At 63.8% G+C, this 112716-nt stretch carries 110 protein-coding genes (2 of these 110 running past the window's edge); 43 read left to right on the forward strand and 67 right to left on the reverse strand.

Features of this window, described 5'->3' with window-relative positions; all coding sequences use genetic code 11:
* On the reverse strand, nucleotides 1–1914 hold the 5' portion of the coding sequence (gene katG / locus JG746_RS29045) for a catalase/peroxidase HPI (protein WP_202355849.1). The gene continues 285 nt to the left of window position 1, outside the view; 1914 of the gene's 2199 nt are visible here — the first part of the coding sequence; its start codon is at nucleotides 1912–1914; the stop codon falls past the left edge of the window.
* A gap of 153 nt (nucleotides 1915–2067) precedes the next feature.
* Between katG and JG746_RS29050 the strand changes: the two genes are divergently transcribed.
* Nucleotides 2068–2976, forward strand: a complete 909-nt coding sequence (locus JG746_RS29050) for a hydrogen peroxide-inducible genes activator (protein WP_202355850.1) — start codon at nucleotides 2068–2070, stop codon at nucleotides 2974–2976.
* Between the two features lie 9 nt (nucleotides 2977–2985).
* On the opposite strand, the gene JG746_RS29055 is transcribed toward JG746_RS29050, so the two are convergent.
* From JG746_RS29055 to JG746_RS29070, 4 genes are read right to left on the reverse strand one after another with little or no spacing between them, the layout of a single operon-like run.
* Nucleotides 2986–3738: an amino acid ABC transporter ATP-binding protein gene (locus tag JG746_RS29055; protein WP_202359520.1), complete on the reverse strand. Its 753-nt coding sequence runs from the start codon at nucleotides 3736–3738 to the stop codon at nucleotides 2986–2988.
* A gap of 50 nt (nucleotides 3739–3788) precedes the next feature.
* On the reverse strand, nucleotides 3789–4730 hold the full coding sequence (locus tag JG746_RS29060) for an amino acid ABC transporter permease (protein ID WP_202355851.1): 942 nt from the start codon (nucleotides 4728–4730) through the stop codon (nucleotides 3789–3791).
* A gap of 57 nt (nucleotides 4731–4787) precedes the next feature.
* Nucleotides 4788–5645, reverse strand: coding sequence for an ABC transporter substrate-binding protein (locus JG746_RS29065; protein WP_202355852.1), 858 nt, complete (start codon nucleotides 5643–5645; stop codon nucleotides 4788–4790).
* 27 nt (nucleotides 5646–5672) lie between these two features.
* Nucleotides 5673–6686: an isopenicillin N synthase family dioxygenase gene (locus JG746_RS29070; protein ID WP_202355853.1), complete on the reverse strand. Its 1014-nt coding sequence runs from the start codon at nucleotides 6684–6686 to the stop codon at nucleotides 5673–5675.
* A 103-nt stretch (nucleotides 6687–6789) separates the two neighbouring features.
* On the opposite strand from JG746_RS29070, the gene JG746_RS29075 reads away from it, so the two are divergent.
* Together JG746_RS29075 and JG746_RS29080 are read left to right on the forward strand one after the other, a co-directional pair.
* Nucleotides 6790–7734, forward strand: coding sequence for a nucleoside hydrolase (locus tag JG746_RS29075; protein ID WP_202355854.1), 945 nt, complete (start codon nucleotides 6790–6792; stop codon nucleotides 7732–7734).
* Nucleotides 7735–7837: 103 nt separating this feature from the next.
* Nucleotides 7838–8512, forward strand: a complete 675-nt coding sequence (locus JG746_RS29080) for a TetR/AcrR family transcriptional regulator (RefSeq protein WP_202355855.1) — start codon at nucleotides 7838–7840, stop codon at nucleotides 8510–8512.
* A gap of 44 nt (nucleotides 8513–8556) precedes the next feature.
* Here the strand turns inward: JG746_RS29080 and JG746_RS29085 are convergent, their stop codons facing one another.
* Nucleotides 8557–9081 (reverse strand): hypothetical protein, encoded by a 525-nt coding sequence (locus JG746_RS29085; RefSeq protein ID WP_202355856.1) that lies wholly within the window; start codon nucleotides 9079–9081, stop codon nucleotides 8557–8559.
* Nucleotides 9082–9180: 99 nt separating this feature from the next.
* On the opposite strand from JG746_RS29085, the gene JG746_RS29090 reads away from it, so the two are divergent.
* Entirely contained in the window at nucleotides 9181–10089 is a 909-nt protein-coding gene (locus JG746_RS29090) for a LysR family transcriptional regulator (protein WP_202355857.1), read from the forward strand.
* A 46-nt stretch (nucleotides 10090–10135) separates the two neighbouring features.
* Here the strand turns inward: JG746_RS29090 and JG746_RS29095 are convergent, their stop codons facing one another.
* The 5 genes from JG746_RS29095 to hisS all read right to left on the reverse strand — a co-directional run bounded on the left by JG746_RS29095 (nucleotide 10136) and on the right by hisS (nucleotide 16599).
* On the reverse strand, nucleotides 10136–11239 hold the full coding sequence (locus JG746_RS29095) for a calcium:proton antiporter (protein ID WP_202355858.1): 1104 nt from the start codon (nucleotides 11237–11239) through the stop codon (nucleotides 10136–10138).
* Nucleotides 11240–11306: 67 nt separating this feature from the next.
* Nucleotides 11307–13079, reverse strand: coding sequence for an AMP-binding protein (locus tag JG746_RS29100; RefSeq protein WP_202355859.1), 1773 nt, complete (start codon nucleotides 13077–13079; stop codon nucleotides 11307–11309).
* Between the two features lie 192 nt (nucleotides 13080–13271).
* Nucleotides 13272–13973 carry an ATP phosphoribosyltransferase gene (gene hisG / locus JG746_RS29105; RefSeq protein WP_202355860.1) on the reverse strand — a complete coding sequence of 234 codons (702 nt, stop codon included), beginning with the start codon at nucleotides 13971–13973 and terminating at the stop codon, nucleotides 13272–13274.
* A complete protein-coding gene (locus JG746_RS29110; RefSeq protein ID WP_202355861.1) occupies nucleotides 13970–15091 on the reverse strand; it encodes an ATP phosphoribosyltransferase regulatory subunit in 1122 nt (373 codons plus the stop codon). Before JG746_RS29110 ends, hisG begins: the two co-directional genes overlap by 4 nt.
* Before the next feature lie 11 nt (nucleotides 15092–15102).
* The gene (hisS, locus tag JG746_RS29115; RefSeq protein ID WP_202355862.1) at nucleotides 15103–16599 is read right to left on the reverse strand and encodes a histidine--tRNA ligase; all 1497 of its coding nucleotides are present in this window, start codon (nucleotides 16597–16599) and stop codon (nucleotides 15103–15105) included.
* Between the two features lie 248 nt (nucleotides 16600–16847).
* Here hisS and JG746_RS29120 point away from each other — a divergent pair, with 248 nt between their 5' ends.
* Entirely contained in the window at nucleotides 16848–17099 is a 252-nt protein-coding gene (locus JG746_RS29120) for a hypothetical protein (protein ID WP_202355863.1), read from the forward strand.
* A 47-nt stretch (nucleotides 17100–17146) separates the two neighbouring features.
* Nucleotides 17147–17536, forward strand: coding sequence for a hypothetical protein (locus JG746_RS29125; RefSeq protein WP_202355864.1), 390 nt, complete (start codon nucleotides 17147–17149; stop codon nucleotides 17534–17536).
* 3 nt (nucleotides 17537–17539) lie between these two features.
* Here the strand turns inward: JG746_RS29125 and JG746_RS29130 are convergent, their stop codons facing one another.
* Complete coding sequence (locus JG746_RS29130) at nucleotides 17540–18178, reverse strand: DNA-3-methyladenine glycosylase I (protein ID WP_095786844.1); 639 nt, start codon at nucleotides 18176–18178, stop codon at nucleotides 17540–17542.
* Between the two features lie 215 nt (nucleotides 18179–18393).
* Between JG746_RS29130 and JG746_RS29135 the strand changes: the two genes are divergently transcribed.
* Both JG746_RS29135 and JG746_RS29140 read left to right on the forward strand, forming a co-directional pair.
* A complete protein-coding gene (locus JG746_RS29135) occupies nucleotides 18394–19134 on the forward strand; it encodes a L,D-transpeptidase (protein ID WP_202355865.1) in 741 nt (246 codons plus the stop codon).
* Nucleotides 19135–19399: 265 nt separating this feature from the next.
* A complete protein-coding gene (locus JG746_RS29140) occupies nucleotides 19400–20320 on the forward strand; it encodes a bifunctional 5,10-methylenetetrahydrofolate dehydrogenase/5,10-methenyltetrahydrofolate cyclohydrolase (protein WP_202355866.1) in 921 nt (306 codons plus the stop codon).
* A gap of 182 nt (nucleotides 20321–20502) precedes the next feature.
* Here the strand turns inward: JG746_RS29140 and glcF are convergent, their stop codons facing one another.
* From glcF to JG746_RS29165, 5 genes are all read right to left on the reverse strand, one after another.
* The gene (glcF, locus tag JG746_RS29145) at nucleotides 20503–21822 is read right to left on the reverse strand and encodes a glycolate oxidase subunit GlcF (RefSeq protein WP_202355867.1); all 1320 of its coding nucleotides are present in this window, start codon (nucleotides 21820–21822) and stop codon (nucleotides 20503–20505) included.
* Between the two features lie 9 nt (nucleotides 21823–21831).
* Entirely contained in the window at nucleotides 21832–23037 is a 1206-nt protein-coding gene (locus tag JG746_RS29150; RefSeq protein WP_202355868.1) for an FAD-binding protein, read from the reverse strand.
* Complete coding sequence (locus tag JG746_RS29155; protein ID WP_202355869.1) at nucleotides 23034–23618, reverse strand: ASCH domain-containing protein; 585 nt, start codon at nucleotides 23616–23618, stop codon at nucleotides 23034–23036. Before JG746_RS29155 ends, JG746_RS29150 begins: the two co-directional genes overlap by 4 nt.
* A 4-nt stretch (nucleotides 23619–23622) precedes the next feature.
* Entirely contained in the window at nucleotides 23623–25119 is a 1497-nt protein-coding gene (locus JG746_RS29160) for an FAD-linked oxidase C-terminal domain-containing protein (RefSeq protein ID WP_202355870.1), read from the reverse strand.
* A 125-nt stretch (nucleotides 25120–25244) separates the two neighbouring features.
* The gene (locus tag JG746_RS29165) at nucleotides 25245–26567 is read right to left on the reverse strand and encodes a DUF3422 family protein (protein ID WP_202355871.1); all 1323 of its coding nucleotides are present in this window, start codon (nucleotides 26565–26567) and stop codon (nucleotides 25245–25247) included.
* 224 nt (nucleotides 26568–26791) lie between these two features.
* Here JG746_RS29165 and JG746_RS29170 point away from each other — a divergent pair, with 224 nt between their 5' ends.
* The 3 genes from JG746_RS29170 to JG746_RS29180 are packed head-to-tail and all read left to right on the forward strand — an operon-like array spanning nucleotide 26792 to nucleotide 29561.
* A complete protein-coding gene (locus JG746_RS29170; protein WP_010914418.1) occupies nucleotides 26792–27595 on the forward strand; it encodes a FadR/GntR family transcriptional regulator in 804 nt (267 codons plus the stop codon).
* A 24-nt stretch (nucleotides 27596–27619) separates the two neighbouring features.
* Nucleotides 27620–28756: an alpha-hydroxy acid oxidase gene (locus tag JG746_RS29175; protein WP_202355872.1), complete on the forward strand. Its 1137-nt coding sequence runs from the start codon at nucleotides 27620–27622 to the stop codon at nucleotides 28754–28756.
* A gap of 37 nt (nucleotides 28757–28793) precedes the next feature.
* Nucleotides 28794–29561, forward strand: coding sequence for a metallophosphoesterase (locus JG746_RS29180; protein WP_202355873.1), 768 nt, complete (start codon nucleotides 28794–28796; stop codon nucleotides 29559–29561).
* A gap of 42 nt (nucleotides 29562–29603) precedes the next feature.
* Here the strand turns inward: JG746_RS29180 and JG746_RS37705 are convergent, their stop codons facing one another.
* Together JG746_RS37705 and JG746_RS29185 are read right to left on the reverse strand one after the other, a co-directional pair.
* Nucleotides 29604–29735 (reverse strand): hypothetical protein, encoded by a 132-nt coding sequence (locus tag JG746_RS37705; protein ID WP_257784452.1) that lies wholly within the window; start codon nucleotides 29733–29735, stop codon nucleotides 29604–29606.
* A 291-nt stretch (nucleotides 29736–30026) separates the two neighbouring features.
* Nucleotides 30027–30725 carry a type 1 glutamine amidotransferase gene (locus tag JG746_RS29185; protein WP_202355874.1) on the reverse strand — a complete coding sequence of 233 codons (699 nt, stop codon included), beginning with the start codon at nucleotides 30723–30725 and terminating at the stop codon, nucleotides 30027–30029.
* Nucleotides 30726–30812: 87 nt separating this feature from the next.
* Here JG746_RS29185 and JG746_RS29190 point away from each other — a divergent pair, with 87 nt between their 5' ends.
* The 4 genes from JG746_RS29190 to JG746_RS29205 all read left to right on the forward strand — a co-directional run bounded on the left by JG746_RS29190 (nucleotide 30813) and on the right by JG746_RS29205 (nucleotide 34838).
* Complete coding sequence (locus JG746_RS29190) at nucleotides 30813–31460, forward strand: hypothetical protein (protein WP_202355875.1); 648 nt, start codon at nucleotides 30813–30815, stop codon at nucleotides 31458–31460.
* Between the two features lie 31 nt (nucleotides 31461–31491).
* Nucleotides 31492–32226: a 16S rRNA (uracil(1498)-N(3))-methyltransferase gene (locus JG746_RS29195; protein WP_202355876.1), complete on the forward strand. Its 735-nt coding sequence runs from the start codon at nucleotides 31492–31494 to the stop codon at nucleotides 32224–32226.
* A gap of 143 nt (nucleotides 32227–32369) precedes the next feature.
* Nucleotides 32370–33743: a glutamate--cysteine ligase gene (locus tag JG746_RS29200; RefSeq protein WP_202355877.1), complete on the forward strand. Its 1374-nt coding sequence runs from the start codon at nucleotides 32370–32372 to the stop codon at nucleotides 33741–33743.
* Nucleotides 33744–33821: 78 nt separating this feature from the next.
* Nucleotides 33822–34838: a DUF937 domain-containing protein gene (locus JG746_RS29205; RefSeq protein ID WP_202355878.1), complete on the forward strand. Its 1017-nt coding sequence runs from the start codon at nucleotides 33822–33824 to the stop codon at nucleotides 34836–34838.
* A gap of 173 nt (nucleotides 34839–35011) precedes the next feature.
* On the opposite strand, the gene JG746_RS29210 is transcribed toward JG746_RS29205, so the two are convergent.
* Nucleotides 35012–35302 carry a DUF1127 domain-containing protein gene (locus tag JG746_RS29210; protein ID WP_202355879.1) on the reverse strand — a complete coding sequence of 97 codons (291 nt, stop codon included), beginning with the start codon at nucleotides 35300–35302 and terminating at the stop codon, nucleotides 35012–35014.
* 177 nt (nucleotides 35303–35479) lie between these two features.
* On the opposite strand from JG746_RS29210, the gene JG746_RS29215 reads away from it, so the two are divergent.
* Entirely contained in the window at nucleotides 35480–36436 is a 957-nt protein-coding gene (locus JG746_RS29215) for a LysR substrate-binding domain-containing protein (RefSeq protein ID WP_202355880.1), read from the forward strand.
* A 7-nt stretch (nucleotides 36437–36443) separates the two neighbouring features.
* On the opposite strand, the gene JG746_RS29220 is transcribed toward JG746_RS29215, so the two are convergent.
* The gene (locus tag JG746_RS29220; protein ID WP_202355881.1) at nucleotides 36444–38660 is read right to left on the reverse strand and encodes a bifunctional diguanylate cyclase/phosphodiesterase; all 2217 of its coding nucleotides are present in this window, start codon (nucleotides 38658–38660) and stop codon (nucleotides 36444–36446) included.
* Nucleotides 38661–38789: 129 nt separating this feature from the next.
* Here JG746_RS29220 and xseA point away from each other — a divergent pair, with 129 nt between their 5' ends.
* Both xseA and JG746_RS29230 read left to right on the forward strand, forming a co-directional pair.
* Entirely contained in the window at nucleotides 38790–40355 is a 1566-nt protein-coding gene (gene xseA / locus JG746_RS29225) for an exodeoxyribonuclease VII large subunit (protein ID WP_202355882.1), read from the forward strand.
* Nucleotides 40356–40357: 2 nt separating this feature from the next.
* Entirely contained in the window at nucleotides 40358–41494 is a 1137-nt protein-coding gene (locus JG746_RS29230; protein WP_202355883.1) for a DmpA family aminopeptidase, read from the forward strand.
* A 58-nt stretch (nucleotides 41495–41552) separates the two neighbouring features.
* On the opposite strand, the gene JG746_RS29235 is transcribed toward JG746_RS29230, so the two are convergent.
* Entirely contained in the window at nucleotides 41553–41804 is a 252-nt protein-coding gene (locus tag JG746_RS29235) for a DUF768 domain-containing protein (protein WP_032929020.1), read from the reverse strand.
* Nucleotides 41805–42216: 412 nt separating this feature from the next.
* Nucleotides 42217–42906, reverse strand: a complete 690-nt coding sequence (locus tag JG746_RS29240) for an SDR family NAD(P)-dependent oxidoreductase (protein WP_202355884.1) — start codon at nucleotides 42904–42906, stop codon at nucleotides 42217–42219.
* Nucleotides 42907–42968: 62 nt separating this feature from the next.
* On the opposite strand from JG746_RS29240, the gene JG746_RS29245 reads away from it, so the two are divergent.
* Complete coding sequence (locus JG746_RS29245; protein ID WP_202355885.1) at nucleotides 42969–43121, forward strand: hypothetical protein; 153 nt, start codon at nucleotides 42969–42971, stop codon at nucleotides 43119–43121.
* 84 nt (nucleotides 43122–43205) lie between these two features.
* On the opposite strand, the gene JG746_RS29250 is transcribed toward JG746_RS29245, so the two are convergent.
* Nucleotides 43206–44225, reverse strand: coding sequence for an isopenicillin N synthase family dioxygenase (locus tag JG746_RS29250; protein WP_202355886.1), 1020 nt, complete (start codon nucleotides 44223–44225; stop codon nucleotides 43206–43208).
* Between the two features lie 28 nt (nucleotides 44226–44253).
* Between JG746_RS29250 and JG746_RS29255 the strand changes: the two genes are divergently transcribed.
* Nucleotides 44254–44508, forward strand: a complete 255-nt coding sequence (locus JG746_RS29255; protein ID WP_202355887.1) for a hypothetical protein — start codon at nucleotides 44254–44256, stop codon at nucleotides 44506–44508.
* Here the strand turns inward: JG746_RS29255 and JG746_RS29260 are convergent.
* Entirely contained in the window at nucleotides 44495–44707 is a 213-nt protein-coding gene (locus JG746_RS29260; protein ID WP_202355888.1) for a hypothetical protein, read from the reverse strand. The genes JG746_RS29255 and JG746_RS29260 overlap by 14 nt on opposite strands.
* Nucleotides 44708–44784: 77 nt before the next feature.
* Between JG746_RS29260 and JG746_RS29265 the strand changes: the two genes are divergently transcribed.
* The 4 genes from JG746_RS29265 to JG746_RS29280 are packed head-to-tail and all read left to right on the forward strand — an operon-like array spanning nucleotide 44785 to nucleotide 48453.
* Complete coding sequence (locus JG746_RS29265) at nucleotides 44785–45723, forward strand: MurR/RpiR family transcriptional regulator (protein WP_202355889.1); 939 nt, start codon at nucleotides 44785–44787, stop codon at nucleotides 45721–45723.
* Complete coding sequence (locus tag JG746_RS29270) at nucleotides 45720–46367, forward strand: cysteine hydrolase family protein (protein WP_202355890.1); 648 nt, start codon at nucleotides 45720–45722, stop codon at nucleotides 46365–46367. The genes JG746_RS29265 and JG746_RS29270 overlap by 4 nt, the downstream gene beginning before the upstream one ends.
* Complete coding sequence (locus JG746_RS29275) at nucleotides 46364–47686, forward strand: glutamine synthetase family protein (RefSeq protein ID WP_202355891.1); 1323 nt, start codon at nucleotides 46364–46366, stop codon at nucleotides 47684–47686. Before JG746_RS29270 ends, JG746_RS29275 begins: the two co-directional genes overlap by 4 nt.
* Complete coding sequence (locus JG746_RS29280; RefSeq protein ID WP_202355892.1) at nucleotides 47686–48453, forward strand: N-formylglutamate amidohydrolase; 768 nt, start codon at nucleotides 47686–47688, stop codon at nucleotides 48451–48453. The genes JG746_RS29275 and JG746_RS29280 overlap by 1 nt, the downstream gene beginning before the upstream one ends.
* Nucleotides 48454–48576: 123 nt before the next feature.
* On the opposite strand, the gene JG746_RS29285 is transcribed toward JG746_RS29280, so the two are convergent.
* Nucleotides 48577–50016 (reverse strand): FAD-binding oxidoreductase, encoded by a 1440-nt coding sequence (locus JG746_RS29285; RefSeq protein ID WP_202355893.1) that lies wholly within the window; start codon nucleotides 50014–50016, stop codon nucleotides 48577–48579.
* Nucleotides 50017–50299: 283 nt separating this feature from the next.
* Between JG746_RS29285 and JG746_RS29290 the strand changes: the two genes are divergently transcribed.
* Together JG746_RS29290 and JG746_RS29295 are read left to right on the forward strand one after the other, a co-directional pair.
* Nucleotides 50300–50776, forward strand: coding sequence for a carboxymuconolactone decarboxylase family protein (locus tag JG746_RS29290; RefSeq protein WP_202355894.1), 477 nt, complete (start codon nucleotides 50300–50302; stop codon nucleotides 50774–50776).
* Nucleotides 50776–51633 (forward strand): sigma-70 family RNA polymerase sigma factor, encoded by an 858-nt coding sequence (locus JG746_RS29295; RefSeq protein ID WP_202355895.1) that lies wholly within the window; start codon nucleotides 50776–50778, stop codon nucleotides 51631–51633. Before JG746_RS29290 ends, JG746_RS29295 begins: the two co-directional genes overlap by 1 nt.
* Before the next feature lie 12 nt (nucleotides 51634–51645).
* Here JG746_RS29295 and uxuA read toward each other — a convergent pair whose 3' ends face one another.
* Entirely contained in the window at nucleotides 51646–52830 is a 1185-nt protein-coding gene (gene uxuA, locus JG746_RS29300; RefSeq protein ID WP_202355896.1) for a mannonate dehydratase, read from the reverse strand.
* Between the two features lie 101 nt (nucleotides 52831–52931).
* Here uxuA and JG746_RS29305 point away from each other — a divergent pair, with 101 nt between their 5' ends.
* Complete coding sequence (locus JG746_RS29305) at nucleotides 52932–53717, forward strand: SDR family NAD(P)-dependent oxidoreductase (RefSeq protein ID WP_202355897.1); 786 nt, start codon at nucleotides 52932–52934, stop codon at nucleotides 53715–53717.
* A 21-nt stretch (nucleotides 53718–53738) separates the two neighbouring features.
* Here JG746_RS29305 and JG746_RS29310 read toward each other — a convergent pair whose 3' ends face one another.
* On the reverse strand, nucleotides 53739–54353 hold the full coding sequence (locus JG746_RS29310; RefSeq protein ID WP_202355898.1) for an alpha-ketoglutarate-dependent dioxygenase AlkB: 615 nt from the start codon (nucleotides 54351–54353) through the stop codon (nucleotides 53739–53741).
* Between the two features lie 137 nt (nucleotides 54354–54490).
* Here JG746_RS29310 and JG746_RS29315 point away from each other — a divergent pair, with 137 nt between their 5' ends.
* Entirely contained in the window at nucleotides 54491–54691 is a 201-nt protein-coding gene (locus JG746_RS29315) for a KTSC domain-containing protein (protein WP_202355899.1), read from the forward strand.
* A gap of 19 nt (nucleotides 54692–54710) precedes the next feature.
* On the opposite strand, the gene JG746_RS29320 is transcribed toward JG746_RS29315, so the two are convergent.
* From JG746_RS29320 to cyoA, 9 genes are all read right to left on the reverse strand, one after another.
* Nucleotides 54711–55973: a DUF763 domain-containing protein gene (locus JG746_RS29320; protein ID WP_202359521.1), complete on the reverse strand. Its 1263-nt coding sequence runs from the start codon at nucleotides 55971–55973 to the stop codon at nucleotides 54711–54713.
* Between the two features lie 108 nt (nucleotides 55974–56081).
* Nucleotides 56082–56690, reverse strand: a complete 609-nt coding sequence (locus tag JG746_RS29325) for a cysteine hydrolase family protein (protein ID WP_202355900.1) — start codon at nucleotides 56688–56690, stop codon at nucleotides 56082–56084.
* A gap of 229 nt (nucleotides 56691–56919) precedes the next feature.
* Nucleotides 56920–57456 (reverse strand): response regulator transcription factor, encoded by a 537-nt coding sequence (locus tag JG746_RS29330; RefSeq protein WP_202355901.1) that lies wholly within the window; start codon nucleotides 57454–57456, stop codon nucleotides 56920–56922.
* A complete protein-coding gene (locus JG746_RS29335) occupies nucleotides 57446–58795 on the reverse strand; it encodes an ATP-binding protein (RefSeq protein ID WP_202355902.1) in 1350 nt (449 codons plus the stop codon). Before JG746_RS29335 ends, JG746_RS29330 begins: the two co-directional genes overlap by 11 nt.
* Entirely contained in the window at nucleotides 58792–59610 is an 819-nt protein-coding gene (locus JG746_RS29340; RefSeq protein WP_202355903.1) for an SURF1 family protein, read from the reverse strand. Before JG746_RS29340 ends, JG746_RS29335 begins: the two co-directional genes overlap by 4 nt.
* On the reverse strand, nucleotides 59607–59984 hold the full coding sequence (locus tag JG746_RS29345) for a cytochrome o ubiquinol oxidase subunit IV (RefSeq protein ID WP_202355904.1): 378 nt from the start codon (nucleotides 59982–59984) through the stop codon (nucleotides 59607–59609). Before JG746_RS29345 ends, JG746_RS29340 begins: the two co-directional genes overlap by 4 nt.
* The gene (gene cyoC / locus JG746_RS29350) at nucleotides 59981–60607 is read right to left on the reverse strand and encodes a cytochrome o ubiquinol oxidase subunit III (protein ID WP_446721118.1); all 627 of its coding nucleotides are present in this window, start codon (nucleotides 60605–60607) and stop codon (nucleotides 59981–59983) included. The genes JG746_RS29345 and cyoC overlap by 4 nt, the downstream gene beginning before the upstream one ends.
* Before the next feature lie 2 nt (nucleotides 60608–60609).
* A complete protein-coding gene (gene cyoB, locus JG746_RS29355) occupies nucleotides 60610–62613 on the reverse strand; it encodes a cytochrome o ubiquinol oxidase subunit I (protein WP_202355906.1) in 2004 nt (667 codons plus the stop codon).
* A gap of 10 nt (nucleotides 62614–62623) precedes the next feature.
* Nucleotides 62624–63805: a ubiquinol oxidase subunit II gene (gene cyoA, locus JG746_RS29360; RefSeq protein ID WP_202355907.1), complete on the reverse strand. Its 1182-nt coding sequence runs from the start codon at nucleotides 63803–63805 to the stop codon at nucleotides 62624–62626.
* Between the two features lie 214 nt (nucleotides 63806–64019).
* Here cyoA and JG746_RS29365 point away from each other — a divergent pair, with 214 nt between their 5' ends.
* Nucleotides 64020–65342: an MFS transporter gene (locus tag JG746_RS29365; RefSeq protein ID WP_202355908.1), complete on the forward strand. Its 1323-nt coding sequence runs from the start codon at nucleotides 64020–64022 to the stop codon at nucleotides 65340–65342.
* 99 nt (nucleotides 65343–65441) lie between these two features.
* Here JG746_RS29365 and JG746_RS29370 read toward each other — a convergent pair whose 3' ends face one another.
* Complete coding sequence (locus JG746_RS29370) at nucleotides 65442–66971, reverse strand: MDR family MFS transporter (protein WP_202355909.1); 1530 nt, start codon at nucleotides 66969–66971, stop codon at nucleotides 65442–65444.
* A 220-nt stretch (nucleotides 66972–67191) separates the two neighbouring features.
* On the opposite strand from JG746_RS29370, the gene JG746_RS29375 reads away from it, so the two are divergent.
* From JG746_RS29375 to gspG, 10 genes are all read left to right on the forward strand, one after another.
* Nucleotides 67192–67722 carry a MarR family winged helix-turn-helix transcriptional regulator gene (locus tag JG746_RS29375; protein WP_244730523.1) on the forward strand — a complete coding sequence of 177 codons (531 nt, stop codon included), beginning with the start codon at nucleotides 67192–67194 and terminating at the stop codon, nucleotides 67720–67722.
* A 423-nt stretch (nucleotides 67723–68145) separates the two neighbouring features.
* Complete coding sequence (locus tag JG746_RS29380; protein WP_202355911.1) at nucleotides 68146–74256, forward strand: RHS repeat-associated core domain-containing protein; 6111 nt, start codon at nucleotides 68146–68148, stop codon at nucleotides 74254–74256.
* A gap of 40 nt (nucleotides 74257–74296) precedes the next feature.
* Nucleotides 74297–74581: a hypothetical protein gene (locus JG746_RS29385; RefSeq protein WP_202355912.1), complete on the forward strand. Its 285-nt coding sequence runs from the start codon at nucleotides 74297–74299 to the stop codon at nucleotides 74579–74581.
* Between the two features lie 121 nt (nucleotides 74582–74702).
* Complete coding sequence (locus JG746_RS29390) at nucleotides 74703–75380, forward strand: transposase (protein ID WP_202355913.1); 678 nt, start codon at nucleotides 74703–74705, stop codon at nucleotides 75378–75380.
* Nucleotides 75381–75500: 120 nt separating this feature from the next.
* Nucleotides 75501–76157 carry a hypothetical protein gene (locus tag JG746_RS29395; protein ID WP_202355914.1) on the forward strand — a complete coding sequence of 219 codons (657 nt, stop codon included), beginning with the start codon at nucleotides 75501–75503 and terminating at the stop codon, nucleotides 76155–76157.
* Between the two features lie 107 nt (nucleotides 76158–76264).
* Complete coding sequence (locus tag JG746_RS29400) at nucleotides 76265–76942, forward strand: transposase (protein ID WP_202355915.1); 678 nt, start codon at nucleotides 76265–76267, stop codon at nucleotides 76940–76942.
* A 64-nt stretch (nucleotides 76943–77006) separates the two neighbouring features.
* Nucleotides 77007–77339 carry a hypothetical protein gene (locus tag JG746_RS29405; protein WP_202355916.1) on the forward strand — a complete coding sequence of 111 codons (333 nt, stop codon included), beginning with the start codon at nucleotides 77007–77009 and terminating at the stop codon, nucleotides 77337–77339.
* 394 nt (nucleotides 77340–77733) lie between these two features.
* Complete coding sequence (gspD, locus tag JG746_RS29410) at nucleotides 77734–79860, forward strand: type II secretion system secretin GspD (RefSeq protein WP_202355917.1); 2127 nt, start codon at nucleotides 77734–77736, stop codon at nucleotides 79858–79860.
* A 2-nt stretch (nucleotides 79861–79862) separates the two neighbouring features.
* Nucleotides 79863–80357 (forward strand): prepilin peptidase, encoded by a 495-nt coding sequence (locus tag JG746_RS29415; RefSeq protein WP_202355918.1) that lies wholly within the window; start codon nucleotides 79863–79865, stop codon nucleotides 80355–80357.
* Nucleotides 80357–80827 carry a type II secretion system major pseudopilin GspG gene (gspG, locus tag JG746_RS29420; RefSeq protein WP_202355919.1) on the forward strand — a complete coding sequence of 157 codons (471 nt, stop codon included), beginning with the start codon at nucleotides 80357–80359 and terminating at the stop codon, nucleotides 80825–80827. The genes JG746_RS29415 and gspG overlap by 1 nt, the downstream gene beginning before the upstream one ends.
* Nucleotides 80828–80848: 21 nt before the next feature.
* Here the strand turns inward: gspG and JG746_RS29425 are convergent, their stop codons facing one another.
* The 11 genes from JG746_RS29425 to JG746_RS29475 all read right to left on the reverse strand — a co-directional run bounded on the left by JG746_RS29425 (nucleotide 80849) and on the right by JG746_RS29475 (nucleotide 90885).
* Nucleotides 80849–81466 (reverse strand): general secretion pathway protein GspJ, encoded by a 618-nt coding sequence (locus JG746_RS29425; RefSeq protein WP_202355920.1) that lies wholly within the window; start codon nucleotides 81464–81466, stop codon nucleotides 80849–80851.
* A gap of 104 nt (nucleotides 81467–81570) precedes the next feature.
* Nucleotides 81571–81945: a PulJ/GspJ family protein gene (locus JG746_RS29430; protein ID WP_202355921.1), complete on the reverse strand. Its 375-nt coding sequence runs from the start codon at nucleotides 81943–81945 to the stop codon at nucleotides 81571–81573.
* A complete protein-coding gene (locus JG746_RS29435; RefSeq protein ID WP_202355922.1) occupies nucleotides 81927–82400 on the reverse strand; it encodes a prepilin-type N-terminal cleavage/methylation domain-containing protein in 474 nt (157 codons plus the stop codon). Before JG746_RS29435 ends, JG746_RS29430 begins: the two co-directional genes overlap by 19 nt.
* Complete coding sequence (locus tag JG746_RS29440; RefSeq protein ID WP_202355923.1) at nucleotides 82397–83614, reverse strand: type II secretion system F family protein; 1218 nt, start codon at nucleotides 83612–83614, stop codon at nucleotides 82397–82399. The genes JG746_RS29435 and JG746_RS29440 overlap by 4 nt, the downstream gene beginning before the upstream one ends.
* On the reverse strand, nucleotides 83614–85257 hold the full coding sequence (locus JG746_RS29445; RefSeq protein WP_202355924.1) for a GspE/PulE family protein: 1644 nt from the start codon (nucleotides 85255–85257) through the stop codon (nucleotides 83614–83616). Before JG746_RS29445 ends, JG746_RS29440 begins: the two co-directional genes overlap by 1 nt.
* The gene (locus JG746_RS29450; RefSeq protein WP_202355925.1) at nucleotides 85254–86174 is read right to left on the reverse strand and encodes a general secretion pathway protein GspK; all 921 of its coding nucleotides are present in this window, start codon (nucleotides 86172–86174) and stop codon (nucleotides 85254–85256) included. The genes JG746_RS29445 and JG746_RS29450 overlap by 4 nt, the downstream gene beginning before the upstream one ends.
* The gene (locus JG746_RS29455; RefSeq protein ID WP_202355926.1) at nucleotides 86171–86728 is read right to left on the reverse strand and encodes a hypothetical protein; all 558 of its coding nucleotides are present in this window, start codon (nucleotides 86726–86728) and stop codon (nucleotides 86171–86173) included. Before JG746_RS29455 ends, JG746_RS29450 begins: the two co-directional genes overlap by 4 nt.
* Nucleotides 86725–87318, reverse strand: a complete 594-nt coding sequence (gspM, locus tag JG746_RS29460) for a type II secretion system protein GspM (protein WP_202355927.1) — start codon at nucleotides 87316–87318, stop codon at nucleotides 86725–86727. The genes JG746_RS29455 and gspM overlap by 4 nt, the downstream gene beginning before the upstream one ends.
* Nucleotides 87319–87320: 2 nt before the next feature.
* Nucleotides 87321–88370 (reverse strand): PilN domain-containing protein, encoded by a 1050-nt coding sequence (locus JG746_RS29465; protein ID WP_202355928.1) that lies wholly within the window; start codon nucleotides 88368–88370, stop codon nucleotides 87321–87323.
* Between the two features lie 247 nt (nucleotides 88371–88617).
* A complete protein-coding gene (locus JG746_RS29470; RefSeq protein WP_202355929.1) occupies nucleotides 88618–89745 on the reverse strand; it encodes a serine hydrolase domain-containing protein in 1128 nt (375 codons plus the stop codon).
* Between the two features lie 99 nt (nucleotides 89746–89844).
* Nucleotides 89845–90885: a proline racemase family protein gene (locus JG746_RS29475; protein WP_202355930.1), complete on the reverse strand. Its 1041-nt coding sequence runs from the start codon at nucleotides 90883–90885 to the stop codon at nucleotides 89845–89847.
* A gap of 108 nt (nucleotides 90886–90993) precedes the next feature.
* Here JG746_RS29475 and JG746_RS29480 point away from each other — a divergent pair, with 108 nt between their 5' ends.
* Nucleotides 90994–91956, forward strand: a complete 963-nt coding sequence (locus JG746_RS29480) for a dihydrodipicolinate synthase family protein (RefSeq protein WP_202355931.1) — start codon at nucleotides 90994–90996, stop codon at nucleotides 91954–91956.
* Nucleotides 91957–92022: 66 nt separating this feature from the next.
* On the opposite strand, the gene pldH is transcribed toward JG746_RS29480, so the two are convergent.
* The 7 genes from pldH to JG746_RS29515 form a co-directional block, all read right to left on the reverse strand.
* Entirely contained in the window at nucleotides 92023–92769 is a 747-nt protein-coding gene (gene pldH / locus JG746_RS29485) for a pyridoxal 4-dehydrogenase, SDR-type (RefSeq protein WP_202355932.1), read from the reverse strand.
* Between the two features lie 38 nt (nucleotides 92770–92807).
* Nucleotides 92808–93986: a pyridoxamine--pyruvate transaminase gene (gene ppaT / locus JG746_RS29490; RefSeq protein WP_202359522.1), complete on the reverse strand. Its 1179-nt coding sequence runs from the start codon at nucleotides 93984–93986 to the stop codon at nucleotides 92808–92810.
* A gap of 25 nt (nucleotides 93987–94011) precedes the next feature.
* On the reverse strand, nucleotides 94012–94818 hold the full coding sequence (gene pldA, locus JG746_RS29495) for a 4-pyridoxolactonase (protein WP_202355933.1): 807 nt from the start codon (nucleotides 94816–94818) through the stop codon (nucleotides 94012–94014).
* A 46-nt stretch (nucleotides 94819–94864) separates the two neighbouring features.
* The gene (locus JG746_RS29500; RefSeq protein ID WP_202355934.1) at nucleotides 94865–95800 is read right to left on the reverse strand and encodes a putative B6 ABC transporter permease subunit 1; all 936 of its coding nucleotides are present in this window, start codon (nucleotides 95798–95800) and stop codon (nucleotides 94865–94867) included.
* A 3-nt stretch (nucleotides 95801–95803) separates the two neighbouring features.
* Nucleotides 95804–96901 (reverse strand): putative B6 ABC transporter permease subunit 2, encoded by a 1098-nt coding sequence (locus JG746_RS29505; RefSeq protein WP_202355935.1) that lies wholly within the window; start codon nucleotides 96899–96901, stop codon nucleotides 95804–95806.
* Nucleotides 96898–98466, reverse strand: coding sequence for a putative B6 ABC transporter ATP-binding protein (locus JG746_RS29510; RefSeq protein WP_202355936.1), 1569 nt, complete (start codon nucleotides 98464–98466; stop codon nucleotides 96898–96900). Before JG746_RS29510 ends, JG746_RS29505 begins: the two co-directional genes overlap by 4 nt.
* 77 nt (nucleotides 98467–98543) lie before the next feature.
* Nucleotides 98544–99572, reverse strand: coding sequence for a putative B6 ABC transporter substrate-binding protein (locus JG746_RS29515; RefSeq protein WP_202355937.1), 1029 nt, complete (start codon nucleotides 99570–99572; stop codon nucleotides 98544–98546).
* Between the two features lie 101 nt (nucleotides 99573–99673).
* Here JG746_RS29515 and JG746_RS29520 point away from each other — a divergent pair, with 101 nt between their 5' ends.
* On the forward strand, nucleotides 99674–100099 hold the full coding sequence (locus tag JG746_RS29520) for a hypothetical protein (RefSeq protein ID WP_244730526.1): 426 nt from the start codon (nucleotides 99674–99676) through the stop codon (nucleotides 100097–100099).
* A gap of 37 nt (nucleotides 100100–100136) precedes the next feature.
* On the opposite strand, the gene JG746_RS29525 is transcribed toward JG746_RS29520, so the two are convergent.
* From JG746_RS29525 to JG746_RS29570, 10 genes are all read right to left on the reverse strand, one after another.
* Nucleotides 100137–101147 (reverse strand): ABC transporter substrate-binding protein, encoded by a 1011-nt coding sequence (locus JG746_RS29525; protein ID WP_202355939.1) that lies wholly within the window; start codon nucleotides 101145–101147, stop codon nucleotides 100137–100139.
* 33 nt (nucleotides 101148–101180) lie between these two features.
* The gene (locus JG746_RS29530) at nucleotides 101181–102008 is read right to left on the reverse strand and encodes an ABC transporter permease (protein WP_202355940.1); all 828 of its coding nucleotides are present in this window, start codon (nucleotides 102006–102008) and stop codon (nucleotides 101181–101183) included.
* Nucleotides 102005–102838: an ABC transporter ATP-binding protein gene (locus JG746_RS29535; RefSeq protein WP_202355941.1), complete on the reverse strand. Its 834-nt coding sequence runs from the start codon at nucleotides 102836–102838 to the stop codon at nucleotides 102005–102007. Before JG746_RS29535 ends, JG746_RS29530 begins: the two co-directional genes overlap by 4 nt.
* Before the next feature lie 2 nt (nucleotides 102839–102840).
* Nucleotides 102841–103770: a 5-formyl-3-hydroxy-2-methylpyridine 4-carboxylate 5-dehydrogenase gene (gene fhmpcd1, locus JG746_RS29540; protein ID WP_202355942.1), complete on the reverse strand. Its 930-nt coding sequence runs from the start codon at nucleotides 103768–103770 to the stop codon at nucleotides 102841–102843.
* A complete protein-coding gene (locus JG746_RS29545) occupies nucleotides 103767–105398 on the reverse strand; it encodes a GMC family oxidoreductase (protein WP_202355943.1) in 1632 nt (543 codons plus the stop codon). Before JG746_RS29545 ends, fhmpcd1 begins: the two co-directional genes overlap by 4 nt.
* Nucleotides 105399–105512: 114 nt before the next feature.
* Nucleotides 105513–106235, reverse strand: a complete 723-nt coding sequence (locus JG746_RS29550) for a class II aldolase/adducin family protein (protein WP_202355944.1) — start codon at nucleotides 106233–106235, stop codon at nucleotides 105513–105515.
* Between the two features lie 70 nt (nucleotides 106236–106305).
* Nucleotides 106306–106764 carry a YbhB/YbcL family Raf kinase inhibitor-like protein gene (locus JG746_RS29555; protein ID WP_202355945.1) on the reverse strand — a complete coding sequence of 153 codons (459 nt, stop codon included), beginning with the start codon at nucleotides 106762–106764 and terminating at the stop codon, nucleotides 106306–106308.
* Nucleotides 106765–106796: 32 nt separating this feature from the next.
* Nucleotides 106797–107387 carry an amino acid synthesis family protein gene (locus tag JG746_RS29560; protein WP_202355946.1) on the reverse strand — a complete coding sequence of 197 codons (591 nt, stop codon included), beginning with the start codon at nucleotides 107385–107387 and terminating at the stop codon, nucleotides 106797–106799.
* Between the two features lie 69 nt (nucleotides 107388–107456).
* Nucleotides 107457–108596, reverse strand: a complete 1140-nt coding sequence (locus JG746_RS29565; RefSeq protein WP_202355947.1) for an FAD-dependent oxidoreductase — start codon at nucleotides 108594–108596, stop codon at nucleotides 107457–107459.
* Nucleotides 108597–108640: 44 nt separating this feature from the next.
* Nucleotides 108641–109477, reverse strand: a complete 837-nt coding sequence (locus JG746_RS29570; protein ID WP_202355948.1) for a 2-(acetamidomethylene)succinate hydrolase — start codon at nucleotides 109475–109477, stop codon at nucleotides 108641–108643.
* Nucleotides 109478–109542: 65 nt separating this feature from the next.
* Here JG746_RS29570 and JG746_RS29575 point away from each other — a divergent pair, with 65 nt between their 5' ends.
* Nucleotides 109543–110331: a GntR family transcriptional regulator gene (locus JG746_RS29575; RefSeq protein WP_244730527.1), complete on the forward strand. Its 789-nt coding sequence runs from the start codon at nucleotides 109543–109545 to the stop codon at nucleotides 110329–110331.
* Nucleotides 110332–110462: 131 nt separating this feature from the next.
* Nucleotides 110463–112025 carry a GMC family oxidoreductase gene (locus JG746_RS29580; protein ID WP_202355949.1) on the forward strand — a complete coding sequence of 521 codons (1563 nt, stop codon included), beginning with the start codon at nucleotides 110463–110465 and terminating at the stop codon, nucleotides 112023–112025.
* On the opposite strand, the gene JG746_RS29585 is transcribed toward JG746_RS29580, so the two are convergent.
* Nucleotides 112022–112716, reverse strand: partial view of a bile acid:sodium symporter family protein gene (locus tag JG746_RS29585; protein WP_202355950.1) — the 3' portion only. The gene runs 349 nt beyond the window's last position; the window shows 695 of its 1044 coding nt (coding positions 350–1044); the start codon falls outside the window, past its right edge; its stop codon occupies nucleotides 112022–112024. The two genes, JG746_RS29580 and JG746_RS29585, sit on opposite strands and share 4 nt — an antisense overlap.

A 112716-nucleotide genomic window follows, 5' to 3' on the forward strand; every position in this document is an offset into this window, starting at 1 on the left:
TTTGGTGAACACGCCGTGCTTCGACTGCCCGGCATTGGCGCCCAGAACGCGCAGGCCACCGACGAGGACGGTCAATTCCGGCGCCGTCAGCGTCAGCAACTGCGCCCGGTCGACCAGCGCCTCCTCGACGGTCAGCCGCTGCTTGCCGCTCACATAGTTACGGAAGCCGTCAACAGTCGGCTCCAGCGGCGCGAAGGAGTGGATGTCGGTCTGCTCCTGCGAGGCGTCCATGCGGCCTGGCCAGAACGGAACGTCGACGCTGTGGCCGGCGGCCTTTGCGGCCTTCTCGATTGCCGCGTTGCCGCCGAGAACGATCAGGTCGGCAAGCGAGACCTTCTTGCTGCCGGTCTGCGAAGCGTTGAAGTCCTTGGCGATCGCCTCGAGCTTGCCGAGAACCTTGGCGAGCTCGGCCGGCTGGTTGACGGCCCAGTCCTTCTGCGGGCTGAGGCGGATGCGCGCGCCATTAGCGCCGCCGCGCTTGTCGGAACCACGGAAGGTCGAGGCCGAAGCCCACGCCGTCGAAACCAGCTGCGACACGGACAGGCCGGAAGCCAGGATCTTGGCCTTGAGCGCTTCGGCATCCTGCTCGTCGATCAGCACATGGTCGACCGCCGGGATGATGTCCTGCCAGGGCAGCTCTTCCTTGGGAACCAACGGGCCGAGATAGCGGGCGACCGGGCCCATGTCGCGATGGGTCAGCTTGTACCAGGCGCGGGCGAAAGCGTCGGCGAACTGATCCGGATTCTCATGGAAGCGCTTCGAGATCGTTGCGTAGGAGGGATCGAAACGCAGCGCGAGGTCGGTGGTCAGCATGGCTGGAGCGTGGCGCTTGGCCGCGTTGTGTGCGTCCGGCACCGTGCCGGCGCCGGCGCCACCCTTCGGCGTCCACTGATGCGCGCCTGCCGGGCTCTTGGTCAGTTCCCAATCGAAGCCGAACAGATTGTCGAAGAAGTTGTTGCTCCATTTGGTCGGCGTCGTCGTCCAGACGACTTCCAGACCGCTGCCAATGGCGTCACCGCCCTTGCCGGTGCCGAATTTGCTCGCCCAGCCAAGGCCCTGCTGCTCGATATCGGCGCCTTCCGGCTCGACACCGACAAGGCTCGCATCGCCCGCACCATGGGTCTTGCCGAACGTATGGCCACCGGCGATGAGGGCTACCGTCTCCTCGTCGTTCATCGCCATGCGCGCGAATGTGTCCCTGATGTCGCGTGCCGCGGCCAGCGGATCCGGATTGCCGTTCGGCCCTTCCGGGTTGACGTAGATCAGGCCCATCTGCACGGCGCCGAGCGGGTTCTGCAGGTCACGGTCGCCGCTGTAGCGCTCGTCGGCCAGCCACTTGCCTTCGGGGCCCCAATAGACGTCCTGCTCGGGCTCCCAGACATCGGCGCGGCCGCCGGCGAAACCGAAGGTCTTGAAGCCCATCGATTCCAGCGCGACGTTGCCGGTGAGGATCAGAAGGTCGGCCCAGGAGATCTTGCGGCCATATTTCTGCTTGATCGGCCACAAGAGCCGGCGTGCCTTGTCGAGGTTGACGTTGTCAGGCCAGCTGTTCAGCGGCGCGAAACGCTGCTGGCCGGCCCCGGCGCCGCCACGGCCGTCGGCTATGCGGTATGTGCCGGCGCTGTGCCACGCCATGCGGATGAACAGCGGCCCGTAATGGCCGAAATCGGCCGGCCACCATTCCTGCGAATCCGTCATCAGCGCATGCAAGTCCTTGATGACGGCGTCGAGGTCGAGACTCTTGAATTCCTCGGCATAGTCGAACGCTTCGCCCATCGGGTCGGACAGGGACGACTGCTGGTGCAGGATCTGGACGTTCAGCTGGTTCGGCCACCAGTCACGGTTGGTCCTGCCAACGGCTCCGTGCGCGACCGGGCATTTGCCCGCGCTTTTGTCATCGGTGTTCGCGTCCATCTTCAGTCTCCGATTTTGCCGAGGTTTGATTTGATTTTTTGCCAGGATTTTGGGGCCGGCCAGCGACCGCACCAATCTGGAATGATTCCAGACTAGGCCGCATTGTTGATAAAAACAAATTGCCTTTCCTGTTCATTTCGATAGGATTTTCTTATGATAGGATTGACAGTTCGCCAGATGCATTATTTCGAGGCGCTGGCGCAGACGCTGCATTTCGGGCGTGCGGCAAAACTGGCCGGTGTCAGCCAGCCGGCGCTGTCCTCGCAGATCGCGGAGATGGAACAGAGGCTGAACTGCCGGCTGTTCGAACGTGGCGGCAAATCGGTGCGCATGACCGACGAAGCGATCGCGCTTTTGCCGCGCATCGAACGCATCCTGGCCGACATACGCGATGTCGAAACGACGGCCAGGCGCGGCCGCACCGCCATGGAAGGGCGCTTCCGGCTGGGCATCATTCCGACCGTCGCGCCCTATCTCCTGCCGCGCGCCCTGCCCGGGCTGAAACAGCATTTCCCGGCCTTGCTGCTCGAATTGCGCGAGGCGGTCACCGCCTCGCTGGTCGACGACATCGCCTCGCGCAAGCTCGACGCTTTCATCGCGGCCCTTCCGCTCGACCATCCCGGCCTGGTCACCGAGGCACTGTTTCCCGACCGGTTCTTCCTTGCCGTGCCGGCCGGCGATCCGGCCTTCGCCTCGCCGCCGGTTCCGCCCGAAAGTCCGGCGCTGGAACGGCTGATGCTGCTGGAGGAAGGCCATTGCCTGCGCGAACAGGCGCTCGCCGTCTGCGGCAATGTGCGGCCGGTGGCCATGGCCAGCTACGGCGCCACCAGCCTTACCACGCTCCTGCAGATGGTGGCGCATGGGCTCGGCGTCACGCTCATCCCGGAAATGGCGACCGGGCCCGCCGGCACCATCCCCGACCTCAAGATCGTGCCCTTCCAGGAGCCGATGCCGCAGCGCATGATCTGCCTCGCCTGGCGGCGGAACAGTGCAAGGCATGGCGAATGCGTCGAACTCGCCAAGATCATCCGCGGGCTGGGCGCGGCAATGCTGGCAGCTTGAAGCCAAGCATCAGAGAACCCGGGACAGGAACTCGCGGGTGCGCGGCGATTGCGGGTTGGCGATCATCTCGCGCGGCGATCCGCGTTCGACGATCACACCGCCATCCATGAAGACCAGCTGATCGCCGATCTCGCGGGCAAAGCCGATCTCGTGGGTGACGACGACCATAGTCATGCCGCTCTCCGCCAGATCGCGCATCACCTGCAGCACCTCGCCGACCAGTTCCGGGTCGAGTGCCGATGTCGGCTCGTCGAACAAAAGCACCTTCGGCTTCATCGCCATGGCGCGTGCGATCGCCACGCGCTGCTGCTGGCCGCCGGACAGTTCGCGGGGATAGCGGTCGACCTTGTCGGCGAGCCCAACGCGGCGCAGCAGGACTTCCGCCTCGGCCTTGGCCTGGTCGACCGGGGTGCGCCGCACCTGCGTCGGCGCCTCGATCAGGTTCTCCATCACCGTCATGTGCGAGAACAGGTTGAACGACTGGAACAGCATGCCGATCTCGGCCCGGCGCTGACACAGGAGATCGTCCTTGACCTCGTAGAGCTTGTCGCCCTGGAGGTCGTAGCCGACGAACTGGCTGTCCACCAACAGGATGCCGCCGCTCAGTTTTTCCAGATGGTTGATGCAGCGCAGGAACGTGCTCTTGCCGGATCCTGATGGGCCGATGATGCAGGCCACCGAGCCTTCGGGCACGTCGAAGTCGACGCCCTTGAGAACCTCGAGCGACCCATAGGTTTTGCGCACGCCGCGTGCGAACACCATGGAATCGGCCGGCACGCCGAAGCGGCCGCGATTTTCGGACTTCACATCGCTCATCGGGCAACGCCGCGCAGGCTGATCAGATTGCGCAAGGCGCGCATCGTCACGGGTTCGCGGCGCGTGTCGCTGCGGCCGAAATGGCGCTCCAGGAAATGCTGCCCCACCGACATGATGCTGACCACGGCGAGGTACCAGAAGGCGACCACGATCAGGAGCGGGATCGTCTCGAAGGTGCGCGCATAGATGCTTTGCGCGGTATAGAACAGGTCATCGACCGCAATGAAGGTCACCAGCGACGTCATCTTCAAGAGGTTGATCGCCTCGTTGCCGGTCGGCGGCAGCACGAAGCGCATGGCCTGCGGCAGGGTGATGCGCTTCAGGATCATGCGGTAGGGCATGCCGAGCGCGCTCGCCGCTTCCGACTGGCCCGAGGGCACCGACTTGATGCCGGCGCGGATGATCTCGGCCATGTAGCCGGCCTCGCACAGCGAAAGCGCGACGACCGCGGAGAAGAACGGCGTCATGAAATCATTGGTGCGCACGGAAAACAGCGTGCCCAGGAAAGGCAGGGTGAGCGAGATTTCGCGCACCAGCAGAGACAGGTTGAACCAGAAGATCAGCTGGATCAGCGCCGGGACACCCCGGAAGAACCAGACATAGACGCCCGCGAAGCCACGCAACACCGGGCTTGGCGACACACGCATGATGGCAATGACGGTGCCGACCACGATCGCCAGCAGCATGATGATGACAGTGAGCACCAGCGTGTTGCCGAGGCCGCGCATGATCGAGGGGTGAAAGAGATAACCGGCGGCCGTGCCCCAGGCGAAGGCCGGGTTGCTGGCGAAGGCGCGGATGATCAGGAAGGCCAGCAGCAAGGCGAACGCCGTGCCGATCCAGATGCCATAGCGGCGCTGCGGCACGACGGTCAGCCGTGACACGGCGGCGGCAACGCTCGGCTCGACGCCGATCTCGGTTTGGTGGGCCATGCCCATCAATGGTCTCCTGGTTGTGGCCGGCGCCTGATCCTGGACCAGGCGCCGGGGAATTTGTTATTCGGCGCGCAGTGCGTCCATGGTGCCGACGAAGTAGGGTTCCTTGATCGTGTAGGCGCCCATGCCGTACTTTTCCAGGATAGCCTTGTAGGTGCCGTTCTTGAACAGTTCGGCGAGCGCTGCCACCATCATGTCGGCGGTCTCCTTGTCGTCCTTGGCGATCGCCATGCCGAGCGGCGCGACATCGTAAAGCGTCGGCAGCACCACCAGTTGGCCCTTGCTCGTCACCTCGAAATAGCTCGAAGCGGTTGCATCGTCCATGCGGGCGTCGACACGATCCGACAGCACGGCCTGGACGATATCCGTCGAGGAGTTGAAGACTGACTTCGCGATGGCCGCCTGGCCCTTGTCGGTGCACTCCTTGCTCAGCTTGTCGACCAGGAAGTCGGAGGCGCTGCCGGCCGAGACGCCGATGCGCTTGCCGCAGAGCGGGGTGTCGCCGCTGAAGCTCGCCTTCTTGTCCGGCGACGTCGAGACGGCGAGACCCGCCTTGAGGAACATGACGAAATCGACCTGCTTCAGCCGCTCGGGCGTGGCCGAGAACGTCTCCCAGGCGATCTTGAAGCGGCCGGCGGCAAGGCCGGGGATCATCGAGGGAAACGGCGTGCGCTGCACGTCGAGCTTGGCGTCGACGAGCTTGGCCACCTCGCCGGCCAGCTCGATGATGATGCCGGTCTGCTTGCCGTCGGCATCGAGATATTCGAACGGCGCATAGTCCAGCGTGTTGGCGACGGCGAGCGTCCCGCTCTGCTTGACGTCGGAGGATTTTGGCACCTCGGCGGCCCGGGAAATCCCGCCCCAGGCCATGGTGGATATCGCCAGCGCAAGGCCGGTCATTCGCAGATATGCATTCATTGCTGTTCCCCTTTCTTTTGCTTGCCGTTATGCGCCGGCGGCTTCCGCCGCCTTCTTCTTGCGGTAGTGATAGTTCTTGTCGATGCGCTCCATCAGATAGTCGCCGTAGAGCACCGGCCCGTATTTCGGCTGCGTGCCGGCCGGCACGCAGACCGGCAGCGCCTCGATCGTCTCGTCCATGGACGGATCGAAGAAGAAAGGCTGCGAGTAGCGCTCGCGTCCCGAGCGGTTGATGACCCGGTGCGGCGTCGAGACGAACTGGTCGTTCGACCAGCGCGCCAGTATGTCGCCGACATTCATCACGAAGGAATCCGGGACCGGCGGTGCCGGAACCCAGTCGCCGGCCTTGTTCTTGACCTCGAGGCCGCCGACATTGTCCTGCGCCAGCAAGGTGATGAAGCCGTAATCGGTGTGCGGCGCCGAACCGAAGAGCCCCTCTTCCTGGGGCTGCGTCGGATAGTGCAGCAGCCGCAGGAATGTCGTCGGCTGCTCGAAATAGCGGTCGAGGCTGTCAGAGGGCAGCCCGAGCGAGAGCGCGATGGCGCGGACCATCTTGCGGGCGAGCGTGCCCATCTCCTGGACATAGCGCTCGATCGTTTCCCTGAAGCCGGCAAGCGCCGTCTCGTCCGGCCACTGGTTGGGGCCTTGCAAGGGTTTGTCGGCCAGGGCCCGAGGATCGTCGGCGCCGACCTCGTGCATGAAGAAGATCGATTCGCTCTGGTTGGGCTTGCTGACGGTGGCCACCGACGAGGTCACGATGGTCGAGCCGGCAAAGGGCAGGAAGCCTCGGAAATTCTTGTCGATCTTCAGCTTCGCCTTTTCCTCCTCGGGCAAGGCAAAGAAGCGCTTGCTGGCTTCGCGCACGGCTTCGACATCGGCGCGCGGAATGGGATGCCCGGTGACATAGAGGAAGCCGATCGTCTCGAGATAGCGGCGCAGCGTCGCCGCCGTTGCCCGGATCGCCCCCTCATCGTCGCCATAGAGCGCCGAAACGTCGAGGATCGGAATTTCGGAAAAATCGCCGCGCTCTTGTGCATCCATTTTCGAACACCCTGTCTTGAACATAAGATACAGTACTGTATTTCTACACATCCGAACGGCCTCATCAATAGGCTTTCGATCGCAAAAGGAAGAGCGCTGAAACATGGCACCACGCAAGATCATCATCGACACCGATCCGGGCCAGGACGACGCCTTCGCCATCCTCTTCGCGCTGGGCTCGCCGGCCGAACTCGACGTGGTCGGCATCACCACGGTCGGCGGCAATGTGCCGCTTGCCCTGACGTCGAAGAACGCGCTGAAGGTGGTGGAGCTTGCCGGGCGGCCCGATGTGCCGGTGCATGCCGGATGTCCGGCGCCGATGGTGCGCAAGCTGATCACGGCCGAATATGTCCACGGCGAAACCGGCCTCGACGGCGCGGACCTTCCCGAACCGGTGACGCCGCTGCAGAGCGAACACGCGGTGAATTATCTGGTGCGCACCATCATGGAAGCGCCGGAGGGCGAGTTGACCGTCTGCACGCTCGGGCCGATGACCAATCTCGCCATGGCCATGACCATGGAACCGAGGATCGTGCCGCGGCTGCGCGAAGTCGTGCTGATGGGTGGCGGCTTCTTCCAGGGCGGCAACGCCACGCCGGCCGCCGAGTTCAATATCTTCGTCGACCCGCATGCAGCGCACAAAGTGTTCGACAGCGGCGTGCCGGTGACCATGGCCGGCATAGACTGCACCTACACCGCGCTGATGACGCCCGAATGGCTCGACCGCCTGCGCGCCACCGGCAGCCGCGCAGCGATCGAGGCCGCCAATCTGGCCGACTTCTACCGCCAGTACGGCACGCACAAATTCGAAACGCCGGCGCGCCCCATCCATGATGCCTGCGTCACCGGCTATCTGCTGGCGCCGCAGATCTATGAGCAGCGCCAGTGCGCGGTGACGGTCGACATCGTCTCGCCGGAGACGATCGGCATGACCGTCGTCGACTGGTGGCATGTCACCGGCCGGCGGAAGAACTGCAACGTCCTGCGACGCATCGATCCGGCGCCGTTCTTCGAACTCATGCTGGAGCGGATCAGCGCATTGCCCTGAGCCCGGCGTTCCGCGATAGATGGGCGCTTGAAGAATCGCGAAGCGCATCGAAGCCGGCGAACGGGTTGCAGGCGTCGCATATGGCGATGAAGGTCTTGATCAGATGAAAGCGGACCCTGCCCCGGCCCGGGCCAAAAGACCGACCAAGGCCGCCCCGCCAGCGAAGCCGGCGCGGCAGACGCTCAGCCGCGAGGCCTGGATCACGGCCGCGCGCAAGGTGCTGGAGAAGCGCGGCATCGGCGAGGTCAAGATCGACCGCCTGGCGCATCAGTTCAAGGTGACGCGCGGCAGTTTCTATTTCCACTTCGCCAGCCTGGCCGACCTTCGCGACGGCCTGCTGCAGGAATGGCGAAACACCAATTGCGCGCCCTTCTGGGCGATGCGCGACATCCACGACATAGACGGCCTGCAGTTCTTCACCGACATCGTGCATGTCTGGGTCGATGAGGCGCCGTTCAGCCCGCTGCTTGATCTGGCCGTACGCGACTGGTCGCGAACGTCGAAGAAGCTGGCGCAGGAGGTCAAGGACATGGACGATCTGCGCATCGCGCTGTTGATCCGCTCCTTCCGCGCCATGGGCTATCCCGAGGACGAAAGCCTGGTCAGGGCCCGCATCACCTATTTCCACCAGATCGGCCAGTATGCGCTGTCCTTCAAGGAGGATCCGGCGGTGCGCAGGAGCTACCAGCCGCTGTTCGGCGAGGTGCTGCTCGGACCGCTCGTGCAAGAGCCAGGCTCGGCCCCACGGCCATCGGAGATGCAGAGCGGACGGCGTTAGCAAGCAATGGCGGGCTGCGGCGCGTCCATCGGACCTCCGATGATCTAGGAAGCAGCCGCATCACCTGCCATGGCGCGAGTGGCTTCCTGGTGGGGACGTAGCAGAAAATAGAACGCGGCGACGTGCGTGATCATCAACAGCGGCACGTAGATGACCGGGATGGCGTAGGTGGCGCCAAACAATCCTGCATGGGCAGGAAGGTCGGCCTGGATGGCGTGGTAATAATCGACGATGAGGTCGACCATCCCCACGACATTGAAGGCGACGACGAACGGCCAGAAGAGCTGGCGTATCCGCACCGAGAGCAACGCCAGCATGGCCAGCACCCCGGTTGCGAAGTCGCCATAGGCGGCAAAGGTGGCGAATCTGGCCGGCAGATCGGGGCTGACGACGCCCGGAAGCATGAAGACCAGTCCGAAGAAGCGGAAACTGTGCAGCGTGGCGATAGCGCGTTGCGCCGCCATCCGATCCATCGAGTTGAGCCATGGCAGGCCATACGCGCCGAAGCAGAGCAGCCATGCGATATAGCCTAGAACGAGATGGGTCTGGAACAGTATTTCCGTAGGCATTTTGACCTCCTGTCGGCAGCTGACGCGCGGCCCCTGGCTTCTTCTGATGATCTAGACCCGCTTCCATCGTTCGACTATCCGCTGTAATCACAACAAGCCATGAAGCAGAACTACACAATACGGCACGGGGCGCTGGAGGGCGTCGAGGTGTTCCTGGCTGTCGCCAGGCGCCGCAATTTCCGCCGCGCCGCCGCCGATCTCGGTGTGACGCCGTCGGCCGTGAGCCAGGCGGTGCGCGCGCTGGAAGCCCGCATCGGTGCGGCGCTGTTTGTCCGCACGACGCGCAGCGTCGGTCTGACCGAGGCCGGTCAGCGTTTCCTCGACCGTGCCGGCCCCGCCTTCGAGGAGATCGTCGCGGCCGGCGAGGCCGCGCGGGATGTCGGCCAGCGGCCGACCGGCCTGCTGCGCCTGTCGGTGCCGCGCGCCGTCGTGCCGTTGATCCTCGAGCCGGTGATCGCATCGTTCTGCCAGGCCTATCCCGAAGTCGAACTGGAGATCGCCGCGAGCGACGAGATGGTCGATCTGGCGACCGGCGGCTTCGATGCCGGCATTCGCCTTGGCCAGTTCATCGCAACCGACATGGTGGCGGTGCGGCTGACCCCGTCCTTCTCGTTTGTCGTCGTCGGCAGTCCCGACTATTTCGAGCGCCATGGCCGCCCCGAGCGTGTCGATGATTTGCGTCACCACGCCTGCCTGCGCCTGCGCCGTTCGAACGGCGCGATCGCGCCCTGGACGTTCGTCGACGGCAACGAGGCGATCGAAGCGATGGTCTCAGGTCCGCTGATCGCGCATGACTACCCGACATTGCTCGGGGCAGCGATGCGTGGGATTGGGCTGGCGCAGATCCCTCGACCGGTCGCCGGGGGTCCGATAGGCCAGGGAACACTCGAGCCGGTGCTGGACACCCTCGCCGCGACGACGCCGGGCGTCTTCCTCTATCATCCCGGCAAGCGCCAGATCCTGCCGAAGCTGCGCGCCTTCATCGACCACCTGAAATCCGGGATCTGAGATAGCGAAGGATGCCGGAGCCCGATTGGTCACTTGTACCAGGCTCTCAAGGTATAAATATCAGAAACACATAGGTAAAAAAGACGACAAGATGAACCATTCCGGTCAGAAACGTCGTTCTTTCCGTGCTGAAGCTTACATTGCATATGAAAAGCGCCAGGACCAAAAGGACCGCATCGGCAGCCGGCAGCCCCAGGGTCAGTCCCCTCCCCGTCAGCAGGCTGGCGGCCGCGACTCCCGGTATGGTCAGGCCGATCGTGGCGCAAGCCGACCCCATAGCGACATTCAAGCCGCGCTGCAGCTCGTTGTTGAGTGAAGCGCGCACCGCCGAAATGGCCTCCGGCATCAACACCAGCCCCGCGATCATTGCCCCCACAATGCTGTCAGCCTGGGTAACCTGATAGGCAACGAGCGTATCTTCGACACTTGCCGCGACCTGCTCGGCGAGCATGACAATTCCGATCAGCCCGGCCATCAGCAGCAGAGCGCTGGCGGAGATGTTCTCGTGAGGCGCGGCGCGCACAGAGACGTCGTGTGGCTGCCCCTGGATAAAGTCTTCCCGGTGTCGGACGGTCTGCGCGAACACGAAGCTTGCATAGAGCAGCACTGAGAGGACGCTGACGAAACCAAGTTGGGCCGCCGAAAACGTGCCGGGATCCGTGGCCTGGGTGTAGGTCGGCAGAATAAGCGTCATGACGGTCAGCGCGATCAGAACCGCCAGATAGGCACTGGTCCCTTGCCGCACGATGGCCTGCTTGCGATGACGCCAGCCGCCAAGCGCGAGACACATGCCGACAACGCCGGTGGATGCGATCATCACCGTCGAGAAGACGGACTCCCGCGCCAGCGTCGGGTTGTTCTCTCCATGCAGCATCATGGAAACAATGATCGACACTTCGATTGCCGTGACGGCAAACGTCAGCACCAGCGTGCCGTACGGCTCCCCTACCCGCCGAGCTACCGCCTCGGCGTGGTCTAGCACCACGAAAATGGTGACGAACATGATCGCACACGACAGCGCGCCGACAAGGATCCTGGCGTTCAGCGCACCCTGGTCCACCGACAGCCCGCTGGCTCTGACCGCGACAGCCATCGCCAGCGCGGCGAGGGGCATCGCGTAGGAAATCGCCGATCGTCCGAAACCAGTCATTCAAGCCCCTGTGCGCTTCTGCGACCTTGGCTGCATTCACGCACCGACAGATCGAGGCGCCCACCCCTCACGCCGTCTTCTGCGTCACCAGCCCCAATTCCTCCACCATCGCCTGGCGCATCAGGAACTTCTGCGGCTTGCCGGTCACCGTCATCGGCAATTCGGTGCGGAAGCGTATGTGGCGCGGGATCTTGTAGTGGGCGATCTGGCCGGCGCAGAAGTTCCTGATCTCCTGTTCCGTGGCGATCTGGCCGGGCTTCAGCACGATCCAGGCGCACAGCTCCTCGCCATATTTTGGGTCGGGAATGCCGAACACCTGCACCTCTTTGACCTTGGGATGGCGATAGAGGAACTCCTCGACCTCTCGGGGATAGACGTTCTCGCCGCCGCGGATGACCATGTCCTTGACCCGGCCGACGATGTTGCAATAGCCCTCAGCGTCGATGGTCGCGAGGTCGCCGGTGTGCATCCAGCCGTCGGCGTCGATCGCCTCGCGGGTCTTTTCGGCGTCGTCCCAATAGCCCTTCATCACCGAATAGCCGCGTGTACAGAGTTCGCCCGGCGCGCCGACGGCGACAGTGGCGCCATCGGCATCGATGGCCTTGACCTCGACATGGGGATGGATGCGCCCGACGGTCGAGACGCGCTTTTCCAGCGGGTCGTCGACACCGCTCTGGAAGGACACCGGGCTGGTCTCGGTCATGCCGTAGGCGATGGTCACCTCCGACATATGCATCAGCGACACCACCTTCTTCATCACCTCGATCGGGCATGGCGAGCCGGCCATGATGCCGGTGCGCAGGCTGGAGAGATCGAAGGTCGGGAAATCCGCATGGTCCAGCATGCCGACGAACATGGTCGGCACGCCATAGAGGCCTGTGCAGCGCTCCTGCGCCACGGCCTTCAGAGTCGCGCCGGGGTCGAAGCCCTCGCCCGGAAACACCATGGTCGCGCCCTTGGTGACGCAGCCCATCGTGCCCATCGACATGCCGAAGCAATGATAAAGCGGCACCGGGATGCACAGCCGGTCGTCGACGGTGAGCTTGATCGCCGAGGTGACGAAATTGCCGTTGTTGACGATGTTGTGGTGCGTCAGCGTCGCGCCCTTGGGGGCGCCCGTCGTGCCCGAGGTGAACTGGATGTTGATCGCATCGTTCGGCTTCAGCCCTTCGGAAATGCGGTCGAGGCTGTCATGCTCGTCGCGGCCGGCCATGGCCAGCACATCGGCGAAATTGAACATGCCCGGCGAATTGTCCTCGCCCATGCGGATGACGATTTTCAGCGCCGGCAATTTTTGCGCCTTCAGCTTGCCCGGCGTGGCCTTGGCGATTTCCGGTGCCAGCGTCTCGATCATGCCGAGATAGTCCGAGGTCTTGAAGCTGGCCGCGGTGACCAGCGCCTTGCAGCCGACCTTGTTCAGCGCATATTCGAGTTCGGTCAGCCGGTAGGCCGGGTTGATGTTGACCAGGATCAGGCCGACGCGGGCGGTGGCGAACTGCGTCACCAGCCATTCCCAACGGTTGGGCGACCAGATGCCGACGCGCTCGCCTTTCTCGAGGCCCAACGCCAGGAAGCCGGCGGCGAGCGCATCCACCGTGTCCGACAGCTCGCTCCAAGTGAAGCGCTTGTCCTGGCCGACGAAGACGGCGGCATCCTGCGTGGCGTATCTGCTGGCGGTGTCGGAGAAAAGGGCTGGAATGGTCTTGTCGAGCAGCGGCACCTTGCGCTCGCCCGACACATGCGCCCTGCCGTCGACAGGTGCGATGAAAACGCTGCCGGCGCGCGCGCCGCGGCCGCGCAGATTGGTGGCGTTCTTCAGCTCGTCGAGATTGACCGGCATCGCTGTTTCCTCCCCAGGCGCGCCCGAGTCTATCAGCCCGGCACGGCAGTGGAAATCCTGTCGATGGTCGATCCCTCCCCCTCGAGGGGAGGGTGGACAGCCGCCGAAGGCGGATAGACGGGTGGGGTCTCTCATGCAGTGGTCGACGTGGGGGACGGCCCCACCCGCCTCGCTTCGCGAGGCACCCTCCCCTCAAGTGGGAGGGAGGGCACCCATCTTCGCAGCGATGTCGCGCAAAACCGTTTCATCAGCCACCGAACGCGATTTGCGCGACGCGACCAGACAGGCCTGTGACTTCAACACGACACCGTCGCCCAGCACCTTGAGGTGATTGGCGCGAAGGGTCGAGCCGGTGGTGGTGATGTCGACGATGACGTCGGCCAGCCCGGCCGCCGGCGCGCCTTCGGTGGCGCCCAGGCTTTCGACGATGCGATAGACCTGGATGCCGTGTTTTTGCGAAAAGAACTGCTGCGTCAGCCGCCAGTATTTGGTGGCGATGCGCAGCCGCCTGCCGTGACGCTGGCGGAAATCGGCGGCGACATCGTCGAGATCGGCCATGGTATCGACATCAAGCCAGATTTCGGGCACCGCCACCACGACATCGGCGTGGCCGAAGCCGAGTCGGGCGACGATTTCGGCGCGGGCCTCCCAGTCGGCGAGATTTTCGCGCACCAGATCCTCGCCGGTGATGCCGAGATCGACGGCGCCCTGGCCGATTTCGCCTGCAATCTCGGAAGCCGACAGGAAAGCGACCTCGACATTGTCCAAGCCTTCGACGCGGGCGTGATACTTGCGCTCGTCGCCGGGCAGGCTGATGGCGAGGCCGGCCTTGGCCAGCACGTCCAGCGCCTGTTCCTTGAGCCGGCCCTTCGATGGGATCGCCAGCGTGATCATCGTGCAGTCTCCCGCAGCGCCTCGATGCGGTCGAGCCAGACGGAAAAGCCGACGCCGGGGATCGCCGTCCTGGCGCCAAGCAGCGTCAGCAGCCGGTCATAGCGGCCGCCGCCGGCCAGGGGACGATCGCCGCCTTGCGCCGCGATTTCGAAAACCACGCCGGTGTAATAATCGAGCGGACGGCCGAAGGCGGCGTCGTAGCGGATTTTTTCAGCCGGCAAGCCATGGGCCTCGATCGCCTTGGCACGGGCGGCGAATTTCTCCAGCGCGGCACCCAGCGACAGCCCTGCTCCGGCGGCAAAGCTTTCCAGCGCTCCAGCCGCGCCATCGAGCGGCACGTCGATCGCCAGAAAATTCTTCAGCGCCGCGAAGGCCTCGTTCGACAGCCGCACGCTGCGCAATTCGGCTTTCTCGATCAGCCGCCGTGCAATGTCCGTGGGCGAGCGTCCGGCCGATGCCGAAAGGCCGGCCTGTTCCATGCCGCCGGCGATGTGCGCCGAAAGACCTTCGAGATCACCGTCGAGGACAAGGGCAGCGACTTCGCCGGAAAGCTGGCCGTTGCGCGGCGGGTTGGCGAGATCGGCGAGTGCCGCCTGCAGCATCGGCGCCGATCCGAAGGCACGGGCCAGCCGCATGCGCCAGCCGCGCGGCAGGCCGAGTGCGGCCAGCACCGCTTCGAAGATGCCCTGATCGCCCAGTGTGACCGCCAGTGACCGGCCGGGCAGCACCAGCGCCAGCAGCGCATGCGCGTCGGCCACCGAGCGGGCGTCGGCCTCAGCGGTGTCGCGGTCGCCGAGATCCTCGATGCCGGCCTGGAAAAACTCGTTGCCACCTTCGCGGCGCTGGCGAAACACTTCGCCCAGATAGGAATAGCGGCGCGGCGTGCCGGCCTGCGAGCTTATGTGGTCGAGACAGACCGGAATGGTGAATTCCGGCCGCAGGCACAGTGTCTGCCCGGTCTCGCTCTCGGTGAGGAAGATGCGGCGGCGCAGATCCTCGCCGGCCATGTCGAGGAACGGATCCGCCGGTTGCAATATGGCGACCTCGACCGCGTGCGTGTTGCGCGCCGCGAAGAGCTTTGTGATGTCGGCAGCGATGGCGGGGAAGCGGGAGGTCACTGGCCGCGCTCTTATTTCGCGCGGTCGGCAGCCTGCGCCGCCAGGATCTTCTTCACCTCCGCAACCAATTCACCTTCCGCCACCGTCACCTGCGCCGGGCGCGCGGCGCGCCATTCGGCGTTGTCGGTGATTTCGGCGGACATGCGCGCGCCTTCGATCAGGTCCTTGATCTGCAGCTCGCCCTTGGCGCGCTCGTCGCCGCCCTGGATGATGGCGACTGGGCAACCACGCCGGTCGGCATATTTCAGCTGCGCCTTCATGCCGGCGCCGCCGAGATACATTTCGGAACGGATACCGGCGGCGCGCAATTCGCTCACCATCTTCTGGTAGCGGCCGAGGCTTTCGGTGTCCTTGTCCATGACCAGGACGACGACCGGTGCGATAACATCGGCGCTGTCGAGCTTGCCGAGGTTCTTCAGCGCCGTCATCAGCCGCGACACGCCGATCGAAAAGCCGGTCGCGGGCACCGGCTCGCCGCGGAAGCGCGAAACCAGGCCATCATAGCGGCCACCGCCGCCGACCGAGCCAAAGCGCACGATCTGGCCGTCCTCGTTGGGGATTTCGGCCAACAGCTCGGCCTCGAAGACCGGGCCGGTGTAATATTCCAGCCCGCGCACCACCGAGCGGTCCATCGCGATGCGGTCTTCGCCATACCCCGCCGCCCTGACCAGGGCTTCGATGGTCGCGAGTTCGCCGACGCCCTCCTGATAGGTCGCGTTCGAATTGACCATGGAATCCTGGCCGGCTTGCGCGTTTCTCGCGGTTGCCTGGAGAACTGCCTCGGCTTGCCCGTTGCTCAGCCCGGCACCCTTGGCGAAATCGCCCTCGCCTTCCTTGCCGCCATCCCAGCGCCCCGGGCCGAGCAGAAGCTTCACGCCATCCGGCCCGAGCTTGTCCAGCTTGTCGATGGCGCGCAGCACGGTCAGCCGGCGGCCGGCATTCTCCTCGCCGCCAAGGCCGATCGCCTCGAGCACACCGTCGAGCACCTTGCGGTTGTTGACGCGGATGACGTAGTCGCCGCGCTTGATGCCGAGCGCTTCCATGACATCGGCCATCATCATCGCCATTTCGGCGTCAGCGGCGACGCCCGGCGTGCCGATCGTGTCGGCGTCGAACTGCATGAACTGGCGGAAGCGGCCGGGGCCTGGCTTCTCGTTGCGGAACACCCAGCCGGAGCGGTAGCTGCGGTAGGGTTTTGGCAGGCGCTCGTAATTCTCGGCGACGAAACGCGCCGTCGGCGCGGTCAGGTCGTAGCGCAGCGACAGCCACTGGTCGTCATCGTCCTGAAAGGAGAACACGCCCTCGTTCGGCCGATCCTGGTCGGGCAGGAATTTGCCGAGCGCATCGGTGTATTCGATCAGCGGCTGGTCGGCGGGTTCGAAACCGTAGAGCTCATAGACCGAGCGGATCGTCGCCATCATCTTCTCGACGGCGCGGATGTCCTCGGCGCTGCGGTCGGCAAAACCGCGCGGCAGCCGCGCTTTCGTCTTTTCGGATTTATCGGCCATGAGATGGGCACCCGGTGTTCGTAGCATTGCGTCGACAGGAAATTCCTATTCCGCAGCGCGCGTTTCCTAACCGATGCTGCCGATAGCGGCAAGGGTAGGCACCTCGCATGACGCCCGACGAGGATCGGGAGAAGTCGAACCTCTCTGAAACAGAAACGCACCGAAAATGAAACAGTCCCGCCATGGGCGCGGCATCGTGCCGACACAATCGGAGCCGATATAGCGCAGGACATCAAGGGGTTCGGGACATGACCAGCGCAGTGAAATTCCATGCCAACAGCGACGCCAGCGAATTGCCGGCGCGGCTGCGCCCGGCCGGCACCCATGCGCCGAAAATGATTGGCCAGACTGCCGGGCCGTTCGACGTGCCGGCCGACACCGGCAAGGGGCCCTCGATGCGCGACGCATTGGTGACTGGCCTGCTGGTGATCTATCCGACGGTTGCAACGGTGGTGGCGATCGTTGCCGGGCTGTTCCTGGCCAGCGTCAACGGCACCTGAAACTGCCCGCCTCGCCGGGTACCATATTTCTGATCGGGGGATTGAGCATGCGACTGGGCTACGCATACGCACTTGGCTGCGCATTTTTACTCGCGGTGGCCAACCCGGCCGGTGCCGCTGGCTGCAAGCCCGGCGATGCGGGCCTTGCCGGCCACTATTATCTGCGTGGCGTCATGGAGGTCGGCTCCGAACTGCTGCTCAAGAAGGACGGCAGCTTCGAATTCATGCTCGCCTATGGCGCCAATGACCAATACGGCAAGGGCTGCTGGGTCAAGAAGGGATCGACCGTCGAGGTCATCCCGGCCGGCCGCAGTTCGGCATCGACACATCACACGCCCGACGACAGCGGCTTCAGCGGCCTGGTGCTGACCATTTCCGGCGGCAGCCTGGTGTGGGACATCAATGGTAGCGGGCATAAGGGACGGTTCGAGAGGTGAACCCTACGTCGGCCGTTTGAAGGCCTTGCGTTCCTTCTCGACCTGCTTGCGGCAGACACAGCCTTCGAGATGGTCGTTGACCAGCCCCATGGCCTGCATGAAGGCATAGACCGTGGTCGGCCCGACAAAACTCCAGCCGCGCTTCTTCAGTTCCTTCGAGATCCGCACCGAGACCGCCGTCGTCGGATTGGCGCGCAGATGGGCGAGGTCGACAATTTCAGGCCGCTCCGCCTTGCCGGGTTCGAACTTCCAGAACCAGGCGGCGAGCGAGCCGAACTCGTCGACCATTTCGCGGGCGCGTTTGGCGTTGTTGATGGTCGAGACGATCTTGCCGCGATGGCGGATGATGCCGGCATTGCCGAGCAGGCGCTCGACATCCTTGTCGGTGAAGGCAGCGACCTTGTCGAAATCGAAACCGGCGAAGGCCTCGCGGAAATTCTCGCGCTTGCGCAGGATGGTCAGCCACGACAGGCCCGACTGGAAACCTTCAAGGCAGATCTTTTCGAACAACCTGCGGTCGTCGGCCACCGGCCGGCCCCATTCATGATCATGATAGTGCAGATAGTCGGGCAGGTTGCCGTGCCAGAAGCAGCGGGCGACCCCGTCGGGACCGGCAAGCAGGCCGGTGTTTTCATTGCTCATAGCGAAAAATCCATCCGTTAACGCGCTTTTGCGCTGCCTTTACCGCGGCTTTACCAGATTCCTGAACCCGGCGGTAACCACACCAAAAGGTTTACTGACAGAACCGCATTTTACGCATTCCGATTCATGTTTCGGTTGCTGCTTGCGCGCCAATGATCCGCCGAGCCGGGGAGCGTTTCCACCCGGTTGTATCAGACGATCAAGGTGCGTTCCCGATGAAGAGAGTTTTGTTTTCCGTGCTCGGCGCCGCGGCTCTGTTTGCCGGCGTCACACCCGCGGCCGCTGGCGACCGCTATGCCGACAGGCCGCCGGTGATGGTGAGCCCGGACCTTTCCGCCCCCTGGGTGCTGCAGCTTGGCAATGCGCCCGGCATCGTGCGGCAGAACCGCCAGGCCGTGCAGCAGCCGCGCCTGCGCTATGCGCAACCGGCGCAGCCAGACCGTGTGCAGACGGCGGCCGTGCAGCAGCCGGCAAAGCGCATGGCGATGCGCCCGCAGATCAACCCGATCTACCTGCCGCAGGAAGTCGCCTATGACGGCCCGCAGAAGCCGGGCACCATCGTCATCGATACGACGCAGAATTTCCTCTATCTGGTCGAGAAGAACGGCAAGGCACGGCGCTACGGCGTCGGCACTGGCAAGCCCGGCTTCGAATGGTCGGGCACGCACAAGATCACCAATAAGCGCGAGTGGCCTGACTGGCGCCCGCCGGCGCAGATGATCAAGCGCGAGGCCGCCAAGGGCCGTTATCTGCCGACCTATCTGGCCGGCGGTATCGAGAACCCGCTCGGCGCCCGGGCGCTCTATCTCGGCACGACCGAATATCGCATCCACGGCACCAACCAGCCATGGACGATCGGCGGCGCGGTGTCGTCGGGCTGCATCCGCATGCGCAACGAAGACGTTGTCGACCTCTACGAGCGGGTCAATGTCGGAACCACGGTCGAGGTGATATAATAGCGTCAGCGAATCACTTGGTCAGGAAACACATCGTTTCCTAAAGCCGGAAGGAATAACGGGGGACGGGCCGTATGGGGATGCGGTCGGTCAAGAAGGGCAGCGCGGGAAACCGCGCTGCCCTTCTTTTTTGATCGGCGTCCCGTAGCTGCGACAAAGCCCGCGTCGTTGCGTCGCGCAGAAGGCATGGCGCTTCGCTTTCATGCTGCCATTTTCGACGGTCTTTTGCTATGTCGGCGCCAACGCAAGAAAAGAGCCCATCCCCATGTCCCTGCCCGACGACAGCCGCTATCTGAAGGGCGGCCCGGTTGCCCAGCGCATCATCGCCGCCGTGCGCGAGGATGCGGCGATTGCCAAGGCCGAGGGTTTTCCACCAAAGCTGATCTCGATCACCGTCGGCGATACCGATGCGGTTGACGTTTACGTGCGCAACCAGCGCGCCAAGGCCCAGCTTGCCGGCATCGATTTCGAGGAGCGGCGTTTTCCCGCCACCATCACCTCGGGTGAACTGGAAGCGGCCATCCATGGCCTGAACGCCGATCCGCGCGTCACCGGCATCATCATCCAGCGGCCGGTTCCGGCGCATATTTCGGTCAAGACGCTGCAGGCGGCGGTGCATCCGCTCAAGGATGTCGAGGGGATGCACCCGGCCTCTATCGGCAACATCGTCTACAACCAGCTCGATCTGGCGCCCTGCACGGCGGCCGCCTCCGTCGAATTGCTCAAGGAAACCGGGCTCGACCTCAAGGGACTGGAAGTGGTTGTCGTCGGCCATTCGGAAATCGTCGGCAAGCCGATTGCTTTCCTGTTGATGAGCGAAGGCGCGACGGTGACGGTCTGCCACCACATGACGCGCTCGGTCGCAGCACACGCGCGCCGCGCCGACGCGCTGTTCGTCGCGGTGGGCAAGCCTCGGCTGATCAAAGCCGACATGGTGAAGCCAGGAGCTGCCGTCATCGATATCGGCATCAATTCCGAGATCGGACCCGATGGGACGAGCCGCATCGTCGGCGACGTCGACACCGACAGCGTGAAAGACGTGGCCTCCTGGATCACGCCGGTGCCGGGTGGCGTCGGCCCGATCACCGTGGCGATCCTGCTGCGCAACACGATGGTGGCGCTCAGCCGCCAGCGCGCGCTATACGAAGCGACCTACGGTACGGCGGACCGGCTCGCGGCGGAATAGGACAGGGCGGCGCCAAGCCCCCTCACCCAGCCTCCGCTTCGCTCGGCTGACCTCTCCCCCGAGGGGAGAGGAGATTGTCAACGCCGGCGCGCTTCCTCTTCTCCCCTCGGGGAGAAGGTGGCCGCGCAGCGGCCGGATGAGGGGGACCGCCGCCGATCTCAGGGCGGCAACGCGGACCTTACTCAGCCGCGACCTCTCTCTTCAGGAACACCATCCGGCTTCGGCCCGCCATAGGCCCAGTCCAACAGCTTGATCGTGTGCACCACCGGCAGCTTCGCCGCGGAGGCGATCTGCGTGATGCAGCCGATGTTGCCGGTGGCCACGATCGAAGCGCCAGTGGCCTCGATGTTTTTCACCTTGCGGTCGCGCAGCCTGGCCGAAATCTCGGATTGCAGGATGTTGTAGGTGCCGGCGGAGCCGCAGCACAGATGGCCTTCGCGCGGCTCGCGCACGACGAAGCCGGCCTTGGCCAGCAACTCCTTCGGCTGTCGGATGATCTTCTGGCCGTGCTGCATGGAGCAGGCCGAGTGATAGGCGACGACCGTGCCCGGCTTGCGCATCGGCTCCGGCATATCAAGAGCGGCCAGATATTCTGTGACATCCTTGGCCAGCGCCGAGACGCGCGCGGCCTTGTCGGCATAGGCCGGGTCGAGCCGCAGCATGAAGCCATAGTCCTTGATCGTCGTGCCGCAACCGGACGCGGTAATGATGATGGCGTCGAGCCCGCCCTGGTCGATGGCGCCCGTCCAGGCATCGACATTCTGCCTTGCCGAGGCAAGGGCTGCCTCTTCGCGCCCCATATGATGGACCAGCGCGCCGCAGCAGCCCTCGCCCGGCGGCACCACGACCTCGACGCCGAGGCGTGTCAGCAGTGAAATCGTCGTGTCGTTGATGGCGGGATCGAGCACCGATTGCGCACAGCCGGTGAGGATGGCGACGCGGCCCTTTTTGGCGCCCTGCCCGGCATGAACGCCCGGCAACGCATTCGGCGAGGCTACCGAGATCGAGGCCGGCGCGAGCTTGAGCATGGCGGCGAGCGGTTTCAATGCCGGAACTTTTTCGAACAGGCCGATGAAGGGCTTTCCCAGCTTCGCCAGTTTGAGCGCGGCGCGAAAGCGCTGGGGATAGGGCAGCACGAAGGCCAGCATGGCGCGGGTCAGGCGGTCGAGCAACGGCCGCTTATAGGTCTCCTGGATGTGCGCGCGGGCATGATCGACCAGATGCATGTAGTTCACGCCCGAGGGGCATGTGGTCATGCAGGCAAGGCATGAAAGGCAGCGGTCGATATGGGTGACGATCTCCTTGTCGGCCGGACGGCCGTTCTCCAGCATGTCCTTGATCAGATAAATGCGCCCGCGCGGCGAATCGAGTTCGTTGCCGAGCGTCACATAAGTCGGGCAAGTGGCGGTGCAGAAGCCGCAATGCACGCACTTGCGCAGGATCTTCTCCGACTCCGCGACATGCGGGTCGGCAAGCTGGGCGGATGAGAAATTCGTCTGCATCTTGAAGTCCTAAGCCATACGGCCGGGATTGAGGATGTTCTTCGGGTCGAATTCCCGCTTCAGCCGCTGGCTGAGCGCGGCCAATGCCGGCGGCTGCGGCTCGAAGACAGGCAGGGCGGCGCGATGGGCGGGGGCGGCGCGCACCAGCGTCGCATGGCCGCCGCCATGTTTGCGTAACAGCCCGCGCAGCAGGGCGGCTTCCGGATCGCCCTCTTCCATGCGCAGCCACACCAGCCCGCCCTGCCAGTCGTAGAAGGCGCTGACGGCAGCCTGCATGCGCAAGGTCAGGACCATCTGATGCGCGTGAAAGGGAGCCATCGACACGCGCCAGACCGGTTTCTCGGTGCCGTCGGCGAAAGGCCTGACATCGCGGACATCGCGCCAGATCAGTTGCGAAACCTCGCCGCCAATCTCCTCCAGCGGCCCGGCCTTGCCGAGCAGCATCTTCAACGCGGCGATGCGATAGGCAACGGACGGGCCAAAGCCCTCGACACGCAGCAGCGTGGCGGCATCGCTGCCGAGCGCGCCGCCGGCAACGCGCGCGGCCATGCGTTCCGGCAAATGGGCAGCACTCGACACTTCCGCGCTGGAGCCGAGCGCCAACGCCATGGCGCTTGCCGCGGCATCGTCGAGCAAACCTCGAATGGCGAGCGTCACCTCGGTCTCGGCTGATGGCAGCACCTTGAAGGTCACGTCGGTGAAAACGGCCAATGTGCCCCAGCTGTTGGCCATCAGCTTCGACATGTCGTAGCCGGTGACGTTCTTGACCACGCGGCCGCCCGACTTGAAGGCCTCGCCGCGGCCGGACACGACGTTGATGCCCAGTATATGATCGCGCGCCGCACCCGCCTTCAGCCGGCGCGGACCGGAGAGGTTCGCGGCGAGCACGCCGCCGATCGTGCCTCTGCCGGGCTCGCCGCCAAGCAATAGGCCGTAATCCATCGGCTCGAAGGCCAGTTGCTGGCCGTTGTCCGCCAGCAGCTTCTCGATCTCGGTCAAGGGCGTGCCGGCTTTTGCCGACAGCACCAGTTCCGCAGGTTCGTAGAGGGTGACGCCGGTGAGTTTCGACAGGTCGAGCGTGTGCTCCGTCTGCAGCGGCCGGCCAATGCCGCGCTTGGAGCCGTGACCGAGGATCTCGAGCGGTGTCTCTTCTCCCACCGCCCAGGCGACGGTGGACAGAACCTCGTCTGACGTGGCCGGGGTGAAAGTCGTCAAAGCCTGTGCTCCCTGAGCTTTTCGAGCACGGCTTCGCCCCTCGGCGACAGCCGGTAGCCGACATCGAGGCTCTCGGTCAGGCCGAGTTCCTTGAGCTTGCGGACATCCTGCTTGAACTTCAGCGTTTCGACACCGGCCGCCGCAGCCAGCTCAGCTGCCCGCATTTCCGGATGGGCGCCTATTGCTTGCAGGATCGACGGGAAATAGCCGGGCGCCGCCTTGTCCCAGCGGGCAAAGCGCAGAGTCAGGGCATGCCAATCCGCATCGGAAAGCGAGGCTTCGCCGCGCAAGCCAACCCGTTCGTCGCTTTCGATGCCGTTGAGTTCGATGCGGTAGACCGGGGTGCCGTCATCAGACCCAAGCATTTCCCTCAGGGCTGCGAGTGTCGGAAAGCCGGCCGCGCTCGCGTCCTTTTCGGTCAGTGCGTGCATATCCACGACCGCAATGTGGCCAATCAGCACGACGCCCGACGCCGTCCTCACCCGCCCGCCGGCCTTCACCGTCGGCCGCCTCCAGCGGCGAAAGGCGAGCGTCACTTCGCCCGACGCAATGGCCGCAAGGATCTGGCTCCGGAACAGCATCCCCTCAAAACCTCGGAATGTCCGGAAACGCCACCTGCCCCCGGTGCACATGCATGCGTCCAAGCTCGGCGCAGCGGCGCAGTTGCGGGAAGACTTTGCCCGGGTTGAGCAGATGGTTGGGGTCGAAGGCACATTTGACGCGCATCTGCTGGTCGAGATCGACCTGGTTGAACATTTCCGGCATCAGGTCGCGCTTCTCGACCCCGACCCCGTGTTCGCCTGTCAGCACGCCGCCAACCTTGACGCAGAGGCGCAATATGTCGGCGCCAAAACTCTCGGCCTTGTCGAGTTCGCCGGGAACATTGGCATCGTAGAGGATCAGCGGATGCAGATTGCCGTCGCCGGCGTGAAAGACATTGGCGACGCCGAGCCCGTATTTCTCCGACAGTTCGCGCATGCCGGCGAGCACGCGCGGCAGTTCCTTGCGCGGGATGGTGCCGTCCATGCAGTAATAGTCGGGCGAGATGCGGCCGACCGCCGGGAAAGCCGCCTTGCGGCCGGCCCAAAAGCTCAGCCGCTCCGCCTCGGACTGCGAGATTCGGCAGGTGGTCGAGCCGTTGCTTATGGCGATCGCCTCGACGGCGGTGATGAGATGATCGACCTCGACGCCCGGCCCATCGAGCTCGACGATCAGCAACGCCTCGACATCGAGGGGATAGCCGGCGTGGACGAAATCCTCCGCCGCATGAATCGCCGGCCGATCCATCATTTCCATGCCGCCGGGAATGATGCCGGCGCCGATGATGTCGGCGACGCACTGGCCGCCTTGCTCGCTGGTTGGGAAGCCGATCAGCAGGGCGCGCGCCGTTTCCGGCTTCTTGAGGATGCGGACCGTGACCTCGGTGACGACGCCGAGCAGTCCTTCCGAACCGGTCATGACGCCGAGCAGGTCGTAGCCTTCCGCATCGAGATGGCTGCCGCCCAGCCGCACCACCTCGCCATTCATCAGCACCATCTCGATGCCGAGCACATTGTTGGCGGTGAGGCCGTATTTCAGACAGTGCACGCCGCCGGAATTCTCCGCGACGTTGCCGCCGATCGAGCAGGCGATCTGGGAGGATGGATCGGGGGCGTAATAAAAGCCCTCCTGCTCGACGGCTGACGTGATGCCGAGATTGGTGACGCCCGGCTGGGCGACGACGATGCGGTTGGGAAAATCGATCGCCAGGATGCGGTTGAAGCGGCTCATGACCAAAAGCACCGCGTCTTCCAGCGGCAGCGCACCACCCGACAACGAGGTGCCGGAGCCGCGCGGCACGACGCGGATGTTGCGGTCGTTGCAGTATTTCATCACGCGGGAGACCTGCGCCACGGTCTCGGGCAGAACGACGACCAGCGGCAGTTGGCGATAGGCGGTCAGGCCATCGCTCTCGAAGGCGCGCATGGCATTGGCCGCGTCGACCACGCCCTCGCCCGGCACGATGATGCGCATGTCGGCGACGATCTCGTCGCGCCGGCGCATCGTGGCGTCGTCTGGTTTCGGCATGGCCAGGCCGGACATCTGCAGCCTCACTTTGCTTGACTGGTCAAAATCTTTTACCAGTGAGGCGCATTCTTTGCAAACGCTACGGTGATGCAGCCTCCGACATCAAGGTTGGGACAAGCTTCCGCAGCGGCAATCTGCCGCTATCCGCCGGGATGCTTCGCCGGTTCGGAATGCATCCGGCGCACGCGGCGCACGCCCCACCAGACCAGCAGGATGGCGACCGGCACCGAGGCGGCGGTGACGACTTCCGGCGCGAAGGTGTGGCCGAAGATCGAGGCGCCCTTGGCAACGTAGCCGATGAGGCCGACGACATAGTAGGAGACGGCGGCGACCGAGAGGCCTTCGACGGTCTGCTGCAGGCGCAGTTGCAGGCGGGCGCGATTGTTCATCGAGGCGAGCAGGTCGCGGTTCTGCTTTTCGACCTCGACATCGACCCAGGTGCGCAGCAGCGTCGTGGCGCGGGTCAGTTTGCGCGACAGATTGGCTTGCCGCTCCTCGACCGAGCGGCAGGTGCGCATGGCCGGAGCAACGCGGCGCTGCAGGAACCCGCCCCAGGTGTCGTAGCCCGGCACGGCCTCTTCCTCGAGTGCCTCCAAGCGTTCGACGACGATGCCGTCATAGGCGCGGCTGGCGCCAAAGCGATAGAGGCTCGACGCGGCGTCGGCCTCCAGCTCGGCGGCAAGTTCGGTCAGGTCGGCGAGCAAAGTCTGGCTGTCGCGGGTTTCGGCGACCTTCATTTCCAGCGTGGTCTGCGCCAGCCTGTCCTCGATGCGGCGGGCGCGGCCCGACAAGGTCAACGCCAGCGGCAGGCCGAGCATGGCGAGCGTCCGGTAGGTTTCGATGTCGATCAGCCGCTGTGACAGCGCCCCGGTGCGCGCCGCCGTCAGGCCGCGGTCGAGCACCAGTATGCGGGTCATGCCGTCGCCATCCTGGCGGAAATCGGTGACGATGGCCGCATTGCCGCGCTCGACCAGCGAGTAGCACAGGCTGGTCGGGTCGAAAGCCGCGATCAGCCGCTCGCTCGCCTGCGTCCATTTGCGGATCTCCAGCCGGATCCCCGAGATGACGGTGCCCGGCGGCGAAAAGCCGTTGCCGAAGGGCGTATCCTCCTGCGCCCTGCCGCTTTCGGAAAGCGGGCCTTCCCAGAGATAGGTCGAGAATTCCGTATGCCGTTCCCAGCGCAGCGAACCCTTGCCCCATTTCATGGCGTGATGGCGGGCCTGGCGGTCGGGCGCGGCGATGCCGAGACGCCGCGACAGTTCGGAAAGCACGGCATGGTCGACGCCGGAGCCGCCCTCGGTCATGAAGGCGAGCTGCACCAGGACGCGCGGCTTCTCGATCAGCGGATGCGGCCTGGCATGGACCTCGCCCAGCGCACCGGGCCGGCCCTCATGCGCGGGGAAACCCATGACGCTGCCCTTGGCGCGCGGCTGGAATTCGAGATTGGACGGGTCGTCTGACACGGCTTGTCCCCCGGGGTTCTCTGGACCCTCTTTCTCTGACCTTTTGGCAGTCGCGTCCCTCTAGAGCCAATAGGCGGATGACGCAAACAGCAAAGTTTAGCCGAAGGTGATATGGCATCGCGTGGCGAAACCGACGTGCTTCGACCAATTGGATAAATAATTTGACCAGTTGGCGACCCAGGCTTTATCCTGCGCGACACCGGTTCAATTCCCAGGCACAGCTGTTGAGCGACATTTTTTCCAGGATCGAGCATTCGCGCACCGCTGACGAGGTGGTGCAGCAGATCGAGAGCCTCATCCTCGAAGGCGTGCTGCGCACCGGCGACCGGCTGCCGGGCGAGCGCGAGCTGGCGCGCCAGTTCGACGTGTCGCGGCCGATCCTGCGCGATGCGCTGAAGGCGCTGGAAGGGCGCGGGCTGCTGACCACCAAGGCCGGCGGCGGCACGCATGTCGCCGACATTATCGGCCAGCTGTTCACCAAGCCGGTGGCCGACCTGATCTCGATGCATCGCAAGGCGGTGACCGACTATCTGGAATACCGCCGCGAGATCGAAGGCATTGCCGCCGAATACGCGGCGCGGCGCGCGACCCCGGAAGACCTTGCGCTGCTCGACCGCATCATGGCGCGCATGGACGAGGCGCACCGCACCGGCGATTTCGACGACGAGGCCGAGATCGACGTCGAGTTCCATCAGGCGATCTGCGAATGCGCGCACAACATCCTGCTCTTGCACACGCTGCGCTCGTGCTACCGGCTTTTGTCGGAAGGCGTTTTCCAGAACCGGCTGCTGGTCTTCACCGTGCCCGGCGCGCGCGAGGCTCTGCTGGCGCAGCACAAGGCAATCCATGCCGCGGTGAAGGCCGGCGATCCCAACGCTGCCCGGCACGCGGCAATGGATCACATGACCTATGTCGAGCGGTCGATGGCCGAAGCCGAGCGCAGCGGCGACTGGCAACGCGTGTCACGGCTGCGGCTGCGGCAGCGTTCGGAAGCCGGCGATACCGAACCGGCGCGCAGGCGCTCCTAGTAGCAAGATCAAGCGGGAACCAGCATGAGCGACATTCTCACCATCGCAGACCTCAAGGATCTCGCCCGCCGGCGCGTGCCCAAGATGTTCTTCGACTATGCCGATTCCGGCGCCTGGACCGAGAGCACCTACCGGGCCAACGAGGAAGACTTCCAGAAGATCAAGTTCCGCCAGCGCGTGCTGGTCGACATGAGCAACCGCTCGCTGGAATCGACCATGATCGGCCAGAAAGTGTCGATGCCCGTGGCGCTGGCGCCCACCGGCCTGACCGGCATGCAGCACGCCGATGGCGAGATGCTGGCGGCGCAGGCCGCCGAGGAATTCGGCGTGCCTTTCACCCTGTCGACGATGAGCATCTGCTCGATCGAGGATGTCGCCTCGGTGACGACGAAACCGTTCTGGTTCCAGCTCTACGTGCTGCGCGACAAGGATTTCGTGTGCGATTTGATCGACCGCGCCAAGGCGGCGAAATGCTCGGCGCTGGTGCTGACGCTCGACCTGCAGATCCTCGGCCAGCGCCACAAGGACGTGCGCAACGGGCTTTCGGCGCCACCCAAGATGACGCTGGCCAACATTATCGACCTGGCCAGCAAGCCGCGCTGGTGTCTGGGCATCGCCGGCACCAAGCGCCGCACCTTCCGCAACATCGTCGGCCACGCCAAGGGTGTCGGCGACGTCTCTTCGCTGTCGTCCTGGACAAACGAGCAGTTCGATCCGCAGCTGTCGTGGAAGGATGTCGCCTGGATCAAGGAGCGCTGGGGCGGCAAGCTGATCCTGAAAGGCATCCTCGACAAGGAAGACGCGCTGATGGCGGCCAAGACCGGCGCCGACGCGATCGTGGTTTCCAACCATGGCGGACGCCAGCTCGACGGCGCATCGTCCTCGATCATGGTGCTGGAGGAAATCGCGGACGCGGTCGGCGACAGGATAGAAGTGCACATGGATGGCGGCATACGCTCCGGCCAGGATGTGCTGAAGGCGCTCTGCCTCGGCGCCAAGGGCACCTATATCGGCCGGCCGTTTCTTTACGGCTTGGGCGCGCTCGGCAAGGAAGGGGTTACCAAAGCGTTGGAAATCATCCGCAAGGAGATGGACATCACGCTGGCTCTGTGCGGAAAGCGTCTGGTCACCGACATGGGCAAGGACCAGCTCCGGCGCTAGCGTCCGGTGACAGCCTGACCACGGAGACCACGAGGCGTTGGCGGAACCCGGCATCCATTTTCTCGACGCGCATGGGCCGAAGGGTGTGCGTCTTTACGCGATCGGCGACGTGCATGGCCGGCTCGACCTGCTGGCCGCCATGCACGGGCAGATCGAGGCCGAGATCGCGAGAGACCAGGTTCGGGACTGGCGGGTGATCCACCTCGGCGACTATGTCGACCGCGGACCGGACTCCAAGGGCGTCATCGATTTCCTGATCGCGGCGCGGGAACGCGATCCGCGCCATCTGATGCTGGCCGGCAACCACGACATCGGCTTTCTCGATTTTCTCAGAACCCCCGAACCGGAGGGGCTTTTCATGCGCTTTGGCGGCGTCCAGACGGCGTTGTCCTATGGTGTTTCCCTCACCGCCGACGCCAGCTGGTTCGGCAAGATGGAGACGATGAGACGCGGACATCAGGCCCTGCTCGAGGCAATGCCGCCCGGCCATGTCGACTTCCTGCGCTCGCTGCCGTTCTCGGTGACCTCAGGCGATTTCTTCTTCTGCCATGCCGGCATCAGGCCAGGCATTGCGCTGGACAAGCAAAACCCGCAGGACCTGATCTGGATCCGCGACGTTTTCCACGATCACACCGGCCTGTTCCCAAAGATCGTGGTGCATGGCCACACACCCGTGCCCGAGGCGGAAGTGATGGCCAACCGCGTCAATGTCGACACGCTCGCCTGGCAATCAGGCATGCTGACCGCGCTCGTCGTCGACGGCGCGGACAAACGCATCCTGGAAATGGCGATAAAGGGAGCCTGAGCCCAGCCGCGGCGCAGGAATGCGTCGCGAGCGAGCCGGCTTTTAGCGAAGCGAGGCGGTGACGCCGTAGCCGTCGACGGCGTTGTGGTTGTTGGCGGCATCGGCGGAATAGATGCCCAGACCGCACAGCACGATGGCGGACAACATGGCAAAGGACAGAAGCGCTGCTTTCACGGACGTCATCTCTTGTTGAGCTTCGTGCATCTGTGCACCAGGCGGTTACCAATGCGTTGAAACGGAGAATTCGCTTCAAAGTTTCGACGATTTCGCGCTTCTAGGCGCGTTCTGTATCGGTGGTGTGTCGGACGGGCCACACAAATGGTTCATTCCCGGTTGCACAGCAGATGCAGAGCGCGCGCCTTCTAGGATGGCGGTCGGACACAAGCCAAGGATGAAAGGGGTTTTCCCCAGCCGGTTTCACGGCGGCGTGCCAATTATGTCACGCGATGACCCGGGGGCAGGCGCTTAGATCGTAGCGACCCAGGCGCGGGCAATGGCAATACCGGCGGCATCGGCGTCGGGTCCGTTAAGGGCCATTTCGCCATCGAGCTTGTCGGCCCAGTCGGGATGCCGCGAAGCGATGGTCGACGCGAAGGAGGTGCTCCAGTCCTTCACCATCGGCCGGTCGGCCTCGAAATGGAACTGGAAGCCATAGATGGCGCGGCCGACACGAAAGGCCTGGTTTTCGGCGACTTCGTTGCCGGCGAGCCGGACGGCATCTTGCGGCAGTTCGAACGTGTCGTCGTGCCACTGGAAGATCGGGAACTTTTCCGGCAGGGCGCCCAGCACCGGATCGGCCTTGGCGTCCGGCGTCAGCGACACGCCGCGCCAGCCGAATTCATTGGCGCCGCCGATGCGGTTCTCGCCGCCGAAGGCACGGGCGACCAACTGGCTGCCGAGGCAGATGCCGAGCACGGCGCGGTCCTTGCCGGCAAAATCGCGGGTCAGTTCGAGCAGCGCCGGGAAATAAGGATATTCGTCATCGGCCAGCGCATTCTGGCCGCCGCCGAGCACCACCATCGCATCGTGCCCGGTCGCGTCTTCCGGCAGCGGATCGCCCTTGTAGGGCAAGCGCACGTCCAGATCGGCGCCGGCTTCCGCAAGCGCCGCACCGACCTGGCCGAGGCCGGTATTGTCGTAGTTCTGGACCACCAGCACCCGCATCGCAAAACCCTGCTGACATGAAAATGACGGCACGAGCGATATCATGCCGTCTATATCGCAGCCAAGAAGCGTGTTGGAGAGAAAACTATGCCACTGCAGAACCGGGTCGATCCGTTCGGCGCCATCCACGCCGTGCCCGAGCGCGGCCTGTTCACCGGCAATCGCGGCATCATCCACGACCCCGCGACCAGAACACTGCTGAAGAAGCGCTGGGCGCTTCAGGCCTGGATCATCTGCGTGTGCCAATTCCGCAATGTGCGGCGCGAGCCGATGGGCCGCAACCGTCCTGGCGGCAAAGCCGGCTGGACCGAGCTGTTCTTCCTCGACGAGGTGACGGCGCTGGCCGCCGGTCATCGCCCCTGTTTCTTTTGCCAGCGAGAACGAGCCAGGGATTTTGTCGGCCGCTTCGGCGAAGCCTTCGGCATTGCCGAGCCGCGCGCGCCGCAGGTCGACAAAAGGCTGCACAAGGAGCGGCTGGCGTCGGGTGGCAAACGCCCTGCTGTGGCAATGCACGAGCTGGCCGGCCTGCCCGACGGCGCGGTGGTCGCTACTGGCGGCAACGCCTATGCCTTGCGTCACGGCAAGGCGTTGCGATGGTCCTTTGCCGGATATGGTCCACCCGCCGGCCTTGGCCAACTGGAAGACACGGCGCTTATGCTGCTGACCCCGGAGACAACGCTTGCCGTCCTGAGGCGTGGCTTTCGACCGGTGTGGCATCCGTCCGCCGAGGCTTGACGGAGGCGGCCGGCTCGCTCATTCCTCGGCGATGCGCGCCAATTACAAGATGCAACGTCTGTTCGTGCCTGACGACCTCGGGCCGGATGCCGAGTTCGATGCCGACCGGCAGCAGAGCCATTATCTCATGCATGTGCTGCGGCTTGGCGAAGGCGCCGAGATCCTGGTCTTCAATGGCCGGGACGGCGAATGGTCGGCGGCCATCGCGGCAAAGTCGAAGAAAGCGGTCAAACTCAAGGCTTTGGCGCTGCAACGGCCGCAGCCGCCCCTGCCCGATCTCATCTATTGTTTCGCGCCGCTGAAACAGGGGCGGCTCGACTATCTCGTGCAGAAAGCGGTCGAGATGGGCGCCGGCATCCTGCAGCCCGTCATCACCCAGCACACGCAAGTGGCCAAGCCGTCCATCGACCGGCTGCGTGCCAATGTCGTCGAGGCCGCCGAACAATGCGGCATACTGGCGGTTCCGGAAGTGCGCGAAGCGGAAAAATTCGAACGCCTGCTGACCGGCTGGGACAAGGAGCGGCGGCTGATTTTCTGCGACGAGGACGCCTCGACCAACAATCCGCTGCCTGCCTTGCAGCAGTTGAAGGAGAAGAAACTTGCGCTGCTGGTTGGGCCGGAAGGCGGCTTTTCCGACGATGAGCGCAAGATCCTGCGCGCCCTGCCCTTCGTGACCGCCATTCCGCTCGGCCCGCGCATCCTGCGCGCCGATACGGCGGCCGTGGCCGCACTTGCGGTGATGCAGGCAACTGTTGGAGACTGGTAGGACGTCACGTCTTGCAAGAGGCCGCCCGGATCGTGGCCTTCAATTCCTCTTGACCTGTGGCTCAGGATTTTTCGCTTGATCGGCTACTGACATTTCGTCCATTTACCGCCGGCGGTCGCCCGACCGCCTCTGAGGGCTTGATCATGGCGCGCGACACAACCGATTTCCGGCCGATCGAAGGCATCGACGAACTCGTCGAGCACCTGGCCGAAGGCAACAAGCCGCGCGACAAGTGGCGCATCGGCACAGAGCACGAGAAATTCCCCTTCTATGTCGATGGCAACGCGCCGGTGCCCTATGGCGGCGAGCGCGGCATCCGCGCCATCCTCGAAGGCATGCAGTCAAAGCTTGGCTGGGACCCGATCATCGACGACGGCCGCATCATCGGCCTGGTCGAACCGACAGGCCAGGGCGCGATTTCACTGGAACCGGGCGGCCAGTTCGAGCTTTCCGGCGCGCCGCTGGAGACAATCCATCAGACCTGCCGCGAGGGCAATGCGCATCTGGCGCAGGTGCGCGAGATCGCCGAGCCGATGGGCATCCGCTTCCTCGGCCTCGGGGGCAGCCCGAAATGGTCGCTGGCCGAAACGCCGAAAATGCCGAAGTCGCGCTATGAGATCATGACGCGTTACATGCCCAAGGTCGGCACCAAGGGCCTCGACATGATGTACCGCACCTGCACGATCCAGGTGAACCTCGACTTCGAGAGCGAGGCCGACATGCGCCGCAAGATGAAGGTCTCGCTGAAGCTGCAGCCGCTGTCGACGGCGCTGTTCGCCAACTCGCCCTTCACCGAAAGCCGGCCGAACGGCCTGCAGAGCTGGCGCGGCGACATCTGGCGCGACACCGACAACCAGCGCTCGGGCCTGCTCGAATTCTGCTTCTCGCCCGAGTTCGGTTTCGCCGACTATGTCGAATGGGCGCTCGACGTGCCGATGTATTTCGTCATCCGCGACGGCCACTATCACGACATGACGCACATAACCTTCCGCCAGTTCATGGCGGGCGCCGCGCGCAACGAAGTGCCGGACGGGCTGCCGACCATGGGCGACTGGGCGAACCATCTGTCGACGCTGTTCCCCGACGTGCGGCTGAAGCGTTTCCTGGAAATGCGCGGCGCCGATGGCGGCCCGTGGCGGCGCATCTGCGCGCTGCCGGCCTTCTGGGTCGGGCTGCTCTATGACGAGGCAGCGCTCGACGCGGCCGAGGCGTTGACCGCGAGCTGGACCTACAAGGAAGTGCTGGCGATGCGCAACGCCGTGCCGGAACTCGGCATTGCCGCGCCCTTCCGCAACGCCACGCTGCGCGAGATCGCACGCGACGTGCTGGCCATTTCGCGCACCGGGCTGAAGAACCGCGGCAAGAAGAACCGCGACGGCTACGACGAAACCTCGTTCCTCAACACTTTGGACGAGGTGGTTGCGCGCGGCACGACCAGCGCCGAGGAAATGCTTTCGGCCTACCACACGCGCTGGGGCGGCTCGATCGAGCCGGTGTTCATGGAATACGCCTATTAACCCAGCGGCAAAAGCCGCTTCAATCGACCGTTGAAACGAATTAGGCTCCCTCCCCGAGGAATTCAGGAGGAGACGCCGATGCCCACCTTGTTCGACATGCTGACGCAGGCCCAGAACGGCAACGGCATGCAGGCGCTTGCCCAGCAATATGGGCTTTCGCTGCAGCAGACACAGGCAGCGGTCGGAGCGCTGCTGCCGGCCTTTTCGCAGGGGCTGCAACGCAACACCGCCGATCCCTATGGGCTCGGCGCCTTCATGACGGCGATGGCAAGCGGCCAGCACGCCAAATATTTCGAGGATGCGACCCGCGCCTTCTCGCCGCAAGGCGTTGACGAAGGCAATGGCATTCTCGGACACCTGTTCGGTTCGAAAGACCTGTCGCGCGCCGTGGCCAGCCAGGCGGCGCAGGCGAGCGGCGTGAGCCAGCAGATCCTGCAGCAGATGCTGCCGGCGATCGCCTCGATGGTCATGGGCGGGCTGTTCAAGCAGACGACAAGCCAGATGCAGGCCGCCGGCGGTTTCGGCGGCGGCAACAATCCGCTCGGCGAGATCATCGAGCAGATGATGCGGCAAGGCGGCGGCATGGGCGCGCCGGCGCCACAGCAGCGCCAGGCACCGCAGCCCCAGAACCCGATGGACAACCCGCTCGGCAAGGTCTTGCAGGACATGTTTGGCGGCGGCGCACCGCAACCGCAAAGCCAGCCGGCCCCCAATCCCTATGGCGACAATCCGCTGGGGAAGGTGCTGCAGGACATGTTCGGCGGTGGTACCCCACAGCCGCAAGGCGGGGCGCAGCCGCAGCCCCAGCAAACGCAGAGCCCCTACGGCGACAACCCGCTCGGGAAGATCTTCGAAGAGATGCTGCGCGGCGGTGGCGGCTTCGGCATGCCCGGCGGACAGCCGGCGCCGCAGCCGCAGGCACCACAGCAGCGCCAGGCCCCGCAGTCACAGACCAATCCGAGCGGCCGGCCAAGAAACCCGTTCGACGATCTGTTTGGCAAGATGTTCGAAACCGGCGCCCAGCAGCGCGACGAGTACCAGAAGGGCGTCGAAAACATCTTCGACCAGTTCAAGCGGGACATGGATCGGCGGTAATTCAACTGGGCTACGGCCATTTCCGAGTGGACCAGAAAAAGAAAAGCCCGGTCCTTGGGAGGACCGGGCAACGTGCAGGCAGGCCGGCGGGGAACCGGCAGGGAGTGGGGAGCCTGCAGAACCTTGGTCGCGCTGAACCCTGAAAAGGTTCAGCAGGACCGAAAATCAACCGATCAGGCCACCTTGCGGGCGATGTCCTCGATCGTTTCCACGCGATCGCTGGCGATTTCGCGCAGCATCGCCGTCGGGTCGCGGCCGAACGGCACGTCGATGGCAACGTGGAGGTCGGCGCGCGTCAGGCCGATATCGGCGAGCTCGGCGTCCGACATCTCGCCAAGACGGTAGAAGGCGCGACGGTTTTTCCAGGCGCGGTAGATATTGAAGACGGTATTGGCCACGCGCATCGCAACGGCCGGACGCGAGGTGATGCGCGAGGTCTCGGTGGCGAAATCGATCGTGGTCATGTCGGTCTCCTTCAGTTTCGAACGAACAAAGCCAAGCGGTCGGCGCTGGCGACAGCGTCCGTTCCGGCTTCGATTCACATGCCTTCATGTGGATGTCGGCAATTTGCCATCAGCCGATTGATTAATCCAACGAATGTTTTTAATCCTAGGCATCAACATCAATGATGGATTGGACCAATGAAAGCGCCACTCGATCTCGATCAGTTGCAAACCTTCATTTCAATTGCCGATACCGGCAGCTTCACGCGGGCAGCCGAAGAGGTGCTTCGCACGCAGTCGGCGGTGTCGATGCAGATGCGCCGGCTCGAGGAGCGGATCGGCAAGCCGTTGTTCGAGAAGGAGGGCCGCAACAACAAGCTGACGGAGGAAGGCGACAAGCTGCTCTCCTACGCAAGGCGGCTGCTCTACCTCAACCGCGAAACGCTCGCCGCCTTCGACGACCAGCGGCTCGAAGGGACCATCCGCATCGGCACGCCGGACGACTATGCCGACCGCTTCCTGCCGGAGATCATGGCACGCTTCACGCGCTCCAACCCGCGCGTGGAACTGACCGTCATCTGCGAGCCGACGCCGGGGCTGGTCGAGCACATCAGGCGCGGCAATCTCGACCTGGCGCTGGTGACGCACAATGATGTGCGCGGCCAGTCGGAAGTGGTGCGGCGCGAGCCGCTGCTGTGGGTCACCTCGGCCAACCATGCGACACATGAACAGGAAACGCTGCCGATGGCCTTTGGCCGGCCGAATTGCATCTGGCGGCGCGCCGCCGTCGATGTGCTGGACCAGCAGAACCGTGACTACCGCATCCTGTTCACCAGCTTCTCGGCGACCGTGATCACCGCCGCGGTGCTTTCGGGCCTGGCCATCTCGGTGCTGCCGGAATGCGCGCTCCGGCCCGGCATGCGGGTGCTGGGCGAGGCCGACGGCTTCGGCGCCCTGCCCGACTGCCGCATCGGCATCATGCGCGGCCAGACCTCTCGGCCGGAGATCGTCGACGCGCTCGCCCGCCACATCTCGGAGAGCCTGGACAACATCTCGGTGCCGCTCGTCGAAGAAGCCGGGACGTTCGATTTCGCGGCACTTGCCTACGCCAAGATCAGGCGGACAAAGGCCAACCAGATCCTGCCGGGCTGGTAGGCGGGTCTCAGGCGCGGGCAGTGGCCTGACCGCCCTGCTCGCCGGGCAAAGCCAGGCCCGGCAGGCCAAGTAACTGAACCGGCTCGAGCGGCGGTGACAGCAGGTAGCCTTGCAATTGATGGCAACCCATGCCGACGAGCAATGCCTTCTGCTCCTCGGTCTCGACGCCTTCGGCGGTGACATCGACGTCGAGCGCGATGGCAAGGTCGATCAGCGCATTGACGATTGCCGTCGAATTGCCCTCGGTGCCGAGCAGGCGCACGAAGGAACGGTCGATCTTGAGCTTGTCGATCGCATGGCGCCGCAGATAGCTCAGCGACGAATAGCCGGTGCCGAAATCGTCGAGCACGATGCCGATGCCGGCCTGGCGCAGAGCCGCCAGGGCCGCCGCGGTCATATCGCTGTTTTCCAGGAGGACGTTTTCGGTGATCTCGAGTTGCAGACGTGCCGGCGCGAGGCCGGTCTCGGCAAGGATCGCCGCGACCATTGCGGGAAACCCGGCGTCGCGCAGTTGCAGCGGCGACACATTGACCGCCACCCATGGTAGCGCCGTGCGAACGGCGAACCTGCAGGCTTCCAGCAGCACCCATTTGCCGAGTTCGCCGATCATGCCGCGTTCCTCGGCGATGGCAATGAACTGCGCCGCCGGTAGGGCGCCATGGACTTCGTGGCTCCAGCGGATCAGTGCCTCCGCGCCAAGGATCGCCCGGCCGTCAGCGGCAAACACAGGCTGATAGTTGAGCTTGATACCGGTGCCGCCGATCAGCGCCTTGCGCAGTTCGCTTTCGACCTTGCGCTTGCGCAGCAGCAGATCGTCCATGTCGCCGGCAAAGACCTGGTAGCGGCCGCGACCATTTTTCTTGGCCTCGTAAAGCGCGATGTCGGCCTTGCGCAAGAGATCGTCGGCGTCGGCCTCGGGCCCTGTCGACAAGGCGATGCCGATGCTGGCACTGACAAAGACTTGGTCGTCCATCAGTTTGAACGGTTCGCGCAACCGTTGCTGCAGTCGCTCCGACACATCCTCGGCATCGCGCACGCCGTGGATGTCGATGAGAATGACGGCGAACTCATCGCCGCCAAGCCGCGCCACGGTATCGACATCGCGAATGGTCCGTTGCAGCCTGGCCGCGGTCTGGCGCACCAGTTCGTCGCCAGCCGGATGACCGAGTGTATCGTTGACATGTTTGAAGCGGTCGATATCGAGGTAGAGCAGCGCGACCTTGGCGGCATCATGGCCGGCGATCAGCAGGGCGCGGCGCAGCCGGTCCTCGAACAGCGCTCGGTTGGGCAGGCCTGTAAGCGTATCGTGAAAGGCAAGATACTGGGCTTCGTTGCGGCTGGTCTGCAGCGCCGTGGATGCGCGGCGCAGACGCCGCAGTAGAAATGCCAGCACGCCCGCCGCGAGGAGCATCGCGACGATCAAGGCCGGGCCAGCCTTGCGTATCAGCGTCAGGCCGGGTCGCTCCTGATCCCAAGCGATATAGCCCAGGATAACGCCACGCGAATCAAGCAGCGGAATGGCCGCCGAGCCTGTCGGTTGCGACAGCGACAGGAGATGCGCGCCATCCAGCAGATATTTCCGGGCGATCTTGTCGATAACCGTGTCGTTGATGAACTCGACGGAGACATGAAGATATTCGCTGCCCCGCGCCTGGGTGACGCGGTCGGAGCTCGGTATCAGCGGCATGATGCTGAGGATGGCCGGCTTGCCGCCGAGCGATATTAGATCCTCGGCAACCATCTTGACCGGACCGCCGCCCCCAGTCTCCTCCGGCGGCCGGGCGATCAGGCCACGCAGCTTTTCGATGGTGGATCGCAAGGCGGTTTCGTCCTCGGCATAGAGGTCCGGCGCCACCACCTTTCCCTCACGCATGACGTGGATGGGACGGTTGGCATCATCCAGCACGTAGACGCGGTTGTGGCCGTAGTAGGAGTACATCCAGACACTGAGGTTTTCGGCCATCCACGTCTGATTGCCTGATTTGGCATTGGTGACGGCATCGTCCCAGACCGAGACACTCTCCTGCTCGCGTTCGACGGCGGCGATCTGGTCCTGCAAGCCATTGGCGAAGAATACCTTTTGGCGTTCAAGCGAAACGTGGTCAGCCTGCACGGCGGCGTAGAACCCAAATCCCACGAACATGACGAGCGCGAAGGCGGCAAGCGCCAGCACGGTCAGCGTGACCTGATACGTCAATGGGCTCCGATGTGCGCGTGTGCTCATGCTTCCTTGGCCAGCTGCGTTGCGCGGCAGTCAACTAAACTAGGCTTAAGATCGCGATAAGATTGCGTTATGACATGCGGGCGACGCCGGCGCCTTGACGTGCGGCGCCAACCGGCCCCCAATCGACCGATGAGCGAAGCAGCATCCGAATCACGCACCAACGCCACCGAATACACGGTGAGCGAGATCTCCGGCGCACTGAAGCGCACGGTCGAGGACGTCTTCGGCAATGTGCGGGTGCGCGGCGAAATCTCCGGCTATCGCGGCCCGCATTCCTCCGGCCATGCCTATTTCGCGCTGAAGGACGACCGCGCCCGGCTCGACGCCGTGGTGTGGAAGGGCACGATGAGCCGGCTGAAATTCCGCCCCGAGGAAGGGATGGAGGTGATCGCCACCGGCAAGCTCACCACCTACCCCGGCAAGTCCAACTACCAGATCGTCATCGACAATCTGGAGCCGGCCGGCGCCGGCGCGCTGATGGCGCTGCTGGAAGAGCGCAAGCGCCGGCTGCAGGCGGAAGGGCTTTTCGACGCCGGCCGCAAGCGCCGGCTGCCCTTTATGCCGCGCGTCATCGGCGTCGTCACCTCGCCGACCGGGTCCGTCATCCGCGACATCATCCACCGTATCAAGGACCGCTTTCCGCTGCATGTGCTGGTCTGGCCGGTGCGTGTGCAGGGCGAGACGTCAGGCGTGGAAGTGACCTATGCCGTCAACGGCTTCAACGCGCTGGCCTGGGATGGCGCCATCCAGCGCCCCGATCTCTTGATCGTCGCGCGCGGCGGCGGCAGCCTCGAGGACCTCTGGGGCTTCAACGACGAAGCGCTGGCCCGCGCCGTCGCGGCCTCCGGCATTCCGGTGATTTCGGCTGTCGGTCACGAAACCGACTGGACATTGATCGACCTCGTCGCGGATGTGCGGGCGCCGACACCGACGGGCGCGGCCGAAATCGCCGTGCCGGTGAAGGCCGACCTCGAAGCGACGCTGGCCAGCCTCGGCGCGCGGCTCAAGGCCGCTGTGCTGCGCAATTTCGAACGCAAGCGGCAGGCCGCGCGTGCGGCGGCGCGCGCACTGCCCTCGCCCGATCAATTGCTGGCACTACCGCGCCGGCGCCTCGACGAGGCGACATCCAGGCTCGGCCGCGGCCTGTCCGTGAGCGTCGATCGCAAGCGGGCGCGCCTCCAGGGCCAAAGGCTGACGCCGGCGACGCTGTCGCGGCGCATCAACGAGGCCCGCACGCTGACCGGGCGTGACCTTGCCCGCGCGCAGGCGGCGTTCTTTGCCATTGTGCGCGAACGGCGCGCACGCTTCGCGCGCACCGCGACGCGGCTGTCGCCCGCGCCGATCGCACGCCGGCAGAAACTGCAAGGGGATGCTCTGGCGGCCCTCGCCAGGCGGCAGGATCGGGTCATCTCGCTGCGGCTCGAGCGCCTGCGCGGCCAGTTGAGCCAGGCCGAACGGCTCTTGACCACGCTGTCGCACAAGGCCGTGCTCGCGCGCGGCTTCGCGCTGGTGAAGGATGCCGACGGCGCCGTCATCAAGCAGGCGGCCGACGTGGCATCGGGGATGGCGCTTTCGCTGGAGTTCGCCGACGGCACGGCGGATGCGGTGGCAACCAGCGGTGCGGCAAGGCCGAAGCCGGCTGCCAGGCCGGCGGCCAAGGCGAAGGAACCCGGCAATCAGGGGTCGCTGTTCTGACCATGACCGACAATCCGAACCATCTGGCCACGCCATCGGGCAAGCCTCGCGCGCGCAGCTTCGGCATCGGCTTCGACGGAACGCCCGGGCCGTTCAACGCGATCACCGACGTGCCGGGCGTCGCGGTCGGCTATGCGACGCTGATTTCAGGCGATGGCGCGCTGGTCGTCGGCAAGGGACCGATGCGCACCGGTGTCACCGCGATCCTGCCAAGACCGCTAGCCGACCTGGCTACGCCGGTCTTCGCCGGCATTTTCAGCCAGAACGGCAATGGTGAGCTGACCGGCTCGCACATCATCGAGGAAACCGGCGCTTTCAACTTCCCGATCACCATCACCAACACGCATTCCTGCGGCGTTTCACGCGATGGCACGCTGCGCTGGATGAACCAGGTGCTGCCGGCCGCGGTCGACAGCGCCTGGGGCCTGCCGGTGGCGGCGGAAACCTATGACGGGTTTCTCAACGACATAAACGGTCACCATCTGACATCGGAGCATGTTGCTGAAGCGCTGGACAGCGCGGCCGGCGGCCCGATCGAGGAAGGCAGCGTCGGCGGCGGCACCGGCATGATCACCTTCGGCTTCAAGGCCGGTTCGGGCACGGCGTCGCGCATGGTCGCGTGGCAGGGACATTCCTACACGGTCGGCGCCTTCGTGCAGTCGAATTTCGGCAAACGGCGCAATTTTACCCTGCGTGGCCTGCGTGCCGGGTCCGAACTCGCGGAGCCGGCGATCCGCGAGGGGACGCCGCGCGCCGAAAAGGGTTCCATCATCGCCGTTGTCGCCACCGACACGCCATTCCTGCCGCACCAGATGAAGCGGCTGGCTCGCCGCGTGCCGCTCGGCGTCGCCATGACCGGCGGCTTCGGTTATCACAGCTCGGGCGACATCTTTCTCGCCTTCTCGACCGCCAATCCTGCCGCCGCACTGGCGCCGTCGGGCCGGATCGCCAAGGCCGATTTCATTCCCGATACCGACATCGATCCGTTCTTCGACGCCGTGATCCAGGCGGTGGAGGAATCGATCCTCAACGCCCTGGTCGCCAATGACGACATGACCGGGCGCGACGGCAACTTCGTGCCGGCGCTGCCGAAGGTTTGGCTGAAAGAAAAGTTTGGGCTGAACGAAAAGTTCGGCTGAGACGAAAACGCGGGCCAAGAAGCCCGCGCATTCAGACAAACAGACGTTCCGGTAAAATCTATTCCGCGGCCTTGCTGGCCGCCTGCTGGTGCTCGTCGGCCTCGGCGGCCTCCTCGAGCCGGGAGGCAATGAGTTCCTGGATGTCGCCGACTTCTTCCTGGATATCCTCCAAGGGAATACCGACTTCCGCAGCCTTGGCGGCGCATTCCCGGGCCAAGGTCTCGGCCTGCTTGTCGATCCTGGCCTGGGACTGGCAATGGACCTTTTCGCCGATCCATCCCCGCAAGAACTCGATCGCGTGTTCACTCATACTGCTGTTCCCTGGCGGCAAAGCCGGTTGGTAATCATAAACGTCGGCATCCCGCAAAGGATGCATCCTGCCATTCCAGCCGAGTCGCGGCCAGCCGGCAAGTCAATGCCGTGCAGGGTCCACAGAGCCGAAGGAAATCGAGGGTTCAAGCACATTTCTGATTCTGGAGGGTTGCTTCCGTGAGCTGGATCAACCCAGCCTCGCGCCACTGTTTCTATTTGCTTTTCCGGTTTTCCAGCCGTTTTTTCGTCACAAATGATGGCGCAATGCGTAACACATTTTTACAGTCGCTCCGGAGGGCTGCACTGGGGCGCGCCGGTCGAAGCCGCCGCTATATAGTGATATCCCCACGCAATGTCGACTCCCGCCGATCTTGCGCAGGGATGCGGAACGTCGCACCTCTCCAGCACCATCAGAAGGTCTCGACCCAGGGCCTGAGCTCCATTTCCCAGGTCCAGGCGCTGCGGTGCTGGCGATGAATGGAGAGATAGGCCTCGGCGATCGCGTCCGGAGACAGCCGGTGATCCTGCGGCCCGGCCTCTTGTCCGGACGCGCCCGAGGCAATGGCGCCGTCGATGATGAAATGCGCGACGTGGACGTTCTTCGGCGCCAACTCACGGGCCATGGACTGCGCCAGCCCGCGCAAGCCGAATTTCGGCATCGCAAAACCGGCGGAGCCGGCGAACCCCTTCACGCTGGCCGAAGCTCCGGTGAAGAGAATCGAACCCGAACCCAGAGCCACCAGCCGGCGGGCGGCCTGCTGGCCGACCAGGAATCCGCCATAAGCCCCAACCAGCAAAGCCTGTCGGACCGCTTCGGGATCGAGCTCGGCTATCGGTCCGCGGGCGCGTCCGCTGGCGTTGAAGACCACCAGCGAGAGCGGACCGGCTCTGTCGGCGACATCGAACAGACGCTCCACCGATGCGGGATCGGAGACATCAGTCGCCACGGCCTGCGCACCGGTCTCAGCCTGCAAGGCAGCGAGTTTCTCGACGTTGCGGGCGGCCAGTACGACGCGGAACCCTTCCTTCGCGAGAAGGCGCGCCAGCGAGGCGCTCAAGCCGGAGCCCGCACCGGCAATGATTGCGACTTTGGATGTCATGAAACCTCTCCTTGTCTCCACGGGACCGCAGCCGATGGCCGGCGAATGAGCAGTGTTGAAACTTGCCGGATCGGCGCGGCGACGGCAACGCGCTAGACGCCAAGAAAAAGGCCGGGCGCGAAACCGGCCCGGCCAAAAAGAAGGTCATAACCTTCAGAGGGGAACACCGCTCGGCGAAATGGGAGGAAAACACCGAACGGATTTTTCTCTTTTGAACCGATTCGTGGGCAGATACGACGAACTGTTTTCTAAAAATCGGCCAGAACTGCAAAAATCCTGTCCTTTCTTGCCGCAAGGGCTCAGCCAATGCGGCTCTCCGGCTCGAGCAGATCCGCATAATGGCGCCGGGCGACGTCGGGATGCGAGCGCAGTCGGCTTTTCAGCACATTGGTTCCGACATCGCGAAACAGCGGATTGTCCGGATCGCTGGCCGGCCCGCGCGCCTGCGCCGCCAGTTCCTCGGAAAGGCCAAGCAGCGGTATCGTCGCGTCGAGCCTGGCGCTGAAGAAGAACGGCACGGAAATACGCTCGACGCCGGCGGGCGGCGTCACGACGCGATGCACGGTCGCGCGCAGATAGCCGTTGGAGGCCAGTTCGAGCAATTCGCCGATGTTGACGACGAGCGTGCCGGGAATGGGGTCCACGTCCACCCAACTGCCGTCATAGTCGACCTGCAGCCCCCTATTGTCATCCTGGAGCAGCAGCGTCAGGAAGCCGCCATCCTTGTGCGCGCCGACACCCTGATCGCCGCCGGCCGCGTCAAGGCCGGGGTAGCGCACGATCTTCATGCGATGGTTGGGCTCGCTGCTGTAGATGGGGTCGAAGGCATCCTCGGGCTGATCGAGCGACTGCGCGAAGGCTTTCAGCAGCCGTATCGCCACGGCCGTCACCTTGCTCTGCCAGGCAAGCAGCGCCGGTTTGAGATCCGGCAGCGCCGCGGGCCACTGGTTCGGGCCCTGCAGCCGCGTCCAGGCGGGAATTCCCGGCCCTTGCGCGATTGCCTGGCGCTCGACGCCGATATCGAGCTGTTCGCGCCAGTCCTCCTTGCCCTTGGTCAGTTCGCCGCCGGCACGCGTATAGCCGCGAAACTGCGAGGACTTGACCATTTCGATCGCCAGCTTGTCGGCCTCAGGCAAGGCAAAGAACCGACGCGATGCGGTGAGCACCTCGCTGATCTCCGCCCATGAGATGCCATGTCCGGCGAGATAGAAGAAGCCGATGTCGCGCGAAGCGGAACGAAGATCCGCCAGAAATGTCCGGCGTTCAGACGCGCCTTGTTCAAGGCGGCTCAGATCGAGCACGGGCACAATTCTTGGCATATCAAGCTCCTTTCCCAGTGTTTTTCGGATGTTGCTTGAAATTCCGTCCGAAAAACCCGGCCAATTGAACATGCAGGCACATTTCAGCGACCATGGCCGCGATCCATGCGCGCAAGTCTCCGCGACTTCGGATTGCCGGGAAAGGAACGATCGGTCCTTCGGCGCGGCCGCGACGAACAATTTTTCCATTCACGGGGGCAAGTGGATGATGATCGCGATCGGACCGGCGCTGGACGCGCCCAATCGCCCGCAGCCCGGCTGGGCCGCCCTCAACAGCATATGACGGCGGTGATGGTGTCGGCGCCCTCGGCGGCCTCCTGGGCGGTGGCGGAGGCGGTCACGTCGAAACCGAGACAGGCGAGGTTGCGGGGGTCTTTCCTGGCGGCGGCGCGACCGCTGTCGTAAAAGCGGAGCTTGTCGATGCCGAGCAGCGCTTTGTGGGCCGGCAGCGCGCCGATCGCACAATGTCGATATCTCTTCATTGTTGACCTTATTTAAAATCACTGTAATAGACTCTACACAAGAGGCGGAGAGCCCAACACCTGTTTCGGGGAGGCCAATGGCGATACGCGATGTTCTGATGCGCGGGGATCTGGCGCTGACGCCGTCGGAAGAGAAGATCGTCCGGTTGCTCCTGACGGACTATCCGACCTCCGGCCTCGGCACGGCCTCTTCGCTTGCCCGGCGCGCCGGCGTCAGCGATCCGACCGTGGTCCGGCTGGTCGTCAAGCTTGGCTATGAAGGCTTTCCGGATTTCCAGGCAAAGCTGCTGGCCGAGGTCGAGGCCAGGTTGCACTCGCCGCTGTTGATGATGGAGGCGAAGCGCCAAAGCGGCTCCAGCGACAGCGCCGTGCTTGCCTATCTCGATTCCGTCACCGCCGCGCTGCAGAAAGCCGCTACCGCGACGCCGGCGCGGACCTACGAGCGGGCCGCCCGCCTGCTGATGGAGGCCAAGGGCGAGATCGTGCTGGTCGGCGGCCGGTTCAGCCGCCACATCGCCGGCATGCTGGCCGGGTATCTCGTGCAGTTCCGCACCGGGGTCCGCGACCTCGGCGTGCTCTCCCCCCAGGTATTCGACACCCTGGCCGACCTTAGCCGCCGCGACGTTCTCGTCGTCTTCGACTATCGCCGCTACCAACTCGACGTGATGGCCTATGCAAGCCAGGCGGCGGCGCTCGACGTGCGCATCCTGCTTTTCACCGACCAATGGCTGTCGCCAGTATCGGATCTCGCCGAAGTCACCATCGTCAGCCCGCTGGAAGTCGCGTCGCCGTACGACACGCTGGCGCCGGCGATCGCGCAGATGGAAGCGCTGACCGCCCACATCGTCTCGACGCTGGGCGACGATGCCCGGGCGCGCATCGAGCGGATCGAGAAGGTGCGGCACGCCAATGCGGTGACGCTCGACAGCGATCCGCAAGCGAACGGCGCGCCCCAGGCAGCTGGACCACGCAAGACACCCGGACCCAAATTAGCAAAGCAGGACGACCAAGCATGACCCAAGCCTTACCGAAGCGAGACGAAGCCTTCCGTGCCGGCGAGACGGCGCTGCTGCTGGTCGACATGCAGCGCATCTGGCTGGAGCCGGGCGCCGACCCCTCGCATCCGGAGCGCGGCCCCGACCATTATTTCTACCGGCAGACATCCTCACAGACGATCCCGAACCAGGAGCGGCTGCTGGCGGCGGCGCGGGCCAATGGCGTCGAAGTGCTGCATACCATCATCCAGAGCCTGACCGAGGACGGCCGTGACCGCTCGCTCGACCACAAGCTGACGCCGATCCATATCGCGCCGAGCCTTCCCGAAGGTTTGCCGGTGGCATCGCTGGCGCCGGTCGGCGACGAGATCATGCTGCCGAAGACCTCGTCCGGCGTCTTCAACTCGACCAATGTCGACTACCTCCTGAAGAACCTCGGCATCCGCTACCTCGTCGTGGTCGGCGTGCTCACCGACCAGTGCGTCGACATGACCGTGCGCGACGGCGCCGATCGCGGCTATCTCGTCACCTGCGTGTCGGACGCCTGCGCCACCATCACCCAGGAGCGCCACGACATCGCTCTGAAAGCCTTCGGCGGCTATTGCTGGGTCACTGATACCGACACCGTCGTCGACCGTTTCAACGCGCTGGGAAAAACGGCATGACATCGACCGTCGAGCCCCTCGTTGCCGTCGTCACAACAGATCTCTGCGCCATCACGCGGGGCCGCTTCGTTGTCGAAAGCAGACTGCAGAAGACCGCCACGACCGGTGTCGGCTGGCTGCAGGCCAATCTGTCGATGACGCCGTTCAATTCCATCGTCGTGCCCAATCCCTGGGGCTCGTCGGGCGATCTGCGGCTGATCCCCGATCTCAAGGCGCGCTTTCGCACCGAGCGGACTGGATCGGCGACGCCGTTCGATATGGTCGCCGGCGACATTGTCGAGCTCGACGGCAGCCCCTGGCTCGGCTGCACGCGGACCATGCTCAGGGATGCGCTGGCTGAGCTAAAGGCCGCGACCGGCCTCTCCGTCATCGCCGCCTTCGAACATGAGTTCCACATCGCCGATGGCAGTTTCGCGCCGGCGCATTCCATGTCCTTCGCCGCGCTGCGCCGCACCGATCCCTTCGCCCCCAATCTGATGGCGGCGCTGGAGGAAGCTGGTGTCGGCCCCGAAGTGGTCATCGCCGAGTTCGGCGACGAGCAGTTCGAAGTGACGCATGAGCCGGCCGATGCGCTGACGGCGGCCGACCGCGCCGTCGCCATCCGCGAAATCACCCGCGAAGTGGCGCGCAATGCCGGCTGGCGGGCGAGCTTCGCGCCCAAGACCGCGCCCAATGCCGTCGGCAACGGCGTGCACATCCATTTCAGCTTCGTCGACGAGGCCGGCAAGCCGGTGACCTACGATGCGGCGCAACCTGGTGGTCTCTCCACCAGGGCCGGCGCCTTCTGTGCCGGCGTGCTGCGTCATCTGCCAGCGATCACCGCCATGACGGCGTCGAGCGTGTCGTCCTTCTACCGGCTGAAGCCGCACAGCTGGAGTTCGTCCTACACCTGGCTCGCCGACCGCGATCGCGAAGCGTCGCTGCGCATCTGTCCGACAGTAACGATCGGCGGACGCGATCCGGCACGGCAGTACAATGTCGAATACCGGGCCGCCGACGCCACCGGCAATCCTTACCTGTCGCTGGCGGCGATCATCCGCGCGGGACTGGAAGGGTTGAAGGCGGACCTGTCGTCACCGCCGCTGGTCACCGGCGACCCGACGCTGATGAGCGAGGCGGAACGGGCGGAGCTCGGCCTGGTGCGGCTGCCGGAAACCTTGCCGGCGGCGCTGGACGCGCTTCTTTCCGACAAGACCGTGACGGGATGGTTCGCGCCAGTCTTCATCGAGACCTTCGTGGGTCTGAAGCGGCATGAGGTCGAGCGGCTGGCCGGCCTCGATCCGGCCGCCATCTGCGACCTCTACCGGACGCTTTATTGATGACCGTGCTGACTGAAAAAGATTGGCCCGATGCCGTCGAGGTTCTCAACGAGCGCGGCCGCAGCGACATCGTCCTTTTGTGCGAGCATGCCTCCAACCACATGCCGGCGGAATATCGCCAGCTCGGCCTCGACGCCAGCCATCTGCAGCGCCACATCGCCTGGGATATCGGCGCCGCGGCGGTGACACGGCTGTTGTCGGCACGGCTCGATGCACCGGCGTTCCTCAGCGGCTATTCGCGGCTGCTGATCGACCTGAACAGGCCGCTGGGCACCCCCGGCAGCATTCCCGTGCTGTCGGAAGACACCGACATTCCCGGCAATGTCGGTGTTGATGCTGCGGAGCGGGACCGGCGCGCCAAAATCATGTTTTCGCCGTTCCATGACCGCGTGGCGGCGCATCTCGATCATCGCGTGACCGAGAGGCGGCCGACGCGGATCGTGACGATCCACTCCTTCACGCCGGTGTTCCTCGGTGTCGCCAGGCCATGGCACGCGGGCGTGCTGCATGACCGTGCCGCCGATCTCGCCGAAGCGATCCTTTCGGGCCTGCGCACCGACGCGGCACTCAACGTCGCGGCCAACGTGCCCTATGTGATCAGCCGCGACGCCGATTACGCCGTGCCTGTCCATGGCGACGATCGCGGCATCCCCGCCGTCCTCATTGAGGTCCGGCAGGACCTGCTGGCGAACCAGGCCGGTATCGAGGAGTGGGCCGACCGGCTGGCGGCGGCACTGCCCGCGCGTGAGACGGAGGCAGTTTCGTGAGCACAGGCGCCTGACGCTGTGGCAGCCCATTTGAACTGAGCCGTGAAAGAGCACTGCCCCATGGCCGCGCGAAAGCCCGCGCCCCTGGCGGAGGCGCGGGCTTTTCACTGCCACCCGGGCGGCTCAGGCCGCGCGCTGACTTTGCTTAGGCCGCAAATTCTGGTTCATGCGGAACAGGTTCAGCGGGTCATAGCGCTGCTTGATCTCCAGGAGCCGCTGGTAATTGCCGCCATAGGCCGCTTCGACCCGGTCGACCTCGTCCTCAGGCATGAAGTTCACATAGGCCGTGCCGGCAGCATAGGGCTTGGCCGCCTCATAGAGGCTGCGCGCCCAACCGATGCAGGCCCTGTCCATTGACGGTTCGCGCCAGCGGGCATGGACATTCATGACGAAGTGCGAGCTGCGTTGCGGAAACGCCGTCGCGTCCTGCGCCACACGGCCCGCCGCACCACCGACATGGCCGATGAATATCTCGCATTCGGGGCCGGGCAGCTCACGTATCGCTTCGGTGAGTATCTCAACTGCCCTGTCGGGAAGCTTGGTGAAGTCATGACTCTTCCAGTAGTTGCGGGCGCCGGGGGTAAGCAATGGGTCGAATGCCTGCTGCCAGCCGGTGAACGGGTTGGGGCCGACGACATCGACAATCGGCGAGCCGATGGCGCGAAGCTTCTTCGTCGCCTTTTCACCTGCCTGGAGATCGCCGCAATAGCACATGGCCAGCACCAGGACATCCTTGCCGTGCCACTCGGCCGGCAAGAAGGGCAGCGGCGGCGCTTGCCGCATGACCACCCAGCAGGTCAGTTCGTCGGGCGCCGTTTCGAGCGCGTTGCGATACGCCTCCAGCACCTTCTCGGCATCGGCGAAAGGATGGACGACAAGCCCCGACAGAACCTGCGGACCCACCTGATGGAGCTGAAACTCGAATGCCGTGACAATGCCGAAATTGCCGCCGCCGCCACGCAGCGCCCAGAACAGGTCCGGATTTTCCGTCTGGCTGGCGCGCAGCAACTTACCGTCGGCGGTGACCACATCGGCGGAGACAAGATTGTCGATAGTCAGGCCGAATTTCCGGGTGATCCAGCCAAAGCCGCCGCCCAGGGTCAGGCCTGATATGCCGGTGGTCGAATTGATACCGGTCGGCACCGCCAACCCAAAGGCCTGCGTTTCCCGGTCGACATCGGCGAGCGTGGCGCCGGGGCCGACCCATGCCCGCCTTGCGGCGGGATCGACCCGCACCGACTTCATCGGCGATAGATCGATCATCAGGCCGCCATCGCAGACGGCACTGCCGGCAATGTTATGGCCGCCGCCGCGCACGGAGACGAGAAGCCTGTTTTCCCTGGCGAAATTCACGGCACGGATGACGTCGGAGGCGCCGACGCAACACACGATCAGCCCCGGCTGCCGGTCGACCGTGGCATTCCAGATGGCACGGACTTCGTTGTAGGCAGCATCCCCCTGCTGAAGCAGAGTGCCGCGTAATTGTGCCGAAAGCGCTTCTATGGTTGTGGCGTCGACTGTCGCCTTGCCGCCTTCAAGCGTGGTGAGGCTCATGGTATTCATGGTTTCCTCCCAATTTGTTGCTTATGAGCCGTTCTCCTTCAAACGCCTTCAATTCTGCTCTTATATTAGATATCGCGCAAGTAACGACGCTTTGAAGCGGATGGGTGGCCGCCGCTTGGCGTGCATCGACAGTGGCGAACGGTCGAAGGTGACTGGTCGACGCCGCAAAGCGTGCTGGAGCCGCTGAGGGAACGGCGCATGGCGGACAAAAATCCTGGCGTGCATGTCACACTGGCAGATGTTGTCTCGTCATGTGGTCGGCACCAACAGAAGGAAGCCCATCATGACCGCAAAAATCGACCTCTTCGCCGCCGCCCCTTCCCTGATGAAGAACTGGCAGCGTTCCTCGATCGAGCTCTCCGCCGCCGCCAGCCTCGAGCACAGCCTGACCGAACTGGTGAAACTGCGCGCCTCGCAGATCAATGGCTGCGCCAACTGCATCAATCTCCACGCCACCGAGGCGCGCGAGAATGGTGAAACCGAGCAGCGCATCTATCTGCTACCGGCCTGGCGCGAGGCCCCTTGCTACAGCGACCGTGAACGCGCCGCACTGGCCTGGACGGAGGCCTTGACCCGGCTCTCGGAAGGTAGCAGCCATGCAAGCGCCTATGAAGAGCTGAAGGCACCCTTCACGGAGGAAGAGCAGATCAAGCTCACTTTGACGATCAACATCATCAACGCCTGGAACCGCATTGCCGTCGGTTTCGGCCTGTATGCCGACCCAGCTGCCGTGAAGGCCGCCCGGGTGGCCGCAGCCTGATGACGAGTACGGCGACCGACGACGACGCAGCAGGCTTCGCCCCGCTGCGTCCCAAGCTCATGCGCGTCGCCTACCGCATGCTGGGCTCAGTGTCGGACGCCGAGGATGCCGTGCAGGAGGCCTTCATCCGCTGGATGAAGGCCGACCGCGCCTCGGTGCGCGAACCCGAAGCATTCCTGCGCCGCACGGTGACGCGTCTGTGCCTCGACCAGCTCAAATCCGCACGGCACAAACGCGAGACCTATGTCGGCCCCTGGCTTCCCGATCCCGTGGTGGAAGAGGACGAGGTGGAAGACGTCACCTTGCCGCTGATGCTGGTGCTGGAGCGCCTGTCTCCGCTCGAGCGGGCGGCCTTTCTGCTGCACGATGTGTTCGGACTGGGATTTGACGAGGTCGCGGCCGCCATCGAGCGCGACCCGGCGGCCTGCCGCCAGCTCGCTGCCCGGGCGCGCGGCCATGTCCGCGAGGCGCGGCCCCGCTTCACGGTGGAACGGCAACGCGGTCTGGAGCTCGCCGAGGCTTTCTTCACGGCCTCGCGCAGCGGCAACATGAGGGCGCTTGGCGCGATGTTGAGCGCCGACGTCGTCGCCCATGCCGACGGTGGCGGCAAGCGTCCGGCGGCCACGCAGCCGGCCCTCGGCTTCGATGCCGTCATGACGCAATACGAACGTGTGGCGGCCTGGTTGCGCACGCATGGCTCGAAGCTTGTCCGCTTCGGCTTCATCAACGGCTTGCCGGGGTTCGTCACCCTGGAAGCCGATGGCGAACTCCAGACCACCGCGCTCGACATCGAGGACGGCAAGATCGTGGCCATCTATGTCGTGCGCAATCCCGACAAGCTCAAGCATCTCCACTGAGGGACAGGCTCGTCAAGCCAACCCGAACTGCTCCACGGCGCGCATGATGCCACGCAGTTCGGCGAGGCCTTTCAGGCGGCCTATCAACGAGTAGCCGGGGTTGATCTTCTTCTTGCCGATGTCGTCGGCGAGCAGGTGGCCATGGTCCGGCCGCATCGGGATGCGCCAGTCGGCGCGGCCCTCCTTGCGGCGGCGCGTCTCCTCCTGCATCAGAGCGAGGATGACATGCGCCATGTCGGTGCCGCCCTCGAGATGCTCGGCTTCGTAGAACGAGCCGTCCTCCTCGATGGTGATGTTGCGCAGATGGACGAAATGGATGCGGTCGGCGAATTCCTTGACCATGGCGACGATGTCGTTGTCGGCGCGCGTGCCGTAGGAGCCGGTGCAGAAGGTCAGCCCATTGGCTGGGCTGTCGACGGCGTCGAGGATGAAGCGGGCATCCTGCGCGGTCGACACGACGCGCGGCAGGCCATAGAGCGAAAAGGGCGGGTCATCCGGATGGATGCACATGCGCACCCCTTCCTCTTCGGCAACTGGAATGATCTCGCGCAGGAACCAGGCGAGGTTGTCGCGCAACTCCTTCGGCCCGATCCCGTCATAGTCCGCCAAAGCCTCGCGGAAACTGTCGCGGTCATACTTGCGCTCTGTCGCCGGCAGGCCGGCGATGAGGTTGCGCTCGATCTGGTCGACCTGCTCTGGCGTCAACACTTTCAGTCGCTGCTCGGCCTCGGCGATCCGCGCCGGCGTATAGCTGGCCGCGCCATCCTTGCGCTGCAGCACGAAAAGGTCATAGGCGGCAAAATCGATGGCGTCGAAACGCAAGGCATAGCCGGTTGTCGGCAGGCGATACATGAGGTCGGTGCGGGTCCAGTCCACCACCGGCATGAAATTGTAGCAGATCGTCTTGATCCCGGCCTTGGCGAGCGCGCGGATGCTGTCGCGATAGTAGCCGGCGTAGCGCTCGCGTTCGGGCGCGCCGATCTTGAAGGAATTGTGGACCGGGATGCTTTCGACCACCGACCATGTCAGGCCGGCGGCCTCGATGACGCGCTTGCGCTCGAGCACATCGGCCTCGGGCCAGGCCCTGCCATCGTAGATGTGGTGAAGCGCCGAGACCACGCCGGTGGCGCCGGCCTGCTTGACATGATCGAGCGTCACCGGATCATCGGGACCATACCAGCGCCAGCACTGTTCCATTACCGCTTTCCTTTTTGCGAGAGACCGGCAACCTATTGTTTGACACCAATGAGTGTCAAACTCAGAACCACGTTTTTATGGCGCATGAAGGAGCTTCCGCGATGAAGGATTTCGACGGCAAGGTGGCATTGGTGACGGGGACGACCGGCATCGCGCTCGCCACCGCAAGGCGGCTGGCGCAGGGTGGTGCGGCGATCATCGCCTGCGGCATCGATTGGGCCGCCAATGCTGCCATGCAGGAAAGCCTTGCCAAGGCCGGAGCGGATGCATTGGTGCAAACGGTAGACGTGTCCGTTTCCGATCAGGTTCGCGACGCGGTCGCGGCCGGCGTCGCGAAATTCGGCGGCATCGACGTCATCGTCAATTCCGCCGCGGTGCATCCCTACGGAACCGCGACGACGACCGACTGGGAAACCTGGAACCGGGCGATGACGGTCAATGTCGGATCGATCTACCTGACCGCGCATTTCGGCATCCCGGAAATGATCAAGCGCGGCGGCGGCGCCATCGTCAACGTCGCTTCGGTGCAGGGCTTCGCCTGCCAGCAGAACGTCGCCGCCTATGCCACGACCAAGGGTGCGATCCATACGCTGACACGCTCGCTGGCGCTCGACTATGCGGCATCAGGCATAAGGGTGAATTCGGTCAGCCCGGGCTCGATCCGCACGCCGATCCTGGAGAAGGCCGCGCGCGGCGACAGTGGCAGCGATGCCGATGTCGAGGAGGCCTACAGGCGCTTCGGCGCGGCCCATCCGCTCGGCCGCATCGGCGAGCCGGAGGAAGTGGCCGAGCTCATCGCTTTCCTGTGCTCGTCCAAGGCCGGCTTCTGCACCGGCGCCGACTACAAGATCGACGGCGGACTGACCGCCGGCATCGGCGTGAAGTAGAGCCTCGGCGATCGGCCTGCCTCAGGGATTTTGAGAGCGCAGCGTCCGCAAGGTGATCGAGTAGCGATGCTCGGCGAGCGGCGGGATGCTGTGCTCCCACTCCGTGCGCGAAGGCCCGGCCATGAGATAGGCTGATCGTGGCTCGACGACGACGGTCCGGCGCTCCCATTTGTCGCCGCTCTTTCGCCGCAGGCGGAAGCTGCAGGGCGCAAGCAGCGAAACGCCGGCGACGTCTTCGAAATGAGGCTTGTCGCGATGCCAGCCGATACCGGCGCCCGGCTGAAATTCATTGATCAGCACCTGCGCGAAGGCCTCGACAGACCGGCGCGCAAAGGCCGCGACCTTCTCGCGCACGGGCAGCAGGAAGTCGGGGATCGGCGCCGCTTCGACGACTTCGCGACGGTCATAATCATAGCGCAGACCGAACCCGACGACGCGCCGGTTCGCCAGATGGCCATGGAAGTCGAACGCCTGGAACGGCAGTCCCTCAAGCTGCCGGGCGAGCTCGGTCTCTTCCTGCGGGGTGATCAATCCGGGCTGATAGGCAAAACCTTCGGGCAAATCCTTGGGATCACCAAACAGATCATGCTGGAATGCTAAGGTGCTGCCGGTTGTTTTCGGTTTGAGGTGCGACATTCCGCCTAGATGGTGAAGGCTGAACGGTAAGGCAATATCGAGCCGCGCTTGCTTGCGCGGCAGATCGTGCGGTCGCTAAGGCAGGGAACCGGACCATTTCTGGCGGATTTATCTGGCTGAGCAGTCAGGTTGCCAACATGCCATCGACAGCGATCCGAAACACCCAATACGATCCCGCGACCAGAACCCTTTCCGTCTGGTTCGTGCCGAGCGGCCATCACTATGACTATGCGGACGTTTCCCCGGCAACCTATGCCGCTTTCAGGAAGGCTGCCTCGAAAGGCCGCTTCTTCAATGCATTCATCCGCGATCACTACAGCTACCGCCGCGTGGCATGACGCGGAGGTCGGCGGCCTTTCACGCCTTCTTGCCCAGCTCCGCCGGCGCCTGGTCCGACGCCGGTTCCCAGCCAAAGACACTGCGGCCGCCAAGCAGGTGCGACTGGTCGAATTCTCCGGCGACGATTTCCTTCAGGCTGGGTCCGGTGACATATCGCTCGACCTGCCGCGACTGATCGTCGAGCCGCTTCAACGCGCCGATTTCCTCTTCGCGGCCGAGCCTGGCTTTCTGCACCGCGGACTTCAGCACGCCGATCGTCTCGTCATAGACCTTGAGCGGAACGGGGAAAGGGTGCCTGTCCTTGCCACCATGGGCGAGTGAGAACCGGCCCGGATCGGAAAAACGGCACGGCGCGCCGTGCACCACTTCGGCAACGAGGGCCAATGCGCGCACCGTGCGCGCGCCAACGCCGGGAACGAGCAGAAGCTCGGAGAAATCCGCCGGACCGCGTTCGGCGGCCGCCGCCATGTTGCCATGCAGGCGGCGCATGACGACATCGCTTTCGCGGACATCATGGTGGGCCGGCATCACCAGATGCGGCAGCAGCGGTTGCTCCGGAGCCGTTGCCGTGCCGGCATCCAGGGCAGCGAATTCGCGCAGGATGCGGTCCGGGCCAAGGTCCTGAAGCAGGTCCAGCTGTCCCTGGCGCGAGGCCTCGGCGCGGCGGTCGGTCAGGTTGACGATCTCGCCCTGATTGGCGCCCTCGATGGCGGCGTGCGGCTGATCGACGAAACTCTTCAGACCTTCGGACAGCCAATGGTAGCGGCGCGCCACCTTGCTGTCGCCGTTCATGCCTTGCTGCACCACCACCCAGTCGCCGTCATTGGTGACGATGAAGCCATGCAGATAGAGGTCGAAGCCATCCTGAACGGCGGCGCTGTCTACCTTGGCGACAAGCCGGCTGACGGTTGCCAGGCGCGTTCCGTCGAAGCCGATGCGCTCGCCGATAGCGGCAAGCTCATGCGGGGTCTTGCGCGAATGAGCGCCACGGCCGCCGCAGACATGAATGCCGAGCTCGCCCGACAATGGCGCCAGACCGCGCTTCAAGGCGCCGACGACGCTGGTCGTGATACCCGACGAGTGCCAGTCCATGCCCATGACGGCGCCAAACGACTGGAACCAGAACGGATGCGCCAGCCGCCGCAGCAATTCGTTGCGGCCATAATGATGGATGATCGCCTCGCACATGACCGCGCCAAGGCGCGTCATGCGGTCGCCCAGCCATTTCGGCACGCGCCCGCCGTGAAGTGGAAGATCAGCACTGCCCGATCGTTGCGCCAATTCGGTTGCCTGTTCCGGTGTCTGGTGTCTGTCTTGTCTCGACAGATAGGTATCCCAGCTCGCGCGAAGAAGCACCTGATGCCTTTGCCTCCTCAGCGCCTGGTGACATCAAGTCCAGTTCGAAAGAACCGTCTCCATCTCGACCGTTTCGACCTGCTGCGCGAAACGTTGGTGATAGACGGTGAGCAGCGCGTCATGAGTCGCATCGGAAGAACTGCACAGCGCGTCCGTGACCAGAACGACACGATAGCCAAAATCGATGGCGCCAAGCACCGTTGCCAGGACGCACACGTCGGTTTCACCTCCGGTGACGACCAGCGTATCGATCTCGTGTTCCATCAGGAAGGCTCGAAGACGGCCTTCAAACCAGGGCGAATAAATATGCTTGTCGATGACCGCCGCCGGGGGACAGCAGGCGGCCAATGACGGCAGCAGCTCGACCATTTCCGGGCCGATATTGTCGATCGCCATCGAGGCCCAGCGCTCATAGTAGCGCTTCCATGTGCCAACACCCCGCCCCGGTTTCTGCGCGGGCACGAAACGCGTGAAGACCGTCTGTTTTGCCCGCGCTTCGACCAGCCTCTCAATCCGAGGGAGGACACGCGTGATCCAGGGTGTCGCCCACGGTGACGGTTCGGCAAACAGCCGCTGCATATCCACGCAGACATGCATGCACCCGTGACCCAACGGCCCATATGCCAAGCCAGGCACCGACATGACACGGGAACGTCACAAGCCGGGACTCGTTCCTGATTGGGCCGCGGTGACTGACGCAACCGGCCGACGCTCCGCTGCGGTGAAGGGAGTACCATCGGAGAGGCCGTGGGTTGCATTTTTCAGGGCTGCCGCCGAGGGTTGGCTGCGGAACAGACCTGCCGCGTCATGATGCCAAGGAGCGATGGTGGATCCCCCCGCCGACATTGCGGCTTTGCGCGCCGAACCCTGGCTATCTCACCACGCGTTTTTCGAGCTTGCGGGCCAGGGTGCGCCGATGCAGGCCAAGCCGGCGCGCGGTTTCGGAGATGTTGAAACCGGTCTCGACGAGCGTCTCGTGGATACGCTCCCATTCGAGATTCTTGATCGAGGTGGGCCGGTTGCTGACCGAAACCGAAACATCGCCCTCGGTCCGGCCGAAGGCGATTTCGATGTCATCGGTGTTGGCGGGCTTGGCCAAATAGTGACAGGCGCCAAGCTTGATCGCTTCGACCGCCGTGGCGATGCTTGCGAAGCCGGTCAGCACGACGATCCTCATCGAAGCATCGCGGGCGCTGAGCAGCTTCACGCATTCCAGCCCCGAGCCGCCGGCGCCAAGCTTGAGATCAACGACCGCGTAGGCCGGAACAGTCGTTTCGAGGGCGCCGAGCAATTCTTCCCTGCCGTGGCAGACCACGACGTCGTAGTCGCGCTTTTCAAAGGAGCGCTTCAGCGTCTTGGCGAAGGTGGCGTCGTCCTCGACGATAAACAGGGATCGATCAGGCTTCATGATCATCTCCAGCGGTCAGCGCCGCGAGCGGCAGCGAGAGCGTAACACAGGCGCCCTGCTCCATGTTGCGCGCCGAAAAGTCGCCTCCCAGCTTTCGAACCACGTTGACGACAAGGAAAAGGCCTAGGCCGCCGCCAGGCCGTCCCTTGCTCGACATATAGGGCTGGCCGAGCGCAGCCAGAATACCTTCGTCAAAACCCGCCCCGCGGTCGCGCACGGAAATCACCAGTTTGTCGTCCTGCCGCTCGGCCGTGACGCCGACCCAAGTCTGCGATGCCTCCAGCGCATTGTCGAAGACGTTGAAGATGACCTGCTTAAGCGCCGTGTCGGAGACGATCTGCTCGTCGGGTTCGAAATCGTTCTCGTACTCGAGATTGAGCGGCTGGCGGCTGACACGCCACTCCTGGACCAGATCGTCGAGGAAATGGCGGATGCTGGTGCGGATAGTGCCCTCGCCCCGCGCCTGGCCCGATGACATCAGGATGCCCGACACGATGCTTTTGCAGCGTTCGATCTGCGCCTGCATTTCGGCCACGTCCCCGGCCAGTTCGCGATTACGGGTGACGCTGCGCATCTGGCGCCAGTCGGACAGGATGACCGAGATGGTCGACAGCGGCGTTCCCAGTTCATGTGCCGCGCCCGACGCCAGCAGGCCCATCCGCACGATGTGGTCCTCCTCTGCCGAGTGCTGGCGCAGATCGGCGAGATAGGCGTCACGCTCGCGCAGATTTCGGTTGATGCGCGTCATGAAAATGACAATCAGGCCGGCCGCCAGCACGAAGCAGATGAACATGCCCCTGATATGCAGGGCCAAAAGGTCGCTGCCGCCATGATGCGGAATGGCGATCGGCTGGAACTGGAAGGTGAGGAAGACGAAGCAGGCCGAAGCGGCGGCCACCAGGCTCCAGGTGAACCACGGTGTCAAAAGCGCCGCGCCAAGCGTGATCTGCAGGAGATAGAGCGACACGAACGGGTTCGACGCGCCGCCGCTCAGGTAAAGCTGGGTGGTCAGCGCGGCCATGTCGAAGATGAGCGCGACGAACAGCTGCGCATTGCTGATCGAGCGCTGGCCGCGCGAAGCGAGCAGGCTGAAGATGTTCAGCCCGACCAGGAAAAGCACCACGCCGGCCATCTCCGCCAGCGGCAGCGGGATATCGAACCAGTATTCTGTCACCAGGATGGTGAGCACCTGGCCCGCCACCGCCAGCCAACGCAGCTGGATGAGCAGGAGCAGGTTCTTCCTGTTCGCCGCGTCGGGATCCGAGGCCGTGCCGCCGTTACCCGCAAGGGATACGGCGAAGGATTTGTCGTTGCGAAGCGTTTGCGTCGGGGCGCTCATCGTGCCGGTCCTCGCCGCCCGCGGCGGCCGATCATCGGCGCGGCCAGGGCCGCGGCAAGCATCGCAGCGAGCGTGAACCAGGTCAAAGCATAGACGAGGTGGCTGTTGCGGAACGTCACGACGGTCAGGCCACCGCGCGGCCAGCCGTCAACGCCGGATGCCTCCGCATCGACGAAATACGGGGCGACGTCCGTCAGGCCGCGCGTGGAGGCGATGGCGGCGACGTCGCGCGAATACCAGCGGTTGCCCGCCGCATCGTTGTTGCGCAGGAAGCCGCCACCCGGCTCGCTCATGCGCAACAGCCCGTCAATGACGGTCGACGAACCGAAGCCGCCGCTCTCCTGTTCGAACTCGGGCTTGCGCTCCTGGGGAATGAAGCCGCGATTGACCAGCGCGATGAAGCCGCGATCGGTTCGCATCGGCGTCAGCACCCAATAGCCGCCGCCAAGCTCCGTCACCGCCTGCACCAGAGTGTTCTTGCCGCTCAGAAATTGCCCAGCCAGTCGCACATGGCGGTATTCATTACTGGCTGCGGTCATGCCGCTCCAGTCCACTGGGCCGGGCGCATCGACAACGGGAGCATGAACGCGCTGCTCGACGCGGGCGATCAGGTCGAGCTTCCAGACCCGCCTTTCCAGCTGCCAGATGCCGAGCCCGACAAACACCAGCACGCCGAGGAGGCCGAGCAATACAAGGAAAAGCCGTGACGCGGGCGACCTGTCGGCGTCCTTTCCTGGCGCGGCGGACAGATCAATGCCGGCCTGCCCGATCCGGGCTTCGACAGTAGCCCTCCCCGCGCCCGGCGCCGGGCTCATGGCATCTCGCGCATGTCGTGCAGTCCCGGCATCATGTTGGCGTTGAGGTGGTACATCACCCAGAGCGAGCCGGTCAGCACGATGACGACCAGGATCAGCGTGAAGATCAGCGCCAGCATCGACCATCCGCCCTCCGAGGCGGTGTTCATGTGCAGGAAGAAGACCATGTGGACGACGATCTGCACCACCGCGAAGGCCATGATGACGATGGCCGTGACCTGCTTGTTGTCGATGGCGCCGCTCATCACCAGCCAGAACGGGATGGCGGTCAGGATCACCGACAGGACGAAGCCGGTCAGATAGCCCTTTAACGATCCGTGCGCCGCGCCGCCATGGGCGTGGCCGTGACCTTCGGCGTGATCATGAGTGCTCATCGCAACATCCCCATCAGATAGACGAAGGTGAAAACGCCGATCCAGACGACGTCGAGGAAATGCCAGAACATCGAGAGGCACATCAGCCGGCGGCGATTGGCCTCGGTGAGGCCGAACCGCGCGACCTGCGTCATCAGCGTCACCAGCCAGACGATGCCGAAAGTGACATGCAGGCCGTGCGTGCCGACCAGGGTGAAGAAGGACGACAGAAAGGCGCTGCGCTGCGGCGTGGCGCCTTCATGGATCATGTGCGTGAATTCGTAGAGTTCGATCGACAGGAAGGCCAGGCCGAACAGCCCGGTTACGGCAAGCCAGGCTTGCGTCGCCGCGACGCGGCCCTTGTCCATGGTCAGCATGGCAAAGCCATAGGTGATCGAGGAGAGGAGCAGCATGGTGGTGTTGACCGCCACCAGGTCGAGATCGAACAGGTCCTTCGGCGCGGGTCCAGCCGCGTAATTGCCGCCGAGCACGCCATAGGCCGCGAACAGCATGGCGAAGATCAGGCAGTCGCTCATCAGATAGAGCCAGAAGCCGAGCATGGTGCTGCTGCCTTCAGCGTGCACGTGCTCTTCCTCCAGGTGGAAGACCGGCTCAGGGCCGGCCGTGATTGCTGTCGTAGCCATGCTCATACCCTAGCCTGGGCGGCGAGGAGCGTCGTCCTAGCCTCCTCCGTCTGCGTGACCTCGGCAGCCGGAATGTGGAAGTCTCTGATATAGTTGAAGGTGTGACCGATCGCGGTGGCGATGAGGCAGACGAAGCTCAGCGCGGCCAGCCACCAGATGTACCAGATCAGGCCGAAACCGAGCGCCACGCTGAAGGCCGCCAGGATGACGCCGGTTCCGGTGTTTTCAGGCATATGGATCGGCTTGAAGCCGGAAAGCGGCCTGACGTAGCCGGCCTTCTTCATGTCCCACCAGGCATCGTTGTCGCGCACGACCGGCGTGAAGGCGAAGTTATAGGCGGGCGGCGGCGAAGAGGTCGACCATTCGAGCGTGCGGCCGTCCCAGGGATCGCCGGTCGGATCGGTCAAGGCCTCGCGCTTGCGGATGGAGACGAAGATCTGGATCAGGAAGGCGGCGATGCCGGCAGCGATCAGCACCGCGCCGAAGGCGGCGATGACGAACCATATCTGCAGCGAAGGGTCGTCGAAGACGCGCATGCGGCGCGTCACGCCCATCAGGCCGAGTATGTAGAGCGGCATGAAGGCGAACCAGAAGCCGACCACCCAGCACCAGAACGACACCTTGCCCCAGAACGGATCGAGCTTGAAGCCGAAGGCCTTGGGCCACCAATAGGCAATGCCGGCGAACAGGCCGAACAGCACGCCGCCGATGATGACGTTGTGGAAATGCGCGATCAGGAACAGGCTGTTGTGCAGCACGAAGTCCGCCGGCGGCACGGCGAGCAGCACGCCGGTCATGCCGCCGACGGTGAAGGTCAGCATGAAGGCCATTGTCCACATCATCGGCAGTTCGAAACGGATGCGGCCGCGATACATGGTGAACAGCCAGTTGAATATCTTCGCTCCCGTCGGGATCGAGATGATCATCGTGGTGATGCCGAAGAAGGAATTGACGCTGGCGCCGGAGCCCATGGTGAAGAAGTGGTGCAGCCAGACGAGGTAGGACAGGATGGTGATGACCACCGTGGCGTAGACCATCGAGGTGTAGCCGAACAGGCGCTTGCCGGAGAAGGTCGAGGTGACCTCGGAGAAGACGCCGAACAGCGGCAGGATCAGGATGTAGACTTCCGGGTGACCCCAAATCCAGATGAGGTTCACATACATCATCGGGTTGCCGCCGAAGTCGTTGGTGAAGAAGTTGGTGCCGACATAGCGGTCGAGCGCCAGGAGCGAGAGCACCGCCGTCAGCACCGGGAAGGAAGCGACGATCAGCACGTTGGTGCAGAGCGACGTCCAGGTGAAGACCGGCATGCGCATCATCGTCATGCCGGGCGCGCGCATCTTGATGATGGTGCAGATCAGGTTGATGCCCGACAGCGTCGTGCCGACGCCCGCCACCTGCAGCGCCCATATGTAATAATCGACGCCGACATCGGGACTGTAGCCGATGCCGGAGAGCGGCGGATAGGCGAGCCAGCCGGTGCGGGCGAATTCGCCGACGAACAGCGAGGCCATGACCAATATGGCGCCGCCGACCGTCATCCAGAAGCTGAAATTGTTGAGGAAGGGGAACGACACATCGCGCGCGCCGATCTGCAGCGGCACGACGAAGTTCATCAGCCCGGTGACGAAGGGCATCGCCACGAAGAAGATCATGATCACACCATGCGCGGTGAAGATCTGGTCGTAGTGATGCGAATTGAGATAGCCCTCCGAGCCGTTGAAGGCAATGGCCTGCTGCAGGCGCATCATGATGGCGTCGGAGAACCCGCGCAGCAGCATGACGAGGCCCAGCACCATGTACATGATGCCGATCTTCTTGTGGTCGACGCTGGTGAACCACTCCCGCCAGAGATAGGTCCACAGCTTGAAATAGGTGATGGCGGCGAGAAGGGCGATGCCGCCGAGAGCCACCGCGACGAAGGTGGCGACGACGATCGGTTCGTGCAGCGGCAGCGAGTCCAAGGTGAGACGGCCGAAGATGAATTTGGTCAGCGTATCGGGCATCTTCTGTCACTCACAATTCTTGCCGCAGCAGGCCGAGCGACGGCGTATCCGCCTCGGCGCGGCGGCTCTCGGCCCCGGGCCTGAGCAGCCCTGCTCCGCGCAGCGGGGAAAGATTTTTGGCCGGCCAATCGGTCGGCGCGGCAGCGCTGGCCGCGCGCGCGGCGGCCGCCGCCTCCTCCGCCGTGCAGATGCTGGCGACGTAGGACGGATCGTTGCCGAACACCGCGCCGCGCCGGGCGAGCTTGTCGTATTGCAGCGGCAGCGTGTTGCGCACACCCGCAAGACCGAGGCCGCCCTTGGCGTCGATCGACATCATCTCGTTCATGCACATCTTGCCGCGCTCGACGCACAGGTTGAGGATGGCGCCATAGAGGTCGGGATCGACGGAGGCATAGTGGCGGACCGGCTCGTTCTCGCTCGGCTTTTCAAGTTCGAGATAGTTGTCGCGGCTGAGCGTCGCCGTCGCGCTCCTGGCCTGCGCCACCCACTGGTCGAAGGCCTGGCCGGACAGGCCGTGGAAGGCAAAGCGCATGCCGGAAAAACCAGCGCCGCTGTAATTGGCCGAGAAGCCGCTATAGGTGCCCGGCCGGTTGATGACGGCGTGCAGCTTCGTCTCCATCGCCGGCATGGCATAGATCTGCCCGGCAAGGGCTGGGATGTAGAAGGAATTCATCACCGCCGACGAGGTGATGCGGAAGTCGATCGGCTGGTTGACCGGCGCCGCCAGTTCGTTGACCGAGGCGATGCCGTAGTCCGGATAGATGAACAGCCATTTCCAATCGAGCGCCACGACCTCGACCCGCAGCGGCTTGTGCGCTTCAGTGACCGGCTGGCCGGGCTCGATGCGATCGATCCGGCGATAGGGGTCGAGCAGATGCGTGCCGAGCCAGGTCAGCGCGCCGAGGCAGATGATGATCAGCAGCGGCGCCGCCCAGATCACCAGTTCCAGCTTCGTCGAATGATCCCAGTCCGGCGCATAGGTCGCCGCGGCGTTGGACTGCCGATAGCGCCAGGCGAAAAAGACGGTCAGCGCCATGACCGGGATGATGATGACCAGCATCAACAGGGTCGAGACCACCAGCAGGTCGCGCTGCTGGGCCGCGACATCGCCGGCGGGTGCCAGCACGACCAGATCGCAGCCGCTCAACAGCCCGGCCAGGGGGAACAGAAGCAAGGCTCCAAATCGTTTCATCAAACGCTGCCCTCGATGGACCGCGGCAACCATTCATGTTGCAGTGCGGTATCGATCAAGGGCTACTGCTCGCGACGCTGTGGTAACATTGGACAATTTGTCCAATGCCCAGCCGGCATGGCTTTGGCGCAGTGTGCAGTGCACAATGGAACCCTTGGGGAATCCCCAGAATTGGGTCCTGGACAGTTCATTCCACGCGGTGGCGACGGATAAGATGGCTCAGACTTCGACTGCCGAAACCAACAGCGAGCTGATCGGCTCGCATCATGGCCAGGTCAGCGCCGGCGATATCGCGGTCGGCGTGATCGTCGGCAGGACGTCGGAATTCTTCGACTTCTTCGTCTATGCGATCGCGTCGGTCATCGTGTTTCCCAAGCTGGTGTTTCCGACGCACGACCCGCTCGTCGGCACGCTCTATTCCTTCTGCATCTTCGCGCTGGCCTTCGTCGCGCGGCCGTTCGGCTCCGTGCTGTTCATGGCCATCGATCGCGCCTATGGCCGCGGCGCGAAACTGACGATCGCGCTGTTCCTGCTCGGCACGTCGACCGTCGCCATTGCGTTCCTGCCGGCCTATGGCGACATCGGTGCGATCGCGGTGTGGCTCTTGGCGCTTGCCCGTATCGGCCAAGGGCTGGCGCTCGGCGGAACATGGGACGGACTGCCCTCGCTGCTGGCGCTGAACGCGCCGCAGAACCGGCGCGGCTTCTATGCCATGATCCCGCAACTCGGGGCGCCGATCGGCCTCATCGTGGCGAGTTCCCTTTTCGCCTTCTTCGTTGCCAATCTGTCGGCGGACGACTTCTTCTCCTGGGGCTGGCGCTATCCCTTCTTCGTTGCCTTCGCCATCAATGTCGTGGCCCTGTTCGCCCGGCTGCGCATTGTCGTCACGCCTGAATTCTCGAAACTTTACGAGAGCGGCGACCTGCAACCGACACGCATAAGGGACACGATCCGGGCAGAGGGCCGCAACGTCGTCATCGGCGCCTTCGCGCCGCTGGCGAGCTTCGCCCTGTTCCACATGGTGACGGTGTTTCCGCTTTCCTGGGTGTTCCTGTTCACCAATGAGGGGCCGGCGCGCTTCCTGATGATCGAGGCGGTGAGCGCGCTGTTCGGTATCGCGGCCATCGTTGCGTCGGGCCCGCTGGCCGATCGCGTCGGACGCCGTGCGCTGCTCGGCGGTTCGGCGATCGCCATCGCCACCTTCAGCGGCTTTGCCCCGCAGCTTCTGGACGGCGGCGCCGTCGGCGAAGCACTGTTCATGGTGCTGGGCTTCATCCTGCTCGGGCTGAGTTTCGGGCAGTCGTCGGGCGTCGTCGCCTCGAGCTTTTCCCGGCGGCATCGCTATACCGGCTCGGCGATCACCTCGGATCTGGCATGGATGTTCGGCGCCGGCTTCGCGCCGCTCGCCGCCCTGCTGCTGGCCGGCAATTTCGGCCTCATCGCCGCCGGCGCCTATCTGCTGTCAGGTGCCGCCTGCACATTGCTTGCGCTGTGGATCGACGGGCGCCGCCCGGCCGCGGACCATCTGGCCGACTAAAGCGCGTCGCGTTGAAACGGATTCATGCGACGCGATTTAGGTCTTTGATTTCATGCATGTCGCTCTCCCAAAACCGAGATCACTTTTGGGCGACATGCATTAGCCCCGCTTCGGGATCTGGACATCCTCCAGCAGAAGCGTCAGCGCCATGGCGACGAAATAGAGCGCCGCCACCCAGACGAACATCACGTTGAAGCCACTGGAATAGTGGGCGAGCACCACGTCGCGGATCGCGGCCGGCAGGCTTGACGCCAGATGCGGGTTCAGCCCGGTCAGGCCCTCCGGCAGCAGGGCGGCGGCATTGGCGGGAAGCTCCGAAGTCTGCCCGTTCAGGGCCCAGGTCATCACCGCGCCGTTCAGCGCCAGTCCCAGCGACGCGCCGATGGTCCGCGCCTGGGTGATCAGCGACGACACCGCGCCGATATCCTGCAGGGGTGCTGCCGCCTGGATCGCCACGATCAGCACCTGGAACTGCAGGCCCATGCTGATGCCGAACAGGCCCATCATCACCGCCAGCACCCAGATCGGCGTGTGCGAATTGATGAAGACAAAGCCAATCATCAGCAGCCCGCCGATGCCCATCGCCACCACCGGCATCCATTTGTAGCGGCCGGTCGCGGCAATCACCCGCCCGGCGACGATCGAGATGACCATCGAGGTCAGGGAAGCCGGCAGGAACAGGAAGCCGACTTCGGCCGGACTGAGCCCCGTCAGCGTCTGCATATAGAGCGCGAAATAGAAGAACATGCCGAGCGTCACCGATCCGGCGACCACCGACACGCCCGAGACGATGCGCACCGTCGAGGAGCCGAACAGCCGCAAGGGCACGATCGGCTCCTCGGCGCGCCGCTCGACCAGGATGAACGCGGCGATTGCCACCAGCGCGACGACAGGCAGCGCGAAAGTGAGCAAATCCGGCCCGGCGGGGTCGAGCAGATGATAGCCCCAATAGACGATTGCCGTGGTGCCGATGGCTAAAAGCAAGCCGCCCAGATAGTCGATGCTATGCCGCTTCTCGTTGAACCGGCTGCGCATGGCGAATGCCAGGATCGCCAGCACGACGATGCCAACCGGCAGATTGACCAGGAACACCCAGCGCCAGCCGAACAGGCTGGTGATGTAGCCCCCGGCCAAGGGCCCGAGGACCGACGACAGCGCGAACACCGCCGAACTGTAACCCTGGTATTTGGCACGGTCGCGCGGCCCGAACAGTTCGCCGATCATGGCGAAGGCCGAGACCATCAGGCCGCCGCCGCCGATGCCTTGCAGGACGCGCGCCGCGATCAGGCTCTCCATCGACCAGGCCATGCCGCAGACCAGCGAACCCACCAGAAACAGGGCGATCGCCGTCAACACCACGTTCTTGCGGCCGTACATGTCGCCGAGCTTGCCGTAGAAGGGCGCGACGGCGGCGGTCGACAGCAGATAGGCGGCGCCGACCCAGCCGAACAGATGCAGATTGCCGAGTTCGCCGGCAATGGTGGGCAAGGCCGTGACGACGATCTGCATGTCGATGGTGGCCATGAACATGGCGATCAGCGCACCGGAATAGACGATCAGCGTCGTAAGGTCGGGCCTGGCTTCCGCCTCCGCGGGCGCCGCATCCGGAAGGGTCGAGTCGAGAGTCATGGGGATCTCCGCAGGCTGGGCGCGGTTTATGTGCCAGTGGCAGATATATGTCAATATCAAATATATGCTACCAGCATGCAATTGACATCGGCATGTATTTTTGTTAGCGCGCTGTAATATGAGAAGCAGCGATGCCGAGCCGGGCAAGCCCGACCGATTTTCCGCCCTGCACCAAACGCATGGCGATCAGGACCTTGCCGATCTGGCGCGCAGCAATGGCATGTCCGAAGCGGCCGCCGACGCCGTCGCCGCCATCGATGCGGTGATGAGCAAGGCGCGCCGTTCGGTCCAGCGCAGGGATTTCGGTCGTTTGATTCTCGCGCGCATCGATCCCTCGCTGGAAGTGAGCCATCTCGACGCGATCATCGCGCTCAGCGCGGTCGTCGGCGACACCCCAAGGGACGAGGTGACGATCGGCGTCATCGCCGAGCGCATGGGGATCGACCCCTCCCGCGCCAGCCGCATTTCGGCCGACCTCGTCGAGCGTGGCTACGCCTTCCGCGTCGCCTCGCAGCTCGATGCCCGACGCATTTGTCTCAAACCCACCGCCAAGAGCGAGCGCCTGGTGATGGCGGTGCGCCAGACCAAATGGCGGATTTTCGCCGGGGCGCTGGCGCAATGGGATGAGCAGGAACTGGTGGAGTTCGCTCGCCTGCTGGAACGCTTCGCCGGCTGGGCGATCGACGAAGCGGGGATGAGCAGGGCCGCCGATGCCGTCAAACAGATGATGGACGAGACGGAACCGGTATAGGCGCCCGGTTGTTTCGACCGCCAGCCGAAGCTTGCATGAACCGATGAAGCGCACGACAGGACATCGCAGCGGCCGCGCGATTGCTCGAGGCGCATATGACCACGCTACCCTTTGACGCGCGCATGGATCATCGTCTCCCGAAGCGATGGAGCCGTTGAAGAGTTGTTCGTGCCCACCCTCGGCTAATGCCGAGTACAGTGCCTCGACACCATGAATTCTCCGCCACCTTTCCATGCCGGCGATGCAGCACCGTGGATCGCATCATTCGAAAGATGCTCGATCCGTCCAGCATTCACTGTCCTTGCGCAGTGTTCTTTTGTCTCCTCCAAAAATATGTCTGTGGATATTGGCTCTGCGACGAGAGCCTGTCGTATCGGCCAAATGAAAGGTGAGTAACGATAAGCAACTTGGCTCGGGGGACTCATGAAACGGTTGCTTTTTGGCGCGGTAGTGCTTGCCGCGAGTGTCGTTGGCGCAGATATTTCTGCTGTCTCTTATATTAGAGAAAGCGCGGGGATTGCAGCACTTGCGCAGGAGAGCCAAAGCTCTTCCGCGACTGCAGGAAACTCCGCCGCCGGTTACGGCAATGGTGGAGCGGCGCTGGGAGCCGGCGGACAGGCCGCGGGCAGCCCGTCGGGCTCGCCGTCGGCGCAGTCGACCGGAGATGGTTCATCAGCGACCGGCAGCCCGGATGCGGCGGCCAAGGTCGGCGCGAAGCCGGCTGATGCCAAAGCCACCGACGGCACCGGCACTCCAGATGGCACCAAGGCTGCCGACACCAAGACGAAGGCAACCGGCAAGGGGGCCGAGACCAGCGATACCGAGGCCGCACCTGAGGAGCCAGCGGCGCAGGCAGTGGCGGCAGCGGCCGCGACGACCGACAGCGGCGATCCCGAAGCGATCGGCACGCCGAAGGTGGATTTGCCGAAGACGGCCGGCAACGGCAATCTCGGCTATTCTATCGGCATCGACATGCCCGCCTTCCACGGCATCGAGCCGCAGATCGCGCTGAACTACAATTCCTCGCGCAAGACCAAGACCGGCGGTCTCTATCAGGGCTGGCTCGGTTATGGCTGGGGTCTCGATGGCTTTGACGTCATCGAGCGAGCGACACCCGGCTATGGCATGCCTGCCTATGACGCCAACGACATCTATCTGCTCGACGGCCAGGCGATGGTGGCCTGCACTGCCGGCATGGTCTCGCCCTCCTGCGCGACCGGCGGCACGCATGCGACCGAGAATGAGAGCTATCGCCGCATCGCGCTGAACAGCACAACCAATGAATGGAAGGTGACGGACCGCGACGGCACCGTCTCGACCTTCCGCTCTGTCGCGGCAGTGGCAAACCTGACGCCGACCGCCGGCACGCCGGCCTATGACCTTGCGATGAGCTATCGCTGGCTGTTGACCTCGGTGACCGACACCAACGGCAACACCGTCACCTACAGCTACACTTGCCCGGCCAGCCCGGTCTGCTATCCCGCCAGCGTCACCTACAACGGGACCAGCATTACCTTCTACTATGAGACCCGTCCGGACATGATCCTGATGGGCAATGGGCTTGATATCTCCGAGACCAGCCAGCGCATCAAGACGATCGGCGTCACGGTCTCCGGCGCGGTGCGCAGCGCCTACAAGCTGACCTACGACCAGGCGCCGTTCTCTAATACCTCGCGGCTGACTCAAGTCACCCGCTACGGCACGGACGCCACCGGAGCCGCAGACGGCACCATTACCGGAGGGACGTCGAAGGTGCTCGGCCAGATGACGTATCAGAATACTGATGGGGTCTATGGGACGGTGAACTCGGCTATTTATGATCAGCCACTCGTATGGGGTCAAAGTGTAATTACCAGACCAAGCCAGGTTGGCGATCTCGACCTTGACGGTCGGGACGAAGTCTTTGGACGTTACGCCGAGCAGAAAACAATAGGGAACACCACCACAGGCAAGACCTACAAACGGATAATAAAATTTAACTCCGGCGGTGCCTTTGCGGACACTAAGGTCATCGAATCCGGTGGATTGACTATGGGCGACTTGGATTTCTCAGAACCCGGTCGCTTCCTCGACACTAAGAACACAATGGACTTCGCCCACTACTATTTTATCGGCTCAGCATATAGCTCATTGCTTCTGACAGATGCGCAACTTGCAATGACCAAAGTGGCCTGCAGTCCGACACCGCCTGCGGGCTATCAATCGGTCTGCAGTGCTTTGCCAAACGGCACCTTCACAACGCCTCCCGACGCGCCAACATTCGTTGCCGATCCTGAAGGCGACGGCGTTGATAATGTCAATGTCGACAGCAATCCCTCCAAGCCTATCGGCGTGGGAGATTTTCTGGGCAACGGCAGACAACTGCCGCTGTACGCGGGTCCGGTGAAGAAAGGCGTGCTTTCAAATGGCAAATGGCAGGCCGGTGGGATGTCGTTTTCCATCAACTGCGCCGACGGCACTTGCGTCCTGGCCGATCTGAACGGCGACGGGGCGACGGATATCTTCCGATATCGCAGCGACAATGGTGGCAGCAGCGGAATCTGGCTGTCCACCGGGATCGGCTTCAAGAGCTATTCGACCAGTTCGATGCCCGCGAAGGTCTCAATCCTGCGGGATTTCGACAATGACGGGCGGATGGATGTCATCACTGTCGATACCAACGTCAATGGATATCCTGGCTTCCCCCTCACTGGTACCACAAAGGTTTACTCGCTTCGGCCATCCTCGTCCACCTACACGGCCGACCGCTTTTACCTTCCCGCAGCAATGAACGCTGGCAATATAGTTGGCGATTTCAACGGCGATGGGCTGCCCGACTTCACCGACTGGAGCCATATGTTCGGCTCGAACGCAGGCAAGGGCAATCCGAACCTGCTGCGCTCGATTACCACGGAGCTCGGCGGCACGGTCGCGGTCGAGTACACGCCGTCGTCGACCTGGCAGAACAACTACCTGCCGCAGGTGGTGCATGCGGTGACGAAGCTTTCGGTCAGCGATGGCCGCGGCCAGACGGCGGTGAGCACTTACGCCTATGCCGGCGGCAAGTACGATCCGGCGGCGCGCAAGTTTTTGGGCTTCGCCTCGATTGTCGAGACCAGACCGCTGGCCAATGGCGAGACGGCGCCGTCGACCATCGAAACCACCTATCGCCAGGACCTGGCCAGCTACGGCCTGCCGTCGCTGACGGTATGGAAGGATGGCGCGGGTGCCGTGCACAAGCAGGTGGCCGAGACCTATGCGGTCAACACGGCGAGCAAGCCATACACGGTGCAGAACACGGTGACCGACACGACGCTGACCGAGAATGTCTCGCGCACGCTCAGGGTCTTCCGGGGCTTCGATGCCTACAACAACATCGTCGGCCTCAAGGACTATGGCCGCACCGATATCAGCGGCGACGAGACCTGGACGGAGCGCTTCTTCTCGCCCAACACCTCGGCCTACATCGTCTCGGCCCCGATTGTCGAGCGCACCCATGCCGGGCTCAATGTCACGGACCCCTATGTCGCCTACAAGCAAAATTTCTATGACGGCAACACGACCGACGTGTGGGCGGTGCCGACCAAGGGCAATCTGACCCAGGTACAGAGCTTCAGCGCTTTGACCAATGCGGTGACCCAGTATTTTGCCTATGACACCTACGGCAACAAGGTCTCGGCAACCAACAGCCTCGGCCACAAGACCGAGTGGGACTATGATGCCACCTATCATCTCTATCCCACAACAGAGCGGGCGCCTCGGTACTTTGCGACGGGCGGCCAGACAGCCGACACGCGCTTCGTCTCGAGCGCCACCTACAATCCCGTCTGCGGCCTGCCGGCCACCAAGAGCGATCCCAACGGCCTTGTGAAGACTTTCGCCTACGATCCGTTCTGCCGGCCTTACCAGGTCTCGCAGAGCGTCACCGGCGCCTATGCCAAGACGCGCTTCGAGAACGAAGGCAATCCAGCGACACAGGCGTTGGTCAAATACACACCGCTGCCCAATGGTGCGGGGGAAGACTTCACCCGCTCCTGGTATGACGGCCTTGGCCGGGTCTACCGCGTGGAAACGCCCGGAGAGACAGGGGCCGGACCAAGGCGCATTGCCGACACCGACTATGATCTTCGCGGCAATGTCCTGCGCACCGCCTTCCCGCGCTTTGTCGGCGATACCGCGCAGTGGACCACCAACAGCTATGACTGGGCCGACCGGCTGGTGCTGACGGTCAATCCGGATGCCAGCCAGCGCTCCTATGCGCACAACCTGGCGACGGTCGATCTCGTCAACCCGCGGCTCAACGGCACGACGATGACCGACGAGCTCGGCCACCAGACCCGGACGGCATGGTCGACGCATGGCGATATCGCCGTCATCGTTCGCGACGTGGGCGGCCTCAATCTGATGGAGACGCGCAGCTACGACGTGCTCGGCCGCTTGATCGGGGTGACCGATCCCGGCGGCTCGACCTGGTCCTACACCTACGACCTGCTCGGCAACCGGCTGTCGGCGACCGATCCCGATCTCGGCACCTGGACCTACACCTACGATGCCGCCAACCGACTGATCAGCCAGACCGATGCCAGGGGCACCGTCACCAATCTCAGCTACGACCAGATGGACCGGCTGACGCTAAAGACGGCCACCGCTCCTGGCGGCAGCCCGGTGACGCTGACGCAGAACAGCTACGATCAGTCAGCCGCCGGCTCTTACAACATAGGCCAGCTGACCACATCGCAGAATGCAGCGGCCACGCAGGCTTACAAATATGACGGCTTCGGCAAGGTCGCCCGCCAGGATGCCACCATCGGCACACTGACCCACACCACGACCAGCGTGCGCGATGCCTCGGGGCAAACACTGGCGACACAGTATCTGCCAATGCAGCTCGATTTCGGCACGCTTGCCGCCCCGCTGCAATACACCGCCGGCAACAGGCTTGCCTCGGCACCCGGCTACATCACCTCGATCATTTACGAGGCCGATGGCCAGACCAGGGAGATCACTTACGCCAATGGCGTGAAGACGTCCTTCACCTATTCGCCGACACGCCGCTGGCTGACGCGCATCACCACGGCTCTTGGCGCCGCCACATTGATGGACCGGCAATACACCCGCGATGCCCTCGGCCGCATCACCAGCATCGTCGGCGCCTCCGCGCCCGGCAGCTGGAACTATGTCTATGACAATGCCGACCGGCTGATCTCGGCGGACAATCTCGGCGACAACACGCTGGACGAAACCTTCGTCTATGCCGCCAACGACAACATGCTCTCACGCACGCGTGTCGCCGGGACGTATGTCTATCCCGCGGCGAGTGCTGCTCGTCCGCATGCACCTGTCACCGTCGGCGCCAATGCGATGGCCTATGATGCCAACGGCAATCTCACCTCGGACGGCAGCCGTACGCTGACATGGGACGAGGCCAACCGGCTGAAGACGGTCAGCCTTGCCGCCAACACCGTCAACCTTGCCTACGGCCCGGACGCAGCGCGCGCCAAGAAATCCTCAAGCTTCGCCACGACCCTCTATCCCGACGCCAATGTCGAGATCATTCCGGCGACGCCCGGCGCGGAAATCTACACCCGCTATCCGCATCCCGACATCAAGGTGGTCGGCACGGCAAAATACTTCCTGCACCGCGAGCATCTGGCCTCGGTGCGGCTGGTCACCGACATGTCGGGCGCCGTGGTCGAAGGCACCACCTACGCCACCTATGGCGAGCAGCTCAACACCGGCTTCCAGACTCAGAAGTCCTATATCGGCGAGCGCTTCGATGCCGAGACTGGGCTGCTCTATCTCAATGCACGGTACATGGATCCGGTGTTGGGACGGTTTATTTCGCCGGATGATTGGGATCCGACGCTCGCCGGCGTTGGCACGAACCGTTATGCCTATGCCCAGAATGATCCCGTGAACAAGAGTGACGCGAATGGCCACCAGATGGCTACCGCTCTTGGGTGGGCGGCCGGTGAAGGTATCGGCGCGAGGGGGCTTGCGTGGTTGGGCGGTCCTCTAGTCGGGGTTGCCGTCGCCGTGATGACACCAACAGAAATGGGCGATGCGGAATGTCCTTGCGTTTCGCCTGCAACTCCTTCTGATCAAAATGGAAAGAAAGACGAACCTCGAGCTCTCACACCAGAGGAAAAGGCGTCCCTATCCGAGGCTGGCAAAGAAATGTCAAAGGGGGGGCGCACTGAAGCCGGCCGCGCGGTAGAAAAGCACGGACAGAGAGAAGGTTCTGTTTTCCCACGACCCACCGGTGTAGCGGAAGACATAAACGATTTGGGTCAACGAGAGTTGGATGCCATTCTTGACGATCCGGGTTCAAAGATTTCGGTAGATCAGGCAGGGCGTATCACGGTTACCGCACCCGATGGGCGAGCTGTTCAGTACAGACCGGATGGCAAATTCAAGGGCTTTCGTGAGCCGGAGGATCCGCGGCTTAGCAAAGAGACGCCCTCGGACAAAACCTCTAAGGATGCCTCATCGTCGCCGAAAGGAGAAAAGCCCAGTGACAATTCTGCGCCAAAAAGCCCACGTAGCAGCGAATGATGCATAAGAGGTCTGTATTTACGTTGCCTAGGAGAGATTGATGCAAAAAGAACGACGTTTTGAGATATCCGTTGGATCGGAGCGGGCATATACAAATTTGATTGCTGAGATAATATTCAAAGATAAGAAACTAGGCCTAATATTAAGTCAGGAGCGTTCAAAAGAAGATATTGATGTATCTGTATTTTCATTGATAGATAACTGTACTGATCATTTTTATAATTCAGATCGTGTAGATGACGTAACAATCGATATTGACACACTTATTGAGGCAATTAACGAGGCAAAGGAGAGACTTAGACTTCTTGACGTTCCACGAGAATAGATTCTGAATTACGGCGACAGTGGACTTTTTGCCATCTCGGCCTAATCGCCTAATCGGAATTACGGTGACAGTGCACTTTTTACCCTGTTCGCCTGGCTATGGTCGCGTGTAGACTAACCGCATGGCTCGCCTTGCCCGCATCGTCGCTCCCGGTCTGCCGCACCACGTGACCCAGCGCGGCAACGGGCGCGCCAAGGTGTTTTTCACGCCCGAGGACTACGCGCTCTACAAGACCCTGCTGGTCGAGCATTGCAGCGCCGCCAATGTCGGCATCTGGGCGTGGTGCCTGATGCCGAACCACGTGCACCTGATCCTGACACCAACCGACGCCGATGGCCTGCGGCGCGCGCTCGCCAAGGTGCACCGCGCCTATGCCGGCACCATCCATGCGCGGCAAAAGAAAACCGGACATTTCTGGCAAGGCCGCTTCGGCGCCGTCGCGATGGACGAGGATCACCTTTTGTCGGCGATGCGTTATGTCGGACTGAATCCGGTGCGCGCGGGGCTGGTGAAGCAGGCGTCCGATTGGCCTTGGTCAAGCGCTCGTGCGCATCTGACAGGTGAGCCCGATGGTGTCACCGATCTGCAGCCGATGCGGGACCGCCTGCCATCGTCGACCGGGCTGTTCGATTTGGTCGAGACGGATGCCGTGGCCTTCGACGCGCTGCGCAAAGCCGAGAGCATCGGCCGGCCGGTGGGCGGCGAGGCGTTTCTTGGCCGGATTGCCAGGCAAACCGGAAGAGCTGTGAAACCAGGAAAGCGAGGCCGGCGGAGCAAAATTAGTGCACTGTCACCGTAATTCAAAGCTGCTGAATATGACGCGGGAGGAGTCGGAGATCAGCAACCGCACTTCAACGTAGGACTAGCTGGTCAAAAACTAAGAGATCATTTCTTTTTCGGAGAGAAGAAATAGGAAACCATGAAGATAACTGATCTTACTCCTGATATTTTTGATGGACGTGTTAATTTCAATTTTGATATGCCTAACGGTGTGGAGGTTTCTGTGTGGAGCCTTCGTTCCGAACGGCAGTTTGATGCTGATCCTTTTCCAAATCACAAGGCCTTTAATATACTAAAGTATGTGCATCGTCAGATAGGCGGTCACTTTTATCTCATTGTTTGCGGGAACGATTTATCGCCACGCTCTCAATTTAGAAGCAAGAAAGGCATTAAACTTTCGAAAGGCATAAAGAATAGCCCTCATATAGATTTCGAAAGAGAAGATAAATCGATCGAAATAACAAGGCTTTGTTCTATTTTTTTAATAGATGACCTCCAGTATGACGATAATGACGACGCACTAACAAACTTTGTATCCTCTTGCATCGTTTTTTTTGACGGCGACATCGAGTCGCTACACGAATCCGTTAAGGAGTGGCCATCGATAGACGAGTCTGTATGGTATATAGACTACAGTGAGGTGGCCAAAGCTGTTTCTTTGGATAAAAGAATTTTGGTTTTAAGGTATTTCCATGCAGACAATCGGCGCACCGAGAAAATTCTTGCTATATATAAATCTGGATTTGACATAGACAGAATCCGCAACTCGATTGTCTCATCCGGAATTTTCTGGTGAGTAAGGAATTGCGGTGATAGTGCCCTCTCCCACATCACGTTGAATTACGGAATTACAGTGCACTTTTTACCTGTTCGCCTGTCTATCGCCGCGCGTAGATTGCCCGCATGGCTCGCCTCGCTCGCATCGTCGTTCCCGATTTGCCGCACCACGTGACGCAGCGCGGCAACGGGCGCGCCAAGGTGTTTTTCACGCCCAGGGACTACGCACTCTACAAGACCCTGCTGGTCGAGCATTGCCGCGCCGCCAATGTCGGCATCTGGGCGTGGTGCCTTATGCCGAACCATGTTCACCTGGTCCTGACGCCGGCCGACCCCGACGGTCTGCAGCGCGCGCTCGCCAAGGTGCACCGCGCCTATGCCGGCATCATCCATGCGCGACAAAAGAAAACCGGACATTTCTGGCAAGGCCGCTTCGGCGCCGTCGCAATGGACGAGGACCACCTCCTGTCGGCGGTGTGTTATGTCGGACTGAAACCAGTGCGCGCGGGGCTGGTGGAACAGGCGGCGGACTGGCCCTGGTCAAATGCCCGGGCGCATCTGACAGGTGAGCCCGATGGCGTCACTGATCTGCAGCCAATGAGGGACCGACTGCCATCGTCGAGCGGGCTGTTCGATCTGGTCGAGACGGACGTCGCTGCCTTCGACGCGCTGCGCAAAGCCGAGAGCATCGGCCGACCGCTGGGCAGCGAGGCATTTCTTAACCAGATTGCCGGGCAAACTGGAAGAGCTGTGAAACCAGGAAAGCGAGGCCGGCGGGGCAAAATTAGTGCACTGTCACCGTAATTCACTGTCACCGTAATTCGAGAAACATCTCTAAACCCATTTGACGCTGCAGGGGCGTATTAAGATGAAAATCCGTAATAAAGGCCGCCACAAGACACACGACGTGTACGCGATAGCAGTTTACACATCGGAAGATTTCGGGCTTAGAACTAGGGCCGTATTCTATGCATTTGAAGACGGTATGCTTGGTTTGAGCGCTGAGTCTTTTGATGAAATCGACATTGTTGATTCGAATTTGGGCGCTGATTTCAAAATTCATCCCATGGCGCACAACAAAGGATTTATGATTCTGTGGGACTACTTTGATGACATCGATCATCTTGCGAGACTTATTAATCTGGAATCCGATACGCTGGAAACATTTGAGAAGGCGCGATCCGATCGCAAGTTACGGTGACAGTGCACTTTTATCTCTGTTCACATGGTTGCCGCTGCGTATAAATTGACCACATGGCTCGCCTTGTCCGCATTGTCGTTCCCGGTCTGCCGCACCACGTGACACAGCGCGGCAATGGGCGCACTCAAATGTTCTTCGCGCCGAAGACTACAAATTGCGGTGACAGTGCACTTTTCCCTGACGGTTAAAGCCACGCCACCTCTGTAGCCCAAGGGGCAGTCCTGAGCGAGATCACGTCTCCTGAAGTAACACCCGTCCTCCACCAATATCCAGCGCTCCCATCCTAACCCGCCCCCTCCCCCACCTACCCTGTGGATAGACCCCAAACACCGCCATCATTCCCGACATCGGCTTGCAAGAAGCCCTAGACTGAAGCCCCAGGGGAATCGGGTGGATGTCGAGCAAGCCGAGTCATTGCGTCGTGTTGTTCACGCTGCTGGCTGTTGCCGGCTGCACCTCCGCGCCGGGCAAGGACTTCTTCACCGAGACCATCGACAGCCTGCATGCCAAGAATTCGCCCCTGCGGGCGGGCTATACCGGGCCTGCCGCCGTCACTTCGGCGTCGGGCGCGGCGCAGCGCTTCAACGGCGCGCAGTATCAGGGCACCGGCCAGTTCGTGTCGTCGGGCGCCCCGGTCACCAAGGTGACGAGCGACGGTTCCGGCAAGTTCGAGCTCAATCTGGTCAATGCGCCGATCGCCGACGCGGCCAAGGCGGTGCTGGGGGACGCGCTGCACCTCAACTACATCGTCGACCCGCGCGTGCAAGGCACGGTGACGCTGCAGACCTCGCAGCCGGTGTCGCAGGATGCGCTGGTCGACATCCTGCAATCGGCGCTGGCGGTGAATGCCGCCGGCATCACCAGCCGCGGCGGCACCTACCAGATCGTGCCGCTGTCCGAGATCATGGCCTCGACGCCGCCGGTCAGCGTGCCGTCGACCTCGCCGTCCGGGCCCGGCGTCAAGGTGCAGGTGCTGCAGCTGCAATTCATCGCCGCCGACGAGATGAAGACCATTCTCGAGCCGATCACCCGCCAGGGCTCGGTGCTGCGCGTCGATTCCACCCGCAACATCATCACCGTCGCCGGCAGCGACAGCGACCTCAACGCCATTCGGGAAGCGGTCTCGGTATTCGATGTCGACTGGATGCGCGGCATGTCGGTGGCGCTGCATCCCCTGAAGACCTCCAAGCCGGAAGCGGTCGCCGCCGAACTCGATTCGATCTTCGGCACCAAGGAGGGGCCAGGCGCCAAGCTCATCCAGTTCATCCCCAATGACCGGCTGAATTCGGTGCTGGTGATCACCTCGCGCCCGGCCTATCTGGCGCGCGCGGCGACCTGGATCAACAAGCTCGACAGGCTGGCCGAGACCAATGAAAGCCAGCTCTTCGTCTACCAGATCCAGAACCGGCCGGCCAAGGAGCTGGCATCGGTGTTGAGCTCGGTTCTCGGCACCGCGGTGAAGACCGAAGGCCAATCGGGCGGCTCGAACGTGTCGCCCGACCAGACGCCGATCGCCATGCAGTCGGACGGCGTCACGCCGGCGCCGCTGACCGGGCCCTCGCCCTCGCTGCCTCAGCAAGACAATGAGGCGCCCGCCCATGCCACTGTTGTCGCCGATGTCGAGAACAATGCGCTGCTGATCCAGACCACGGCGCGCGACTACCAGCGCATCGAGCAGATCCTGACCAAGGTGGACGTGCTGCCGACGCAAGTCATGCTGGAAGCGGTGATCGCCGAAGTCACGCTCAACGACGATTTGAAATACGGCCTGCGCTGGTTCTTCGAGAATGGCGGCACCAAGGTCTCCGTCACCGACCTGGCCAAGGCCGCCGCGGCCGCCACCCTGCCCGGCTTCAACTGGAGCTACGCAACCGACAACATCCAGGTGACGCTGAACGCGCTTTCCAAGGTCACCGACGTCAACGTCATTTCGGCGCCCACCATCATGGCGCTCAACAACCAGAAGGCGATCTTGCAGGTCGGCGACCAGGTGCCGATCCTGACCCAGCAATCACAGGACACCGGCAACGGCAGCGCGCCGATCATCAACTCGGTCCAGATGAAGGATACCGGCGTCATCCTGACGGTGACGCCGCGCATCAACAATGCCGGCAGGGTCATGCTCGACATCCAGCAGGAGGTCAGCAACGTCACCAAGACGGAAAGTTCCGATATCGACTCGCCGACCATCCAGCAGCGCAAGATCCAGACGCGCGTGCTGGTCAATGATGGCGAGAGCCTGGCGCTGGGCGGCCTCATCCAGCAGAACAACAATGTCGACCGCAGCCAGGTGCCGATCCTCGGCGACATCCCGATTCTCGGCAATGCGTTCAAGCAAAAAGACGATTCCATCAGGCGCACCGAATTGATTATCTTCATCCGGCCGCATGTCGTTCGTGATATCAACGAGGCCCGCGAGGTGACCGACGAATTCCGCGGCAAGATCAGCCTGCAGACGCCGATCCAGAAGCGCCGCGGCGGCACCAAGCTGCAGCAGGATTTGAAGAGGCTGGCGTATTGACGATGGCCACGCACCCCTCTCTCGTGCTTGCCGCCACGATCGCCCTGGCGGCTGTGCTCGCCGCCATTTCGATCACCGATTTCCGCCGGCAGATCATCCCGGACGGGCTCAACCTGGCGCTCGCCTGCATCGGCCTTCTCTATCAGATGGCGGCGGACGCAAACGGTCTGCCGGTGCAGATCCTCTTCGCCGCCGCGACCTTCGCTGCTGCCTGGCTGCTGCGGCGCGGCCATTTCCTCATGACCGGCCGCATCGGCCTCGGCCTTGGCGACGTCAAGATGCTGGCGGCCGCTTCATGCTGGATCAGCCCGCTGCTCCTGCCGGTGCTGCTGTTCATCGCCAGCGCCAGCGCTCTTTTGTTCGTCGGCGGACAGGTGGTCGCGACAGGGCCGGCGGCGGCACGGGCCCGCGTCGCCTTCGGTCCGTTCATCGCCATCGGCCTCGGCTCGAGCTGGGCGCTGGAACAATTTGCAGGTCTGGACATGGGACTGCTCTGATGATGCGCTTTCTTCAACTCTCCGAAAAATGCCGCCGCGCCGGCAAATCCGCCGGCGAAAGCGATAGTCGCGAAAGCGGCTTCACGCTGGTCGAGCTTCTGGTCGTGCTCGCCATCATCGCGCTGATCGCCACGCTGGCGGCGCCGCAGGTGCTGCGCTATCTCGGCGCGGCCAGGACCAATGCGGCCAAGGCGCAGATCCGCAACATCGAAAGCGCGCTCGAACTCTACTATGTCGACAATGCGAAATACCCGACCTCCGAAGAGGGGCTCAACGCCCTGGTCGCGCAGCCGGCCGGTGAAACGCGCTGGAACGGGCCTTATCTCAAGGGGACAACCGGCCTGAAGGATCCATGGGGCAGGCCCTACTCCTACGAAGTGAAGGCCGATGCCAGCGGCGTGGTCATCCGCAGCCTTGGCAAGGACGGCAAGCCCGACGGAACCGGCGAGGACCAGGACGTCACCAACTGACGGTGGTCGAAGAGCGCGCGCTCAATTCGTTCGAGGCGGTGCGGTGCCGGCCAGATCGAGGCGGGCAAAACCCCGCGATGAATAGGCCGCGCCATCGCGCACCACCGAGAGAGTGAAGCGCACGGCGGCCGGCAGCCGCCGCGGCGCATTCCAGCCCGGCAGCCACGATGGCGGCGCCAGCGCATTGTCGAGATATTCGAATTTCATCGCACTCACGCCGCCGATCAGCCTCACCGGTTCGCTCGACACCGATGCGCCGGGTTTGTTGCCGCGCCGCGTTTTCTGAACGATGGCCAGAGCGGCACCGGCCTGGCCACCATCGGCAAGCGAAACCACGATTTCGCGCAATGCGGAGGATTTGAAGCCGATCGCCTGAACGGCATTGAACTCGATAAGGGCACCATCGCCGCTGAGATAGAGCACCTGGTCCGGCGACGATTTCGACAGCGGCAAGGGCTCGGCGTGGCTGATCGCCGTCTCGAGGAAGCGGGATGCGGCGTCGACCTCCATCTGGAACTCGGTCGCCTTTTCGATGCGCATCATCGTTCGGGCCTGGCCGAGAAAGACCATCATCAGCGATGTGATGACGCCGATCAGCGCCAGCCCCACCAGCACATCGATGAGCGCAAAACCCGCCACCGATGCCGGGGATTCCGGATGCGCATTGCTGCCTGACGAAGCTGCGCCTGCAAGACGGCGGCGAACGGCGCGGACCCTCCGCCGGACGCGGGAGAGCAGCCAACTCATGGCGCGGCCGGGCCTTGCGCCGGTACAAAGGTCAGGAACGGCCCGCTTGGAAACGCCCCGCCCGGCTTCTCGATGAGAACGGCGGTCACCTTCGCTTTGGCGACATCTATCGTGCGGGTCTTCAGGGTCCAGCCGGGTTGCGCGGCGGTTTGTACCCGGGCCTCGTAGTCGGCCAGCATCATGCGAACCGTTCGGGCCGCTTCGACCTGGCGTTTGGCCGCGGCAATGCTGCGGCTGGCCAGCACGATCGACTGGCTGGCGATGCCCAGCACCAGCGCCAGGATCGTCATGGCGACGATCATCTCCAGGATCGAGAAGCCGGCTTCGGACGAGGATTGGGGCGCCGGCGCCGTCATGGCAGGGTTCGCCATGTCGGGAGCCCTGTCAGCCAGTTGACCGCGATGCGCGCGGTCCGTCCCTTTTGCTGCAGCGCGATGTCCATGCCGGAAGCGCGGCCGTCAGGAAGGAAAGTCAGGACCGTCTGCCGGTCGGCGACGACAGTCTCCTGGCCCGTGACGACGGTCATCTTGACATCGTCCGGCAAGGCCAGGCTGTCCCGTTCGCCGAAGCGGATGAGACGGCTGCCCAGATCGACAACGACCAGCCTCGGCCGGGCGGTGGCGATCGCCGATGTGCGCGACAGGCGCAACCGCATGGTGATCTCGCCGGCCACCGTCTCCAGGCTCTTGGTGCGATAGTGGCTGACCAGCCCCGGCGCGGCGATGGCCGCGACAAGCGCCATGATCGCCAGCACCACCAGCATCTCGACCAGGGTGAACCCCGCCGTTGCGTGTGCCTGTGTGTCGACTCCGCGAGCGGCGGTCATTGCAGCGCCAGATCGTTGATGCTGAGGATCGTGGTCATCACCGAAATGACCAGGCTGCCGACGAGAAAGCCGAGCGAAATGGTCAGCGCCGGCGTCAGCAGCTTCAGCACGGTGTCGATCCGCCGCGCTAGCGTCAGCTGAAGCATCCTGGCGGCGCGATCCAGCACCACGGGAAGCGCATTGGCCTCTTCGCCAAGGGAGACCAGCGACATTGTCGCGTGGTCGAATATCCCTGCCTTGACGATCGCGCCGTGCAGGCGCGCGCCATTGGCGACATTGTCTTCGATCGATGCGAAGCTCGCCGCCAGTGAACTCTGCCTGGAAACATTGGCGGCAAGGCCAAGCGCCTCGGTCATCGCCACGCCATTGCCGAGCAGCAGCGCAAGCGTTTCAAGATAGCGCGCGATCACCGCGTCCCTGACCAGCCCGCCGATCAGCGGGACCTTCAACAGCCCATGCGAAAGCTGTCTTCTGGCGCCTGCGGAACGGGACACCAGGAGATAGCACAGCAGGCCGAGCACCGCCGCCAGCGGGAAAACGAAGGGGTAGTCGCGGAACACCGTGCCGAAGGCGGAAAGCATGGTCATGGTGAAGGGCTTCGGAGCGGATGAGCCCTCGAAGATCGGCTCCAGTGCCGGCACCAGAACCGTTGCCAGAATGACCAACGCCCCGCTCATGACCAGGAGCAGGAAGGCCGGATAGGCCAGCGCCTCGATGATCGCGGCGCGGCGCTTGGCCGTCGCTTCGAACGTGTCCGCCAGCCGCTGGCAGATATAGGCCATCTTGCCGCTGCGCTCGCCGCTGGCAAGCAAAGCGGCCACATCCGGCGTGATGCCCGGCAGAGCGGCGAAGGCTTCGGCGATCGGCCGGCCGCCGGTCGTCAGGTCAAGCACCGATTGCAGTTGCTGGCGCCGCTGCCGGTTGGCTTCGCCGGAAATGACCGCGCCCAAGGCGCGGTCGACCGTGAAGCCGGCGTTCAGGAGAACCGAAAGCTCGGAGAACAAGCGGCTGAGGTCGACCTTGCGGGTCAGCGTCAGCGCGCTGCGCCCCGGCAGGCGAAGCTGCGGCCTTTCGCTGTTTACGGGCGCAAGATGATAGGATCGGCGACCCTGCTGCGCCAATTTCCGCGCTGCGTCCTGTTTGGTCGACGCATCGAGAACACCGGCCTCCGTCGAGCCGTCGGCCAGGTAGGCGCGATAGGCGAAGGCCGGCATCAGTCACCTCCCGCCAGATCGATGACACGCCGGACCTCGTCCATCGTGGTGACCTGCGATCGGGCAAGGCCGGTCGCGTGGGCCGACATCGGAACGAGGTCGTCCTCGGCGGCAACGCGGCCGATCTCCATTTCGCCGGCGCCCTGGTCGATGAGTTCGGCGATGCGCGGCGACACTTGCAGCATTTCATAGGTCACGGTGCGGCCGCTGTAGCCGGAGCCGTTGCAGGTGCGGCAGGCCGGGCCGGTCTGCTCCGCGCCCCGGCAGGTCGGGCAGATACGGCGCAACAGCCGCTGCGCGATGACGCCGCGGATCGTCGCGCCAAGCAGATAGCCATCGATGCCCATGTCGCGAAGGCGCGTCAGCGCGCCGGCGGCGCTGTTGGTGTGCAGCGTGGAGAACACGAGGTGGCCGGTGAGTGCCGCCTGGACCGCGACCTGCGCTGTCTCGCGGTCGCGGATTTCGCCGAGCAGGATGATGTCGGGATCCTGGCGCAGGATCGAGCGCAGCGCGGCGGCGAAGTCGAGGTCGATCGCCGGATTGACCTGCAACTGGGTGATGCCGGCCATGCGATATTCGACCGGATCCTCGACCGTGAAAATCTTGACGTCCGGCCGCGAACGCTCGGCAAGGATCGAATAGAGCGTCGTCGTCTTGCCGCTGCCGGTCGGCCCGGTGATCAGCACGATGCCGTTGGCCGATTGCGACATGGAGCGGATCTTGGCCTGCGCGGCGCCGTCGAAGCCGAGTTTCTCCAACTTCAGTTCGACGCCGGCGCGATCGAGAATGCGCAGCACGATGGCCTCGCCGTGAATGGACGGAATGACCGAGACGCGCAGGTCGACATCCCTGCCGCGCACGGCAATGCGCATGCGTCCGTCCTGCGGCAGGCGCCGTTCGGCGATGTTGAGGCGCGACAGGATCTTGATGCGGGTCGAGATGCCGGACAGCATCGCGATCGACGCGGTGTCGACGGTGGACAGCATACCATCATGCCTGAAGCGGATGCGGACATGGTCCTCGAGCGGCTCGATGTGGATATCGGTGGCTCTCGCATCGACCGCCTTGTGGATGGTCTCGGCGACGAAGCGCACGATCGGCGCCTCACGGGCAAAATCCTTCAAGCGCTCGAGGTCGTCGGGGCCGAAATCCAGGATTTCACCATTGCCGCCGCCATTGGAAACGGCAGCCAGCGCCGATTGCTCGATGCGGTCGATGCATTCGGCGATCAGGCGCCTTGGCAAGATGCGCAGCGCCAGTGTCCGTTCATAGTGGAAGGCCAGCGCATCGATGGTGGCCGAGGAGAAAGGATCGGCCACGGCGACGACCAGCCGCTCGGCGTCCATCTGCAACGGCAGGATGGCGTTTTCCCGGAGATAGGCCAGCGGCACACTTGCCAGCATTTCGGGGCTGACCTGCTCGGGGATCTCGACCGGCGTCGGCGCTTCGAGATAGCGGCTGAGGCTGCTGGCCAGCTCCTGCTCGCCGATCAGCCCGAGTTCCGTCATCACCGTATCGAACGGGTGTCCCGATGTTCGCGATGCCCCCAAGGCGCGTTGAGCGGCATGCGCGGTCAGCACTTTCTCGCCCTCGAGAAAGGCGAGAAACGCCTCGATCCCCTTCGTCTGGGCGGAAGCGTTCATGAGTTCAAACCCCTAAGGATCCGCGCCGCCTCGGTGCCGAAAAGCACCTCGCAGTCGGCGGTGCCGGCGACTGGCGGCAATGCCCCGGCTTCGGCGGCCGGGCTGCGGGAGACGCGGGAGAATGCCGCGCCTGTCGGCGATTTTTCGATGATGAACCCGGCCTCGCCCGCAATCCCGGAGCTGTCCCGTCTCACCACCACGTCGACCGTGTAGGCAGACGCATCGGCCAGCGCCTGAACGACCGAAGCGCTGGAGCCGCTCGCAAGGGCGGCGCGAAGACGGCTTGGCGCGCGATCGGCGCTGACCGTGCCACGCTTCGAGTTAACCGTGAAAACGCCATTCAAGGTCCGCAGCGGTATCGACGCAAGTGCCGGAAATTCCTGCAGCTCGGACACGGATTCGAATGGCGCCTGCTTGTCTTCGGCTGGCCCGACGGCGCTTCTCGATGGCGGCAGGCCGACGAACAATTTGGCGCTGTCGCGAAACCGGATCGTGGCCTTCGCCAGCTCCTCCGATGTCTGCTGCTCGAAGCCGAGCGCCGCGAAGCCAAGCTCCAGCAGGCTGTCATCCGCGGCATTGAGATCGATCAGCCCGCCATGATCCTGGACGCGCACAGCGAAGCTCAACTCTCCCGACCGGCATGATGCCGGCGTGGAATCCAGCGGAACCTTTTGCCCGCCGGAGGCGCCGGTCAAAGTGCTCGCGACCACATTGCCGAGGCCTTCGGCAAGCAGCGACAGGCGCTCCTGTTCGACCTCGCTGTTGGCGATCATCAGCCGTGTTTTGGCCGTCACGGCAAAGGGGACGACGATCGCCGAGACGATCAGCATGAATACCAGCACGGCGACCAGCGAAAAGCCGCTACGGGCGCCTTCGTCCGCTGCATTTGCGCTGTCATGGAGGGCGCGGTCGCTCATAGTTCCGGCGCATTCGGGGTTGGCGCAACATTTTTCCAGGGCGGATAAAGCGGGATGCGCGCCACCTTGCCGTCCCGCTCCAGCACGGCCTGATCCTTGTCGATCGCCGACACCGTCCAGCCGTCGACGGTCTCGCCATTGCCATACCAGACCGCGGTTCCGCTGCCGGCGACGCGCAGCAGGGCCTTTGCCGCACCACCGTGAATGGCGATGCCCAGCAGCGATGGCGCGACGGCCGGCGCGGCTTCGGGTGGTGGCGGCGCCGGCGGCTGCTCGACCGGGGCGACGGCAACCTCGACGGGCGGCGGTGGCGCGACCGGCGGGGGCACGAATTTCCGGCGTGTCGGCGTGAACAGCGGGCGCTGGAACGTCTCGCTGAAATCGCCGGCCTCGGGAAACTGCAGCGATCCCGCCACTGAAGTCGGCCCGCCGTCATGCCCCTTGCCGGAGGCGACGGGCGTAATGTCGACGGGCGTATCGTAGAGCGCCACATTGACCAGAGCGAGGGCGGCGATCACGGCTGCAATCGCGAGGCCCGCGAATTTCCCGGTCATGGCTTGACCCCGGCGGGCGCCATCTGCGTCTGCAACGGCCCGTAGAACAGGATCTCGGCGAAAAGCTCGGGGTCGCCGGTCCGTCCCGCGGCGGGTCCGACATTGGTGGTGCGCAAGGTGGCCTCGCGGATGAACAGCACCGGCAGCGACGTCTCGATGGCGAGAATGGCGTTGTGAATGCCTTCCAGCGGCCCCGAGAGGTTGGCCCGCAGCCCGATGAAATCGACGCCGGCTTCGCTGAGCATCGGTGCATTGCCGGCCGACAGCACGCTCACCCCATTGGCGGCGGCAATCGCGTTCAGCCGGGTCTGCAACCCGCCGCGGATGACCGCCTCGCTGCCGCCGGTGAGAAATTCGGGGTTGGCCGCCGCTTCCGGACTGGCTGATGTGTCGAGGCGCTTTGCCAGGGCGGCCACGCTCTGCAATTGGCCGAGAAGCTCGCGCTTTTCCTCGATCCCGGCCTGCGCGGAGGCGACGCTGTCGAACGCCGCGAACACCACCCAGGCAAGCACGCAGGCGGTGACCGCGGCGATCGCCAGCGCGATCAGGCGGCGGATCGTCGGCCTCGTGTTGAGGATGGCGGAGAGCATCGTCAGAGCGCTCCTATCTTTGCCGAAATGGTGAAGTGCTCGCCGTCCTGACCGGGAACCTTGACCACAGGCGAGGCGAATTCAGGCGCCGAAAACAGCGGCGAGGCGTCGATGGGCTGGATCAGTTCGGCGGCCGAGGTGGAAAAGCCTGATATGGTCAGGTCGTCACCCTTGGCCGAGAGATCGGTCAGCCAGGCGGTGTCGGGCAGCAGATGTGTCAGCTCGGCCCAGACGCGCACCAGCGACGCCGTCGTCTTCTTTTCCTCACGGATCTTTTCGATCCGCTCGATGCCGGCCTGGCGCTTCTGCAGCGAGGTGCGCGCCGCCTTGGCCAGCACCTGCGCATCGGCGATCTGCGTGTCCAGTTCGGCCTCGGCCTGCCAGGCGCGCCAATGCGCATGCGCGAAGGTCACCAGCACGGCGCCGGCCAGCACCGACAGGGCCACAATCCAGGCGGTCCGGGCACGCCGGTCACGCGGCGTCGGCGGCCAGATGGCGGCGAGGCTAAGCGGGTCGGCGCGCAGCGTTCCGGCCGGCCGCGCCAGCGACAGGCAGCGGACCGACCCGCCGGCCCGGTGGACCGCCTCCAGCACGGCGGCAAGCGTCTTGGCCTTGACGACATGGTAGGCGCTGTCCTGTTCGGCCGTCGCGGCGAAGACGACATGCACCTGCGCCGGGTCGATCGGCGTCGCGGCCAGAAGGTCGAGTTCGGCCATGTCGCGCGCCTGCCGAACCGGCAGACGCCGCGCCGCGAGCTGCCGGGTCAGGAACAGGCCGGGCTGGACCGCGATATCGAAGCTCGGCCGCCGGCGCCGGGACCCGCCCTGCAGCAGCGCCAGGATCTCGTCGGAGGAAGCCGTCAGCGCCAGCGGGATCGACTGGAATTCCGGCGCCTTGGCCTCGCGCACGCGAATGCCGTCATCCGCCAGGCTGACGATCCAGTCGGCGGTCGAAGCTTGCTCTTTCCTGGGAACAACCCGCGTCCAGACCCCTCGCAGCTCATCGAGCCACCAGTCGAAGAAATCCAGAACCTGCGCGTTGAGTGTCGCCACAATCAACCACCCGCCACCCCGGCTGATTCTCAACCAGGGTTTTCAGGGAAAGACTACTACAGATGCTGGTGTGATGCGGATATTTGCGAAGGCGCGGGAGAGGGATTAGCCACAGCTTTTGTGGGAGAGCCAGGAGATAGCGAGAACTACGCCTCTCGAACGACCCGAAGGCGGCAAGCCGACGGCGCGGACCAAGGTCAGTTTTCGCTCCGGCATGCAGCAACCCGGCTGACCTTGCGCCATTCAGTCAGAGCGAGTCGTAAACGGCGTCGATCAACACTTTGCGGCGTGGGTCCATGTCGTCAAAGCCCAGCATGCGGTTGGTGACGTAGCCAAAACCGACGCCGGCATCGGGATCGGCGAAACCGATGGCGCCGCCCCAGCCGGTGTGACCGAAGGTTTGCGGCGACGCGCGGCCGGCATAGATCGGATCCTCCATCTGATAGCCGGCAGCGAAGGCCGTTGGAACCGCGAAGCTGTCATCCATGCCGCGAAAGCGCGGACGCGTTGCTTCCCCGATCGCCGCGCTGCCGATCAGAGCCTTGCCCTCCCAGACACCGCCGGCCGCCATCATGCCGTAGATGCGTGCCAGTGCGTGCGCCGCCGACTGACCATTGCCGCCCGGCACCTCGGCTGCGCGCCAGACGCGGTCGTTGGGGGCCAATGCACGAGGTGCTGGATTGTCGCTTGCATGGGGAAATGGCGAGGCGCGGACAAAGTCGACCCAGTCCGAGGCGCCAGGGCCTTCGATCATCTCGGCGACCCTGGAATCCTCGCTGTCCGGCAGACCGACATGAAAATCGGCTCCAAGCGGGCCAGCGATCTCTTCGGCGATGAAGCGGCCGATGCTTCGCCCGTCGACGCGGCGCAACACCTCGCCGGCAAGATGGCCATAGGTAAGGGCGTGATAGATGCAGCGGCTGCCGGGCTCCCAGAGTGGCGACATGGCCGCGAGCGCGTCGACTAAGGGCGTCCACGCGAACATGCCCGCTTCGTCCATCGGCACGGCAAGACCATTCAGCCCGGCCTGGTGCGACATCACCTGGTCGAGCCTGATGTGTTGCTTGCCGCCAGCCGCGAATTCCGGCCAGTAGCGGGCAATGGGTGCGGCGTAATCCAGTTTGCCGCGCTCCACCATCATGGCGATCGCCAGCGCCACGACGCCCTTGGTGCAGGACCAGACATTGATCAGCGTGTCCTGCCGCCACGGACGGGTGCGCGCGGCATCCGCATGACCGCCCCACAGGTCCACGACAGTCCTGCCGTGGACGACGACGGACACGCCACCGCCATGTTCCAGCCCTTGGGCGAAACACTCGGCGAAAGCCTGGCGCACGGCGGCAAAGCGCGGATCGCAGATACCATCTATGTTCATGGATGAAATTCCTACCAGATGCGGACGCGACGTATGCCGCCGTTGAGCCCATTCTGGCTCGGCGGGAACCCACCAGTCCAGCGAATTGCCGGCTCCGGCCTACTGCTTCACCGAGGTGGAAGTGCCCCAGGTATCCGACAGCACGTAGCCCTGGGGATAGGGATCGGTCGGATCGAGATAGTAGCTGTGCTCGCCGGTGATCCATGCCCGGCCGGTGATCTCCGGAACGATCGCCTTGCGCCCGGCAATTTCCGTCAGTTCCACGGTCCTGCCGGTGAAGCGCGAGCCGATGATCGATTCATGGATCAACACGTCGCCAACGCCCATCATGCCGCGCGCCTGCAGCACGGCCATGCGGGCCGATGTGCCGGTTCCGGTCGGGCTGCGGTCGGAGCGTCCCGGCGAAACGATGCAGGTGTTGCGCGTGACATTGCCCGGCCCCTGGAACGGCATGGCGAACTGAACGATCGACACGCCGCGCACATGGTCGAATTGCGGATGGACGACATCGAGCTGTTCGCGCGCGGCCCGCCTGATCTTCTCGCCGGCCACTGCCAGCTCGCGCGCCTCGTCGGGGGCGACCGAGAAGCCGAGCGCCTTGGCATCGACAATAGCGTAGAACATGCCGCCATAGGCGATGTCGACGATCAGCGTTCCAAGCCCTTCAACCTCGATTTTGGCATCGAGGCGGTCAACAAAGGCCGGCGCGTTGCGCAGCGTGATCGAGACGCATTTGCCGTCACGGCACTCGGCGCGCACCTCGATGACGCCACCCGGCATGTCGAGCTTGAAGCGCGTCTCGGGCTCCTGCATCGGTACCATGCCGGTCTCCAGCAGCACCGTAGCGACGCAGATCGTGTTGGACCCGGACATCGGCGGGTACTCGGTCGGCTCCATGATGATGGCGCCGGCGGCGCAGTCCTCGCGCGTCGATGGGACGAGCAGGTTGACGTGGCGCGCGACGCTGCCGCGCGGCTCGCAGATCAGCATGCGCCTGATATGGTCGTGATCGCGCTCCATCGTGATCATCTTGTCCATCATCGTGCGGCCCGCCGGCGGCAGCACGCCGCCGATGATGACGTCGCCGACCTCGCCTTCGGCATGGCAGCCGACGACACGAATGCTGGTTTTGCTGCGCATTGCTGTTCCTGCGTTGGTCCCTGGCGGCCACGACTATTTTGCTTGGCAAGCCGTGCCGCTTCGGGACAAACTGATCAATCCGCGTGCCAGCCTCAAGGAGAATCCGTGATGACCCCTAATGTTTTTTCCGGCTGCATGCCGGCGTTGATGACCCCATGCACGCAGGACCGCAAGCCCGACTTCGACGCGCTGGTGCGCAAGGGACGCGAACTGATCGCGGCCGGCATGTCGGCCGTCGTCTATTGCGGCTCGATGGGCGACTGGCCGCTCTTGACCGACGAGCAGCGCATGGAAGGCGTCGAACGCCTGGTGAAGGGCGGCGTGCCGGTGATCGTCGGGACCGGCGCGGTCAACACCGCCAAGGCCGTGGCGCATGCGGCGCACGCCCAGAAGGTCGGCGCCCGAGGCCTGATGGTGATCCCGCGTGTTCTTTCGCGCGGGCCCTCGGTGACGGCGCAGCGCCACCATTTCAAGGCAATTCTTGCCGCCGCGCCCGATCTGCCGGCGGTCATCTACAACAGTCCCTATTACGGCTTCGCCACACGGGCTGACCTGTTCTTCGCGCTGCGGGCCGAACATCCGAACCTGGTCGGCTTCAAGGAGTTCGGCGGACCGTCGGATCTGCGCTACGCAGCGGAAAACATCACCAGCCGCGACGATGAGGTGGCGCTGATGATCGGCGTCGACACCGCCGTCTTCCACGGTTTCGTCAATTGCGGCGCGTCCGGCGCCATCACCGGCATCGGCAACGTCTTGCCGAAGGAGGTGCTGCACCTCGTGGGCTTGAGCCAGGCGGCGGCCAAGGGCGACGTCGAGGCCCGCCAGCGCGCGCTGGAACTGGACGCCGCGCTCGCCGTGCTGTCGTCCTTCGACGAAGGCCCCGACCTTGTGCTCTATTTCAAGCACATGATGGTGCTGAAAGGCGCTCCCGAATACGAGCTGCACTTCAACGAGACGGATGCCCTGACCGACAGCCAGCGCGGCTACGCCGAGGCTCAGCTCAAATTGTTCGACAGCTGGTATGCCCAGTGGTCGAGGCAACCCGGCGTGATTGCAAGGTCTGCCGCCTGACCCGGCAAGTGCGACCAGGCGGCTATGATACGGCCGCTGGTCGCATTGTAGGTGCGGCTATCTAGACTAGTGCCTGACCATCCCGGCATCGACATTCAGCGTCTGGCCAGTGATCCAGCGAGCGTCTTCGCTCGCCAGGAACGAAACCACATCGGCAATATGCTCGGGCTGGCCCTTGCCCTTGATCGCCTGCAGCATCTCGACAAAGCCGAACGCCTCGTTGTGCGGGCTCGCCTTGACGCCGTCGCTCTCGACCAGGCCGGGCGTCACCGCATTCGCCGTGATGTTGTATTTGCCGAGTTCGGTGGCGAGCGCCCGGGTGAAGCCGATGACGCCTCCCTTGGCCGCGACATAGGCGGCCATGTTCGGCGTGCCGGCAAAGAAGGTGTTGGAGGCGATGCTGATCACCCGCCCGGCCTTGCCTGCCGCGCGCATCTGGTCCGTACCGGAGCGGGTGACAATGAAGGTGCCGGTCAGATTGACGTCGATGATCTTGCGCCAATGGTCGAGATCGACATCGTCCCAGGCGACGAAGGGCACGATGCTGGCATTGTTGACCAGGATATCTATACCACCGGTCAGGGCCTGGATTTCGGCGAAGAGTGCCTTGACCGAGGCCGGATCGGAAATGTCGGCGGCGATCGCCCTAGCCTTTCCGCCGATCGCCGCAGCGGCAGTCTTGGCGCCTTCGGCGTTGATGTCGCTGACGATGACGGTCGCCCCGTCGGCGGCAAGCCGCGCCGCGATCGCCTTGCCGATACCCTGTGCGGCGCCCGTCACCAGGGCCGTCTTTCCCGCAAGCCGTTCAGTCATGAAAATGCTCCCTCAATCCGTGATCTGGTGATGTCGGTTCAGGCGTCGGCATCGATAACGGCCAGCGCCGCCTCGATGCCTTTGCCGATCTTTAGTTTCTGACCGGCCGCGTTCACGGCGCCGCCAAGCGCGGTGAGTGCGGCGATCGCATAGATCGGCTGGGCGGTCGGCCCCATATGGCCGATGCGCGTCAGCTTCCCCAATGTCTCGCCGCGCCCCGACGAAAACACCACGCCGTAGCGGGCGCGCGCGGCCTGGCGAAGCGCCTTCTCGTCGACACCTTCGGGGGTGCGGACGGCGGTGGTGGTCGGCGACGCGATGCTGTCGCTGGCGGCCCAGATCGACAGGCCCATCGCGGTGACGCCCGCGCGCATGGCCCTGGCGGTGAGCGCGTGGCGCGCCCACACCGCCTCCGGCCCCTCATTGAGATAGAGGTCGAGCGCGACGTCGAGCCCGTTGATTTCCGAGACCGACGGCGTGAACGGAAACGGCTTGTCCCTCGACCAGGCATTTTCCCAGTCGACGATGCTCAGCATCGACGCGCGCGGCGCCAGGGGGTTGGCCTTCATCTTGGCCCAGGCCCGCTCGCTGACGCCCATCATGGTGAGGCCGGGAGGGGCGCCCAGGCATTTGTTGGGGCCGGTGACATAGATATCGGCCTTGCAGTCTTCCGGATGTGTCTTCATGCCGCCAAAGGAAGAGACGGCATCGACGATCAGGTAGCCACCATGCGCCGAGATCAGCGTGCCGATCGCGTCGATCGGATTGATGGTGCCCGACGGCGTGTCGTGATGACAGACCGACACGATGGTGATTTCCGGATGCGCCTTGAGCATGTCGGCGACCGCCTGCGGATCGATCGCCTCGTTATAGGGCACCTCGATCTCGAGCAGATGGGGTGAGTAACGTTTCGCCCAGTAGCCAAAGCCCTTGCCGTAGACGCCCGAGGCAAGGTTGAGCACGACATCGTCTGGCGTGATCAGCGACGCTGCCGCCGCCTCGAGGCCGAGCACCGGCTCGCCATGCAGGATGACCGGTTTGTTCGACAGGCGCATCGCCTTCTGCGCCTTGTCGACCACACCCTCGTAGAAGAGCTGGAATGCTGGATCGTAATCGTAGAGCACCGTTCGGCCGAGGCCGCGCAGGACTTCTGGATAGGCATTCACCGGCCCCGCGGTCAGGGTGATGACGGGATCGGCGTGTTCGGGATAGCGCATCATCTTGTCTCCGGATTGGCGGCGATCAGCCGTAGAATTGCGTGCCGGTCCTGTAGGTCTTGAAGTTGTCCATGTCGTGCGAGTACATCAGCTCGGCGCCATGGTCCTCGGCGAGCTTCCTCACCTTGCGCATCGAATTGACGCCCGCCACCGGGTCGATGTGGAAAGCAGCCTGGCACAGCGTCTCCAGGCTCTTCTGGGTGTAGGCGGCGTCGATGGTGAACAGGATCGGCTTGCGCTTGGGGAACTCGACCAGCAGGCTGTAGTGGCCGATCGAATGGCCTGGTGTCGAGATCAGCTTTACGCCCCGGGCGAGATCGACGTCGCCGTCGATACCCTCGAAGGTCGAGTTGGCGCGCGTCGTGCCTTCCAGCAGTTGCGCGGTGGCGCCACGCGCTTCGGCGGCCTCCACCGAGAAGCTCAGGTCGGAATAGCCGAGATGCTCGAAAGGCTGCGGATCGCAGGCCTGCGGCACTTCCGAGCGATGGCAAATCTTCTTGGCGTGCGGAAAATACTTGTTGCCGCCGCAATGGTCGAAGTGGAAATGCGAATTGACGACGACGTCGATATCCTTGGGCTCGAGCCCGAGCAGGCCAAGCGCGCCAGGGATGGTCTGGTGTTTTTCCTGAATCGGCTTTTCGAAGGGCAGCACCTTCATGACATGATCGTAGTCGTAGCCGGTGTCGATGAGGAAACGGCCCTCGGCATGCTCGATCAGGATCGAATAGACGGGGAAGCGCACTTCGCCGCCAGGGCCGCGGTTCCAGAACACATGATAGCCGTCGAGAACGAGCGAGCCGCCGTCGAGCAGGTAGACCTTGGTATCAGACATTCTTGCCTCCTTTTTTGACGCGGGTCCCATCCGCGCATGATTGTTGTCAGCGCGCGCCGCGCTCGTATGGAATGCCAAGTGCCGCCGGCAGGCTGGCGCGCCGGCCGAACAGCACCAGCATGATCATCACCGCCAGGAACGGCAGCATCTGGATGATGTCGGTCGGTATGTTGATGCCGGCCACCTGCATGGCCGTCGTCAGCGACAGGCAGACGCCGAACAGCAGGGCGCCGAACAGCACCCAGACCGGACGGCCGCGCGCCAGCATGGCCAGCACGATGCCAAGGAAGCCGGCGCCGTTGGTGATGAATGGAATGAACAGGCCCGCCCCGACATTGGCGAGATAGGCGCCGCCAAGCCCGGCCAACGCGCCGGTCGTCAGCACCGCGATGGTCCGGGTCCTGATGACGTCGATACCGGCGACGTCGAGCGCGGCCGGCTTGTCGCCCGCAGCCTGCAGATTGAGGCCGAGTTGCGTGCGCCGGTAGAGGTAGCCCATGGCGAACACCAGCGCGACCGCCAGGTAGACGATCAGATGATGCTTGAAGAAGGCGGGGCCGATGACAGGAATATCCGACAGCAGCGGAATGACGGTGGCTTCCGCCGCCGGCAGGCGGGGATAGCTGCGCGAGAACTGGAAATGATGAAGCAGCGCCGTCAGGCCTTCGAGGCCAAGCGTCAGCGCGATGCCGATGACGATCTGGTTCAGCCCGATGCGCACGCAAAGCAGCGCCATGACCAGCGCCACGGCGACGCCGCCGGCGGCACCTGTGAGAAAGCCCAGCCATAGCGATCCGGAATAGAAGGCGCCGACGAAGCCGAGATAGGCGCCGGCCAGCATCATGCCTTCGATGCCGATGTTGAGCACGCCGGCTTTTTCCGACATCTGCTCGCCGAGCCCGGCCAGCAGCAGCGGGATGGCGGCGGTGACGGCGCCGAACAGCAGCGCGCTGAGAAAGACTTCGCTGAAGAGCCCGGTCATGCCCTAAGCCTTTCTCGACTGGTTGTAGCGATGGTCGACATATTCGGCGAGCGCCAGCACGATCAGCACGATGGAAACCAGCACCAGCGTGAAATGATTGGGCACGCCGAGCCGCCGCGCCGCGCTTTCGCCGCCGATCGACAGCACCGAGAGCAGGAACACGAAACCGATGGCCGCAAAGCCGTTCATGCGGGCGAGGAACACGGCCGGAATGACCGCCAGCCCGTAGGCGGGGTTCCAGTCGGCGCGGACATTGCCTTGCACGCCGATGATGTCGACGGCGCCGGCAAGGCCGGCGAGCCCCGCTGAAATGGCGAAGACAGCGACGGTCAGGCCGGGGACGCCCAGCCCCGAATGGACCGCCGCGCGCGGATTGGCGCCGACGATCCGCAGCTTCAGCCCGAACGCCGTGCGCGTCATCACCAGATGCACGATAATGATCGCCGCCAGCCCAAGCAGCAGGCCGCTGGTGATGGTCGTTTCGAACAGGCGCGGCAGCCGGTCTTCCACCGGCAGTGTGCGGGTCTGCGGCACGGTCGTGGTGGGATCACGAAATGCCAGCTTGACCAGCACATTGGCGAGCGAAGTGCCGAGGAACGTCATCATCAGCGTGGTGATGATCTCGTTGACACCCTGATAGGCGCGCAGCAGAGCCGGCACCAGCGACCAGATCATCGCCACCACCATGGCGATGAGGAACGAGCAGATGAGCGCCAGCCAAGCCGGCAAGATCTCCACCAACACCGGAGCGCTGGCGGCTGCCGTCACCGCACCGAGAAGGAACTGGCCGTCGCCGCCGAGATTCCACATGCCGGCGCGGAAGGCGACGATCAAGCCGGCGGCGAGGAACAGCAGCGGCGCCATGCGCGTCAACGTCTGCTGGATACCGAGCGGCGAGAACAGTCCTTTCTCCAGCACAAAGCCGTAATAGGCGAGCGGGTCGACGCCGACGGCAAGCAGGATGCAGCCGGCGATGACGAGTGCTATGAGGATCGGGCCGAGTGTCATCAGCAGCCGGTGCAGGATGTCGCGGCGCGTCGCCGCCGCGCTCGTGGCATCGAGTGCGGTGGCACTGGCCGTGGGTGAGGTGTCGATGCTCATGCGGCAAGTCCGATCATCAGGCGGCCGATCCTGGTGCGGGCGTCGTCGGTGTTCTCGACGGTGCCGACCAGCGCTCCATTGGCGATGACGGCGACACGATCGCACATGCTCAGCAACTCCTCGAGGTCAGTGGAGATGAGCAGCACGGCGAGACCGCGGGCCGCCGTATCGCGGATGCGCTGGCGCGACGCCAAAGTGTTGGCGAGATCGAGCCCATAGGTCGGTTTGTTGAAAATCACCACCTTGGCACCCTCGGCCAGTTCTCGTGCCAGCAGCACCTTCTGGATGTTGCCGCCGGACAGCCGGGCGACCGGCGTCTTCAGGCTTGGCGTGCGCACGTCGTATTCACGCACGAGCTCTGCCGCGCGCCTGTCGATCTCGCCACGCTGCTCAACGCCGTGGCGCCAGAACGGGGCCGCGCCGACCTGCTTGAGGAAGAAGTTGATCGACACCGGGAAGGTGCCGACAGTGCCTTCGCCCAGCCGGTCATCGGTCAGGTAGCGCAGACCGCGCCGGCGGCGTTCGCCGACGCTCAGCGCCTCGATGGGAATACCCTCCAGCCGCACTGAACCGCCGGTCGCCCCGCGTTGGCCGGCCAGCGCTTCCGCCAACTGCTTCTGGCCGTTGCCGTCGATACCGGCGATGCCCAGGATCTCGCCCGGGCGGATGTCGAAGGAGATCGACGAGAGGCCGGGCGCATTGTCCGTCGGCGCGACCGCCAGATCCGCGACCTGAAGCAGCGGCGCCGCATCGGCCTGGACTGTACGGACCGGACGCTCGACAGCTTCCGGATCGTCTTTCCGCTTGCCGAACATCAATTCCACGATCTCAGAGATGATCGCCTGCTCACCCAGTGCGCGAAACCGCTCGGGTGGAATCTCGCCGACCTTGCGGCCGAGCTTCAGGACCGAGATGCGGTCGCCGAAGGCCGCCGCCTCCTTGAGCTTGTGGGTGATGAAGACGATCGCCAGGCCCTGCTCGACAAGGCGGCGCATCAGCGCGCCCAGTTCATCGATGCCTTTCGGTGTCAGCATGGAGGTGGATTCGTCGAGGATCAGCAGCCGGCTGTTGCGCACCATGGCGCGCAGGATTTCGACCTGCTGCTGCTCACCCAGCGAAAGCTCCGAAACCTTGACATGCAGCTTCACCGTGATGCCGAGGCTGCGGGTGATCTCGGCGACGCGCGCCTCAAGCTCCTCGGTCCGGGGGCGTTGCCACCACGGTCCGCCAAGCAAAAGGTTTTCCGCCACCGTCAGCGTCGGCACCAGCATCATGTGCTGGAACACAGTGCCGATGCCCAGCGCCAGTGCATGGCGCGGCGAGGTGATCGGCGTTGGTTTGCCGTCGACCAGTATGCGTCCCTCGTCCGGCTGCTGCAGGCCCGACAGCATGCCGATCAATGTCGATTTTCCAGCACCGTTCTCGCCGAGCAGCACATGCACTTCGCCGGGGCGGATCGACAGGTCGACGCTGTCATTGGCGACAATGCCGGGGAACCGTTTGGTCACGCCTTCCAGCGCGACGATGTCGCGCTTGTCGACGGGCGATGAAGAAAGACTGCTCATGAAAGCCCAGCCCTGAAAACGGGAAACGTCCGGAGGGGCGAACCGATCGCCCCTCCGGTAGCTGATTTCTGGTCGCCTTACTGGGCGACGCTGGTCATCAGCGCCCTGACGGCGGCCGCGTCATAGACCGGATCGACCTTGATCTTGCCGGAAATGACGTCCTCGCGCAGCGCCTGGATTTCCGTCCAGACCTTGTCCGGAATGGCAGCGGTTTTCAGCAGCTTCACCGAGTCGTCCTTGAGGCCGATCGTGTAGTGTTTGGTGCCGAACGTGTCGGCCTTGAGGTCGGCGATCATCGCCGCATAGACAGGCTCGATGTTCCACACCACCGACGACAGCAGGAAGCCCTTGTCGATCGGCGACTTGTCGCCGATGACGTCGATGAAATAGACCTTGCCGCCATCCGCTGCCTTGGTCGTTTCGACCGCCTGCAGCATACCGAAGCTCGAACCGTTGCCCTGGCCGAAGATGATGTCGGCGCCCGACGCGATCACGCTCTCGGTGACGCGCTTGCCGCCGGCCGCGTCGCTGTAGGCGGCCGGGCCGATCACCGCATAAGTGATCTTGACGTCCGGGTTCTCCGCCTTCACGCCTTGCGCGAAAGCCGCCGACTGCGAATTCCACGATGGCGGTTCGCCCGAGACGACGATGCCGACCGACTTGGAGCGCGACATCTTGGCGGCGAGACGGCCGGCGAGGTAAGCGCCCTGGTGGCCGCTCAGCGTGTAGTCGGCGACGAGGCCCTTCTCCAGGCCGTTCGGCGTATCGACGATTGCCACCGGAACCTTCAGTTCCTTGGCGATTTCAGGCGCCGAGGTGTTGTAACCGCTGGCATGGGCGATCAGCAGGCTGGCGCCGTCGGATGCAAGCTCGCGCAAGGTCGGACGAACGTCGCCGTAGCCGAGGCCCTGGGCCACGACCACTTCGACGCCGGCGGCCTTGCCCGCCGCCTTGGCGGCGTCGATGCCTTGCTGGTTCCAGCCGTAGTCGGTGCCTTCTTCAGGCGTCAGGATAGCGATCGACTTGACTTCGCCGGCAAGCGCGCCGCCCAACAAGACACCGCTCAGTATAACTGCACTTACACTGCTCTTAAGAATCTTTAACATGTTACCCTCTCTGTTTGATTTCCCAATCAATATTCTTATTGTTATTGCGCAGAAGCGAGATAGACTGCCCGATGAAAATCTACCCATGGAGATCGGGCAAAGTGAAGATTCGTTATGTCCTTCCGGTGATGCTGGCGCTCACACCCTTCGCCAACGCGGTCGAGTTGCACCATGTCATCGTCCGCAAGGGCACCGACGGGCTCGCCATGGTGCCGTTGACGATTTCGAATGCGGGCAATGAAGGGCTGTCCTGCAATGCCGACTTCGCCCACTGGTATTCGGCCGGGATCGCGACGGTCGAGCCGGGCAAGAGCGCCCGTGTCGAGCTCTGGTTCGACGCCAAGACCGGCACGTTCACGATCCTCAACGACAAGCGCGAGAACCTGCCGGTCGAGCGGCTGTGGTGCGGCCTGTCGGGCCGCGCATATGCCACGCGGGTGCAGATCACGCTCGACCGCATCGACGCGGCCAAGGGAGCGCGCGCCGTGTCCTGCGGCGTGGAGCAGGACCGGCTGGCGTGCCGATAGCCGCTCATCGACCCGTTGGCCCGCGACATGGCGCGACCTATTCCTTGGCCAGGAATTTGTCGGTGAAGACGTCGTCAGCCGACAGGGCCGCCTTGAGCACGCCTTGATCGGTGAGCGTCTTCAACGTTTCTTCCCACTGCGTCTTCGTCATCCAGCCAAGGCCGTGTTCCTTGGTGTCCGGGCTGGTGAAGGTCGACGCGATGTCGGCGTTGATCTGCGCCAGCAGCACATCCTTCTTGTCGGCGTAACCGGGTGCGGCCTTCGCCGTGATCTCGGCGGCCTCCTCAGGGTGCGCCACGACATAGTCGAAGGCCTCCCTGTACGCCTTGACGAAGCGGGCAACGATTTCAGGCTTGTCCTTGATCATTGCCTGCGAGGTGAACAGGCCGGAGCCATAGGCCTTCCAGCCATGGTCCGAGCCCATCATGATGCTGAGAGAACCGGGACCGCCCGCCTTGGCCTCCAGTTCGGGGACCTCGGCGTCGACATAGCCGACCACCGTCTGGACCCGGCCCAGAAGCAGATAGCTTTCATACGGTGGAGAGACGCTGTTCAGCGTCATGTCCTTCTCGGTCAGGCCGTTGGCCGCCAGGAAGCCCTTGAAGAAGATGTAGGTCGAACCGGCCGGATGAATGCCGATGGTGAGACCCTTGAGATCCGCCGGCTTGGCGAGCTTCAGCGTCTTGGCCAGCGAGATGATCGCCAGCGGCGAGTGCTGGTTGACGGCGGCCATCGCCACGACGGGAACGTTCTGCGACCGCGCGACGGCAAGCGTGGGAAGATCGCCGAAACCGAAATCCGCATTCCCATTGCCCACCAGCCGCATGGCGTCCGGCGAGCCGGAGCCCTTGCGGATTTCGGCGACGTCGATGTCGTTCTTGGCGAAGAAGCCCTTTTCCTTGCCGACGAAGAACATGGCGTGGTTGCCACGCACCACCCAGTCGAGCTGGACGTTGACCTTGTCCGCCGCCAGGGCCGCGCCCGAGAAGCCGAGTGTCCCGACACACGCCGCAAGCGCGGCTGCCTTGATGAGTGAGCGTCTGAGCATTTTTGTTCCCTTTTTCATTGGTTGAGAGCGGACCTAGGACTGGCTGAATTTCGGCGCCCACGGCACCACGATGCGTTCGAGAATTTCGGCCGCGTAGTAGAAGGCGATGCCCAGCACCGAAACGAGGAGCAGGGCCGCGAAGACCAGCGCGGTGTCGAGCTGGGTCGAGGCGAACTGGATGACGTAGCCGAGCCCGTCCGAGGCACCGGCGAATTCGCCGACGATGGCGCCGATGACGCTGAGCGTCGCGGCGATCTTGGTGCCTGCCATCAGGTTGGGCAGCGAATGCGGAACGCGAATCCTGAACAGGATCTGCGTACGGCTGGCGCCGACCGAATTCATCAGCGACAGCAGCGAGCGGTCGACCGACTGCATGCCCGCCAGCATCGACAAGGTCACCGGGAAGAAGGCGATGACCAGGATCAGGCCGATCTTGGGCGCGAGCCCGTAGCCGAACCAGAGGATGAAGATCGGCGCCAATGCCACCTTGGGCACGTTCTGGAACAGCACCACCAGCGGATAGAGCGCTCGCCCCAGCCAGTCGAAACGCACGATGACCAGTGCAATGGCAATGCCGACCACGACGGAGACAAGGAAGCCGAACAGGATCTCGCCCGCCGTCACCAGCGTCGCCTGCATCAGCGTTCCCCATTGCGCGACCAGCGATTGCGCGATCTCGGACGGGGCGGGAATGATGAAGGCGGATATGGCGAAAATCCGCACCACGGCTTCCCACACGACGATCGTCACCAACAGAAGGATGACCGCCGGAAGCCAGCTGCCTGTCGCCGCCCCCCAGGTCGAGGCAAAGCGCGACTCAGGCCGCGACTCGGAGAGATTGGTGAAGGGTTGATCGCTCATGACGCGCCTCCCGGTTGGTGGCTGGCGCGCAGCATGGTGCGCAGTTGAACCACCAGCCTGACGAAATCCGGATCTTCCGTGACCGACAGGTCGCGCGGATAGGGCAGAGCAATGTCGAGGCTCTCGGTGATGCGCCCAGGCTTGATCCCCATCACGTGGACATGGCGCGACAGGTGAATGGCCTCGTCTATCGAATGGGTGACGAGGACGATGGTCTTGCCGGTGCGCTGCCAGATCTCCAGCAACGACTGGCCCATCGCATCGCGGGTGATGGCGTCGAGCGCGCCGAACGGCTCGTCCATCAAAAGCACCGCCGGATCGAGCGCCAGGGCCCGCGCGATGGCGACGCGCTGGCGCATGCCGCCTGACAATTCATGGGGGCGCTTGTGGGCGCTGTCGCCCAGCCCCACCAGTTCCAGCATCTGCTGGCCGCGCGCCCGCAACTCAGCGCGCGAGAGCGACTTGTCGGCAATGCCAAGCAGCATCGAGGCGTTGTCGACGGCGTTCTTCCAGGGAAGCAAATTGGCGTCCTGGAAGACGAGGCCGATCATGCGCTTGCGCGCCGCCTCGACCGGCGAAAGCCCGGCAATCGAAACGCTGCCGCTCGTCGGATTCACAAGTCCGGCCAGGACCTTGAGCAAAGTGCTCTTGCCGCAACCGGACGGACCAATAAGGGAAACAAACGACCCTTTCGGCACCGAAAGATCGATATTCTGCAGAACCAGCTGCTTGGCCATCACCACCGAAACGCCCTTGGCGGAAATCAGATCGTCATCGTGGCGGATATGGGCTGGCCGACCGCCTGCTGCTCGAATGGGTTCCATGCGCATGGCTACTCCCGGCCCTCCAGGATGCGCCGCACCGCGACGAGTTTGCGCGCCCGTTCGCCTTGCAGTGCCTTGGTCTGCTCGGGCGTGTAGGAGAACATGCCCTCCCCCGACTTGATGCCGAACTTCGACGCGTTGGTCTTTTCCAGCACCATGGGCGCGACGTCGTCGCGATTGGAGAGATCGGCATTGAGGAAGGAGGAGACGGACTTGTAGATATCCAGCCCCGCCATATCGAGCAGCGCCATCGGCCCGATCACGGCGATCTTGTAGCCGATGCCCCACGACACGCAGGTGTCGAGATCTTCCGGATCGATGACGCCGCGCTCGACAAGGTCGACCGCCTCGCGCAGCAGCGCATAAAGCACGCGGTTTTCGACGAAGCCGGGAACATCCTTCTTCACCACCACCGGCAGCAGGCCGATCGAGCGGATCAGGTCGCGGATAACAGCCACGGTCTGCGGCGCGGTGTTCTCGCCGGCGATCACCTCGATCATCGGGATGATGTGCGGCGGGTTCGACCAGTGCATGCCCACCATCCGCTCGGGATGCGAGATATGCGCCTGCAGCTTGGTGATCGGGATACCAGACGTGTCGGAGGCGACGATCGTGTCGGAGCCTATAAGGCCATCGATCGTGCGATACACATCGGCCTTGACCGAAATGTTCTCGGGAACGTTCTCGATGACGAGGTCGGCCCTGGATACCGCATCGCGGATATCATCGGTGAAGCGGACCGTTCCGGTGCCAGCCGACGGTGGCGCGATACCCAAGGCGTCGAGAACGGTCTCGGCCACGCCCAGCATGGATCGCGCGCGCTCGATCGCTGCCGGGGCGACATCGTAGGCGACCACCTGCAGGCCGCCTCTGGCGAGACGCGCGGCCATGCCCGGCCCCATCGTACCCATACCGACGATGGCGATATTTCGGATCATGACACTGCCCCGCTTTGTTTTGAGCTCGCGATGAGGTCGGCGGCTTTCTCGGCAATCATGATCACTGCCGCGTTGATGTTGCCGCAGACCAGGTCGGGCATGACGGACGCATCCACCACCCTGAGGCCGTCGACGCCGCGAACCCGCAGTTGCGGGTCAACGACCGAGGCCGCATCGGCCCCCATCCGGCAGGTCCCGGCCGGATGATGCACGGTGATGGAGGTCTTGCGGATATGCTCGTCGATCTCGTCGTCGCTCTGGCACTTCGGACCGGGAAAGAATTCCGCCTCGATGAACGGCTGCATGGAGGGCTGCGCGGCCAGATCCCTTGCCACCCGGAAACCGGCCCGCAACGACTCCCAATCCTTCGGCGACGCGAGGAAATTCTGGTGGATCAGCGGCGCCGCCGAGGGATCAGCCGACGCCAGTTTCACCGCTCCCCGGCTCTCAGGCTGCGTCGCCACGATGCGCGTCGCGAAACCGTCCGCGAACGGCGCCTTGAACGGCTTGAAATAGGGCCATGCGGCGAGCGGCGCCGCCGTGAAGAGCAATTGCACGTCCGGCAACGGCCGCGCCGGACCGCTCTTCAGGAAGGCGACAACACCGCCGGGCACATCGCCGGAAAAACCGCGTCCCGTGAGGTAGGTCTTGACGAAATCGAAGCCGATGCGATCGGCGCGCATGTTGCGCAGGAAAGGGCCGCCCGGAGCCCGGCGCCGGTACATGAGGATGACCGAGACGTGATCCTGCAGGTTCTTGCCGACGGCCGGCAGGTTGACCCGCGTCTGGATCCCGTGCGCGGCAAGCTCATCCTGTGCCCCGATGCCCGACAGCATCATGAGTTGCGGCGTGTTGATCACGCCGCCGGCAAGCAGCACTTCCTTGCGGGCGAGAACCGTGCGTTCGCCGCCACGATGGTTGATGGTGACGCCGGTGGCACGCGTACCCTCCAGTACGATCTTCGTCGCGCTCGCTTCCGTCAGGACGGTCAGGTTGGGCCGCTTCAGCACCGGCCGCAGATAGGCTGACGCAGTGGAGGCGCGCCGGCCTTTTGAAATCGTCATCTGGAGGCGGCCGAAACCTTCCTGCCGCTCGCCATTGTAGTCATTGGTCTGCGCATAGCCTGCCTGCACGCTGGCTTGCGCGAAGGCGTCGATCAGCGTGTCCTTGTAGCGGCAGTACTGGGTGCTGACCGGGCCGTTGCCGCCACGATACTGGTTCGCGCCGCCTTCCCAGCTTTCCTGCTTGCGGAAATACGGCAGCACCTTGTCGTACGACCAGTCGCTGAGCCCTGCGGCTGCCCAACGGTCGTAGTCACCGCGATTGCCCCGCACATAGGCCATGGCGTTGGTCGACGAGGATCCGCCGATGACCTTTCCGCGCGCGCACTCGACCCGACGCCCGCCGACATTGTCTTCCGGCTCGCAGAAATACATCCAGTCATGGCGACGCTCGGTCAGGATCTTGCCCCATCCAAGCGGTATATGGATCATCGGATCGCGGTCCCAGCCGCCGGCCTCCAGCAACAGTACCGAACATCCCGGGTCGGCGCTCAGCCGGTTGGCGAGCACGCAACCGGCCGATCCGGCCCCAACAATGATGTAGTCGTAGCTTTCAGCGTGCGGCATGGTGCGTTTCATTGCCTTCGGCTGACGCCGTGGCGTCAGGGAACTGTTGAAAACCGGGCCTGGAAATCCCGGCACGGGCCGGGACCACCTAGGTATTCCACAAGGCGACCGGCTCTAGATCAGGCCAGCCTCTCTCAGACGCTGCGACCAGTGGTTCCACCCCCGGTCGATCTGAGCGCCGACGAGCTTTCCCGCCGTCTTGACCTCGCCTGGCGACAGATACTTGATCTTGCCGATCTGCAGGCCGGCCGTAAGCGCCTTCGCTTCCTGCTCGAGATAGAAGGCTCGGAAGACGACCTCGCGCACGGAGTTGCCGACATTGACGACGCCATGACGGGCCATGAGGACCACGGTGCTGTCGCCGAGGCTTTCGGCGATATCCGCGCAGACATCATGGCCACCGCCGAAGAGATCCGTCTCGTCGCCGTGCTTGTCGCGGATCTCATAGACTGGAACCGACTCGCCCATGAAAGCTCCCATATGGGTGACCGGCCGAAGCGGCGTGTCGACGAAGCAATAGGGCAGCACGGCAGGGGAATGGGTGTGGAGCACGCACTGGACGTCGGGCCGCGCCCTGTAGATCTCGCTGTGGATATAGCGCTCCAGATAGGACGGCCGGTTGTCCGACGTTTCGCCGTCGAGGTTGAAACGCTGCATGTCACCGGCCGTTATCAGGCTTGGAGCAAGCTTCTGCGCCAGGAAGAAGCTTGCGGGATCCTCGGGATCACGGGCACTGATGTGCCCGAACGTATCCAGGATGCCTTCGTTCAGAAGTATCTTCGTCGCTGTAACCAGCTCCTCGAAAACCTTCTGGTGTAACGGGCTGTTGTCTGTCATTTCCAAATTCTCCCATTGCGGCGATGGCGACCATTCTTGTTGTTGTTATCGGTCGCCAGGGCCGCGGATTTCACTTGTTTTCGTAGATGCCGACGATCCGATTCTGCTCGATGATGTTGCCGGCATATTTCTGCAGGAACTCCTCCCGGGTGGGCGTCCCTTCGACCTTCGTGTCCAGGGCATAGACCCAGAAATAGTAGTGATGTTCTCCATGGCCAGCGGGCGGCTGGGGTCCGTAATATTGCTTGCCGCCGGCGCCGTTGGGGCCGACGCGGAACTTTTCCTGCGCGTCCGAAAGATCCGTCGTCGAGGGATCGATGCCGTAGACCACCCAATGGGTGAAGCCGTTGGCGAGCGGCGCGTCCGGATCGTGGCAGATGATCGCGAGTTCCTTCGTCCCTGCCGGGACGCCGCTGACGGTAAGCCTGGGCAATACGTTGCCCTTGTCGCCGGCATGTTCGTCGCGCAGTTTCCCGAGCGGCTTGAAATCCGCCGACGTGATCTTGAGGTCCTTGATGTTCAAAGGCATGAAATTTTCGTCCTTTCAGCAATTCGATCGAGCTAGACGCCGGCCTTGAGGTCGGCGACGGATTTGCCGCCGACGCGCTGGTGCACGCGCGGACCCGATGCGACGGCGACGCAGATTAGAAGCTCGTCCGGGCGCGGGGCATCCGGCACGGAAAAGGTGACGGCGTCATAGTGGGAACGGATGTAGAGCTCGTCCTTGTGGGCAAGCGGGATGTCGATGGTCGTGCCGGCGACAGCGACCTTGCTGACCGACGAAATCCAGGCCTTGCCACCGCCCACCTGCTGGCGCAGCGGATCGCCGAACACAGTGGTTATGCAGGCGACGACATGCTCCTGTTCGCCTGACGTACCCGCGATACCGCCCTTGCCGTAGCTTTCGACCGGCCTGTTGCCGAGCAGCGCCACGGCTCTCTCGCCGAGCGCATGACCGATCGCTGCGCTCGGATTGGTCAGATCAGACAGTTCGGCGACGAACTTTCCGGCGAAGGGATTGCGTATGACAACGCCAGTCGCGACTTTGACAAGGGTTTCGCCAGGCGTGCCGCCGTCATGCCGGCTTTCCTGGACGCAGGCGTACCATCCCCTGACATCATAGTCTCTTTCGACTTCACTGGAATAATTCATCTTTATCTCCTGAAAGGCGCGCGCTGTTTCCGCACGCACCGATTAATTCGTTGGCCGGTTTGCCCGACGCTACTGCGGCCATGAGAACACACGGCGCAGCGGGTCGTAGCGGGCGGCTTCCAGTGCTGCCGGCGTGAACATGTTTCCCTTCGAGAGCGAGCGGTTTGCCGCGTAGTCGCCGGACAGGGCCTGGCAGCGATCGGTGATCGGGCGGATGCGCGTCTCCCACGCGACGAGCGCATCCTCGACCGAAGAACCCTCTTCCAGGTCCTGCGACAGGCTGAAGGCGTTGACCATCGCACAACCGGCACCCTGGGCAAGAGCCGGGCACATGGCATGCGCGGCGTCTCCAACGAGGGCGACCTTGCCTCTTGTCCAGCTATCGAGCTTGGTTGTTTCGTACTTGTCGTACCGGGCGGTTTTCAGCTTGGCCGCCTCGATCAGGCATGGCTCCAGGAAAGGAAACATCTCGACCCAGACTTCGAGATCGATCGGCACGCTCGATCCGCGCGGATCGGCGGCCGGAGCCATCAGGCCGAGATAGAGCTCGTTCTCATTGCAGGGCGAATAGAGAATGCGCTGGACGCGCGGCCAGAAGTTCCACATGTCGATGGTGTTGTCCCACTCGCCATGACCAAGCTCTTTCTTCATGCGCGGGACGATCAGCCGGATAAGACCATCTTTCGAAACCCAGCGATCCTGTTTGAAGCCGATGGAATCCCTGACCTTGGAGCCGACGCCATCGGCGCCGACGATCAGGTCGGCTTCGAGAACCTCTCCGGTCTGAAGCGTCAGGCGCCCTTCCGGATCGGCGGCGACGGCCTCGGAATTGACGCTTATGTCGACGCCAAGCGCACGGGCACGGTTGACCAGGGCATCGTGCAGGTGGCTGCGGGTCATGATGCGCCAGGGGAGACCGTTGAACGTCTCCTTGGAAACCGACTTGTTGTGCATCCAGGTCTCATAGGTCGGAGGCGTGTGCGAACCCTGGAGAACATCGTCCAGGGCGCCCAGCCCTTCGAGCACGCGAAGGCCATTGTGCCAGAGATAGATGCCCGCGCCGAACGCCCGCAGTTCCGAGCTCTTTTCGTGCAGCCTGACATCCCAGCCATTCTGCTTGAGAGCGATGGCGGCGGTCAGGCCGGCAAAGCCGCCGCCGGCAACCTCGGCACGTCGCGTCTTGCCCGGAGTCTTGTTTACATTGGCCATTTTCTATCCTGATGCTGCGTACAAGAAGACGGCGCGTCTGGCCGTCAGGCGTCTATAAAGTTGGTGATGGCTTTCAGCGTGATCTCGGGAGAGACCTCGTTGACGTAGTGGTCGGCGCCCGGGATGACGACGACAGGCAGATCGGGCCGCAGCTGGCTTGTCTTGGCCAGCGCCGCCGCCGAAACCAATTTGCTCGACTCGCCGCGAACGATGAGGACGGGCTTCGTCACGTCGCGGTAGGCCGGCACCAGGTCCGCTCGCAGGCCCCTGGCGGTCTGCGCCATCGCCGCGGGCGAGGCCAATGGACGCAATCCGCCGTCGACCGGCTGATAGCCGCTTTCAGCTCTGATCCTGATGGCGTCGGCGGGAATGTTCGGATAGCGGCCGGCGAGGTATGCCTCGACAGCCCCGACATCCTCGAAAAGCTGGCTCCCCGCGTTCACGCGCGCTTCCAGCGCGTCCAACGCTTCGGTCTCGATATAAGGCGTAAAGTCGATTGCGACGACCGAGCGCACCAGATCCGGGTATTTCGCTGCGGCCGTGACGGAATTTCGAGCACCAAGCGAATGCCCGACGAGGATGGCACGGCCTCGATCGAGCGTGCGTATCAGGCCGGCGATGTCGTCGGCATAGTCATTCGCCTCGTAGCCGGTTTCCGGCTTGTCGCTGAGGCCATGCCCCCTCTGGTCAACCGCTATCGTCGTGAACCGGTCCGAGAGCCGAGCCATCAACGGCTCGAAGACGGCGGAGTTGGAGGTGATGCCGTGGAAGAACAGCATCAACGGGCCGCTGCCCCTCTGGCGCACGTTCAAGGCGATGCGGCCGATGTCGACGCGTCGCGAGATGAAGTGGTCGGAAGCACCCTCTGCCGCCATGTCCATGATCCTCTCCTCCGCTGCCCGTCTCCAGCAAAAGGATCATACAGACCGTGGCCTCGTCAAGCAGATTGTCTGACATTCTTGCAATCTTCGGATTTGACAATCTGTCTATCCTGCTGTCAAATTTCCATGGCGTGGCGTATGCTGCTTCAGTTTTGCGACTCAAAGGCCATGAGACGTTACCTATGCCCCCAGATTTGAATTTGCGAATTTCGCCACGGACCGTGCAACGGGAGACCGTCGACAAGTTACGGCTGGCGATCTTCTCCGGTTTGTTTCAGCCGGGAAGCCGCCTCATCGAAAGTCAACTGTGCACACAACTCGGCATCAGCCGCCCCTCGCTGCGGGAGGCTTTGCGCAGTCTTGAGGCCGAGCGCCTGATCGAGATCGTGCCCAACCGCGGGCCGTCGATACCGGCGCTTTCCTGGGAGGTGGCAACCGCCATCTACGAGGTTCGAGAGCTGTTGGAAGTCGAGGCGGCGGGACGATGCGCGCTGAGGATTTCGCCGGAACAGTTGCGTGAACTCGAGAAATCCCTTTCGGCGTTCGAAGAGGCCGCATCGAGCAATGACAGCCTGGCGCAGGTCATGACCGCCGCGGACTTCTATTCGATCATACTGGCGAACTGCGGCAATCCGATCCTGGAGGAAGTCCATCGCGGTCTGGTGGCCAGGATCAGCTTCTTTCGAGGACGGTCGATGTCCCTGGAGGGTAGAGCGCAAAGCAGCCTGGCGGAGATGAGGGAGATCTTCGAATCCATCGCCGCCGGCGACGAGAAGGCCGCCCGCAAAGCCTCGAAGCATCACGTCCTGAGGGCGAAAGCGGCCGCGAAGATATCCATGGACCACGGGATTTGAGTTCTTCGATCGACTGTTGTTCCGTCTGAAGACTCGACGTCCTTCATGACGTTTTCGGATCGGCCGAACGCAGATCGGTGCGCGGCTTTCTTCATGTCGGTGTCAGACATGCCGGCCATCGAAGCCGGCAAATGGCAGATGGAGTGATGATGACCAGGGCCGATGTCGAGCGTAGACCGAATTGCGATATCGTCATCGTCGGCGGCGGGTCAGCCGGATCGTTGCTTGCCGCGCGACTGAGTGAAGATCCGGACAGTCGCGTTCTGCTGATCGAGGCAGGCGAAGAGGCGACGGATCCCGACATCTGGAACCCCGCCGAATGGCCGGCGCTTCAGGGCCGCAGCTACGATTGGGACTATCGCACGGAGCCGCAGGCCGGCACCGCAGGCCGGGTGCATCATTGGGCGCGCGGGCGGTTGATCGGCGGCTCGAGCTGCCTGCACGCGATGGGTTATATGCGCGGGCATCCTGCCGACTTCCAGGCCTGGGTCGATGCGACCGGGGATCGCCGATGGAGCTGGGATGAACTGCTGCCGGTTTTCCAGTCTATCGAAGACCACCCGCTTGGTGGCGACGGCATTCATGGCAAAGGCGGGCCGCTGCCTGTCCATTTACCGGTGGACGAAGTCAGTCCGCTTGCCCGTGCCTTCATCGAGGCCGGCGCATCGTTGGGCCTGCCTCGCCTTGAGGGCCACAACAGCGGAGAGATGATCGGCGTCACCCCGAACTCCTTGAATATTCGCGACGGGCGGCGGGTCACAGTGGCGGACGCCTGGCTCACAGAGGCGGTTCGCGGCCGCAAGAACCTGACCATCCTTACGGGCTCCCGGGTGTGGCGGCTCAAGCTGGAGGGCAATCAGGTCCGCAGCCTCGAGGTCGTCGGGCGACAGGGATCGGTCGAGATCTTGGCGGATCGAGTCGTCCTTTGCGCCGGAGCGCTGGAAAGTCCGGCCTTGCTGATGCGTTCGGGCATCGGTCCGCGCGATGTGCTCGATGCGGCAGGCGTCGGCTGCCTGATCGATATGCCTGATATCGGTCGGAACCTGCAGGACCACCTGCTTGGCGCCGGCAACCTCTACGCGGCCCGCAAGCCGGTGCCGCCATCGCGCCTCCAGCATTCGGAATCGATGGCCTATATGCGGGCTGACAGCTTCACCGCTGCCGGGCAGCCTGAAATAGTCGTTGGCTGCGGTGTCGCGCCGATCGTGTCGGAATGCTTTCGGGCGCCCGCCGCCGGCACGGCATACTCGCTGCTGTTCGGCATCACCCATCCGACGAGCCGCGGCAGCGTGCGCATAAGCGGGCCTGAGCTCGGCGATCGATTGATCATCGATCCGGGATACCTGCAAACCGGCCGCGACCGCGAGTTGTTTCGCCAAGCGCTTGAGGCGGCACGGACAATCGGGCATGGAGAGGAACTCGCAGGCTGGCGCGAGCGCGAACTCCTGCCAGGCAGCCTGAACAGTGCGGCCGAGATCGACGACTTCATCGCGCGGTCGGTCATCACGCACCATCATCCCTGCGGTACATGCAGGATGGGCAAGGACCCGGACGCCGTCGTCGATGCAAATCTACGGCTGAAGGCGCTCGACAATGTCTTTGTCGTGGACGCGTCGATCATGCCCAGGCTCACCGCGGGACCGATTCACGCCGCGGTCCTCGCGATCGCCGAGACTTTCGCCCGACGGCACTAAACCACCGAAGCCGCCGGCTCGGCTTGCGGTACGGAAGACCGGCGCGCCGCACTGGCATATTTCTGGGCGATCATGGCGCAGACCATGAGCTGTATCTGGTGGAAGAGCATCAGCGGCAGAACGATCGCGCCGACGCCCTGGCCGGCGAAGATGACGTTGGCCATCGGCACGCCGCTTGCCAGGCTCTTCTTCGAACCGCAGAAGGTGATCGTGATCTGGTCGGCCCTGTCGAAGCCGAGAAGCCGGCTGCCATAGGTCGTCAACAGAAGCACCAGGCCGAGGAGCACCATGTCGGCGACGACGACCACGGCAATGTCGCGCAGCGAGAACATTTGCCAAAGCCCCTCGGCGACCGCCGTGCTGAAGGCCAGATAGACGACCATCAGGATCGAGCCGCGATCGACAGGCATCAGCAGTGTCTTGCGGGCGCGTATCCAGTTGCCGATCCGCGGTTCCAGCAACTGTCCGAGCGCAAAGGGCAGGAGCAGCTGCACCAGGATCTGGCTCACCGCATCCCACGAAAATCCGCCGTGACCACCGATGGAGAAGAGCAGGCCGACGAGCAGGGGCGTCAGGAACATGCCGAAGATGTTGGAGGCGGAAGCCGAGCAGATGGCCGCGGGGACATTTCCGCCGGCGATCGAGGTGAACGCGATCGAGGACTGCACCGTCGACGGCAGGACACAGAGAA

Origin of the sequence: Mesorhizobium sp. 113-3-3, assembly GCF_016756495.1 — a bacterium.
In the GTDB taxonomy this organism is placed as follows: domain Bacteria; phylum Pseudomonadota; class Alphaproteobacteria; order Rhizobiales; family Rhizobiaceae; genus Mesorhizobium.

Excerpts from the sequence above, each read along its gene's own strand:
- JG746_RS29050 (WP_202355850.1), top strand. The coding sequence starts at position 2,068 with ATGATAGGATTGACAGTTCGCCAGATGCATTATTTCGAGGCGCTGGCG.
- JG746_RS29055 (WP_202359520.1), bottom strand. The coding sequence starts at position 3,738 with ATGGTGTTCGCACGCGGCGTGCGCAAAACCTATGGGTCGCTCGAGGTT.
- JG746_RS29060 (WP_202355851.1), bottom strand. The coding sequence starts at position 4,730 with ATGGGCATGGCCCACCAAACCGAGATCGGCGTCGAGCCGAGCGTTGCC.
- JG746_RS29065 (WP_202355852.1), bottom strand. The coding sequence starts at position 5,645 with ATGAATGCATATCTGCGAATGACCGGCCTTGCGCTGGCGATATCCACC.
- JG746_RS29070 (WP_202355853.1), bottom strand. The coding sequence starts at position 6,686 with ATGGATGCACAAGAGCGCGGCGATTTTTCCGAAATTCCGATCCTCGAC.
- JG746_RS29075 (WP_202355854.1), top strand. The coding sequence starts at position 6,790 with ATGGCACCACGCAAGATCATCATCGACACCGATCCGGGCCAGGACGAC.
- JG746_RS29080 (WP_202355855.1), top strand. The coding sequence starts at position 7,838 with ATGAAAGCGGACCCTGCCCCGGCCCGGGCCAAAAGACCGACCAAGGCC.
- JG746_RS29085 (WP_202355856.1), bottom strand. The coding sequence starts at position 9,081 with ATGCCTACGGAAATACTGTTCCAGACCCATCTCGTTCTAGGCTATATC.
- JG746_RS29090 (WP_202355857.1), top strand. The coding sequence starts at position 9,181 with ATGAAGCAGAACTACACAATACGGCACGGGGCGCTGGAGGGCGTCGAG.
- JG746_RS29095 (WP_202355858.1), bottom strand. The coding sequence starts at position 11,239 with ATGACTGGTTTCGGACGATCGGCGATTTCCTACGCGATGCCCCTCGCC.
- JG746_RS29100 (WP_202355859.1), bottom strand. The coding sequence starts at position 13,079 with ATGCCGGTCAATCTCGACGAGCTGAAGAACGCCACCAATCTGCGCGGC.
- hisG (WP_202355860.1), bottom strand. The coding sequence starts at position 13,973 with ATGATCACGCTGGCGATCCCATCGAAGGGCCGGCTCAAGGAACAGGCG.
- hisS (WP_202355862.1), bottom strand. The coding sequence starts at position 16,599 with ATGGCCGATAAATCCGAAAAGACGAAAGCGCGGCTGCCGCGCGGTTTT.
- JG746_RS29120 (WP_202355863.1), top strand. The coding sequence starts at position 16,848 with ATGACCAGCGCAGTGAAATTCCATGCCAACAGCGACGCCAGCGAATTG.
- JG746_RS29125 (WP_202355864.1), top strand. The coding sequence starts at position 17,147 with ATGCGACTGGGCTACGCATACGCACTTGGCTGCGCATTTTTACTCGCG.
- JG746_RS29130 (WP_095786844.1), bottom strand. The coding sequence starts at position 18,178 with ATGAGCAATGAAAACACCGGCCTGCTTGCCGGTCCCGACGGGGTCGCC.
- JG746_RS29135 (WP_202355865.1), top strand. The coding sequence starts at position 18,394 with ATGAAGAGAGTTTTGTTTTCCGTGCTCGGCGCCGCGGCTCTGTTTGCC.
- JG746_RS29140 (WP_202355866.1), top strand. The coding sequence starts at position 19,400 with ATGTCCCTGCCCGACGACAGCCGCTATCTGAAGGGCGGCCCGGTTGCC.
- glcF (WP_202355867.1), bottom strand. The coding sequence starts at position 21,822 with ATGCAGACGAATTTCTCATCCGCCCAGCTTGCCGACCCGCATGTCGCG.
- JG746_RS29155 (WP_202355869.1), bottom strand. The coding sequence starts at position 23,618 with ATGCTGTTCCGGAGCCAGATCCTTGCGGCCATTGCGTCGGGCGAAGTG.
- JG746_RS29160 (WP_202355870.1), bottom strand. The coding sequence starts at position 25,119 with ATGTCCGGCCTGGCCATGCCGAAACCAGACGACGCCACGATGCGCCGG.
- JG746_RS29175 (WP_202355872.1), top strand. The coding sequence starts at position 27,620 with ATGAGCGACATTCTCACCATCGCAGACCTCAAGGATCTCGCCCGCCGG.
- JG746_RS29185 (WP_202355874.1), bottom strand. The coding sequence starts at position 30,725 with ATGCGGGTGCTGGTGGTCCAGAACTACGACAATACCGGCCTCGGCCAG.
- JG746_RS29190 (WP_202355875.1), top strand. The coding sequence starts at position 30,813 with ATGCCACTGCAGAACCGGGTCGATCCGTTCGGCGCCATCCACGCCGTG.
- JG746_RS29195 (WP_202355876.1), top strand. The coding sequence starts at position 31,492 with ATGCGCGCCAATTACAAGATGCAACGTCTGTTCGTGCCTGACGACCTC.
- JG746_RS29200 (WP_202355877.1), top strand. The coding sequence starts at position 32,370 with ATGGCGCGCGACACAACCGATTTCCGGCCGATCGAAGGCATCGACGAA.
- JG746_RS29205 (WP_202355878.1), top strand. The coding sequence starts at position 33,822 with ATGCCCACCTTGTTCGACATGCTGACGCAGGCCCAGAACGGCAACGGC.
- JG746_RS29210 (WP_202355879.1), bottom strand. The coding sequence starts at position 35,302 with ATGACCACGATCGATTTCGCCACCGAGACCTCGCGCATCACCTCGCGT.
- JG746_RS29215 (WP_202355880.1), top strand. The coding sequence starts at position 35,480 with ATGAAAGCGCCACTCGATCTCGATCAGTTGCAAACCTTCATTTCAATT.
- JG746_RS29220 (WP_202355881.1), bottom strand. The coding sequence starts at position 38,660 with ATGAGCACACGCGCACATCGGAGCCCATTGACGTATCAGGTCACGCTG.
- xseA (WP_202355882.1), top strand. The coding sequence starts at position 38,790 with ATGAGCGAAGCAGCATCCGAATCACGCACCAACGCCACCGAATACACG.
- JG746_RS29230 (WP_202355883.1), top strand. The coding sequence starts at position 40,358 with ATGACCGACAATCCGAACCATCTGGCCACGCCATCGGGCAAGCCTCGC.
- JG746_RS29235 (WP_032929020.1), bottom strand. The coding sequence starts at position 41,804 with ATGAGTGAACACGCGATCGAGTTCTTGCGGGGATGGATCGGCGAAAAG.
- JG746_RS29240 (WP_202355884.1), bottom strand. The coding sequence starts at position 42,906 with ATGACATCCAAAGTCGCAATCATTGCCGGTGCGGGCTCCGGCTTGAGC.
- JG746_RS29250 (WP_202355886.1), bottom strand. The coding sequence starts at position 44,225 with ATGCCAAGAATTGTGCCCGTGCTCGATCTGAGCCGCCTTGAACAAGGC.
- JG746_RS29255 (WP_202355887.1), top strand. The coding sequence starts at position 44,254 with ATGTTGCTTGAAATTCCGTCCGAAAAACCCGGCCAATTGAACATGCAG.
- JG746_RS29260 (WP_202355888.1), bottom strand. The coding sequence starts at position 44,707 with ATGAAGAGATATCGACATTGTGCGATCGGCGCGCTGCCGGCCCACAAA.
- JG746_RS29265 (WP_202355889.1), top strand. The coding sequence starts at position 44,785 with ATGGCGATACGCGATGTTCTGATGCGCGGGGATCTGGCGCTGACGCCG.
- JG746_RS29270 (WP_202355890.1), top strand. The coding sequence starts at position 45,720 with ATGACCCAAGCCTTACCGAAGCGAGACGAAGCCTTCCGTGCCGGCGAG.
- JG746_RS29275 (WP_202355891.1), top strand. The coding sequence starts at position 46,364 with ATGACATCGACCGTCGAGCCCCTCGTTGCCGTCGTCACAACAGATCTC.
- JG746_RS29280 (WP_202355892.1), top strand. The coding sequence starts at position 47,686 with ATGACCGTGCTGACTGAAAAAGATTGGCCCGATGCCGTCGAGGTTCTC.
- JG746_RS29285 (WP_202355893.1), bottom strand. The coding sequence starts at position 50,016 with ATGAATACCATGAGCCTCACCACGCTTGAAGGCGGCAAGGCGACAGTC.
- JG746_RS29290 (WP_202355894.1), top strand. The coding sequence starts at position 50,300 with ATGACCGCAAAAATCGACCTCTTCGCCGCCGCCCCTTCCCTGATGAAG.
- JG746_RS29295 (WP_202355895.1), top strand. The coding sequence starts at position 50,776 with ATGACGAGTACGGCGACCGACGACGACGCAGCAGGCTTCGCCCCGCTG.
- uxuA (WP_202355896.1), bottom strand. The coding sequence starts at position 52,830 with ATGGAACAGTGCTGGCGCTGGTATGGTCCCGATGATCCGGTGACGCTC.
- JG746_RS29305 (WP_202355897.1), top strand. The coding sequence starts at position 52,932 with ATGAAGGATTTCGACGGCAAGGTGGCATTGGTGACGGGGACGACCGGC.
- JG746_RS29310 (WP_202355898.1), bottom strand. The coding sequence starts at position 54,353 with ATGTCGCACCTCAAACCGAAAACAACCGGCAGCACCTTAGCATTCCAG.
- JG746_RS29315 (WP_202355899.1), top strand. The coding sequence starts at position 54,491 with ATGCCATCGACAGCGATCCGAAACACCCAATACGATCCCGCGACCAGA.
- JG746_RS29325 (WP_202355900.1), bottom strand. The coding sequence starts at position 56,690 with ATGTCGGTGCCTGGCTTGGCATATGGGCCGTTGGGTCACGGGTGCATG.
- JG746_RS29330 (WP_202355901.1), bottom strand. The coding sequence starts at position 57,456 with ATGAAGCCTGATCGATCCCTGTTTATCGTCGAGGACGACGCCACCTTC.
- JG746_RS29335 (WP_202355902.1), bottom strand. The coding sequence starts at position 58,795 with ATGAGCGCCCCGACGCAAACGCTTCGCAACGACAAATCCTTCGCCGTA.
- JG746_RS29340 (WP_202355903.1), bottom strand. The coding sequence starts at position 59,610 with ATGAGCCCGGCGCCGGGCGCGGGGAGGGCTACTGTCGAAGCCCGGATC.
- JG746_RS29345 (WP_202355904.1), bottom strand. The coding sequence starts at position 59,984 with ATGAGCACTCATGATCACGCCGAAGGTCACGGCCACGCCCATGGCGGC.
- cyoC (WP_446721118.1), bottom strand. The coding sequence starts at position 60,607 with ATGGCTACGACAGCAATCACGGCCGGCCCTGAGCCGGTCTTCCACCTG.
- cyoB (WP_202355906.1), bottom strand. The coding sequence starts at position 62,613 with ATGCCCGATACGCTGACCAAATTCATCTTCGGCCGTCTCACCTTGGAC.
- cyoA (WP_202355907.1), bottom strand. The coding sequence starts at position 63,805 with ATGAAACGATTTGGAGCCTTGCTTCTGTTCCCCCTGGCCGGGCTGTTG.
- JG746_RS29365 (WP_202355908.1), top strand. The coding sequence starts at position 64,020 with ATGGCTCAGACTTCGACTGCCGAAACCAACAGCGAGCTGATCGGCTCG.
- JG746_RS29370 (WP_202355909.1), bottom strand. The coding sequence starts at position 66,971 with ATGACTCTCGACTCGACCCTTCCGGATGCGGCGCCCGCGGAGGCGGAA.
- JG746_RS29375 (WP_244730523.1), top strand. The coding sequence starts at position 67,192 with ATGTCCGAAGCGGCCGCCGACGCCGTCGCCGCCATCGATGCGGTGATG.
- JG746_RS29380 (WP_202355911.1), top strand. The coding sequence starts at position 68,146 with ATGAAACGGTTGCTTTTTGGCGCGGTAGTGCTTGCCGCGAGTGTCGTT.
- JG746_RS29385 (WP_202355912.1), top strand. The coding sequence starts at position 74,297 with ATGCAAAAAGAACGACGTTTTGAGATATCCGTTGGATCGGAGCGGGCA.
- JG746_RS29390 (WP_202355913.1), top strand. The coding sequence starts at position 74,703 with ATGGCTCGCCTTGCCCGCATCGTCGCTCCCGGTCTGCCGCACCACGTG.
- JG746_RS29395 (WP_202355914.1), top strand. The coding sequence starts at position 75,501 with ATGAAGATAACTGATCTTACTCCTGATATTTTTGATGGACGTGTTAAT.
- JG746_RS29400 (WP_202355915.1), top strand. The coding sequence starts at position 76,265 with ATGGCTCGCCTCGCTCGCATCGTCGTTCCCGATTTGCCGCACCACGTG.
- JG746_RS29405 (WP_202355916.1), top strand. The coding sequence starts at position 77,007 with ATGAAAATCCGTAATAAAGGCCGCCACAAGACACACGACGTGTACGCG.
- gspD (WP_202355917.1), top strand. The coding sequence starts at position 77,734 with ATGTCGAGCAAGCCGAGTCATTGCGTCGTGTTGTTCACGCTGCTGGCT.
- JG746_RS29415 (WP_202355918.1), top strand. The coding sequence starts at position 79,863 with ATGGCCACGCACCCCTCTCTCGTGCTTGCCGCCACGATCGCCCTGGCG.
- gspG (WP_202355919.1), top strand. The coding sequence starts at position 80,357 with ATGATGCGCTTTCTTCAACTCTCCGAAAAATGCCGCCGCGCCGGCAAA.
- JG746_RS29430 (WP_202355921.1), bottom strand. The coding sequence starts at position 81,945 with ATGGCGAACCCTGCCATGACGGCGCCGGCGCCCCAATCCTCGTCCGAA.
- JG746_RS29435 (WP_202355922.1), bottom strand. The coding sequence starts at position 82,400 with ATGACCGCCGCTCGCGGAGTCGACACACAGGCACACGCAACGGCGGGG.
- JG746_RS29440 (WP_202355923.1), bottom strand. The coding sequence starts at position 83,614 with ATGCCGGCCTTCGCCTATCGCGCCTACCTGGCCGACGGCTCGACGGAG.
- JG746_RS29445 (WP_202355924.1), bottom strand. The coding sequence starts at position 85,257 with ATGAACGCTTCCGCCCAGACGAAGGGGATCGAGGCGTTTCTCGCCTTT.
- JG746_RS29450 (WP_202355925.1), bottom strand. The coding sequence starts at position 86,174 with ATGAGCGACCGCGCCCTCCATGACAGCGCAAATGCAGCGGACGAAGGC.
- JG746_RS29455 (WP_202355926.1), bottom strand. The coding sequence starts at position 86,728 with ATGACCGGGAAATTCGCGGGCCTCGCGATTGCAGCCGTGATCGCCGCC.
- gspM (WP_202355927.1), bottom strand. The coding sequence starts at position 87,318 with ATGCTCTCCGCCATCCTCAACACGAGGCCGACGATCCGCCGCCTGATC.
- JG746_RS29470 (WP_202355929.1), bottom strand. The coding sequence starts at position 89,745 with ATGAACATAGATGGTATCTGCGATCCGCGCTTTGCCGCCGTGCGCCAG.
- JG746_RS29475 (WP_202355930.1), bottom strand. The coding sequence starts at position 90,885 with ATGCGCAGCAAAACCAGCATTCGTGTCGTCGGCTGCCATGCCGAAGGC.
- JG746_RS29480 (WP_202355931.1), top strand. The coding sequence starts at position 90,994 with ATGACCCCTAATGTTTTTTCCGGCTGCATGCCGGCGTTGATGACCCCA.
- pldH (WP_202355932.1), bottom strand. The coding sequence starts at position 92,769 with ATGACTGAACGGCTTGCGGGAAAGACGGCCCTGGTGACGGGCGCCGCA.
- ppaT (WP_202359522.1), bottom strand. The coding sequence starts at position 93,986 with ATGCGCTATCCCGAACACGCCGATCCCGTCATCACCCTGACCGCGGGG.
- pldA (WP_202355933.1), bottom strand. The coding sequence starts at position 94,818 with ATGTCTGATACCAAGGTCTACCTGCTCGACGGCGGCTCGCTCGTTCTC.
- JG746_RS29500 (WP_202355934.1), bottom strand. The coding sequence starts at position 95,800 with ATGACCGGGCTCTTCAGCGAAGTCTTTCTCAGCGCGCTGCTGTTCGGC.
- JG746_RS29505 (WP_202355935.1), bottom strand. The coding sequence starts at position 96,901 with ATGAGCATCGACACCTCACCCACGGCCAGTGCCACCGCACTCGATGCC.
- JG746_RS29510 (WP_202355936.1), bottom strand. The coding sequence starts at position 98,466 with ATGAGCAGTCTTTCTTCATCGCCCGTCGACAAGCGCGACATCGTCGCG.
- JG746_RS29515 (WP_202355937.1), bottom strand. The coding sequence starts at position 99,572 with ATGTTAAAGATTCTTAAGAGCAGTGTAAGTGCAGTTATACTGAGCGGT.
- JG746_RS29525 (WP_202355939.1), bottom strand. The coding sequence starts at position 101,147 with ATGCTCAGACGCTCACTCATCAAGGCAGCCGCGCTTGCGGCGTGTGTC.
- JG746_RS29530 (WP_202355940.1), bottom strand. The coding sequence starts at position 102,008 with ATGAGCGATCAACCCTTCACCAATCTCTCCGAGTCGCGGCCTGAGTCG.
- JG746_RS29535 (WP_202355941.1), bottom strand. The coding sequence starts at position 102,838 with ATGCGCATGGAACCCATTCGAGCAGCAGGCGGTCGGCCAGCCCATATC.
- fhmpcd1 (WP_202355942.1), bottom strand. The coding sequence starts at position 103,770 with ATGATCCGAAATATCGCCATCGTCGGTATGGGTACGATGGGGCCGGGC.
- JG746_RS29545 (WP_202355943.1), bottom strand. The coding sequence starts at position 105,398 with ATGCCGCACGCTGAAAGCTACGACTACATCATTGTTGGGGCCGGATCG.
- JG746_RS29550 (WP_202355944.1), bottom strand. The coding sequence starts at position 106,235 with ATGACAGACAACAGCCCGTTACACCAGAAGGTTTTCGAGGAGCTGGTT.
- JG746_RS29555 (WP_202355945.1), bottom strand. The coding sequence starts at position 106,764 with ATGCCTTTGAACATCAAGGACCTCAAGATCACGTCGGCGGATTTCAAG.
- JG746_RS29560 (WP_202355946.1), bottom strand. The coding sequence starts at position 107,387 with ATGAATTATTCCAGTGAAGTCGAAAGAGACTATGATGTCAGGGGATGG.
- JG746_RS29565 (WP_202355947.1), bottom strand. The coding sequence starts at position 108,596 with ATGGCCAATGTAAACAAGACTCCGGGCAAGACGCGACGTGCCGAGGTT.
- JG746_RS29570 (WP_202355948.1), bottom strand. The coding sequence starts at position 109,477 with ATGGACATGGCGGCAGAGGGTGCTTCCGACCACTTCATCTCGCGACGC.
- JG746_RS29580 (WP_202355949.1), top strand. The coding sequence starts at position 110,463 with ATGGCAGATGGAGTGATGATGACCAGGGCCGATGTCGAGCGTAGACCG.